Origin of the sequence: Pyrobaculum ferrireducens, from assembly GCF_000234805.1 — an archaeon.
In the GTDB taxonomy this organism is placed as follows: Archaea; Thermoproteota; Thermoprotei; order Thermoproteales; family Thermoproteaceae; genus Pyrobaculum; species Pyrobaculum ferrireducens.
In genome coordinates this window covers 455090-568826 of the sequence record NC_016645.1, presented here as the reverse complement: position 1 = coordinate 568826, position 113737 = coordinate 455090, and the positions used below count along the sequence as shown (strand labels likewise).

Sequence of the window (113737 nt, the reverse complement as noted above, 5' to 3'; positions counted from 1 at the left end):
AAAGAGGAACACGTCTCTGTAGCCGTACCTGGTCAGTATTGCCGTCTCGTAGGCCGGGCCTATCACGAGGCTTGTGCTGAGCGAGAGGGAGTATGCCGCCAGTAGCCTCTCGGCGTACTCAGGCCTCGCGGACGCCAGGTTTATCAAGTTGGGCATAACCACTCCGAAGGACAGGCCGGATAGGAACGAGGCGATCCAGAGCTCCGCCGTCCCCGACAGCCAGAACATCGCCAGCTCGAGGGGGATCGCGAATGCGGCGACAACTACGGCTTTTTTCCTCGGCGACGGGCCCAGCGCTACGTTTATCACCGAGCTGCCGATAAGCTGGCCGACGGCGCCGACCGCCGCCAAGGCGCCTAACTGAGACGGCGTGAGGCCCAGCTCGCGCGCCAGAGGCGGCACCGTGCTCTGCACCATGTAGTTGACGGCTCTCGTAGCTATGGTCAGCAGAGCGATCAACGCAATTAAGCCCAAGACGTCTCTTTCCAGGCGCACGTAGGCTTAACGACCGCTATAAAAAGCCTCCGCCATCCAGCACGCCTGCCGGTTTCTCAGGCGAAAAACGGATTGCCTGTATGGTCGTGCGGCGGCCCATGCGCAACTGCAGCTAACTTTGAAGGCGCCACGGCGGCTAGGATAAGCTAACCGACTGACGTAGCCAAAAGACGTCTCCTTATAGGCACGTCCATTGCGCCATGTTTACCTTAACATGGCGCCGCGGCTACGTTCGTCGGATGTCTGTTGAGAGCGGAAGATATATAAAAAACAACGCGGTGAGGGAGCTGTGGAGATCTCGATTAGACAGATATACGGGTGTACGGAATGCGTCGAGATAGCCAGAGAGCTCAAGGAGTGGTTTACAGATAGGGGCATAGAGAGACTGTCCGCCGACGTCAGAGCCTACGAGACTTACGGCGCATATCTAGACGGCAAGCTGGTTGGCTTCGTCGTGGTCAAACTAGACGGCCGCCTAGCGGAGATACTCTGGATGGCTGTGAGGAGGGGATATCAAGGCAGAGGCATCGGCACTGCTTTATTGGGCTTCGTCGAGCGCGCGGCCAAGAGCCGCGGCTGTAGTCTCATCTTAGTGAAGACCAGCGGCGATCCCGAATACGAACCGTACATCAGAACCAGGAGGTTCTACGAGAGGCGCGGCTTCGTGAAGGCCCTGGCCATAGACGAATATCCCGAGTGGAGAGAGCCCATGGCCCTATACGTCAAGTGCATATAGGGCCCTGCATACCACGACCGAGTCGTGGTTATCCAACAACATAAATAGGGGGCGCCGCGTACCCCCGCTTCTGTTCGGTATCGATCTAGCCCCCTACCCGGGCCTCGCCGCGGCCTCACAGGCCCCGCTTGGGGGCCGCGCCCCCGGCTGGTTTTTATCTATCGTCGGGGTACTCCTTCCCGTGGCACTACGCATCGGCCGATTGGGCAGATCTCCCCGACAGGCCCCATCTGGTCTGGAGGGTCTGTTGCCACAGGCGGGAGCTCTACTCGTCTGTGTGGGACTCAGTGGGCGGCTCCGCCGAGGGCTCCGCTGTTGTGGAGAGCGACGTGGTCTCCAGCGTCAGCTGGGGGCACCTCAACGAGGCGCTTTCGAAATACGGCGACTGGCTTAGAGGCAAGTCTTGCGTCCTCTACAACTCCACCGATTGGAGGATAGAGGAGGCCGAATCCCACTTCCGCAAGCTGGCTCCCGACGGCTCTCCCTGGAGCTTAGTAGAGCGGGTGGAGAGGAGAGGGCTCCCTGGACAGAGGAGGCGCCCTCCACCTGGCTGTGGGGCGCGCCACGAGCCAGAAAGGGCTGGATCTCGCCGTGAGGGCGCTCGACTTCGCCCCGTCAGCGCGCCTCCCGGTGTTGGCGATGCCGGTAGGCGAATTCGGGTACGAGGAGTACCTACGCCGCCTCGTCCACGAGAGGCCGGGGAGGGTCTTCCTGTCCTTCGCCAAGATCCCCAAATCTCTACATGGCGCTCAACTACGCCTTATGGTATACGCCTGTCGAATACGGCCGCCTCTACGTGCTCGCCAGGGACAATCAGTATCGAACTACATAGGGTTTGGCGCCAGCGGCGACGTGAACAGCCGCGGCCCTCTCTACGCCGCCAATAAAACCTATTGGATGGTCAAATCGGTGGAGCACCAGCTGGAGCAGGCAGGCGTGAAGAGGGGCGTGGTCTTGATAGCGCTCGACGGCGAGAACTCGTTCCAGTACTTTAAGGACGGCGGGTCCAGTACCTCACGTACCTCTACGGCTCATAAAGAGCGATAGGATCATGAAGATGGCCACCACCCAGGGGGCGGTGGAGGCGCTTAAGTCCAAGGCGTTGCCGCTCAAGAGGCCCGTGGTCGCCTCCACCTGGATCGGCAAGTGCGTAATTATCTCTGTGATAGATGTTTTAAACCAGCGCCTTTGTGAATCACGCCGAGTTCCGTACCCCCGTAGCGCCGCGGGCGCCGAGAGGCGGCTGAGAGGCGGCGGGCGGAGGCGGCGCGCCTAAGCCAGCGACGCGTGCTGGGCGCGGCGGCCGAGGGCACGTCTGGTTTTCACAAGGCGGGCAACAACGGACGTCGGGTTCGGGCTTCGCACGCCAGAAGAGCGCCCTGGGGCTGAGCCCCGCGTATGGCTCATAACCGCGTCGTCCCGCCGAGCCCCCTACGGGGGGTTCGGGACGGGGCACAAATCCCGGCGGCGGCGCTGTTGAGGCTCTTCTCGTTGCTTGGTGGCCGGCTCCCGTCGCCGCTTCTGTTTTTATATTCAGTCTGTCTTGCGGCGTGTGATGTGTAGGGTTTTGGTGGTGGATCTGGACGGGACGTTGACTCTTAGCCGTAATACGTACGAGCTGTCGGCTGAGGCGCTTCTGGCTCTTCGGAGGGCGCGTGACGCCGGGTTGAGGGTTGTCCTCGCCACTGCCAACGGTTTGGATTTTGCGCTGGCCATAGCGCGGTATCTGGGGATTAGGGATGTCATTGCTGAAAATGGCTGTCTTGTCTATCTGGATGGGGAGACTCACGAGCTGTGTTCCGGCGACATGTCTCGGGTGGACGGGGCGGTGCTGGCGACGGGGGCGGTGGCGCCTAGTCCCCAGAATAAGTGCAGGCGGTTCGACTTGGCATACGTCCCGCTGGCCGCCGACGCTCTGGAGCGCGTGAGGTCCGCCGTGCCGCCCGGCTACGTGGTGGAGTCGAGCGGCTACGCCATTCACGTTAGGCCGGCGGTGGTCGACAAGGGCGTCGCCGTGGCGTGGCTGTGTGAGAGGCTTGGCGTCCCGTGTTTCCAGGTGGCGTCTGTGGGGGACAGCGATGTGGATGTGGGTATGCTGAGGAGGACGTGGGGGTTCGCCGTAGGGAACGCGACGCCGGCCGCCAAGGAGGCGGCTAGGGTTGTCGTTGAGAGGCCTAGCGGCCTCGGCTTTAGGGAGGCTGTGGATATTATACTGTCAGGTGGGGCCTGTACCCCTTAGTATATATACGTCGAATGGGCCCAGCTCCTGCCTCTGGGCTTTTCTCAGCGTCTTTTCTAGCTCTTCGCTGGGGGCCGCGAGGCCGAGGCCGTTTAGTAGGGCGTTGTTTAGCAGGGCTATCGGCCTGTCGCGTGTGGCTATGTAGTACACCTCCTCTGCCACTTTGCCGAGCTTGTCGAGGTCTGCGCCTCTGCCGCAGACCACGGCTGTGTTGAATTTTCCGTACTTCTCCGCTACTTCGTCGAGGTTGCTCAGGGGGGCTATTTCAAAGGCGTAGAAGCTGGCGGCGGCGAGCTCCTGGCCGAGGGGGGCCGGGGCGAGGGGGATTAGCGATAGTCTGTCCATCTCCAGGGCGACTATGTCTTCTCTCTCTTCTAGTATCACGACGTCGCGGCCGGCGATGGACATCAGCTCTGACGAGAAGGCGCAGGGGAACCACCCCGCCACCAGCGTCAAGCCGCCGTATCTGAGGAGGTCTTGGGTGAGGGCTATGCGGAGGGCTTGGTATGCCGAGGTGTATGTGTACAGCGCACGTTGGAGATCTGGGGTGAGTCTGCCCACCCTCCTGCCCGAGATTAGGTAGGGGAAGGCGACGTGTTGGAACAGCTCGGAGACGGCGTCAGATATGGGGGAGTGTTCGCCGAGGTTTATCTCAAGGCGGCCCCTTTTATACTTGTCGCCTTTTTTCTGGAGGGCCCCTAGTTCTGAGAAGAAGTCGAATAGGGGCCTTGCCCTCTGCATGGGCTTGGCCTCTTCTATTTCGAGGAGGAGCGCCGCCGGCGGTGAGGATAAAATGCCTAAGATAATGTCGTCGCGGGGGATCATATATTTTCCTCTAGGGGTTTGTATAAATATTCAATATTGTCTTTTAGAGCTGATATGTAGTAGATCTTCGGGGCGCCGACCGCCGCGGCTATCTCGTCGCCCTCGACGAATAGGCCGAGTTCCTCTGCAAGATCCCGCTTGTTCCCCACCAGCACCACCTTTCTGTAGGGGGATATCCCGCGGTCTAGTAGGGCGCTGTGGAGCTCGGCTATTGCGTACAGCGACGCCTGGTCTGTGAGGTCGTACATGTAGATCATGAGGTCTACGTAGAAGGTCCACGCCTTGGCGAAGTTTCTCGCTACTTCTGTGGCTACCTGGCCCGGCACGTCTATGAAGTCCAGCTCCCGGTCGCTGAGGTACATGCGGTATATACCCGGCCTCAGTGTGGCTCTGGGCTTTATAGAGAGCCCCAGGAGTCTGAATACGTAGGTGGTCTTCCCCACGCCTCCTACGCCCAGTACTGCCACCGACGCCCTCTTCACGGCGCCACCTCCAGGAGTTTTTCAATTCTCGCTTCGAGTTCCGCAACTGCCTCTCTCGCCTTTTTCAGCCTTAGACACAGCTCCCATTTGGACTCCCCGGTTATGCACCTAAGTGTCTCGACGTCCGCCGTTGCAAGTGACACGTTTTACGTATAACCCGGCGGTATATATAAACAGTCCGTAGATAAGGACTGCGAGCACCACCGCGACGTCGCCCACCGTGAAGCCGCCTATGATCTTCGTCCTAAACACCGCCAGTGCGTACGCGGCCGTTGCGAATAGAGCTAGTAGAAAGCCGTAGGACAGTGCGACGACGAGGAGCGCCTTTTTCATATCGGCAGGGAAAGCAGGCGTAGCGCAACGACTAGCAGTACGGTCAGCCCCGAGGTGGCCGCAGTGATGAGGGTAAGAGCTTTGAAGATTTGGTACTCCGACATGGGCCTCTCGGCCACGGCTAGCCTAACCAGGGTGAGAATGGGCGAGTTGCAGTCCTGCCTCACCAGCCCGCCCTCCAGGATGGTGGGCCTCTGGATTTTTTCACGTCCCTTTATCCCCCCTGACGAGAATATTATGAGGGCCCCGTTCACCACGAAGGGGAGGCCTGCCAGTATTAAATAGGCCACGAGGTCGTACAGCACGGCTATGGTGGAGATGCTGGCGCCTAGGAAGTAGCTCCCCACGTTGCCGTTGAAGGTCTTGGCTGGGTAGCGGTTGTAGAGGTACAGCGCCGCGGACGCCGCTGTGTGTACCGCCAGGAGGAGAGACGCCTCGGCCTGCCCCTTCACGGCCGCCGTTGCCAGAAGCGCGAGGCCTATGACCACGTTGGCGGCTGGTAGGTAGCCGTTGACCGGGTCCAGCATGTTGAAGGCGTTGGTCATAATGGGCAGAGCCAAGACCGCGAGCCAACCCGTGGCTCCGTAGAAGAGGCCCACCATGGGAATCGTCAGCCTCACGCCGTCCACGGCCCTCCCCAGCGCCAGCGCCAGGACCACCGGCACCAGCACCCGTACGTACTCGCTGACCCCCCTCAAGTCGTCCAGAAGGCCCAGCAAGCCCACTATGAGAGATATCAGCAGGACCGCGGCGGCCTTTGTGCTGATGGGGGTGGCCGCGGCGTAGCCCACGGCGGCTGCCACCAGCGCTATGAGGCCGCCGGCCCTCGGCACCCCCTCCACGCCTTTGTAGACGTCGCGGGAGGTTATCCCCCGACTCTTCTGGAAGCCGACCCACCACCAGCCAAAGACGGCTCCTGTAGAGAAGGCGAGGAGGGGAGGCGCCGCCTCGGCGATCATACTACGGCTTTTAGGAGTATTGGGAGAACCAGCGTAGCGTCTGCATGTATATACACAGACTTGGCGGTGGGCTTTATCTTGCCCCAGCTTATGGCCTCCCTCGGCCTGGCCCCGCTGAGGGAGCCGTCGTACTCAACGGCGGTGGTGACGTACACCGCGTAGTCGAGGCCACCTCTGAACTGGGCCCACCATATCACGTGGTGTTTGCTAATGCCGCCGCCTACAATGAGCGCGGCGAGTTTCCCGGCTCTGTACACCATCTCTCTGATCTCCTCCTCGTCTTTTAACACGTCTATAAACAACCTGGAGGCGCCTTTCCTAGTCCTGGCGATGTCGTTGCAGGTCAACAGGGCGGTGCCCACGGCCCCGTCGACTATGCCGGGGACGAAGATCTTGACACCTGCCCGCGCCGCGGCGCCGAGGATGGAGCTCTCGGGCATGTCGGCGCCGAGGATCTCCGCGAGTTCGTACGTAGCCAGCGACCTCCCCCACAGCTTGTCGCACCGCTGTAGTATAAACTTCTCCACAAGGGGGCCGTACTCCTCTTTCCTAATCACCACGTTGCCCAGTCGGTGGTACCCCTTCGTGGAGAGCTCCACGTCGTCTAGATCAAAGGAGCCGGGCGTATAGGCGGCCCCCATGCTCTTGGCTATGTCGTGGTCTAGAGCCCCCGCCGTAGTTACCACGGCGTGGAACAGCCCTCTGCCTATTGCCTCTGCGAAGACCTCTCTCAGCCCCGTGGCCGCTAGATTACCCGTAAACGAGAGGAACCGGAGGTCGGCCTTCTCCACAGCCTCTTTTAATATGTCGTAGGCCTCGGCGACGTGGAGAGCTTGGAAACCCCCTATCCTTCTGTAGAGCTCTACGACCTCTCTCATTTAATGATTTTCACCTCCTCGACGGCGCCGATTTTGCTTAACTGCTCCACGGCCTCCCTGACCCTCCTAATGGGGACCCCCAGCTTCCCGGCTATCTCCTCCAGCGACCTGTTGCCGTCGATTAGCTCGGCGACTTGTCTAAGCCACCTGTCCTCGACCGTTACGGGCTTGCCGGGCAGGGGGATCTCCCTGCCGGGTATCTTGTAGAGGTACAGCTTGTGGCTTCTCCAGTCTTCGTAAACCTCCTCGACCACGACTGGCCTCCAGCCGGGGACTTCGAAGTCGTGGGTCACGACACGGGTGGCTGGTCTGAGCTCTTTTTCTAGCTTCGGTCTGAGTCTCTCGTTTACGCTTGTGAGTAGGTACATGGTCACCACGTCTGCGTCTGTAAGCGGCACGTCGTAGAAGCTGGCGTTAATTATGGTGGCCCTGTCGGCGAGCCCCATGTCTTTTATCCGCGCCATTGACTGCTCGTAGAGGTCTTTCCTTATCTCTACTCCGTAGGATCTGGCGCCGAATTCCTTTGCGGCGATGATGACAATCCTCCCGTCTCCGGACCCCAAGTCGTAGACCACCTCGCCGGGCTGGACCCGGGCTAGCTGTAGCATCCTCCTCACGACGACTTCGGGAGTTGCGACGAAAGGCACGTCGTACATAAAGCCAATGACGTCTGTGTTATATAAATTTATCAACGGGAGGTCCCAGAGCCATGGAGGGGGCTCGCCCACGTCCCGCAGCGTCCGGCTCCGGTATATATACTGTTAGCGGTAAAACTTATAAACTGCGTATAGTTGTGACGCCGTGCCTCACCGATCACGCGACAAGAGGGGGAGGTCTAGCTCTGTCAGGCCTGCGCGTCCAACTGTCCCCAACTGGATTCAGTACACCCCAGAGGAGGTGGAGCAGCTAGCCGTGGAGCTGGCCCGGCGCGGCTTCAAGCCGTCGCAGATAGGCATAATACTGAGGGATCAGTACGGGATTCCCCTGGTGAAGCCGATTACCGGCAAGAAGCTGACGAGAATTCTAGAGGAGCGCGGCGTCAAGCAGGAGCTCCCCGAGGATTTGCTTAACCTCGTGAGGCGGGCTTTGAGAATTAGGAAACATCTAGAGGAGCACCCGAAGGACTCAGCGTCGAGGAGAGGTCTGCAACTCGTTGAGTCTAAGATACACCGCCTCGTTAAGTATTACAAAAGAGTGGGCAAACTACCGCGGGACTTTGTGTACAACCCGCAGGAGCTCTCCCACCTAGCAACTTAATATATACTGTAGCTGTTTCTACGTGGATATTAGAAACTTTGTTATTGACCACGTCGACAGATTCCTGGAGTACTTGAAGCAGAACCCGTTGCGGATATACAGCAGGAGGACGGTGGACGCCTACCTAGCCGCATACGCCCTGGCTCACGCCCTGGGGGAGACCGTGCATGTAGACGTCTTAGACTGGCCCCCGCGGGAGGGCGTGTGTGTTGGCTTCAAATGCCAGGGTATGTACATAACTGAGTGGGAAATCGGCGTCGACGACAAGATCTACAGGACTGAGTTCTCTTCAATTAGCCAGTTGGCGGCTCACATCATTACGTCGCTACTGCCCCTCGAGGAGGAGATCTACAGGGCGCTTTTCGTCGGCCACTACGCGTGGAGTGTGGATTACTGCGAGTACAAGTGTCAGCTCCCCCGGGAGCTGTCGAGAGGCGACGAGAGGCTCTCCATAGTCTTCCCCTTCATGGGGGAGCTTCCTATAGAGAGGGCGTTGCCGCTCTCCACGTTGCCCATAATACCCGGCGTAACTGGCCGTGTTTTTGACTCCCTCCCGGGGGACGCCGTGAGGGTACTTGACTGGGTGCTGGGCGTCGTCGCCAGCGAGGGTTTCCACACGGCCCTGCTGGACAAGGCGATTAGGTACTACTCGCCCGACATAAAAGCCCCCGACGTCGCCGAGAGGCTGGAGGCCGACTTGGCGAATTTCATAGGTAAGGAGATAGACGTGTATGTGTCTAACCTGGCGGAGACTTTCTACACAGTTATCAAAAGGGCAAGGGACGGCGTGGTGGCCGTGCAGAATCCCTTCTATATACACAAACTCCCTCCGTACATCTCTCACTACATGAAGCTGGTTAACTGGGTTGCCTTGAGGTACGACGCCTCGGGAGGCCATCTAATTGCGTTGATTCCCCCCCACGGCCAGAGGGCCCAGCTGAAGGGCGCCGCCGCGATCTTCGCCGAGCTCGGCCAGGTGCTGGAGTACCCAACCCACCTGCTGGTATACGTAGAGGCGGGGAAATACGCCGAGTTTCTACAAGCCTATGAAAAAGTTGGTAAGTAGTATAGAGACGCCGCTGGACTGCCATCTGGCGCGCGCCGTGGAGCCGGACGACGTAGGCCTCCCAGAGGGGATGGAGATAGTGCACGAGTGCGTAGGGGGCCGGTGGCGGATACGAGTCAGCTATGTAGTGCGCCGGCCCGACGACATCCTAACGTTGAAAAACACCCTCGACGACATTGTAAGAGCCCTTCAGGTTATTGAAAAGTCTATTCCTCAGTAACCTTGCCCCCGGGCGGCGGTAGATACTTGCGGACATCCTCGGCGTATTTCTCCAAGTTGTCTGCTATGTAAATAGGGGCGTTTGCCCTAACGGCTAGCGCCACCGCGTCGCTTGGCCTGGCGTCGAATGAAAGCGTCTTCCCGTCTCTGTCCTTGATGTATACAGTGGCGGTGTATGTGCTGGACACCAAGGCGTCGATTGTGACCTTCTCCACGGTGGCCCCCAGCGCCTCGATTATATCCATAAAGAGGTCGTGGCTCAGGGGGCGGGGGAAGTCGACCTCCCCCATGCCCTTCTTTATAGAAAGCGTCTCGGCGGCCCCAATTATGATGGGGACCGCCCTGTCCCCCCACTCCTCGGCGCTGACCAGCATGACGCCCACAATCTGCCCGTAGGAGTCCATGGTTTCTAGAATGCTCACGATCTCCGCCTTTAGATACCTAGCCATTGCAGTAGCCATGTTACGCCTTTATATGTCTTCACGCACCGAACCCCGCCCCTCGGGGGCGCGCTTTTATAAACATGTAGTGTTCCATTGATGTGATGAGAAGCGGCTGCGGAGCGGTGAAGCGTCCTAAACCAGGCTGAGTTAATCGGTCTCCCTCTCAGCCTCCTGTAGGTTTTCCAGAAGCTGTCTCCTCAGCTCCTCCATCTCCTCTTGGTCGTACTCAGGCCTCCTCTCCTCAGCGACCATGACGCCTCTCTTCTTTTCTTCAGCGACCTCGGCTCTCTGTCTGTAAGCCTCCTTGGCCTTCTCCGAGAGCTTCACTTCGTAGCCACATTTTGGACACTTCAACACAGTAACGCCGTCTTTTTTATGCGGAACCATCAACGTCCCGTCTCTCGGGCAGAAGCGCATCCCCAAGATTCGTGTCTGAGGTTTTTAAGTGTATCGTTTCACATCTATGGAAAGCTTTATATCCTATATAATATTACATATATGTGAGGTTGCTTCTCCTCGGGAACGAGGCCATTGCCTACGGGGCTCTCGCCAGCGGCCTAGCCGTCGCCACGGCCTACCCCGGCACGCCCTCCACCGAGATTGTAGAGACCCTCGTGGAGTTTAGGGATAGGTTTGTACACTGGGCCTCTAATGAGAAATCTGCGTTTGAGCTTGCGTATGGCGCCGCGGTGGCCGGCGCCAGGTCGCTCACCGCCATGAAACACGTAGGGCTGAACGTGGCCGCCGACCCTCTACACAGCGCGGCGTACACGGGCGTGGAGGGGGGTTTTGTCATAGTCGCCGCCGACGATCCGTGGATGCACTCTTCGCAAAACGAGCAGGACACCAGGTGGTACGGCGTCCAGGCCTATGTGCCGGTGCTGGAGCCCTCCGATCCCTTGGAGGCGTATAAATACGTCAAGTTGGCCTTTGATTTGAGTGAAAAGTTGAGGCACCCCGTCATTTTGAGGAGCGTCACCAGGGTGAGCCACGTGAGGGCCCCGGTGGAGGTGGAGCCCCCGGCCCCGCCTAAGTGGGGGCGTTTTACTAGAGACGTAAAGAGGTTTAACCTTGTTCCTGCAAATGCGAGGGAGTTGAGAAAAGCGCTGGTGGAGAAGTGGGAGAAAATCGCCGAGTTATCCGCAGATTTCATAACTGTGGAGGGGTCGGGCGACGTCTTTATAGTGACTACGGGCGTCGCCTACAACTATGTAAAAGAGGCGTTGAGCAGACTCCGTTTGGACGCCACGGTTGTGAAGCTGGGGATGTCAGTTCCCGTGCCGCGGAGCTTGAGAAATCTCGTGGGCGGAGAGGCCGTGGTTGTGGAGGAGGGAGACCCCGTGGTTGAGGTTCAACTCAGGTCGCTGGGGGTGGCTACCAGGGGGAAGCTAGATGGGTACTTCCCCAGATACGGCGAGCTCGACACCGGCAAGACTGCTCTGGGCCTGTCGAAGGCGCTGGGTCTGCCCTACAGCCCTCCGCAACCCCCAAAGCCGCCTATTGAGCCGACGCCGAGGCCGCCGTCGCTGTGCCCTGGGTGCCCCCACATGGCCACCTTTTACATCTTGAGGCTCGCCACCGCCGGGCTCAGCCCCGTGTGGTCGGGGGATATTGGCTGCTACTCCCTGGGCATCAACCTGGGGCAACAGGATTTGATTACCCACATGGGCTCGTCAGTGGGTCTGGGGGCCGGCATCGCCGTGGCCGGCAAGCAGTTCGTCGTGGCCACGGTGGGCGACTCCACGTTCTACCACGCGGTGATCCCCCAGCTGATTGACGTCGCCTCGAAATCTATACCTCTGCTCATCGTTGTTATGGACAACGCCTACACGGCGATGACCGGCGGACAGCCCAGCCCAAGCAGGGCCATCCCCGTTGAGAAGATCACAGAGGCGCTGGGGTTGCCGACTTTCGTAATTGACCCCGTCGAGGTGAAGAAGTCGGTAGAGGTCGTGAAGAAGGCTGTTGAGATTGTGAAGAGCGGGAGGCCGGCCGTCGTGGTATCCAGGAGGCCCTGCGCCTTGGTGGCTGTGAGGAAGGCGAGGAGGGCGGGCCTCCAGTTGCCTAGGTATCAGGTGGACCCCGGCAGGTGCACCGGCTGTGGGCTGTGCTACAACCTTTTGAGGTGTAGCGCGATATACAGGTGGCCAGATGGGAAGGCTTATGTAGATCCAGCTCTCTGCGTGGGGTGCGGCGTCTGCGCTGAGGTCTGCCCCTTCAACGCCTTTAAGCCGGAGGGGAGGAGGGAGGCTTGGCTTGAGCTATGGCAACAAGCATAGTGGTGGTGGGGGTCGGGGGCCAGGGGGTTTTGACGCTGGCGAGGTGGATTGGCGAGGCGTCGCTCTCCGAGGGCTACGACGTGAGAATAGCCGAGGTGCACGGAATGAGTCAGCGGGGCGGCTCTGTGGAGGTGCACGTGAGGTTTGGGAAGGTGGTATACGCGCCAATCGTCGAGGAGGGCGGGGCTGACTACGTCGTGGCTCTAGAGGCAGTTGAAGCTGTGCGCGCTTTTAAATACCTGAAACCCGGTGAGGTGCTTGTTGTAAACAAGAGGGTAATACAGCCGCCTGGCAGGTGGATAAGCGAGGAGGAGCTCCTCGGCTCGCTTCAGAGGTCGGGGGTCAAGACCTACATAGTGCCCGCGGCCGACGTGGCTAGGGAGCTGGGCTCCGTTTTGTATGAAAACGCCGTCATGCTGGGGTTCCTCTCCCAGCTACTGGGGCTCCCCATGCCTCCCAGCCTGGACGACCGTAATAGAGAGGCGTTTAGAAGGGGGGCGCGGCTATTCGTCTAGTATTCTTTTTCCCCCCACAACAACCCAGCCCTCCTCGTCCACCTCCACCGGGCCCCGCTGGCTTCCCCTCTCCGCTAGTTTTTTAAACACGTCGTGGGGGTCGAGGGGGGTTTGGAAAAACTCGAGAATTCTCTCCACGTCCCGCTTGAGGTATTCATACTCCTTGGGGTGGCCGCGCCTCACTGCGGATCCCCAGTCGATTATCCACGGCCGCTCCCCGTCGTATAGTATATTGAAGGGGCTTAGATCGCCGTGTACCAGCCCGGCGACTACGTAGATCTTCTCTAGGTTTTTCAAAACCTCGTGAAACAGCGCCTCTGGATCCTCCACGTTTTCCAACCCCACGTCGGCGAGGGTCGGCGCAGGGTCGCGGCCGACGCCTATAAACTCCATCGCCAGCACATTCCTATAGAAGCCGTAGGGCCTCGGCACGCGGACCCCCGTCTCGTACGCCCGGGCCAGGTTGCCGAACTCCTTCCTACACCAGAGCTCCACCAGGTGGAGCTGGTCGCTTATCTTGACGTTCCTAAATCTAGGATCCCCCAATATGTAGCCGTAGCGGCTTTTTGTAAATCGGACGGGCACCGGGTAGAAAATCTTCAACGCCGCGTAGCCCCCGTCTCTCCGCTTGGCGAGCACTATCTTAGCCTCCTTCCCCTGGCCCACCGGCCCCAGCACCTCGCCCACCACTCCTCTCTCCTGTAGCTTCACTAGGGCCGCCCAGGTGTAGGAGTTTATCGCGTCGTCTACCACCTTGTAGTAGTCGCTGTCCTTCTCGCTCCTCACACGCCTCACGTGGTGGTAGGCAAACGGTTTTATATATCCTTGCTCCTTAAGCCGTGGCGTCTGAATATCTGAGGGGCACGTTTCTCCAGCCTATTGACAGGAGGAGGCTGGGGGCGGCGAGGCAGTTTGTGAAGCTTGTGGATGGAAAGTTTGGGCATCGGCTCGAGCTGGACGAGGGCCAGCTCTATATCAAAATTACGCCGGGCCCCGAGGCCTCTGTGGACGGCATTCTCAAAATTAGAGAGATGGCGAGGGCTGTGGCCCTCGGCTTCTCGGCTGAACAAGCCATGGCGCTGGAAAACGACGAGTATATCCTGGCGGTGGTCGACCTCAAGGAATATACAGACAAGCCGAACCATTTGAGGCGGATAAAGGGGAGGATAATCGGCGAGGGGGGCAGGGCGAAGAGGACAATAGAGAGCCTGGCTGAGGTCTCCATGGTGGTTGGGGACAACTACGTCGCTATACTCGGCAGACTAGACGACGTGGAGGTCGCCAAGAGGGCTGTAGAGATGTTAATCGAGGGGAAGAAACACAGCACCGTCTATAACTTTATCCAGAGCTTGAAAAGGCGTTAAGAGGCGGCGGCCGCCTCGGCGGCTACCTCTTTCACCGCCACCTCCTCCTCCTCGGGTGGGTACTTCAGCACCTTTATCTTGGCCACCTCCACCTTCCTCATTGGCGCTATCTTCTTCGCGGCTATGAAGAGGTCGGCGGCCAGGGTGCCCTCAGTTACCTCCTTTAGGAACTGACCTACGTCCATCTCGGCCGCCTTTTTCGTCAGCGTCTCCACTATTCTCTGCCTCATTGCCGACTTCTGGGCTGTGCCTACGCGGTGGGTTGTTATCCCCATGACGGTTACCCTCATGACCATCCCATCTTTTGTCCTCACCTCGGTGATGGCGGTCACCTTACTCGTGCCTCTCCTCACCAGCGATCTGATGTAGTCCCTCGTCAGCTCCAGCCCCTTAAACCGCGTAAGGGCTCTCAACCCCTCGACTCTGTGTATCTGGAACCTCAGCTTGATGGGCAAGTGAGAGATGTCCTTGGTTACGTCGTAAAGAGAGATTTCGAGCGTCCTCATTAATAATTTCTGCGGCTCCGACGCGGGCACCTCGGCGACGAGCACCCCGCCCATGTACGAGGGGGCGTGGACGTTGAACCACTTTTTTAAAGCCCACGGATCTCTCTTAGAGATGGCTGCCTTCTCCTGCTTGGCGACTGCCTTCTGCTTCTCGGCCATTGAATGGGGCTGTATGGTGCGTATTATAAATTTTACCATCCACAGCCGCAGATAGCCGCGGCAAATCTATATAATGTGAATATTTTACCACTCCATGGACGAGACCGACCGTAAATTAATAAGTCTCCTCCAGATCGACGGCAAAAAAACTTTACAGGAGCTCAGTGAGGAGATTGGAAAGCCCAAAACCACGCTGGCCGCCCGTATAAAGAAGCTCGAGCTTGAAGGAGTCATCATGGGCTACAAGGCTGTGGTGAACCCCTTTGCTCTTGGATATAAACTACTGGCTTTTGTACTTGTAAGCGTAAGGAGGGGGGCCGCGCCGAAGGAGGCGAAGCCTCTACAGCTGGAGGTTGCCGAGAAGGTGCTGTCGGAGTGCAGAGGCGAGGGGGGCATGCCCTACGTCGAGGAGGCGTATGTAATCACAGGGCCTTACGACCTCCTGTTTAAGGTGTGGTCCCGCGACGTGAAGCAACTCTCCACCTTCCTCGTCACGTACCTAGCCTCAAACCCAGACATCCAGAGGACAGAGACTTTGATAGTTTTGGAAATTGTGGAGGACTGGAGGAGGCGGGTGATGCCACCTGCCTCAACGAGCTAAAGTGAAAGTTTATAAAGGGTCTCAACCCACCTAGTCGTGAGCAGGAGGCGCAAGATGTACTACTACGAGGAGGCCCCCATAGGCCCCATAAGCAGAACGCCCGCCGAGACGAAGGTTTTCAAATACGTCGACTGCTCAGTGGTGGAGAAGAGCCCCACTTCTCTCACAGCGATGTGCAAGCCCAACACCTTGATCAAGGTGTATAAGGGTGAGGGGGAGGGGGGAGAGTACGTGGTTGAGTTTACAGACACCGACACGGGCCTCACCGAGAAACACCGCGTCGACCTGTCGGCGGCGGTTGTTGTGAGAAGGTACTTAGAGTCTCGGAGTAGGTAAAATTTAAAATTGTGTCAAATGATTTAGATTATGGAAGCGGTGGTATTTCTAAATGTAGACATAGGGGCCGAGGACAGAATTATTGAAGAGCTGGCGGCTATTCCCGAGGTAAAAGCTGTGTACTTCGTCTATGGGCCCTACGACATAGTTGTAAAAATCGACGCCCCGGACATCGAGAGGATTAGAACTATTGTAAGAGACAAGGTGAGGAAGATAGAGGGGATTAGATCCACAACCACGTTGGTGGTGGCTAAATCCCACGTCAAGGCCACGCCGCCCCACTCGTAGTGTGCAGACTATACATCTCTAAGGGGCCTATCGACCTGTCCAACGCCTTGAAGCTGGCGGCAAGGCACGATCCCTACATGCCCAGCGAGAGGAAGCAACATGGAGACGGCTGGGGCTTCGTCGCCGCGTCGCCCCACGGCTTTGTATACTATAAATCTGTCCTGCCCGCCTGGGAGGACCCCACGGTGGTGCCTATGAGAGACGCGGTGCTGGCCCACGCCAGGGCGGCCTCCCCGGGGGAGCCCAGGGGACCGGAGCACTCCCATCCATACATGGCGTATCTGGGCGACGGCAGAATTATATTTGTGGCACACAACGGGTCGGTAGACAAGCACGCCCTTAGCGCCAAGGTGGGTTTAAACCCCAGCTACTTCACCGACAGCTTCGTGCTCACACAGTTCCTAGCCAGGTACTGGGACGATCCGAGGAGGGCTGTTGAGGAGGCGACGTACTACGTAAAGACCGCGCTTAACTTAGCGGTTTTGGAATACCCAACGCTCAGAGCCTACGTCTATACGTTTTACCGGGGCCCCCGTGAGTACTACGCCATGTACGAAGTCAGGGCCGGAGGCGCAAGGGCCGTGATCTCCTCCACGCTTTTGAGACATCTCGACCACCAGAGGGTGGAGTTAGAAAACGGCACTTTCCTCACCTTCTAATACGTAAAAACCGGCGCTGTAGAGGATATCTATTATGTAGTCAAATAGCTTCGAGGGCGTCTGGGGCTTCACCACCTCGGCCTCACCTCCCTTTACAAATATCACTCCGTGTCTCATAGGCCGCATCTCCGGCGGCCTCTGGCCCTCGACTACGAGGACTATGTTTCTGGCTCTTTTCCACAGGCGGCGTGAGTATGACAGCCAGGGGCACAGCACAACGAGGCCGCTTTTCTCAGCAGAGCCGTCGAGTGATATGTAATGCGCGCCGCATCTATACTCGCTAGAGAACTCATACTCGCCGTGTAGCGACAGCGCCCTGGCCAAGGCGTCTGCCCGGCGCTTCTTTAACTGTAGCAGGACGTCTAGAACCTCTTCGGGGGAGTACGCGGGGTTTATAACTAAGCCGACATCAGCCTTGTACACAGCCGCCCTTCCTATTCTCAACTCGCCCGGCGCCGGCCCGTAGAAAGTTCTGTGGAGATCTTCATCAAGCTCCCCTGTGAGCAACCCTTCGAAAAGCGCCATCAACGCCGGGTCTCGTGAATGCGCCTCCAGCTCGCTCCACAGATCTGCCACCTGTGCGCCTCCACTCTGCATTAGCTCCAGAATAAGCCTGGCTAGATAGGGCGGGGTGGATACAACTTCGTCGCTGAAATGCATCACGAGCCCCCACCTGAGCAACGCATCCACCGCCTGAGATCTTCCCAGCAACTCCATTCCCAATCTGAGCTCTTGCTCTACTGAGAAGTTTCTCCCGTATTTAGCGTATAGGGAGGCGGTCTCAAGATCGTCTATCCTCGACGACACGAGCTCCACCAGCTCAGCGGCGTGATCCTCAGCCGCCTTGACGTCCTCCTCAGCGGCGCCGCTTGAGGCCTCCCACAGCTGTTGCCAGCGGTCTCCATACCTCAGCTGAAAATCTCTAACGGCCACGTCCTCATCTCCGCTGAACACAGCCCGCTGGTACCGCGCCTCCACGAGCAAAATGTCCACGTAGCCACCATGCCAAGTATTTAAATCAAAGCTGTCCCTACCTGTGTGAAGGGCTTCAAGGCACTTACGCCAATCGCCGAGGCCCAGAGAGTTATAATCAACGCGGCGGCGCACAAACCCGCGGCGGGGAGAGTGCCGACGCCCCAGTCCGTGGGTCTCTACGCCGCTGAAGACGTGGTGGCGCCCGTCGACGTGCCGCCGTTTGACCGAGCGGCTTTTGACGGCTACGCCGTGAGGTCAGCCGACACCCTGGGGGCCTCCCGTACAAACCCCATCACCCTGAAAAAGACGGGCAAGGTAGTCACGGGCGGGGAGTACCAAGGAGCGTTGGGACCTGGCGAGGCGGTGGAGATAGCCACCGGGGCGCCTCTGCCCAGAGGCGCAGACGCCGTCGTGCCCTACGAAGAGGCGGCGGATAGGGGGGATTACATCGAGGTCTACAGACCGGTCCCCCAGTACTACTACGTGTCGAGGAGGGGGGAGGACGTGACGGCTGGCGAGGTGGTGTTGAAAAGAGGGAGGAGGATCAAGCCGTGGGACGTCGGCGTCTTGGCGTCGCTGGGGATACGGGAGGTCTCGGTGTATAGGGTGAGAGCCGCCTTGATTTCCACCGGTAGCGAGCTGGTGGAGCTTGAGGAGGCCCCGCCGCCCCCGGGGAGGATAATCAACAGCACTAGGCACGTCATCACGGCGCTTTTGAGAGATATGGGCGTCGAGGTTTCCTACATGGGTATTGTGCCAGACGACGAGGAAAAGATCCGCAACGCCGTGTCGAAAGCCTTGTCAAGCCACGACATAGTGATTACCACGGGTGGAGTCTCGGTGGGGGAGCCGGACTACGTGGTCAAGGCCGTGGCCCGCCTCAAGCCGGAGGTCTTAATCCACGGAATAGCCGCGAGGCCCGGGAGGCCCAACAGCGCCGCCGTCGTGAACGGGAAGCCTGTCGTGATGCTGTCGGGCTTCCCAGTGGCGTCTATAGTTGGGTTTGAGGTTTTTGTAAAACCTATAATTCTGCACATGGTGGGGGCTAGGGAGGAGCCGGCACCGGTAGTCAAGGCCACGCTCACCAGGCGGGTGACCACGCCGATAAATGTGAGGAGCTTCGTACGTGTCAGAGTAGTGAGGCGGGATGGGAGACTGTACGCAGAGCCGCTGGCGGTGACCGGCAGCGGCGTTTTGTCGACGCTGACAAGGGGCAACGGGCTGTTGATTATTCCAGAAAACCGCGAGGGCTACGACGAGGGGGAGGAGGTGGAGGTGCTACTACTGGGTCCTGTGGAGGGCTAGCCCTCCCACTTAATCCTCCCCGACATCTCATACCTCTGGTAGCCCCTCGGAAGCTCCCTCAGCGCCTCCTCCACAATCTCCAGCGCTTTGTCCAGCGCCTCCCTCCTAGCCACTAGGTCGTACTCCTCCCAGCCAACCGGTATGAAGTCTAGGCCGTAGAGCTCTGCGGCGTACCTCACGCCGAGCCCAACGTCCGCCCTCCCCTGGGCCACCGCGGCGGCCACCGCCGTGTGGGTCCTCACCTCGTATGTGTAGCCCCTTATGCGCCTGGTCAGCTCCTCAAAAGACGTGCCGAGCCTCTCCGCGAGCTTCGCAAGCTGTATGTCGAGCAGAGCCCTCGTGCCGGTTCCCCTCGGCCGGTTTACATACACCACGTCTTCCCTCAGCAGATCTTCGACGCCCCTAACCCCCTTGGGGTTGCCCCTCTGCACAATTAGCCCCTGTTCCCTCTTGTAGAGACCTATCACCACGGCATTTTTAATCCCCAGCCTCTGTACAAACGGCACGTTGTAAATGCCTGTCTCAGTGTCCAGCATGTGGGTACCCGCTATGTCGGCCTCCCCCCTCCTCAGCGCCATAAGCCCCCCCATGGACCCCACGTAGACAGTCTTGACGTTGCGCTTCGCCAGTACGGCGTCTAGATGGGGGTCGTGGCTCCCGATGAAGTAGAGCTCCGCAGGCTTGTACTTCTCGAAGAGAAACACATCCACCTCCTCCCCCTCAGTCATAAACTCCACATTCTCCGGTATTACAATGTAGCCGTCGGCCCTCGCCAGCACGGAAATGGCGCCGGACTCCGCGTACAGCGGATACGCCCTGTACCCGCCGGCTCTGGCTATAAGCACCACTGGATACAGGGCGCGCCTCCCCTTCGCTCCCTCCACGCCGTAGGCGAGCCTCGCCCGGTACGTGGCAGGAGGCGCGGGCTCTAGACACTGCAGCCTCAAGAGGAACGGCCTAACAACGGTATGGAATATCATCAAGGCGGAGGAGGGGTACCCCGGCAGACCCACCACCACCTTCCCGCCCACAGTCGCCGCTAGGGTGGGCTTCCCGGGGCGCACCATCACGCCGTGGAACAAGACGTCGCCCAGCTCCCCCAGCACTCTATACGTCAAATCTGCGACCCCCGCCGACGTCCCCCCGCTGATTAAGACAACGTCCGTCTCCGAGAGAGCGCGGGTGATCGCCTCTCTGTAGCTAGCCTCCTCGTCTCTCACTATGCCGTACAGCACCGGCACCCCTCCGGCCTCCGCCACGGCGGCGGCGAGGGAGTAGCTATTGACGTCGTACAGCTTGCCAGGGCCGAGCTCCGACCCCGGCGGCTCCAGCTCGTTGCCCGTAGAAATTATGCCAACCCTAGGCCTCTTCACCACGGGCACCCGCCTAATCCCCAGCGCCGCCAGCACGCCCACCTCCCTAGCGGTGAGCCTGGCGCACCTCCTTAACACCACCTCACCCGCCGATATGTCAGACCCAGCACTCATTACATTCTCCCCCGGGGCCGCGGAGCGGAATATCCTCACCACGCCGCCCCTCTCCTGGGTGTACTCCACCATAACCACCGCGTTGGCCCCCCTAGGCAGAGGCGCCCCCGTGGCCACCTCATACGCCTCGCCACCCCTGACCTCGCCCTCCGGCCAGCCCCCCGCGTCCACCCTCCCGACCAGCTTTAAATCCACCGGCGTCAGCTCAGAGGCGCCGTATGTGGACTCCGCCACCACCGCGTAGCCGTCTACAGTAGAGCGGTCAAACGGCGGGACGTCCACCGGCGCCACGACGTCGCGTGCCAGGACTCTGCCATAGGCCTGGGATATGTCCACCTCCTCTTCGCCAAGCGGCTTAGCGAATTTGTACAGCACCTCAGAAGCCTGTTCCAGAGTCACCAAGTCGTGGAAAATAACCCTTTTCGTCATTACCTAACAGCGTTGCCAAGCTCCCTCTCAAACAAAGCCACGAGGCCGTCCTCCAGATACCGCCTCACCTTCTCCTCCACGGACGGCGGGATTTTCTCAAAAGCCGCGCCTTTGCAATCCACATAGGCAAACTTCACAGCGACTTGGAAGCCCTCCTCTCTAAACTTCATCTTCAGGAAGCCGAACAGCCAGTCCTCACCGACTCTCAGCCTAATAATCCTAACCCCCCTCCTCAACCCCCCCAGCCTCCCTAAGGCCTTCCTCTTCGCAATCTTCTCCGCCGTCTGTTCATCTACACAAGACATGGCTATATACACTTAAAGGTTTTAAAAACTGTCCCAGAGAGTGAAGAGAGTCCCCGTTTCCGAAAGGTGACGAATTCACGTACCGGCGGAAAAGTTTTTAATCCGGTTCTCAAAACCGGGTCATGATCCCCCTCTTCGACCCAGTGGCGCTGGGTCTATACGTACTGGGGTACATCGCCATGTTTATAGTGGCCGCCACCGTGGCGCCTAAGCTCGCCAGCTCCGTATCCGGCCGCCTAACTCTATTCGGCGCCATGGCGCTGACAGCTGTCCTAATTATCCTCACCACAGCCTTCGTAATCTACCTGATCGCGATAGTGGCCTTGCCGAGCCTAGGCGCCTATGGCGTAGGCTTCTTCATGGGCCTCATATTCTTCGTCCTTCTTATGAACTTGTTGACGTATCTGGCGTCGCCCTTTATGATAAACGCCGCCTACGGCGCGAGGCCAGATCCCCGCCTCCAGCAGATAGTTGACGAGGTGGCGACGAGGCTCGGCGCGCCGTTTAAAATAAAGGCCGTGATGGTTGACGGCCCCCCAAACGCCTTCGCCTACGGCAACTTCCTATCGGGCAGACACGTGGCGGTGACTAGCAGCATGCTGGCCATCACCGACAGGAGGGAGCTGGAGGCCGTCATCGGACACGAAATCGGCCACCACCTACACAGAGACAACGCGATTATGCTCCTCTTCGGCGTCCTGCCGTCAATCCTCTACTACCTAGGCGTCACCTCTGTACGCATGGCGATGGCCTCCTCAGGCAGTAGGAACAACAACGCGGCCGCCCTCGCCGCCGTCGGGGTTCTGGCCGTCGTCGTGTCCTTCCTGGTGCAGTTGCTGGTCCTGGCCTTTAGCAGGTTGAGGGAGTACTACGCAGACACCGCAGGCGCCAAGGCGGCGGGTAAGGAGGCTATGCAGTTCGCCCTCGCCAAGATCCACAAGTTCTACTTCTCCAACCCGGAGGCCCACGAGGCGGTGAGGGGCGAGAAGTTTAGGGCGTTGTTTATCTACGCCCTGGTAAACGCCGTGGCGAACCCATTTGTGACGGTGACTAGATCCGACGTAGAGGCGATAAAGAGGTCTAGCTACTCCGTTTTTGAGGAGGTTTTCGCAACCCACCCGCCAATCCCGAAGCGGCTCAAGTTCCTAGACGAGCTCCAGCTTTAAAAATACAAACCGCTTTTTCCCTCGTGAGGAAGATTGTTTTAACCCCCACCTACGACAGCTACGGCGACGTGGAGATCTTGTCTAATTTCCTTGTGGCGCTTGGAGGGGTGTACAACGTGTATAGAGAGGGGAGGAATATAGTTATCGAGCTCGCCGAGGGGCAGTCGCCGGCAGAGGTGGTGAGAACAGTGTTGGATATGGGGCACGAGCTGGCCCTGCCCGTGTACGTCTTCACGGCGAAGAAAGGCCTAGACGACAGAGTGGTGGTTAGGAGGCTGGAGGGGCAACCCTTGATAGTAGCCGCTGAGTACTATCCGCGTTCTGGGAGGGGCGCAGTGGTGGCTGTGCCAGGCGCCTCGAGGGAGGAGGTGGAGGCGGCGCTCAGATCTGCGGTGGACAGCGCCGTGGTGGAGTCGGCCTCGATCCAGCCTATTAGAAAATCTTTCGGTTAAATTGCCTGTTAGGCTTTTAAAAACGGCTGTGGAGGTGCCTATGCCCACTCTATTTATTAAACCTGGGAGGGTTTTCGTGGCTCTGAGGGAGGAGGAGCTGGATCTGGTTGAGGAGGGGTGGGAGCCCGTGGCGAAGTTTAGAAGCCCGTCGCTGGCGCTGAGGGCCGCGCGTTGGTACGCCGACCGTTTTGAATACGTGATGGAGTGGGGCTAGTAGACGAAGGCGAGCCCCCTCTTGATAAATCTCTGCAGAACTACGTAGAGGGCGACGGGCGGTACGGCGTACAGAAGGGCGGCCGCGGCGAAGCGGTTCCACTGGACAGAGTAGACGTTGGACATCAGGGAGTATATCCAGAGTATTAACGTCCTGTTTTCACCAGAGAGAAAGAGGTTGGCTAGTATCAACTCTCCCCACGCGCCGATGAAGGAAAGTATCGCAGACACGGCCAGGGCTGGCGCCATTAAGGGGAGCACCACCCTCGCCAGCAGAGTCCCGACGCCTGCGCCGTCTATCAACGCCGCCTCCTCGGCGGATCTGGGGATGGTGTCTATATAGGTTTTGAGCAACCACGTGTGGTAGGGCACGGCCCCGGCGGCGTAAATCGCCGCGAGCGCCAGGAGGTTGTTTCTAAGCCCGAGGGCGGAGACTATGGCAAATAGAGCTATCAACCCGGCGATCCCCAGCCCCCCGGCCATCTGTGTAAACACCACGTAAAAAGAGAGGAGGGGGTCCCGACCCCTGAATCTGTACCGGCTGAAGGCGTAGGCCCCCGGCAGAGCAAGAGCGATGACCATGGCCACCGTGGAGAGGGACACGACTAGGCTGTTTGCCAGTCCTCTCCAGAACTCGGGCTGTTGCAAAACCCATTGGAATGAGTCTAACGTGGGGACGAAGTCGCCCCCCAGCCTGAAGTAGGGTAGCTTGTTCACCGAGAGGAGAATTATCTGGAGCACTGGGTAGAAAAGCAACAGAGTGGCCACGGCGGCGGCGAGGGTCTGGGCGGCGCTAGCTTTCATACATCCCCCTCATGAGGCCGGTTAGTCTAATCGCCAGGATCATAAACACAGAAATTATGAGAGCCGACGTGGTCAAGACCGCGGCGGCGAGGCCGTATTCCCTGAAGGGGGAGCCAAATGCCCAGTAGAATCCATACGCAAGTACGAAGCGGTCGTAGAGCTGGATAAAGTTCCAGAGGTAGGCAACTAGAAAGAACTGTAGCGACGCGGCGGTTGTCATAACCGTGGCGTATATGAGAGGCCTCTTTATGAGGGGGAGGGTAATTCTCGAAAATATGGTCCATCTACCGGCCCCATCGATGTAGGCGGCCTCGTAGGCGGCTCTGGGCACGTTCGCCAAGGCGCCTATCACCACGGTCATTATAAAGGGGTAGGCGAGCCACGCCTCTATTACCACCATGGCCGCGTATGCGTAGTCCTTGTTTACAAACCAGTCGGGCGGCTTAGACACGCCGAGGTAGTAGAGCCACTGGTTGACGACGCCGTAGGTTGGGTCGAAGACGTACCGCCAAGCCACCACGGAGAGGATAAGGGGCAGGGCCCAGGGCACTATTAACAAGGCGCGCATTAAGGACCTCCCCAACACCTTGTCGGAGGACATAAGCAACCCCACAAAAGTGCCCAGAGCAACCTTAGCCGGGACGGAGAGGATAACGAAGACCAGCGTCCACAAGACAGCCCCCAGGAAGCCGGCAGAGGCGGGGCCGGCGAATATCGAGGCGTAGTTCGACAGACCCACGTAGTCGGGTGGCTGCCTTGCCTGTCTCAGCTCCTCAGGCGCCCAGGGGGGCGGCGGGGGGAAGTTTCTGATGTTCGCATTCGTAAAGGAAATGTAGATGGAGTATATAATGGGCCATATATTGAAGAAGAGGAAAAGGAGGAGGCCCGGTATTATTAACAACTGTGGCCTCATTTAACAGAGGCCTCTCGCGCAGAGATCTTTCGCCGCGTCGTTAACCGCCTGCTGAATAGACTTCTGGTCGGAGACAATGGCGTTTTGGATTACCAAATCCACAGCTCCCCACACTGGTTGCATCTTTGGCGACACGGGCATGAGGTACACGTTCTTCACCGCCTCGTAGAAGCCCTGCACTATGGGATCCTGCACCTGTACGTCTTTTAGCACCGGGACGTAGCCCAGCTTATCAACGAGAATCTTGGCCACCTGCGGATCTGAGGTGGCCCACTTCATGAAGTCTATGGCCTCCCTAGACGCGTAGATTGTGACGTAGAACATCTTCAACCCTCCGTAGGGCCTCGGGACGTAGGTGCTGTTTACGGGGGGTAGCGGCGCCACAAATATGTCAAGCCCTTTCTGCTTCACCGCGCCGATGCTCCACGGCCCGTTTACCATACACGGCGCCTGGCCGCTGAGGAATAGACTCACCTGTGTGTTGTAGTCGGTGGGGTTGGGCCCTACGTAGGGCATGATGTACGTCTTGAAGAATACGAACCCGGCGATAGACATGGGATTTGTCAGACCCTGTTTTTCTGTCTTGTCGTCGAAGTAGTAGCCGCCAGCGCCGTGTATCCACGCAGAGATAAAGTAGGGATTTACAACGTACGCTATGCCGTAGCTCTGAGGCGGCTTGTTGTACTGCTGCATTATCTTCAACAAGTCGGAGAAGGTTTTGGGAGGATCTGCCACCATCTTCTTGTTGCATATCAACGCCACGGTCTCCGCAGTGAACGGGAGGCCGTAGATGTGTCCCTTGTACTGCGGCATCGACAAGGCGAATTTCGGCAAGACGTCAGCGACCTCGTTATCCACCGGCTTCAACACGCCGGCCTCCACCATCAGCCCAATCCAGTCATGGGCCCATATGAACAAGTCGAACTTCTCACCCGTCGATATGGCAGCTAGAACCGCCGTCTGGAGATCAGGAGCCTTGTTTTCAAACACTATCTGGATGTTGGGGTGGCTCTGCATATACATCGCCGCAATTTGTTTAAACACCGACTCCTCCTCTGGATTAAGCGCGTGCCAAATCCTCACCGTGACCTTCTGGGCTGGGGGTTGCGTAGTCGTGGGCGTCTGGGTCGGGGACGGAGCCGTGGTAATTGTAGTGGTTGTGACAGTGGGCGTCGTTGGGCTCGGCGTCGCTGTTGGCGTCTGGGTCGTGGTGGTTGTGGTAGGCGGTTGCTGAGTGGCTGTCGGCGTGGTCTGGGGGGATGGGGAAGGCGTTGTAGACGGGGTGGTGGTTGTGATCTGGGGTTGTGAGGCTATGTAGCCAAGAGCCGCGGCGATTATGATAACAACTGCCGCTAGACCTATTAGGAGGTTTCTGTTCATATCTAAATAGATAATTGTAGTTTTTATAGATTATCTGCGTCTTAGTAAAATCCCAGCAACGACGCCAGCGGCCAGGGCTACGGCCGCCATAGCTAGTGAAGTGGCCCAGTCAACCTCTTTCACAATCTGCCTCTCGGCGCTGGTGACTGTGCTCGCAGCCGTGGTTGTCCGGGTCTCAATCCGCGTCTCAACTGTGGTTGAGACTTCACGTGTTGTCTGCGTGACGGTGACTGTGATGGTCGCCGTCTGTGTCTCCGGCGGCTTAGACGCGGAGACGTATGTACACACCACTGCCGGCTTACCTACGTAAGTCCCGTTTGGCAACCTGGCGACTTTGTACGACGTCAGTGCCTTGATCTGCTGGTCGGCCGTGTCCGCCAGCAGGTCGAAAACTCTGGGCGCCACGCCGGCCAGCACGGCGGCTGGGTCGGCGCCCCCCGCCGTCCACTCGTCGGCTAATACGCCGAAGTTTCTAATGTTGTCGGGGCCGTAGCCGTCCCACGAGGTGAGAAAAACTGTGAATTTCCAGTCTCTACCGAAGTCGCCGACGTATTTCTTCGGCACGTCTGCCACAACGGTGTTGTTAGGCCCAGGTTTGATGGACATGGCGTCGTCTATGTAGGTGCCGTCGGGGTATACTATTCTATTCCCCCCGCTCCACCCCGGCCCTATTAACAGCGCCACGTCCCAAGCCGCCTCTCTACACAGCGCCACTCTGAGGCCCAGTGTGTCGTTTCTCTCGCCGCGGCCCTTGTTTATGTAGACGTGGAAGAACTGTAGCGAGAAGCCCGAGGGCCCGCCCCAGGGGTTGCCCCCCAGCTCCCTCACGCCGAATACAAACCTCAGCTTGTCCCCCATGTCGTACACTGCGAACTCCGTTAAGTCGAAGACGCCGGGCTTAAACACTGGGTTCTTGGGGTACTGGTAGCGCCCCGTGCCGAAGTCGTCGCCCACGGGGTCCCGCGCCTTTATGAGCAGTTGTTGCGCCGCCTGGGCCTCGGGGACGCCCAGGAGGTACACCAGCCCCCCGTGCTCTACGTAGAGCCTGCCGCCGGGCTTTACGCCGATGAGACTTATCTGAGCCGCGCGGCCCACGGGGTAGAACCTCCCCCCGTCTGAGAGGTACACAGAGCCCGTGCAGGTGTCCACAGCCATGTCCGCCACGATGTCCAGAGGCTCGCCGCGGAGGCCCCTCACAGCGCCTCTATAGATGTAGGGAGATCTAGGCACGTCGGGGTTGGAGATGTAAAACACGCCGCATGGCCCCCCCTCCACCCATATATGCGTCGTGTTTACATATACCGTGGCTCCCTGATACGTCACAACTTTCCCCTCCCCCCTAGCCACGAGCTTATCCTCCCGGGGAGTGCCGGCGGGGTAGGCGGAAGACAGAAGGTAAGGCGGGGGCTGTAGCCCGGCGCGCTGGTAGTACGCCTTCAGCGCCGACTTAGCCACGGGGTCGAAGGTGATGGGGGACCCCATGTCGTTGCCGTACCAAAACGGCCAGTCGCTGGCCTCGGCAACGAGGAGTGGGAAGAGCACAGACCACGTGCGATTTATCCCAACGTCTTCACGCGCCTTTTTAACCCACATCCACCAGACGTTTTCGTCTGGGTCGCCAATCCACACCGCGAGACTACCCCCTCCCGACCACGAGCCCTCCGCTATCCTGCCCTTAACGCTTCGCGTCGGTAAGTCGCGTATTGATTTATAGAACGAGAGGTCGAACCCAAGGTCGAAGTATTTAAACTCCTTGAGGGGGAGCTCCACCGCCTTGTCCGCACACGCCTTTACAAAGTCACTTGGCTTCCATATCTTAACAGTGCCGTTTTTCTCCAGCTGAGACAAGCCTCTGAAGAAGTGTATAAGGAAGTCGTCTCCGAAGTTGGGGTAGTTCTCCCAGGGGTTCTCCCCGTCAAGGGCCACGACCACCACGGAGCAGTCCCCCCTGGGGACTCGCCTCAGGTAGTTGACAAAATCAGCCAAGGCGGCCTCCGGCGTAAGCGACGAGTATCTAAAGCCTAGGTTGTCTGACAGCGTCTTGTCTCTAATGAATATGTAGAGGCGGTGTCCGCCGTAGTCCGCGTAGTATAGGCCAAAGTGGCTCGCGCCGGGCCACGTCGCCCTCAAGACGTCCTCGTCTGTCACAGTCCACGTGTAGCCAGACTCGGCGAATAGCCTCAACACCTCGTCATTGACGGCTTGCTCCGGCGGCCAGACGCCGAGCGGCTTAACCCCGAGATACCTCTGGAATAGCCCGTTGCTGAGGGTTATGTGTATCTTCAAGTCGTCGTGGGCTCCCATGTCGGCTAGCAACGGCATGAGAGGATGGGAGTAGGGCACCGACACGAGCTCGACGGCGCCCCGCCGCGCCAGCTCTCTGTACAGAGGAAGCACCTGCCTTATGAGCTGTGTATGTACCTCGAGGACTTTTTTAAGGTCGTCGCGTGTATATGAGGTTTTGTTCCTCATAGCCCATATGTCGGGATACCTCCTCGCTATGCTGGGGTCTATCCACAGGAGGTTAAACAACGTGGCGAGATCTAGAAGGTCTTGGTCGCTGAATTTCGAGACGACGCAGGTTACGTTTCCCGGGGGGCATTTGCTAAAGGCGTCGTTTCTCATCCCAAGCAACACGACGTACCGCGGATGGCTGTAGAGAATATTCTGCCAATTGATGTCGAAGAAGCCGCCTGGCACCTTCAGCATCGCGTACTTCTCCTCCGGAGTCAAGGGCTCCCCGCTGGCTAGTTTTTCAGATATGCGGTATCTAAAATCTGTATATGTGCCGTTGGCGTACCAATTCAACTGCTCTATCAAGCTACCCGACAAGGTGAAGGCGACGGGGACCCCACTTTCGTTTATCAACATGGGGACCTTTAGATAGTTGCCAACAGCGTGCATCCTAACCCACGGCAGTATAAGTTCGTTTCTGTCAAAATCTATATACCAGGGCTGGTGGTTGTGGAAGATGAAGACGAGGTTTACGGGCTGGGCGGATAGCAGTAGGGCCAAAAAGAGGATGTAGAAAACCCTCCTCATACATCTCTCTATCTACATCTTTATATACGTGGAGTACCTATGCCAGATGGCGGTGCTTGTCGTCTTCGCGGGCGGCCGCTCTGTTAGATTTGGACGGGATAAGTGCACCCACCGCGTGGGAGGGAAGCGGCTGATCGACTACGTGATAGAGGCTGGTTTGGGCGTGGCTAGGCGCGTTGTGATTGCGGCGGGGCACAACGCCGCGCTGTACCAAGGCGAGGAGGTGCTTCTAGACAGCCAGCGCTTCTCGGGGCCGCTTGCGGCGGTGGACGCCGCGGCAAACTCCATAGACGATGTACTGCTGTTCGCGCCATGCGACGCCCCGTATCTAAAGGCTATGGTGTTTGAAGCCCTCCTAGACGCCGAGGCTCCGCTAGCCGCTTGGGTTTTCCCCAACGGGAGGGTGGAGTCGACAATTTTCAAAGCTCAGCCAGCTCCGGCGAGGGGCGCGCTCGATTTCCTAAGCCGTTTTAGGAGGGGCAGAGTTGACGACTTGTTTAGAATTGTCCCGACCGCGTTCCTCTCAATGGAGAGGCGCGGCGTAGATCCAAGCTGGTTTATCAACATAAACAGACCCGGCGACTTGGAAAGGAGATTTGTAGAAATTAGGCAGAGGATCTTCGTCGAGGACTATGTGCTTCGCTGGCCCCAGCCTCCGCTTGTGAAGTGGCTGGAGGCGGGGGACGTGGGGGCGCTGAGAGAAGAGTTTTTGAAGTATGTAGAGGCCGGTCTTCTCTCGATGGCGGCGCATGTGGCGAAGGACCTCGCCGCCACGGCGAGGAGCTACGGCGTGCTCGCCGAGGCTATATACGACGCCGTTGATATAGATAAGGCGCGCTAGGAGTAGACAGTAACTTTTAACGTACTTAGAGGATAATTGTAAGCTGTATTACCGCGGCTTTTTATACCTGTATACGTACACGTACATGTACCGGGTCTATCTAAACCCCAAAGAGGAGAGGGTCCTCGTCTCAAAAATCAAGGTTGTGGGAGAGGGGTGGGTGCTGATCGCCAAACACACAAGCTGGGAAAAGGCCTATAGAAAAGCTGTGTACATAGCCAACAAACTCGACTATATACTGGAGTGGTTTCTAGAAGATCAAGTAGAGCACGCGCTTCAAGTTTTTAAAAACTAGACAGCTCCCCCAGCGTGAGGGCGGCCTTAGTCTTATCGTTGCTGGCTTTTCTAGCTCTATCGGCCACGCCCTACGTCGACCGCGCCGTGGTTTCGCTAAAACAGTGCCTCTGCATGGCGCCTCAGTGGCTGTACCTAGACGTGTGGATTCACGTAGAGGCAGGTGGAGGCGCGCCCGCCGAGGGGGTGCTGTACTGGTTTGACAACGGGTGGAGGGGGTACTGCCGCCTGGGCCGCGGGGTGGATATCTACAACACATGTTCCATCCCATACACGTCCCGGGGCATCGCCATCGCGCTTGTTCAAGACGGGCGGGAAGTCGACAGAATAGAGATCTGGGGCGTCAAGGTGGAAAACGCCACCTGCACGGCGGCCCCCGCGCTGAATATACTCAACAGAACCACCTCCTCCTCGCCGCCGCTTGCCGTGGTCACGCTTAGATCTACCATGCTCAGCTCTGTAGGCGCCGTATTTCAAAGCCTGAACTATACAGCCACCAGATTGATTTCGGTAAGGGGGCTCAACCCGTGCGACGACTATGTAATAAAGCTCTTTTTCTACATGCAAGAGGCCTCTCCATGGCGGATACACCTCGCCGGAAACATCTCATCCCCGCCCGTCACAGTGACGAAGACCGTGACAGCGACACGCACAGAGACTGAGATCGTTACCTCAACAGTAACAACCACCGTCACCCAAAGAGAAACCGCTAGGGAAACTGTTACAAGAGTTGAAACTGTCACCTTGACGCGGACCTACACCATGACCGAGCTGAGCGTTGTCCGGGAAATCGACCCGAGGAGCGTGGGCCCTGGCGTTTCTGGGGGTGGTTTTTCTAGGCATTGCCTTGATAGTTTTTATAATTGGTGGCAGAAGGAGGTGATGTATAGGAGGTTCTCCGAGCGGCGGATACTGACGCCCGGCCCCACCGAGTTGCCCCAGAGCGTAAAAGCCGCCTTGGTTAGAGAAACCACAAACCCCGACCTGGACCCCAGATTTTTCCAGGAGTATAGGGAGGTGGTGGAGATGCTGAGGCCTCTCCTCGGGGCGTGGCGCTCCCGTGTATATGTGTGGGTGGGGGAGGCGATGCTCGGCCTCGAGGCAGCTGTGGCCAACGCCGTGAGGCCAGGAGCCAAGGTGCTGGTGGTGGACAACGGCGTCTACGGCGCGGGGTTCGCCGACCTCGTACGGATGTACGGCGGCGTGCCCGTAACGCCGGGGTTTAACTGGAGGAGGGGCGCCGACCCGGCCGCCGTCGAGAGGGTTTTGGAGAGGGAGAGGGATGTGGAGGTTGTGACTCTGGTCCACTGCGACACGCCCTCCACCGTGTACAACGATCTGAGGGAGATCGCCAAGGCGGTGTCGAGCCACGGCGCCCTGCTCATAGTCGACGCGGTGTCCTCCATTGCGGCCGACGAGATAAAGATGGACGAGTGGGGCGTGGACGTGCTTATCGGCGGCTCTCAGAAGGCTCTCAACGCGCCGCCTGGGCTCACCATACTGGCGGTGAGCAAGAAGGCGTTTGAGAAGGCCGGGGATGTTGGCCGCCAGTCCTTCTACATGAGCTACCGCGTCTGGGACGACTGGCTTGAAAAAGGCGGCTTCCCCTACACCATGTCAGACGTGTTGCTGTACGCGCTGAGGGAGAGCCTCCGCAGGATACACGAGGAGGGGCTGGCCTCTGTCTACCAGCGCCACAAAGCCGCCAGAGAGGCGGCTAGAAGGGGGGTGGAGGCGCTTGGCTTGGAGCCCTATGTGGAGCGTGTAGAGTGCAACTGCCCGACGGCCACGGCCTTCAAGACGCCGGTGCCCGCCCCCCGCCTCCGTAGACATATATGGGAGAAATACGGCGTCCTCCTCGCCGGGAGCTGGGGCCCGCTAGAGGGCGACGTGATGCGCATAGGCCACATGGGCATCCAGGCCTCGGCTGACCAGGTGGCGACGGCCGTGGCGGTGCTAGGCGCCGCGTTGCTGGATATGGGCATCGCCGCCAACGTGGGAAAGGCCGTGGAGACTGTGCTAGACGCCTTTAAGTAATGGAGAGATTCGCCGGCGTACATCTGAAGTGGTATCAGAGACATATTTCACACATGGCATCTGCGCTGGAGGCGGCTGAAGACGGCGATGGAAGATCCGCGTGTTACCACGCCTACCAGGCGGTGACGGCCCTGCTAAGCGGCATACTGGGCCTAGACCCAGATACGCCGGGAGCTGTCATGAAGACTCTAAAGTCTCTATTATTGAAAGTCTCAGAGGAGGTTCCACAAGACGTCGAGAAGTGCGCAGACAGACTTGAAAAGGGGTACTTCGGCGAAGAGTCTGCATGTGTAGAATGCGCCGAGGCGATTACAGACTACCTACATCAATTTCTCAACCTACCCCACAATACATAACCGCCGCTGGGGGTTGGCCCCAGGCAACCATAAACCCCTCGCAACCTAAGCCGACAGCCGAAACCCCGGAGATGTATAAGACCCCAGGCGCTGGAGGTGTCGACTACCCTAGATCCATCCTCTTGTTTTCATGGTTTTGTATATTCTCTCTAGGGCTGTGACTATCGCTGCGTCTCTCATAGTCCACTGCTTCTCTCTCTCCCACCTCTGGTATACCCGGTTGAAGTTGGTAGTCATTATAGACTCCAGCCTGCGCCTAGTCTCCTCCTCATCCCATATATACCACTGGAGATTCTCCACCCACTCCAAGTAGGACATCACCACCCCACCGGCGTTTGCAAGGATGTCTGGCACCACCAAGACACCACGCTGATACAAAACCCGCTCAGCCTCCGGCGTAGTAGGGCCATTAGCCCCCTCCACCACAACCCTAGCTCTAACACCACCCACATTATCCCCACGAATAACATTCTCAATAGCAGCAGGAATAAGCACGTCGACTTCTAGGGAGAAGATGGCGTCTGGGTTACGTATATGTTCCGCGCCGTCTTTTGCCACAAACGTCTCGAGCAACGAGGGGCCGCTTAGGCCTCTATTCTCCGCGATTATATCCGTATTCAGACCATCTTTTTTATACGCCACGCCATTTATATCGGACACAGCCACCACCTTAGCGCCGAGCTTAGCCACCCAATATGCAGTCCACCTCCCCACGTTGCCCAAGCCTTGTATCGCCACCATCTTCCCTTCTAGCTGCCCCCATTGCTTCTTTGCCATCTCTCTTGTCACCACAGCCACACCAAAGCCTGTGGCGTATTCTCTTACTGGGTTTCCCCAGAGCTCTGGGGGTTTGGAGGTGAATACCCCCGGTACGTTGTAGCCCTTTAGTTTGGAGTATTCGTCTACCATCCATGCCATTATCTGGGCGTTTGTCCCCACGTCTGGGGCTGGGATGTCAACCACGTCGCCTATCAGCGGGGCTATGGCTCTGGCGTAGCCTCTCGACAGCTCTTCAAGCTCCCGCTGGGAGAGCTTCTTGGGGTCAACTCTAACAGCCCCCTTAGCCCCGCCGTAGGGAAGACCCGCGAGGCTGTTTTTAAGCGTCATCAAAACAGCCAAAGCCACGTCGTCGGCAAGAGTAACCTCAGGATGAAAACGAACACCACCCTTAAAAGGACCAAGAACATCACAATGCTGAACACGATAACCCTCGAAGTACTGGATCTTTCCATTATCCATCTTTACGGGGATGTTGACGATAAGGATGCGCTTAGGTTTAGAAAGAGCTTCGTAAAACTCCACAGGCAGACCCCCCAGCTCCACGCCGCGTTTTATCATATATAAGGTGTTTTCTAGAAAAGCCGTTGTTATATAAGCACCGCCAGTGTGGCTCATCAAGAGTCACTTTTTCTCAATTTAAAAATTTTAATTTACATAAAAAGAATGTAGAACTATATATCCGGCGTGGCCCACACCGGGGGCGTGAATTTAATAACAGCTCCATGTAGCTACGTGGCGTTGTATCTAGGCGTTGACGTCGGGGCCACGTGGACTAGAGCCGTTCTTGTAGACACTAATGCCCGTGTATTAAATAGAATAAAGATAAAGACGGGCGTCAACCCGCTCGCCGATGTGGCCGCGGCGGTGGAAAACTGGGAGTTTGACAGTATAGGAGTAGGGTCAATAGGCCCGATGGATCTCAGAAGCGGCTGGGTGGTTAATTCGCCTAATTCGCCCTCTAGGCAGTTCCCACTCGTAGATCCGCTGAAGAGACTTGGAAAACCCGTAGTGGTTGCTAACGACTGCGTCGCCGCGGTGTGGGGAGAATACGTCTTTAGACACCGTGTAGATAACCTAGTCTACATAACACTGTCAACCGGCGTGGGGATAGGGGCGATCGTCAACGGCACGCTACTACTAGGCAAGGACGGAAATGCACACGAGCTGGGACACGCAGTTATCGATTTCCGCCAGGGACGGCCATGCGGCTGCGGTGGAGTCGGACACTTCGAGGCGTACGTGGGAGGCGCCAACATGCCCAGGTGGTTTCACGAGGTGACGGGAGAGGGTCCGGCTGAGCCGGCAGAGATATTTAGACGGCACAGAGAGGGGGATCCAAAGGCGAGGCAGTTCGTCGACATGTGGCTCGAGGCACTCGCCGCAGGCGTGGCCACCGTGGTGGCCGCATACGACCCAGAGCTGTTGCTAATGGGGGGCTCAATAGCGCTGAACAACTGGGACCTCATATCACAAGAGTTGCCAAGACGGCTTAGGAAATACCTAGGGGTGAGGCCGCCTGAGATAAAACAAGCCTCTTTCGGCGACGACGAAGTGGCCATCGGCGCCGCCGCGCTCGCCTACAAGATACCAGACAGCTTGAGGAAGTTTGGATACCCTAGATAGAAAAATTTAAATCTGGCCAGAAGCGGGTGCGTAGTATGGTGAGGCGCTTTAAACGCGCTGTTAAGTACAGGAGGGGCTCGCGCACCCACGGCTGGGGCAGAGTGGGGCAACACAGAAAAAGCGGAGGCTCGGGAGGCAAGGGCATGGTGGGGTTCCATAAACACAAGTGGTCTCTCGTCATGAAATACGGCGAGAGCGGCACCGGCTGGCCTTTCTACGGCAAACACGGATTTAAACAGCCTCTCCCCATCTCAATCCAGTGGAGGCCTATAAACGTCGGCACGCTGTCTGAGATAATTAGAGAGATGAAACAAAGCGGGAAGGCCGTGGAGGAGGGAGGCCGGTATGTCGTAAACCTCCTCGATCTGGGTTACAACAAGCTCCTCGGAGGCGGCTCGATAGATATACCGGTGATTGTATACACCCCAGTGGCCAGTAGATTAGCTGTGGAAAAGATTGAAAAGGCTGGCGGAGAAGTTAGGATTCTATCCGCCATACACAGGTGATGGATTTACTAACTCTCCTACCGACCGTCTCCAGACCGCCCCGCCGCCTCCCACTCTCCAGAAGACTATTCTGGACGGCCGTCGTAGCCGCCGTCTACATCTTGATGACTATCACCCCGCTTTATGGAATACAACATCAAACTAGACAAGGCTCCCAGCCGGCGCAGGAGTTGCTCTCGATAATTTTCGGAACTGCCTACGGCACCTTAGCGCACCTAGGTATCGGCCCAATAGTCATCGCCGGCATTTTGCTAGAGGTATTCGCCTTCTCCGGCTTATTAAACCTCGACTTGAATAAACGTGAAGATAGGTTAAAATTCACCCTGTTGCTAAAGTGGGTAGCCCTCGGCATAGCCGCCGTGGAGGCAACCGCGTACGTGCTAGGCGGCCAGTTCAACGTAACGGGGCCTCTCGGCGGCCTCCTCGTAATACTCCAGCTTCTAATCGCAACAGTGATTATCATGCTACTAGACGACTTGATGTCAAAGGGCTGGGGCATAGGTAGCGCCATTAGTCTAATTATTTTCCTCGGCGTCTCGAGACAGATATTCCTCAGCCTCTTCTCTTGGGACGTGGCTAAGGATAACACCGGCCAACTCCATTTAGTTGGCCTAATACCGGCGCTGGGCGTTGCGCTGTACGACTTATTCACCACGGGCAACGCGGCAGGCATCCTGAGCCTCATAGACCGGCGGGTAATTCTAGAAGGCCAGACGTCACCAACGACCCTCCCAGATCTTATCGGACTATTCACAACGCTTCTCCTCGGTTACATAATTCTCTACTTGGAAATGATGAAGGTTAATATCCCAGTCACCGCCGGGCAGTATAGAGGTATTAAGTTCACCATACCACTCAGATTCGTATACGTCTCGGTTCTCCCCATTATATTCACCACCTACTCGCTACTTCTAGTGGGGCAACTACTACTCCCCTTCTACGAGACCAGCCCAGTAATTGCGGAGATCGTGCGGGTAATATTCCCGCCGTTGAGGTATTTCTACGACGTACCGGCTTTAGTTCTGCACTACATAATCTACGTGGCACTTGCCACCGTCTTTGCCTGGATCTGGGTGAGTTTGGCAGGCCTCAGCGCTGAGGACCAGGCGAGGCAGTTTGCCCAGTCGCAACTACACGTACCAGGTTTCAGACAGAGCGAGAAGATACTTGCGAAGATACTGGAGAGGCCTATAAACGCCCTCACGATAATCAGCGGGTTTATAGCCGGCTCATTCGCCGCACTCGGAAACATACTGGGGGTGTGGGGAGGCGGAGCCGGACTCATACTCCTTGTAGAAATCGCACTGCAGTACTACGCGCTTGTCATGCGCGAACAGATGCTAGACATGTACCCCGGCCTAAAACAGGTACTGGGCCAGTAAGCTTATTAACCAGGGTTTTTACACAACCCCCATGGGCGGCAGACAGAGAACCTCTCTATTCATGACAAGCGAAGAAGAGGCGAAGAAACTCGGCATAGAAACAGCCGAGGAGGAGAAAAAGAAGAAGGAGAAAAAAGAGGAGAAGACTCAGAAAAAGAAGTAGGTGTTTTCAATTGCAATCCCCCACGACTTTCTCTCAGAGGCGCCAGACGAGGCTAGTAAAGTCAGGAAACTCGGCTACTTGGCCAGGGCCGCCGCTATTTTTAGAGTTGAGTATGTAGTGATCTACCACTACGGCAGACCCCTAGCCGAGGATATAGACCTAGCCAAGACAGTTCTTGAATACCTGGTAACCCCCCCGTATCTAAGAAAAAAGGTATTCAAAATCGACCGCAGGCTGAGGCTCGCCGGCTTGTTGCCTCCGCTTAAAATCCCCAGCCACCGGGCGCCAAGTGAGCCAAGGGTGGGGGAAGTGCGCGAGGGTATAGTAGAGCGCTGGGACGGGTACTACTCACTTGTGTACATAGGCGCGGAGAAGTACGCCAAGGTGCCGAAGCCCTACCCCATAGGCACCCGGCTCTATGTGAAGATTGAGGCGCCCACCACGCGGCGGGACACCTACCGCGCCTCTGTATACAGAGGCCCGCCCCCCTACTACCCAGGCTACAGAGTGGAGGTGAGGCCAGTGCAGAGCCTAGCAGAGGGATTTGACACGCTAATTTTGACAGGAAGAGAGGGCAAGTCCATATGCGAGGTTAAGTCAAAGATAGGAAAGAAGACGCTGGCGGTGTTCGGTAGCCCCCGGAAGGGGGTAGACGAAATTATGGAAGAGACAGGCGTAAAGCTCGCGGGGGAGTTTATAAACTTCGCACCTGGGCAGGGTGTTGAGACTATAAGGACGGAGGAGGCTGTTTTCATCGTATTGGCGATTTTGAACTACCTTGTGAAATGCGGATAGGGGCTATAATACCGAGAAGCCTTCGAGCTTTACACCTTTCTCGATGTTTTTATGAGGCCACACCTTTACATTTCTAAGGGCTGCTCCGGCGCCCACCACCGCGTCGTCTGCAACTACCGCGTCTTCAATAACCGCCCCATCTCCGATGTAGACGTGGCGGCCGATAATCGACCTCCTTATAACCACGCCTTTTCCAACATGGGAGCGGTCCATTATGACCGAGTCCTCGACGATGCTGTCCTCTCCTATAACCACGTAGTTGTCTACGACCGAGTCCCTCAAGTAGGTATTAATCCCTACCTGGACGTGCCTCCCCAGCAACACGTTGCCCTCCGCCTTTATCACGCCGCTTTTCACATCCTCAGCAATCTTACTTTTCAACGCCTTTGACTGCTCGCTTGTACCCTGGGCGTAGACCGAGGGGGCTATCTCCTCGGCCTCCAGGTCTGCCGGCGTCAAGACTTTTAGTAAATGCTTCACAGCTTTTAGATAGCGCTGAGGCGTCCCTACGTCGAACCAGTAGCCCTGGGTTAAATAGCCGTAGACGGGCAGACCTGTCTCAATCACAGTGGGGATGACGTCCCCCCCGAAGTCCAGCCTCCCTTCTGAATACAGCTTCACGCCCACCTCGCCCTTGAAGAAGGCCCTGAAGTCTTCTGAGAGTAGGTAGAGGCCGGTGTTTACCAAGTTACTGGGGGCCTCCTCCCTCCTCTTAGGCTTCTCCACAAATCTGAGGATACGCATCTCCTCGTCGACAGCCGCGACGCCGAACTCGCTTAAGTCGCCCGCCTCCTCCTTGAGGGCTATAGTTATGAAGGATTTCTTAGACTTGTGGAAGTTGTACATCCCCTGCACATCTAGCTGAAAGATGTTATCGCCTTGGAATACCAAAACCGGCTCATTTATGTCGTAGTACTCCAGCGTAGCCAGCACAGCCTCCGCGTTGCCCCGCGTCTCTACCCGGGGCATATACCTCACCCTCACGTCAACCCCGTACTTGGCGCTAAACCACTTCCCCTCCTGGAAGTAGTCGTATATATCACGGTAGTTGTAGTACCCCCTCACCCCGAAGTAAAACTCCCTAACGCCCTGGCGGGCCAGGTGTAGTATAGACATCTCCACCAGCGGCCTGTTCAAGAAGCGTACCATCGCCTTAGACGTCTCCACTGTGAGAGGTCTCAGCCTAACAGCCTCTCCCCCCACTGGAATAATAGCTATTCTAACCATGTAATTGATTAACCATATTATTAAATCTTAATACTCCAGCCTATCCACTGACGGCTCTGTAGTATGCAAATTTCCTAGCCTTCTCATAACACTGCTCCAGCATCTCCACGGTGTTCCTAAGTCTAAACCTCTCGTCCACGTACCGCGACACCGCGGCGCGGCTAGGCGGCCTTAGCCTGCCCGTGGCCAAGGCCTCCATGGCCCTACCCAGCCCCTCCACGTCCTCAGGCTCCACCAGCACTCCATAGCCGTCGACAACCTCCGGCAAGCCGCCGACCTTCGTGGCGACCACAGGCGTCCCCAGGGCCATGGCCTCTATGGCGGAAATTCCGAAGGGCTCCCAGCGCGACGGCATCACCACCGCCCTAGCCACGTAGTGCAGAGCCTTGTACAGCCTGGTGCCGACCCTGGCGAAGCTCAGAGCCGCCCTGCCCCGCCTCTCCCAGACAAGCCTCTTCACATACTCCTCGTACCCCCACTCCCCCGCAGAGATGCCGAGTATCAAAAGCCGGGCGCTGGGGGCGTAGTCAAGAGCCCTCACTGCGAGGTCAAGCCCCTTTTGAGACGTCACCCTCCCCACGGCGAGGAAGAGAGACCCCCCTCTATCCAGCCCCCCGACGATCCCCAACCTCTCCACCTCCTCGACGAGGCGCCACGCGTCCCCCTCAGACACGCCCTCTACGTCTTTGAGCGACCAGTCGGTGGAGTTGTACACCACACACGACTTTTCCCTAATCCAGCCGCCGTACTTCCTCAGCAACTCCTCCAGATAGCCGTAGCTGACTGTCGACACGGCGTCCGCCTCCACCACGCCGAACCTCTCCACGCCCCCCCACCCCTCGTCCCACACCGAGCTGTAGTGCTCAAAACGGTGGCAACACACCCGCCACACTGGGTGCGGCCTGTCGGCCAGCCCTGCCCACTCGGCGTAGTGCCACGGGAAGGAATACCCCCACGACAGGTGGATGGTAAAGAGGAGGGGCACGGCGACGCCCCTCCTCTCCCCTATGTCCTTCACGGCGACGCCCGCTAGCACGGTGGGCCAGTCATTGACGTGGACCAGGTCGGGGAGGCCGAACCTCTCCACGAAAGCCGCCACTCCTCGCGCCAGCAACGCCGCCTTCTCCTCGGCTTGTTCGTAGACGCCCCACCTGTCGAATGCGTGGCCAGTGGCGTAGTCAAACCCCTTGAACATAACCACCTTCACCCCGTCGACAAACGCCATCTCGGCCCCCAGGCAGTAGGGGTACACCCCGCCGTCTAGCCCACGCCTCTCTCCACAAGCCCTAAAGTCCAGGGGGTATAGGTCGAAGCCGCGGCTGGGGTCTAGGTGCCTCCCGTGGCTGGGCATCAGCACAGTCACGTCGTAGCCCCTCGACGCCAGGCCCACTGCGTACTGCCTCACAGCCTCTCCCAGCCCCCCCATCTTGACAAGGCCGCCGTATTCCATAGTTACGATGCACACCCGCCTCACCCGCTCCGGCGCGTACACGTTGCCAACGCAGAACTACAATATAAATCAATCCGACAGTAAAGCGGCGGCCTCCTCGGCCCTGAGCATGAAGACATCGACAAGCCACTTGAACAGGTCCTCCCTGTGCCGCTCTTTGAAGGACTTGTCCATCTGCCTAAGCTCTTTAAGTGAACAGATCCTCACACCTCCCCCGTAGAAGCACCTCTCGTCTGTAAAGACGAGCCTCTCCGCGGCGTCTCTGCTCCATGCCTCTCTTATGTAGAGCAGGAGATAGGACAGCGCGGCCATGTACACGTCATGTGCCTTATACGCCGAGCCGTAGGGGCTGAAGTAGGAATGGACCTCGCCGGCGGGGCCCACCTTCGTGGCCTGGTAGTACAGATGGTCGCTTGTGGAGAGGAGCCTCCACAGCCTCAGCACATCCCCGCCTATGGCCCTGGCGTAGGGGTACAGCCACGTCAATAGGGCAAAGGCGTTTCTCTGCAGTTCGTTCCCCAGCCACGCCGAGAGGTCGCGCTCGTCGGCCCAGCTGATGGTGGCCCACGGAGGCACCTCCAGCACGTCTCTCGGCGTGTTTCTAGAGGCGGCTTCCGAAACCGTCGCGAACCTCAGCCGGGGCCGCCTGGCGATCTCCCGGGGGAGCCACCTTAGAAATTCGTGGATGCCGCTCTCCGGCCAGTGGTGCTCTCCAAACGTCTCGTAGTCCACAGCTATCAAAACCACGTCCCCCGGCGTGGCCTCCAGCCACGCGGCGTATTTATCCGCGGTCAGAGGCCACTGATCCCACCACCTCGCGCCGAACCTGAAGCCGATGTCGTCGCTCAGTCGGTAGTTCCTAACCAAGACGTTGGCCCCGCAACCCCATGACTTGTACAGATAGTTGGGCGACCTCCAGCCCAGCACCCACTCCACCCCCTCTGTGACCACTGTGGAGAAGCCCATCGAGTGGAGGAAGCAGGCCACGTCGTTGTTGTAGATAAACTCGGTGTTCTCAGCGGCGCGGGGCTTATAGCCTATCAACTCCTCTACAGCCTTAACCTGCATCTCCACCTGTTCTCTAAACTCGCCGCGGTCTACAAACCACGCCAAGCTGTGGTAGTAGGTCTGCGCCACGAATTCGGCCACCTCTCTCGACGCCAGCTCCCGGAACAGATCCAGCACGTCCGGCGCCCACCTCCGGAACTGCTCCAAGGCCAAGCCGCTTACGCTGAATGTGACCTTAAAGCCGGGGATCTCCCTCGACGCGTCGATTAGAATCTTAGTAGCTTTTCTATAAACCCTGTCAGACACCCGGCGGAAGATGTGCCCGTCGAGCTCCTCGTAGAAAATCTCCTCCTCCCGAGGCCTTCTGGGGAAAACCCTGTGGAGGTCGGGCCTAAGCCGACGCGGCTGGTGCACCTCAAAGAAAAATACAACGTCCATACAACCCCGGGGACATATGTATTTAAGTTCTCGGCGGCGATCTACGGTGTCCCCCCCCCCCGGCGCATAGACGCCGGATTTTCGCCATGCTAAAGCCAGATGTGGCTCCTCGGCGCCCACCCGCCGCGCGGCGGATCTCTCCACGTGAAAAACCGCCTAGCTATGCCCAGCTTGTTCACTCGCCGTGACGACGGCCGATGGTGGCGAAAGCCGCCTTCATATAGCTTCACGGCGTGGAGGCTAGGCGCCTCGCGGGGGAGGCTCTGCCTCTCCTCATGGGCCTTGGGCGCCTGCTTGAGAAAGTGGAGAACGAGCAACAAATTTATCCAAAAGTGAAAGAGCTAATCAAGATGGCGAGGGCGCGGGTGGAGAGGTTCACCACGGAGGGCAAGAGGCCGAGGGCTAGGCTTATTATCGAGGCGGACGGCGCAAAGGCGGAGTACTCAATACGCCTAGATAAAAACAACACGGTAAGGCTTCACTTCGTCACAACGGACCGCGAGGAGGCCGAGAGGGGGGCGGCGGTGCTGAGGGCTGTCGGCGTCAAGGCAGAGGTGAAGAAGACATATGACAAAAACCACAACCACGACGTGTGGTACATAGTCGCAACCACCAACGCGCTTGCCTCCGAGACCGTGCATGAAGCGGTGAGGAGGGCGGTGGTGGAGTTCCTCGAACTGTGCAGAGAGGCCGGCGCCATCGGAGTGGGGACGTACAGATACCTCGCCACAAAACTCGAGAAGGGCGTGCCGGAGTGGGGCGAGATTAGGTTCTCCGCGGCGCTGACGAAAAGCGGCACCGTGGCTGTGGTGTACCGATCCAAAGATCTTCAGTCCATTAGAGAGGCGGCTAACTCCCTACGGGGGCTGGGGATGAGGGACAGCTGTGAGGGTAAGTGGTGTGTGGTGCACTTCAAGACGAGGGAGCCCGAGGGAGGTAGGCTTGGCTACGTACGCATAACCGTGGACGGACTTAAGTACATAGGGTGGCTGGCCCTCCACGGCGGGGGCGAGGCGAGGGAGAGGGCGCGGTGGCTGAAGGAGATGCTCCTAAAGGAGGCGGGGGCAAAGGGAGGGGGTGTGCGCCGTCGCCTAATGCAGTACTTCCGGAAGGGGGAGCGGTGGGGCACGATAAAGCCGCCCGTAGAGAGGGAGGTGGAGGTGGAGGGCAGGAGGCTGAGGGTCCGTGTCGAGGCGGTGGAGGCTGGCGTGGAGCGCGTAGGCACGAAGGAGCACCTTATGGTAAAGATGCGGGCCAGGGTGCTGGAGGGCTGGCGGGAGGCTGTGGTGGAGAAGTGGGCAAAGTTCTACAAATCCAGCGGCGGCGAGGCTAGTGGTTATGTAAACATACACGCCGGCGCGGAGGGAGGGCGGGAGGCGGACTACGTGAGGACGGCGGCGGTGCTGAAGGCCTTGGGGGTGGAGAGGTGGCATAGGGCACCGAGACAGATACGCCTCACGAGCGGCGCGCTGGAGGCGCTGATGGGGGTGGAGCCTGTATGCAGAGCCGTGGGGCTCTGCTGATTGGTTCGGGCCGGTGTTTGTCTGGGCGTCTGGTATCTGGCTCCAGAATATATTTTCAATACGTCGAGCCTCTATATAGAGGTACACTTATTAATTACATTAGTGTGTGGGCCTATGCCAGGTTGGCAGGGCTTGATACTCCGTGTTAATCTTACAAAGAGGAAGTGGGTTGTCCAGAGGCTCGACCCAGCTGTGGCGAGGGACTTCATAGGGGGGCGGGGGCTGGCGGCGAAGATTCTATGGGATGAGCTCCCCCCGGGGGTGGACCCCCTTTCGCCACATAATAAATTGATATTCGCCGCGGGGCCGCTCACAGGCCTGCCGGGGCCCAATTTCGGCAAGCTTGTGGTAGCCGCCAAGAGCCCCCTCACGGGGGGATACGGCGACGGGAATATCGGGAGCTGGGCGGCGGTTAATCTCAGAAAGGCCGGCTACGACGCCCTCGTCGTGGAGGGCAGGGCCGAGAGGCCGGTCTACATCTACATAGACGGAGACAAGGTGGAGATTCTAGACGCTGGAGAGTACTGGGGCCTCAACGCGTGGGCCGTGGAGGAGAAGTTGCAGAAAATCCACGGGAGGGACGCGGCGGTTGTGACCATCGGCCCCGCCGGCGAGAACCTCGTCAGGTTCGCCACTGTGATTTCGCAGAAGGGCCGCTCGGGTGGCAGGCCTGGGATGGGCGCCGTGATGGGCTCCAAAAATCTCAAAGCCGTGGTGGTGAGAGGCCGGGGGGAGATTCCGCTGGCCGACAAGGCGCAGTACCAGAAGCTGGCCGTGGAGGCCGTCAAGGAGGGGTCCTCCAGCCCCAGCTACAGCTTCTGGATGAGGCAGGGGACCAACTCGACTGTGGAGTGGGCACAAGAGGCCAGCGTACTGCCGGCCTACAACTTCACGGAGGGACAGTTCGACGAGTTCAGCAAAATAGGGGGCGCCATGGTGGAGAAGTTCGAAACCGACCTCAAGTCCTGCCCGCTCTGCTTCATGGCCTGCGGCCACTGGGTCCCGGCTGAGTCGGGCACGGTGGAGGTGGACTACGAGAACATAGCCATGCTGGGCTCCAACCTCGGCATCGGAGATCTGCAGAAGGTCGCCGAGTTGAACAGAATCGCCGACACCTTGGGCATGGACACCATCTCGCTGGGCAACGTCCTCGGCTTTGTAATGGAGGCCTCTGAGAGGGGGCTGGGGGACAGGCTGGGCTTCGTGGTGGAGTGGGGGGACTTCGAGGCGGCGAGGCAGTTGGCGTATGACACGGCCTACAGGAGGGGTGTAGGCGACCTCCTCGCCGAGGGCGTGAGGCGGATATCTGAAAGGATAGGCGGCGAGGATTTTGCGATACATGTAAAAGGCCTCGAGGTGAGCGCCTACGACTGCCACGCCGCCCCCGCCATGGCGCTGGCGTACGCCACGTCGCCCATCGGCGCCCACCACAAAGACGCCTGGGTAATATCCTGGGAGGTCAAGACAGACCGCCTAGGCTATACGAAAGAGAAGGCGGCTAAGGTAGTGGAGCTCCAGAGGATCAGGGGCGGCTGGTTCGAGACCTTCGTCGGCTGCCGCTTCCCCTGGGTGGAGGTCGGCCTGTCCCTCGACTGGTATCCAAAAATCTTCAAAGCGGCCACCGGCCTAGACGCCACGCCCGACTACTTCAACGAGGTGGGCGACAGGATATACGCGTTGATAAGAGCCTTCTGGATTAGGGAATACGGCTGGTGGAGCCGCGAGATGGACATGCCGCCCAAAAAGTGGTTTAAGCAACCGCTGTCTAAGGGTCCGTTGAAGGGAGCCCGACTGGACTACGACGGCTACAACAAGTTGCTCGACTACTACTACGAAATCCGCGGCTGGGACGCGAGAGGCGTACCCACCCGGGAGACGCTGGAGAGGCTCGGCCTGGGCTACGTAGCCGAGCAACTCAGCAAGTTCATCGAGCTGTAAGTTTTAAAAAGGGGGGCCCCGCCCCGGGGCGTGATAGTATCTATCACACCCGAACTAGCGGTCGGGCGTTTTAGGAACTTCGCCGGTGGCCTCGGCGTGCTGGAAGGCGACAAGTTCTACGCAGCGGCTAGGCTCGGCGTGCCCTACACAGCGATAACGCTGTACTACCCAGAGGGCTACGTGACCTACAGAGAGGAGAACGGCGAGCTGGTCCCCACGCCCGAGGGGAACACCACGGAGGAGCTTCGACGCGGAGGCGGCGCGGAGATCCAGGTGAGGGGCGACAAGGTGGCCCTATCCTACCTCACATACCAGCTGGGGACCGCCACTGCGGTTTTTGTAAACGTCGAGGGGCCCGAGTGGGCCGCCAAGGCGGCGCGGAGGCTCTACCAGGAGGACACGGAGGCGGACAGGTTCTACAAATACGTCATACTGGCGAAGGCCGCCGTCGACTACGTGGAGAGGCACATCGGCTGGGACAGGGTTACGCATCTAGACCTGCAGGAGGCGTACACGGTGCTGGCCATCTTCTTCAGGCGCCACGAGAAGGCGAGGCTTGTGATACACACACCCGCCCCCTGGGGCCACCCCACCTTCTCCAGAAGGTTCTTCAAAGAGGAGTTCGGCTTCGACATGGCCATGGAGCCCGTGATCCTCACCGAGCTCGGCCTGGCCATGGCCTCCGGCGGGGTGGTGGTGTCTAGAAAAATGGTCAAGCTCGCCTGCAACACCTTCCCCCACCACTGCCACAAGATAAAGCCTGTGACAAACGCCGTGGAGATACCCCGCTGGGAGCACCCAAGGCTTAGACACGTAGAGAGCCCCGAGGAGCTGAGGAGGGCCAGGGAGGAGGTCAAGAGAGAGGCCCTGCGCGCCCTCGGCATAGAGGCCACGGGGAAGGTGGTGATGTCCTGGGCCAGGAGGCTCACCCACTACAAGAGGCCCCACTACGCCCTCCAGCTAATAGAAGACGTCGACAGAGACGTATTGTTCATACTCGGCGGACGCGCCCACCCCGCCGATCACTACGGAGTCGAGATGATGAAGAGGTTTAAGGAGGCGGCCGGGTCCATGGACAACGTGTACTACTTCCCCAACCTCGACGCCGACAAAGCCAGGCTCATCATCTGGGCCTCCGACATCTGGCTCTTCACCCCGTTCAGCGGCTGGGAGGCCAGCGGCACCTCCTTCATGAAAGCCGGCGTCAACGGAGTCCCCTCGGTGGCCTCACGCGACGGGGCGGTGCCCGAAGCCGTGAGAGACGGGTGGAACGGCTGGCTCTTCGGCGAAGACAGAGACAGACTCCTCCCACTCGACAGCGCGGAGATAGACCAGAGAGAGTACGGCGAATTCAGGCGGAAGGTAGAGGAGGCCCTCGACGCCTACGCAAGCGGGAGGTACTGGGAGGTGGCCTTCAACGCCTACAGAGGCTTTAGAGAAGTCTTCTCGATGGAGCGCCTCTTCCGCGACTACGGCTACCTATAAATATAACCAGCCACCGGGGAAATAAACGTGGAGAAACTAGTCATCGTCAGATTCGGCGAGCTCACCGTAAAGAGGGGATACACCAGGCTGGAGATGGAGAGGTTGCTGACGAGGGCGGCGGAGGAGGCTGCGCGGGAGTGCGGAGGCGCCAAATTCGAAAAAGAGCCAGGCAGGCTCTACGCCCGGGGCGACGTGGAGTGCCTAAAGAAGGCGCTGTCGAGGGTATTCGGCGTCAAGTCCGTGAGCCCAGCCCACGCGGCGGAGTTCACGGAACTCAGCGACATCGCGACGCACGCGAAGCAGATCTGGGGGGACCTGGTCACCGGGAGGAGGTTCGCCGTCAGAGCCCACAGGGTGGGGGACCATCCCTTCAAGTCGCTGGACGTGGCGGCGGCGGTCGGCTCCGCCCTCGCGACCTCCGGCGGCTCAGTCGACCTGGAGAAGCCAGAGGTGGAGCTCTACGTCGAGGTTAGGGGGAAGAGGGCCTACTACTATACCGAGGTTTTGGAGGGCCCCGGAGGTCTGCCGCTGGGCTCCGAGGGGAAGGTCTTGGCGCTGGTGTCGGGCGGGATAGACTCCCCCGTCGCCGCGTGGATGCTGATGCGGAGAGGGGCCCACGTTGATGTCTTTTACTGCAACCTGGGGGGCACCCTCGCGTTGCTCCACGCCCTGGAGGTGGTCAGGCGCCTACTGTCCTGGTCATACGGCTACAACGCCCGGGTCGTGGTCGCCGACTGCGGCCCCGTCGCCCGCGCGCTACGGAGAGGTGTCAAGGAGGAGCTGTGGAACATAGCGTTTAAACGCGCCCTCTACAAAATAGGCGCCGAGGCGGCGAAGAGAGTGAAGGCCACGGCGCTTGTGACGGGGGAGTCGCTGGGCCAGGTCTCTTCGCAGACGCTCCAGGCCCTCGCCGCCGTGGAGGCCGGGATCGGCACGCCGGTGCTGAGGCCGCTCATCGGCATGGACAAAGACGAAATCGTAAAGATCGCGCAGAGAATCGGCACCTACGAAGCCTCGGTCAAGATGCCCGAGTACTGCGCCGTGTTCAGCAGAAAGCCGAGAAAGTGGGCAAGAAGGGAAGAGATAGAGGAGATCGACCTAGCCCTCCACGACGCCATAGCCGAGGTTGCGAACAGCGCAAGGATGGTGAAGAAGAGAGAACTCGAGGAATTCGTGAAGAGCCTCTCGCCGCCCCGCGACCTGGAAATAGACGCACCCCCCAGCGATGCCGTAGTGGTGGACCTGAGAGACGAGGAGGCGTACAGGGGGTGGCACCTCCCCGGCGCCATCAGGACAGACGTCGACGACGTCCTCACTCTGGTAGACAGGCTGGGGCGCGACAAGACATACGTATTCTACTGTTACAGCGGAGGACTAAGCCTAGACGTAGCCGAAAGCCTACGCAAAATCGGCATAAAAGCCTACTCCCTCAGGCTGTGGCGTACATCGTCACCCAATCAGACAAGGGACAGCACATCACAGACAGACAAATACACCGACTTATAAACCTCCTCCCACGCCCCGCGCTGGCGCGCATAGCGGCGCTCTAGACGGCTAGGTGTACCTAGAGCCGGTGCGCGCCGCGCTGGGCGCATGTCGATAGGTTTGAAGAGAGAATAGATTTATAGCACGTCGTAACGTGGCGCGTGGTTCGCGTCGCAGTTGTTGACAGAGATGCGTGCCAGCCTAGGAAGTGTGGCCAGGAGTGTGTGAAGTACTGCCCCGTGAACAGGACGGGGAAGGTGGTGTGGATCGATGACCAGTTGAAGAAGGCGGTGATCTCCGAGGCTCTCTGCATTGGCTGTGGGATATGCGTGCACAAGTGTCCGTTCCAGGCCATTACAATCGTCAACCTGCCGGACGAATTGGAGAGGGACTGTGTCCACAGATACGGGCCGAGTGGGTTTAAGCTCTACCGCCTCCCCATGCTGAGGAGGGGGAAGATCGTGGGGGTGCTGGGGAGGAACGCCTTGGGGAAGACGACTATGGCTAAGATACTCGCCGGGGAGCTTGTCCCGAATCTGTGTGGGGAGGGCGGCGGGTCTAGGGAGGAGGTGGTTAGGCAGTTTAGGGGGACGGAGCTCCAGACGTACTTCTCGGAGCTCTACGGCGGCAAGCTGAAGGCTGTGCACAAGATTCAATACATCGAGCTGATTCCGCTGTACCTCAAGGGCACCGTGGGGGAGATATTGAAAAAAGCCGGCGTCAAGGAAGAGCTGGCCAGGAGGCTTGGGCTGGACAAGCTGGCGGGGAGGGAGGTCGACAAGCTGTCGGGCGGGGAGCTTCAGAAGCTGGCCATCGCCGCGGCCCTCTCCAAAGACGTGGATGTGTATATATTCGACGAGCCGGCGACGCACCTCGACATAGTGGAGAGGATGAAGGTGGCGGACGCCGTCAGGGACTACACCCAGAACAAGTACGTGCTTGTGGTGGAGCACGACTTGACCGTTCTCGACTTCCTTGCGGACAACATTGTAATTGTCTATGGGAAGCCCGGGGCGTACGGCATCGTCTCGCACCCCTCCGGGGCCCGCGAGGCCATTAACGAATACCTGGCGGGCTACATCTCGTCGGAAAACATGCGGATTAGGGACCGCCCCATTAAGTTCGAGCTACGTCCGCCTGAGAGGAAGAGTGGGAAGGCGGCGAGGCTGGTTGAGTGGGAGGACCTCTACGTGGACCTGGGGGGCTTCCAGCTGGAGGTGTCGGCGTCATACATTGCTAAGGGCGAGGTGGTCGGCGTGGTGGGCCCAAACGGCATCGGCAAGACGACGTTCCTAAAGGTGCTCGTGGGAGAGCTGAAGCCCCTCAGGGGAGCTGTCAACGCAACCCCCCGCGTCAGCTACAAGCCGCAGTACATCCGCGACATCGCCGTGAAGAGCCAGGACGTCCCGGTGGGCCTCTGGCTGGCCCAGCAGGTGGGGGACTACTCGGAGAACCCGATTTGGCCAGATTTGAACAGCGGCTTCAACCTGGCGCCCCTCCTCGAGCGGAGGATGGGGGAGCTCTCGGGCGGGGAGCTCCAGCGGGTTGTGGTGGCGTCGGCGCTGTTGAAAAAGGCCGATCTCTACGTCTTGGACGAGCCGATGGCCTACCTGGACGTGGAGCAGAGGATAACGGTGGCCCGCACAATTAGGCGGATAATTGAGGAGAGCGAGGTGGCGGCCCTCATCGTGGAGCACGACATCGCTATGCTTGACTACATGTCTAACGCTATTATGCCGTTTATCGGAGAGCCCGGCGTCAGGGGGGGCTCCCCTGGACCGACGGATATGAGGACGGGCATGAATATGTTCCTCAAGTGGGCAGACGCCTCGTTTAGACGCGACGTGAGGTCTGGGAGGCCGAGGCTGAACAAGCCGGGGTCTGCCCTCGACAGGGAGCAGAAGGAGAGGGGGGAGCTGTACTACGTGTAGTATGTCGTACATATATGGGGTACTCCCGCCGATTCACCCGCTGAGGCCGTTTGAGGGTGTGGTGCCGGTGAAGCCCCACATTACTCTGGTGAAGTTGGAGAGGCCGTTGAGGGTTGAGGTGCGGTACCGCCAGTTCGTCGCCTCTCTGGGGCCCGTGGTGCTTCTGCCGTCGCAGTCGAGGCCTAGGTACATAGCGCTGAGGGTGGAGCCTCTGGGAGAGTTCGCCGCGTTGAGGACTCTGCTCATGGCGTCGCTGGGTGGAGTCGTTAGGGAGCGGTACGCGGAGTTTAAGCCGCATCTCACCTTGTACTCGGTTCGGGTTAAGAGGCCGTCGCCGGATGACGTCAGGCCGGCGGTGGAGGAGGCCGCCAGGTATGTAGGTACCGCCTTTGAGGTTAAGGCGGTGCATCTCATCGACACGACGGGGGGCGCTTATATGCCTGTCTACACGCTTGTCCTGCATGGATAGGCTGGCGAGGGCGTATATTGGGGGGATGGCGGTTAATGGATGCGTGGTGAGGGGGGTGAGGGGGTATCTGCTTCGGTGGCTTGGGTCGCTCGGCTTCAAGACGTCAGACGGCGCCGTGGAGCTTCCGAAGACGTACTGCCGATACGCGCCCGCGTCTCTGCTGGAGTATATATACTTCATAAAGGGCGCCTTTGAGACGCACGGCGAGTTTTTCATGGGGGACCCCCATGGGCGCGAGGTGCTGGTCATATTCAAGACGGGAAGCAGGAAGGTGGCCAGGTCGCTGAGGTTGCTGGGGCTGGCCCCCCTTGTGACTACCGACGAGGCGGACGTCAGGCGCTTCATTGTTCTGTACGAGAGGCGTGACGTGGAGAGGTTTGTGAGGCTGGTTAAGCCGGTGGTGGAGGACGTGCACGTGGCAGAGGCGCTGGGGCTATGCGGGCAGAGGATGTTGTAGAGCTGCTGAACTACGTGGGAATTGTGGCCTTCGCGCTGTCTGGGGCGTTGAAGGCGGGGGAGAAGGATATGGATCTGCTGGGGTTTGTGGTGTTGGGGTTCTCCACGGCGCTTGCGGGGGGGATTATAAGAGACTTATTGCTCGGCAGGTTCCCTCCAGTGAACGTGGTGTATATGCCGTATTCGCTGACGGCCATCGCCGCCTCTCTGGCGGCGTTTTTTCTCTATCCCCATGTGAAGAGGTTTAGGGACTACGTCCTCTACCCCGACGCGGTGGGTCTGGGTGCCTTCGCCGCCATCGGCGCCGACTTGACCGCGAGTTACTGCCAGATGCGGGGGCTGGGGAACTGCTGGCTGACGGTGATGATGCTGTCGTCGGTGACTGCCGCCGGCGGGGGCGTCGTCCGCGATGTCCTCGCCGGGGAGGTGCCGGCGGTGTTGCGTAGGGAGATCTACGCCTCTGCCGCGGCTGTGGGCGGCCTGATATACCTAGCCGCCTCGGGGCTGGGGAGGGAGGGGGCCATGCTGGTTACAATCGTGGCGGTTACCGCCATTAGAATTGCGTCGCTGGCCAGGGGGTGGGAGCTACCTCGGGTTAGACAGGACAAGCCGCGCATCTAGGCAACGGAGTCCCAGCTTCTTGTGAACGACGCACGGGGTATCCTCGGTGGGCACCCCCTCTGTGACTATTCTAAAGCCCCTCAGATAGGCCTCATATAGGGGGTGTAGTGGAGGCTGACTCGATATAGGAACGACGCACATGGTCTCGCCGTCGTAGATGCCCCGCTTCCCCGCGTTGCGCGCGACGTAGATTGTGGCTTCTCCTCTCATCAGCTCGTATATGGTGCCTAGGGGCCTCTGGGGATGCCCGGCGTCTCCAACAGGCACGTAGGATAGCAACACCAAGCCTAGGTCGCAGGTGGTGATGCCGAGGCCCAGCTTCAGCACCCTCTGCATCGCCAATATATCCAACTCGGTGGCGGCGGGTAAAATCTCAAGAAGTTTCATCCGAAGTTCCCCCTCTCCAATAACCCTCCTCCTCACCTGAGATACGTAGGCGTAAACCGCCTCGACCACGCTCAACGTGCCGAACCGAGACCACGCGCCAATGGCTTTCTCAAAACCTTCGTCAGACTGCTCTATGACTACTGCCGAGAGCACAACCTCCGGTTTATCTAACATATCGACGTTCAGAGGTCCGTAGTACTCAGGATGGTCAACCCAGCCAAGCACGGGAAGACGTAGTGAAATTTATAAAATGTTTTTAAGCGCGCAACGCCCCCTCCGACTGCAGGAACCTTCGCGGCCGCTGGCAGAGGTGCAGGAGGGGGTGCTTTGGGCTCCTGCCAGCGCTCCCACCCTGTGTTGTAGTTGGCTGTGTGTCTGCTCTCTATCGTATTTGCGCCTCCTTGCCTGGGGGTGGGGTACAGGGCGTTGTGGGCATCACGGCGTCGTGTGGCGCGTCGCCGTTGCCCGGTCAACGGTGCCCTATATGTAGGCGGGGCGTGGGCAAGTGGACGCTGGGGCCGGTGCTGGGTGGTGGGGGTACTTGGATTGATATGCTACGCGCTTTGTGGGTGGGCGGCTATAGGTCTAAAGATATTTAAATGGAACGTAACGCCTATCCGTGGCACCTCGTTTCTTTGTGTTTCCAGGGTATAGAAGTGTAGAAGATGAGCCGAAGATTAGACAGCTGATCTACAGAGGGCTGAAGGAGATCGAGACGGAGATTAGGAAGAGGATGCTTAACTCGGATAACGTGGAGGAGTTGGGTAGGATTTTGAAGGCGGTGAATATGATTGCTGTGAGGGTGAAGTCTATAGAGGGGCGGGTGACGTCTAAGAGGGAGATTGAGCAGATAGACGCCGTGATTTTCGATAAGATGAATACCGTCTTGTCTCTGCTGGCTAGTAGGGACTACGCCTCTATACTCCCGGTGGTGTCCGACTTGGAGAAGTTGGTGACTCGGCGGAACTCCTTGTTTTCCTAATGGTCTGCCTAGACCCGCTGACTCCGGACGAGTTTGCGCTGTGGTACCGCCACCTGGGGAGGCTTAGGCTGTTCTGGGCTAAGCCTCTGGTGGAGCTTCTGCCTCTGTATAAGATAGCGGAGGGGTGTGTACTGAAGGCGCGGTGGGCCTCGGAGAAGCCGAGGCTCGAGGAGGCGTACGTAGCTATTTTGAAGAAGATGCGCAGACTCGACTTCCTGGTCCCGCTTCGGGGTACCAAGATCTTGATCACGTCGGAGGTTGTGGATAGGGAGTTGTACCGGGAGAGGGGGGCTTTGTATATCTACTCCACGTCGAGGCCGTGCGCCACCGGTATATATATCGAAAGACCGGCCGGGGGGCACCCGGAGCCTGGCCCGGACCACGTGGTGATTGCGTCAAGCCTCTCCGACGCGGGGTATATAGTATATCTAAATAGGTGGAATTTCAACATCGACTACATGTGGCTGAAAAACATAGAGCAGCTGGACGACGCGGTGGAGAGCGCCATCTGCGAGGCGCGGAGGCTCGGGGGGAGGTACGTCTCCGTGGCTACTGGGGAGGGGCACCTAGACACAATTGACTTCATGGCCTACAGACCTGACTATATTTATTATACGTATAAACTTGCCTTTTAGTATTTAGAGGGTCCCATAACGGACAAGTTATAACACGCCCTAGAGAGCTTCTTGATGCACAGCCTATATCAAAAGGCAAGGTGCCCATTTTGTGGTGTTGAGTTCAACGCCTCGATTAAGTCCGTGGTGGGAGACGAGGCTGAGGTGGCGTGTCCCAATGGACACGTTTTCACAATATCGATTAGTAATAGCGACTTTGTGCTGGACTGCGAGATCCGCGACTGGGAGAGGTTTTCCCTCCTTCCGCAATCGACTCAGCAGGCAGTGCTTGAAGTAATTCAAAGCGGCAGAGTTCCCCCCGATATGCAGGCGTTGATGAGACGCCTGAGAGACGCCGGCGTGGTTGTGTGTACATGAAGTTCGTTGAGGAGGTTAACGTTCTCCGGTATTACAAGCCATTCATCGAGGCTGGGGGCGGCGTTGCGCAGGTTAGGAGGGCGCTGGGGTGGAGTGAGTGGTTTGCTGTGAAGTGGTGGGAGGAGGTTTTCAACGAGGTTGGGCTGTCGTCGATTAGGGGGAGTGTTTTTGCAAGAGCTCTCTTTATATCGCTGAGGCTGAGGGGTTACATAAGAGAGGACGGGCATATCAAGAAGAGGCCGCCTAAGCCTGACTACCCCACAAACAGCTACGCTATAGAGTTCGTGGAGCTCCACGAATCCTTTGATAGGCTCGGGGCGGTGAACGTCGCCACCAATAGAGTAGATGAAAACTCAATAGGTATCCTCTACTCGACAATGCTGAGCCAGGGCTGGTACAAGATCTTGAGGCATACATTTCTTAAACTAGTCGGCATTGAGAACTATCACACTATATTTGAGCCTGTGGTTAAGGAGGGACAGACGGCGATGGCTGTGCTGGAGATCCACACGCCTAGGCTTTATCTGGGTTTCGACTACCGGCGGGATAACATAGAGATGGCCGCCGGCTCGCTACGCGTTAAGCCGGGGGAGTGCAGTGGGGTTGTCTGTATCTATCACGCCACCACCGCCTGCGACGCTGTAAAAATAGCGAGGCGTCACGCCCCCAACGGCGTCGAGGCGGCTCTTCTACTTCATACTCTGTATTGGCTGATAGACCCCGTGAAAGAGCTAAGTTGCATATCTACGCTACTGGGGCCTGGCGGGAAGCTTCTAATTGGCCAGCAGGTGGTTGAGTCAACTCCAGGTTTGGTGGCAATGGTCACCGCCATGGGTGCTAAACACGTGTTGAGTTGGAGGGGCGTCGAGCAGATTCTGAGGGCAGCCGGGTATAAGCTAGTGAAAAGATACCTCAGATACACGCCGTACTACATCGCCGTGTGGGAGCCTAGGCGATTTTAGACCTCGATATGTATATGTACACCGAGCCAAGCCCCTTCTCTCTAAAGATAATTATTGAGGAATATTTCTCTACAATTTCTCTAAGTTTTGAATTTGGCGGGATTGAGGTTATGATTGTATAGATCTTCCCATACTCCCTACACACCTCAGGCGGCGCCACTAGACACACCAACCTAGGCAGTAGATACCTGGCGTAGAGCCGTAGGAGGCGTCTCACAAACCTGTTGTTGGGGTTTCCTATCGATACCACCACTTGGAACTCCGCCACTCTGCTAAACTCCGCGACGGCCTTCTCAATGTCTGTGGCGGCGTGTAGGGAGTAGCCCGCTAGCAACAAGTCAAAGCAACCGCTTCTAAACGGCATGTATTCAAACATCCCCACGACCCGGTCGTCTGCAATGGCGTTAGGGCGGAGCATCTCTGGCGTCGCGTCTAGGGCGACGACGTATCTCTCAGTCTTTAGGTGGGCCGCCATGTTTCCAGGTCCCGCGCCGGCGTCTAGGACTTTGAGCGGCGTCTTGCCATTTAGGCTTAGGAAGAGAGTGACCGCCTCCCTCCGCCACCTGTCTACGTTGCCAAATGTGGCTACTTTATTGGCCCTTTCGTACACCTCGGCGATTTTTCTGTAAGCCTCCTGCACGGCGCGCCACTCTCCGCGGAGCCCCATGGCTCAGCCCAGGTAGATGTATATAAGCCACGTCGCCGCGGCCATCCCGAGGGGCCAGAGCCACCAGGAGTCCCTCCCCATCCTCAATAGCCAGACGTCCAGCCCCGCGACGCCGTGGATGACGGCGGTGAGGATCGTGGCGAGGATTGGCCAGTCTAGGTGAAGTCTTGTACACGCGGCATAGCCGCTTAGGAGGCCGAGGGTGGCCCTCTCGACGAGCCCGGGCTTCACGAGGCACAGGCCTGAGAGGGCTGAGAGGAGGCCAAACACCATGAGTAAAACCGCGGTTACGTCCATGACGTAAAAGCTTATAGCTATTCTCCCAGACATAGAGGTGTTGAGGCGCGGCTTCTTAAAATTCCTCGTGGCTACGCCTCTCGGCAGGTTTCTATCCGGCGTCCTAGCCGCCTCGACGTCTTCGCTAGCCATTTATTTCCATGTATCTCATACAGATGTGAAGAGGGGCGCCGCGGGAGGCGAGAGGGTAATTGCCCTGCCCTACCCGAGGCTACGCGGCTCCGTGTCTGTCGAGGAGGCGCTTGCGAATAGGAGATCGGTTAGAGAGTTTAGGGAGGAGCCGCTGACGCTAGAGGAGCTGGGGCAGATCCTCTGGGCGGCGTACGGCATCTCTGAAGTAACCTACGGGCTGAGGACTGCGCCTAGCGCCGGGGCGCAGTACCCCCTGGAGCTATACGCCGTGGTGGGAGAACGCGGCGTCGAGGCGCAGGGCGGCTTCCTAACCCCCGGCGTGTACCACTACGATCCCCACGCCCACACCATTTCGCTGAGGAAGGAGGGTGACTATAGAAGGGAGCTCTACCACGCAGCGCTTGACCAGATCTGGGTCTTAACGGCGCCGGTTTCGCTGGTCTTCACCGCCGTCTACAGCCGCACTGCGAGGGTCTACGGCGAGAGGGGGCGCGTTAGGTATGTCCCCATGGACCTGGGCCACGCCGGCCAGAACGTCTACCTCCAGGCCACAGCCATGGGTCTTGGAACCGTCGCGGTGGGCGCCTTCTACGACGAGGAGGTGGCTAGGATACTCGACCTGCCGGCTGAGGAGACGCCGCTGTACATAATGCCGATTGGGAGGCCGCTGACGAGATACCGCTTGGCAGAGGATGAGCTTGTCAGATACTTCGAGCGGCGGAGGCGGCGCTAGGTCTTGGCGTTCAGCCGCTTTATTAGCCTGTAGTACGCCTCGGCCACGTTTAGCACCTGGCGCACCTCCACATATTCGTCTGGGGCGTGGGCGAGGCCTATGGGGCCCGGCCCGTAGGTCGCGGCGGGAATCCCCTGCTTTATGAAAAACCTCGCGTCTAGCCCGCCGATGCAGACCGTCCTCCTGGGCTTCCTCCCGATTACCTCCTCTACAGACGCCGAGAGGGCCTCGATGAGTGGGTGGCTGGGCTCCACCAACGCGGCCTCGGAGACGTTGGTCACCTTCACCTCGACTCTGTGGGGGAGTTCCTTGGCCACGCGCTCGACGAAATCTATAAATTCTTTTTTCACCGCTTCTAAATCCTCCTCTGGTATCACTCTGCGGTCTACGGAGAAGGCGAAGTATCCGGGCACCACGTTGGTCTTGACGGAGCCGCGAACCTCTCCTCCTATTGTCACGGTGGGGGTGGCGCCCCTCGGGTCGTCGTATTCATATTTACTAGACCTGGCGGCTATCAACTTGGCGTATTCCTGTAGTCTGTAGGCGATGTACGCCGCCCCCTCGAAGGCGTTCAGCCCTTGCCATGGGGTAGAGCCGTGTGCCTGTTTTCCATACACCTCGACTATAAACCACACCAATCCCCTGTGGCCAATCCATATGTTATCCTCGCCGGAGCCCTCGGCGATTACGACCCACGGCGCCGTGATTTTGCCCGACTTCGCCAAGTAGCCGGCGCCGGTTTCGCCGCCTGTCTCCTCATCAGGGACGAATGATATCTCGAAGTTTTTCAGCCCAGCCGACACGGCCTTCTCCACGGCCAGCATAATTGAGGTCAGCCCGCCTTTCATATCTACCGCGCCTCTTCCGTAGAGCCTTCCGTCTCGGTAGAGAGGCTCGAAGGGTTTTGTTACTCTCCAGCTCTCCAGTGGGCCCGGCGGCACTACGTCGTAGTGGCCGTTGAAGTGTATTTTTGGCTCTCCGCTTCTCGCCAGTAGAATCAGCCTCGGATAGTCGGCGCATTCCGCACAGCGTTTTGACACCTCCGCCTTAGGAACCTCTACGATTTCTGTTTCTAGTCCGAGGGATTTGAAAAACTTCTCGGCGTACTCAACCAGCTCTGCGTATTTCTCGCCGGGTGGGTTGACTGTGGGTATTGATATGAGCTTGCTTAGGATAGATACGGCTCTTGACTCCATGTTGTTGCAGACCGAGTTGTTAATAAAAGTGATGTCTTAGCCTAGTGTCTAAAGAAATAATTAAAAAACAGCCTAATCTTTAGCACATGGAGAAGTACCAACTTACGTTAAGTAATTTATGGAAATATATAAAGGAGATATATGGGGATGTTGAAGTGGCTTATCTACCTCCCCATGGGAATAACATCAGATCTACCTATGGACGTGAATATGAGAGAAGCCTCCGCCTCGCCGATGGGCTGAGGCGTTTAGGCATAGCTCCTGGCGATAGAGTCGCCACGCTGGACTGGAACACTATCTGGCATTTTGACCTGTACTGGGCCGTGCCCGGCATGGGGGCTGTGCTCCACCCGCTAAACGTGAGGCTCGCCCCCGAGGACTTGGTGTATATAATAAACCATGCGCAGGACAAGGCGTTGATTTACCACAGAGACTTCGCGCCCCTCGTGGAGAAGCTAAAGCCGCATCTAAAGTCTGTTCAGCTGTATATACAGATATCAGACGGTTTAGGCACAGCTACGCGAGATCCAGAAATTGAAGACGTAATTAAGCAGGGAGAGCCCAAACCTCTCCCTGAGATAGGCGAAGACACGGTGGCCACTATTGGGTACACAAGTGGAACCACCGGGAAGCCGAAGGGGGCGTACTTCACGCACAGAGCGCTGACTCTACACACCTTGGTAAGCGCGGTGGCCTTCGCCGGCTTTAGAGGCTTTGCAAGGCCTGAGTGCACAGAGGAGCAGTGCGCCTTTATGCAACTCGTTCCAATGTTCCACGTACATGGATGGGGCACTCCCTGGACTTTTGCCCTGTTGGGCTGGCGCCAGATTTATCCAGGCCGCTTTGATCCAAACCACACAGTTAAACTCATCGCAGAGGAAGGGGTGAAGACTATGGCGGGGGTCCCCACGATGCTCTACATGTTGCTAACCGCGCCCGAATTCCCGAAGTACGCCGAAAAGATCAAGGCGGTGAGGCCCATATTCGTGGTGGGGGGCGCCGCGTTGCCCAAAGAGCTGGCCAAAAAAGCCGCCGAGGCCGGCTTCATACCGAGGGTGGGCTACGGCATGACTGAAACAGCGCCTATACTAACGCTGGGCTTCTTCAGACCCACCGAGGAAATTCCAAAAGAGGTAGATAGGTACTACGACTTGTTGACAGCCACGGGTCTGCCTATTCCTCTTGTTGATTTGATGGTGGTTGACGAGGGTTTGAGGCCTGTTCCTCGTGATGGGAGGTCTGTAGGCGAGATTGTGGTTAGGGCTCCTTGGGTTACTCCAGAGTATCTCGGCGATGTGGAGAAGACGCGGGAGGCTTGGCGTGGTGGGTGGTTCCACACAGGCGACGTGGCTGTCTGGCTGCCGGACGGCCGTGTGAGAATTGTAGATAGGGCGAAGGACGTAATTAAGTCGGGTGGGGAGTGGATTTCCTCACTTCAGCTTGAAGATTTGATAATGACACATCCGGCCGTGGCGCAGGTGGCCGTCGTGGGTGTGCCGCACGAGAAGTGGGGCGAGCGTCCGGTGGCTGTGGTGGTTCTAAAGCCGGGGGCCTCCGCCACAGAGCAAGACATAATTAAGCACCTAGAGAAATTTGTAGAGGCGGGGAAGATACCTAAATGGTGGCTCCCAGACAAGATAATCTTCACAACACAACTCCCACTCACAGGCACCGGCAAGATAGATAAAAAAGTACTAAGAGAGCAGTATAAAGAGGTGTTGAGGTGAAGGCTGTTCAGTTAGTCAAATTTGGAGAGCCGCGGGAGGCGCTACGCTATACGGATTTGCCAGATCCGGCCCCGGGGCCCGGCGACGTTCTTGTTAAAATAGAGGCGGCTGGCGTCTGCGGAAGAGATCTCGTCGTGAGAAAGGGCGCCTTTCCACATGTGAAGCCTCCGGTGGTGCCGGGACACGAGGGGGTTGGCAAGGTTGTGGAGGTGGGCCCCGGCGTTGAGAGAGACGTTGTGGGGAGCAGGGTGTTCCTCTCGGCGATTTACGACGGGACGTGTGACTACTGCAGACGGGGGTTTGAAAACCTGTGTAGAAACGCCGAGTTACTGGGCGAGTCGCGCAACGGCACGTACGCCGAGTATGTGGTGCTACCGGCGAGGTTCGTGCACCCATTCCACGGCGTCGACCCGAGGGTTGCGGTGGTGGCCACGTGTCCCCTCGCCACGGCTGTCTACACGCTTAGGCATGTCGACGTGGAGGGGAGGAGGGTGCTCGTGGTAGGCGCCGGGGGCACCGGCGTCTACATAGCACAGCTAGCCAAGGTGAGGGGCGGGGAGGTCTACATCTCCACGAGGTCGCCCGAGAAGGCGGCTACGTTGAGGCAGTTGGGTCTAGAGGTGGCGGCGGAGGGAGACAAGGATTTCGATGTAGTCATCGACACGGTGGGTAGCCCCACCCTGGAGCGTTCTCTAAAGCTGGCTAGGAGGGCGGGGAGTGTGGTGGTTATAGGCAACGTGACTGGGGAGAGGGCGTCGCTAAGCCCCGCCCTGGTGATACTAAGGCAGTTGAAGGTCCTAGGCAGTATGGCGTTCCGGCCTTGGGATATATACGAGGCGCTTGACTTGTTAAAGAGGGGACTTATAAAACCGCTCTACGCCGAGTACAGACTGCAAGACGCGGCAAGGGCCCATGAAGATATGGAGAGAGAGATGGTGGTGGGCAGAGCAGTTTTAATACCCTGAGATCTCCCCAATGTGTACGTCCTGGTCATCTCGCTCGGCGACCCGGTCTCCCGCACGTTTTTAGAAGTTGCTCCGGACATGCCCCTGGTTGAGACGCGGGGTGGTTTAGAAATTAGGAAATTTAGAGACGTCCCCGTCGTGGTTCACAGGGGCGATCCCACCGAGTTTGGTAATGAGGAGGTCTTGGCATCCCTCGGCAGACACGCCATATTTATTTCACGCCACGAGATGGCTAATCCAAGGCCTTTATTTACTGTACACACCCCGGGGGGCTGGCCCGACGTCTCGGTGGCGCACCCGCACCTCGTCTCTTCGCTGTACAGATCTCTATGTAGAGGCGCCTACGAGCCCTTCAGCTGCGCGTTCGAGGCGACACACCACCCCCCAAACACCAGCGCCGTGTCGGCTACCTTCATCGAGGTTGGTAGCACCGAGAGGGAGTGGAGAGATAGAAAGGCCGTCGAGACGCTTGTCTATGTGGTTGAGGAGGTGACGGGTAGGGAGCTGGAGAGGCGCCCCTCGGCGATGGTGGTGGGGGATCTTCACTACGTCACGGTCGCGGACATGGTGCTGAGGGGCGACGTGGACATAGGCCACGTGGTGCCTAAGTACGTGGAGATATCGCTGGGGGTTGTGCAGACCGCCTTTAGGAAGCACGTCACTTCTGTAGAAAAAGTCTTCCTATTTAGGAAGAATGTGAAGAACCCGGCAAGGGCGGAGATCGTCGAGTTCCTTAGGGGTAGCGGCGTGGAGGTGGTGCTCAAGGGTTAATCTAGGTCGCACCGTACGGCAGTTATTTTAAAAGGCGGCCTTTTGAATGCGGAGTGATGGGGGAGGCGAGGCTGATCATCTTAAGCGGCCTCGGCTGGATGTTTGATGCGTTGGATGTCTTGATACTGTCCTACCTCCTGGTTGCCGCCGCCGGGGAGCTGGCGCTTGATACCCAGAGAAAGACGTTGATTATACTCGCCAACAACCTAGGCATGTTGATAGGCGCCGCGCTGTTTGGCCGTCTGGCCGATAGATTCGGCAGGCGGAAAATCTTCATGGCGACTCTCCTCCTCTACAGCCTGGGCACCGGCGCCGCGGCTCTGGCCAGGTCGTGGCTGGAATTCGCCGTAGTGAGGTTCTTCGCGGGGCTGGGGCTCGGCGGCGAGTTGCCGGTGGTTGCGACGTACGTCTCGGAAAACTCCCCGCCGGAGAGGAGGGGGAGGAACGTGGTGCTTTTAGAAAGCTTCTGGTCCCTGGGGGCGGTGCTAGCCGCCGCCATCTCTCTCTATCTCTTCACGTCTATCGGATGGAGGGCGTCGCTTGTCCTCCTCAGCCTAACCGCCTTCTACGTTTTTGTAATACGCCTCGCCCTGCCCGAATCGCAGAGATGGATCGAGTCCAGGGGGGCGCAACCGCCGGGGGCCGCCGCGGTGCCTCAAGTCGATCTGTATAGGCTCTCCATTGTTTCGGCCATCTGGCTAATGCTGGCCTTCGGATACTACGGGGCTTTTCTCTGGCTACCCACCATGTTGGTGAAGGAGAGGGGCTTTACCTACGTGGGCACGTACGAATTTATGTTTATAACAACCCTGGCGCAGCTACCCGGCTACTTCTCCGCGGCGTATCTAGTGGAGAAGCTAGGCCGCAGGCCTGTGGGCTCTCTGTACTTCCTCCTGTCAGCTGTCTCGGCGGTGTTGTTTACCTACAGCGGGGCGCCGGGGGAACTCGTCGTGTGGGCCCTCGCACTTAACTTCTTCAACCTAGGCGTGTGGGGGGTGATATACGCATACACGCCTGAGCTGTTCCCCACAGCTGTGAGAGGAGTCGCCACGGGCATGTCCGGCTCCGCGGCGAGGGTAGGCATGATACTTGGGCCTATGCTCTACCCGCTCTACTCCTCCTCGGCCCTCATAATCATCGCCGCCGTATGGGCAACGGCCTCGGCGCTCATTTGGCTCCTCCCCGAGACCAGGGGCCGTGTCGTGTAGGCCCGTAATATTCGACCCCCTTGAGTGGACCTACGTCTACACCCTAGCCAAGAGGCTACTGCCGGAGCTCTCCTTCGACAGAGATCTAGAGGCTACCCACGCGGCGGCTGGCTTCCCCGGCGAGTCTATAGAGGCGCTTAGGGACTTCGACTGGTGTTGCCCTGCTATCTACATGCCGCCGTTTGAGCGACTGATAAGCGGTAGCGTTACCGTCGCCGTAGAGGGATACACAGCAGAGAAGCTGGCGAGGCGCGGCGTCAAGCCGGACGTGGTCGTCAGCGACTTCGACTTCAATCCCCAGGGCGTAGGGCTGGGCAGGATTGCGGTGATTCACGTACATGGAGATAACTACTGGCTAGTCCCCAGCGGCCCCTATGTCTACACAGTGCAGACGTGGCCAATGGGCTGCACCGCCAACGTCTCGGGATTTACCGACGGAGACAGAGCCGTCTACTTGGCCTACTACATGGGCGCGCGGGAGATCGCGATATCGGGCTTCAACCCCGAGGCCCCCGTCAAGAGAGGCGACTTGGTGAAGAGGAAGAAGCTGGCTCTGGCGAGCCATCTACTCAATAGACTCTCGCGGAGAGTCGCCGTAAGATTTGTCTAGAAGATATTGAATGGTGTAGTGGAGGCTTGCGATTTTCCTCTCGTCTCTTTCAATTCTCAGATACTCCTCGAGCGTAAGTTGTATAGGCGACATGTCCTGCCCCGAAATTACGACGCAGGGAGAGCCCCCGCAGAGGGCCAGGGTGTAGACAGTTCGGAAAGGATCGAAGTCTATGAAGAACCATATTTGGCCGCCCACCTCCTCGATTGCCCTCCTCAGCCTGGAGATGGGGATGATGCCTAGATCGATCACTCGCCGAACTTCTCAGTTAGGGTTAGGTAGCTACCTAGAATCGGCATGACGTCTATGCCCCTCAGCCTCCCCAAGGCGCCTCTCCAACACGTGAGCTCTGAGAATTTTCCCACGTCGTCGGCAACGACGTCGGGTCCGTAGAGAAGTATCGGCACGGGCTCGCCTGTGTGCTCCCTCACGCTGACTGGAGTGGCGTGGTCTGAGGTGACCACGACGTAGTTCTTCAACAGGTTGTCTAGATACGGGGCCAGCGCCTTGTCCAGCCTCTCGATGACAGACACCTTCCCGCCGAAGTCCCCGTCGTGGCTGGTGCTGTCTGTCCCCTTGACGTGTAGAAACACCAGGTCATACGTAGACATGAGATCCACGGCGAGCTTAACCGCATTGTCAAAGACGTCGTCCTTCGTCCCGCCGAGGCCGGGCGCTGTGTATACATCCATGCCCACCGCCCGCGCCACGCCTCTGATTAACGCAACCCCCGCGATGGCGGCCGCCCTGATGTTGTACCTCTCCCTGATGGGCTCTATATGCGGCATGTAGCCGCCGCCCCTGAGGAGAATTGCGTTTATCGGCAGACGTCCCTGCAACCTCCTGGCCTTGTTCACCTCCATCTCCCTCGACGCCTCTCTGAAGCGTCTCGTAATTTCGTTAACAACCTCCGCCGTGAGGGCCGCCTCTTTACTGTTGTCAAGAGGCACCGACTGCATAATCTTGGCCCCGACCTTGTGCGGATCCGTATCGCTTACCTTGTGGCTCACCGCCCCTCTCAGCACCAGAACCCCCCTGTGCTCCACCGTGGATTTGTACAACACCTCGACGCCGTACCTCCGCCCCACCTCCTCGCCTATCTTACTCATCAACTCCTCCACGGCCCTGGCCTCCTCGGGCGCTATGTAGCGGCCCGCACGTCTATCCAGCACCACGTCCGCGTCGTCGACTGTGGCTAGGTTTGTCCGGAATGCCACGTCGCCGGGCTTCAGCGCCACGTCTGCCCCGAGGGCCTCAAAGGCACCGCGCCCCGTGTAGTACCTATACGGGTCGTATCCAAATAGGGCTAGATGCGCCGTGTCGGAGCCAGGCCTGACGCCGGGAGACACGGGATCCAACACGCCGCACGACCCGAGAGATGTTAGGTAGTCTATCGTGGGCTTGAAGGCTACGTAAAACGGCGTCTTTCCGCCACTCGGCCTGTCCCCCCCGCCGTCGAATAGAATCCACAAGACGCTAGGCATGGGTCTCCCGCTCGACCCATTTTAAATACTCCCTGTAGCCCCCCGATATGGGCAACGCTATTATCTCGGGCACCTGGTAGGGGTGTACAGACTTCACCTCTTTTATAAGCTCTTCCAACTTATCTGCGCTGGTCTTGACTATTAGGAGAACCTCGTCGGCCTCCTCAATCTTTCCATCCCACCAATACATTGAACTCACCGGCGACATGTTGACACAAGCCGCAAGCCTCCTATCCAAAATATGCCTAGCTATTTTCTTACCACTCTCCCTATCTGGAGCTGTAATAAATACAGTTGTATACATAGGGGATGGGTTTTGGATTGTATTAAAAATTTAAAATTGGGTCAATCTCCCTATTAGAGTGGAGAAAGAGCTTGTATATGAAGTTGGCGTGAAGCTGATCGATAGAATTATCCCAGACAGCGATAGGGTTAGAAAGGTGTGGGAGCTCCTTACGTCTGATGTGGAGGTCCAGGCGTATCTAAAAATGGCCAACGTCTTCGCCGTACAGAGGCTACGGTACAACGACCATGGCCCAGTCCACTCGAGAATTGTGGCTGGCAGCGCCCTGGCTATATACAAAATTCTCGCCGACAAGGGGTTCAAGCCCAGCGTCGTCGCCGACGGCGTGGGCGACTGGGAGGACTCCATGGTGGTGACTCTGATGGGCGCCTATCTACACGACATTGGAAACTCGGTACACAGAACCCACCACCCCATTTACTCCGCCTTGCTGACAGACAGAATTGCCGAGAAGATTCTGTCGAAGGTGTACGGCAACACAGAGAAGATGTACATGCTCAAGCAAGAGGTGATGCACGCCGTGTTCTGCCACGACGAGGCGTACAACTGCCTCACGTTTGAGGCGGCCTGCGCCAAGATTGCAGACGGGACAGATATGAGTAGCGGCAGGGCTAGGTATCCCTACAGAGCTGGGAAAAACGACATACACGCGCTGAGCGCCCTGGCTATAGAACGGGTAGAACTCGTAGCAAACGAAACCAGGCCCCTAGCCATCAACGTACACATGACAAACGAGACTGGTATATTTCAGATAGACACCGTTCTGGGCCAGAAAATTGCCACCTCCGGCCTGGCGCCCTACGTAGAGGTGAGGGCCTTCACAAAAGGAAAGCTATTTGCAGTCAGGACGTTTGAAACCACGCACCGAATAGATAGTAGACCAACGGTAAAGTAGAATTCCTATAGAGGGGGTCTAGCTCAGCGATCGGCCCGCCGCGCAACGCCGTCCTACTCCTCTCCGTGTAGAGGCGGGGGCGGCCCGGGGCCTCCTTCTGTAGAAAGCAGGTTTGTATAGGGCGTATAGCCACTCCTGCCGCATCTCAGCTTCCCGCCACGGGAGTTGGCCGGAACAGCAAAGACGTCGGCGCTTGACTCCTCCTCGCCGCGGAGGAGTGGCCGCCCATGTGTATAAAGCGGTTGCGGCGGTAATTGCACTAGCTCGTCCCGACGTTAGACACCCGCCGTGGCGGGGTGGAGGTGGTAGGAGAGGCGTGCTAATTCAACTGAGGGTTGAGGACCCAGCTCCTCAGCTGGATGTCAGCTTGACGATTTTCGACGCCTTTTCTAAGTCGCCTCGTACTACTTCGAGCAGTAGCTTCATTGTTTTGCACTTGTCGTCTCCCTCGAGTATGGGGATGATCTTTACATAGACCTCATACACGCCCTCGACAATCTTCTCGTCGAGTTTGGCCAGGGAATTTTTCAACTGAGGGAGCTGGACGCTTTCAATAGGCTCCCCAATTATTATCTTGCCTATGTGCTTGTCGGTGCCCCTCACGCTAATTAGAAAGGTGGACGGATCGGCCCGGAGGTACTCTAAGTGCTCTGGCAGGAGTGATATGTCCAGCTTCTCAAAAAGCTCCCTCGTGTGGGGGGCAGCTAGCTGAATTATCCTCTCGACGCAGTTGGCGATTTTCCTAGGCGTCACGCATGACAGGTTGCAATCCTCGCAACGTGGGTGGGCAATTTTCAAGAGCTCCACGGTGTACTTAACTTCGTCGAATCTGAGGCTCTTTCCATACGCCGTCAGCACAGACACCACAGCTTTCTCTATCTCTGCGCAGTCGGTTGCCTTCTCCATAATCTCCTTTAGCACGCAGTTTTTTGCAAATATTGAACGCAACCTCTCCCTAGCCTCGTCAAGCCTACCCTCATGGAGCAGTTTGCCAACCTCCACGGCCGCCGCCGTGAATTTTCCAGAGGCTGTCAAGCCGAGGGAGCTGAGGGTAGGGGTTATCACCCTCGACAAGGTTTTAGAGAGTTTGAACTCATCTAGAAACTCGGATATGACGTCGCTGACGCCGAGCACCCCCTGTGCGTACTTTACGTATACCCTCTTCAGCAAGGCGAGGAGCCTGTCGGGGGGCACCCTGATGTACCAAGAGTTGTACTGACACTCGGGCCTCAGCAACTCCTCCCTAAGCCTCTTGCAAAGTCTCTCGAGGTCGTCGACAGTCGCGACAACCTCCTCGTGGCCGTCTACGCGGATCAAAACCACGTCTAGATCACAGTGCAGAATTAAAAATCAGTTTGGTACTATTCATCTGATCTCCTCCCCGCCCCTCGGTGTTCCCTTGGGGTGGCTCATCGGCACCCTCGTCCCCCGCCCTCGTGGACGGGGGTCATGGGGCTGGCCCGGGCCAGCACGGCGGGCCGTTTGGTTTGGGACACTCTTTCAGCCTCTAGCGCGGATCTGGACCACTCCCCCAGCGCCTTCACGTCTACTGCGGATAGGGCTCTCTTAACCGCCTCTGCGTATCTAGGCTCAAGCCTCTCCGCGGCTCTCCTCATGATGTTGAGGACGGCCGCGACGTCTCGGTGAACCCAGTGCCCCCTCGGGCAGAGGCCTGTCTTGGAGCCGAGGGGGAACGACATCTCCTCGCCGTGTACTGGGCATGTCTTGGAGTTCCTGTACGAAGAAACCAGCACTAGCCTCAGGCCGCGCTCCGCGGCCTTGTCGGCTGTCTTGTCGACTACTGCCTTCATAGGCGTCTGCTTTATGCGGTGTTTGAGTTGCGGACTCCTCTTGTCCTCTACCATCTCCTCCTGCGGCTTCTCGCCTAGATCCTCAGTGACGAAGATCACCGGCTCTCTCGTAAGCTCGTGAGCTATCTTGTTAACTCTATCCCGCTTCCTATCCCTCTCCCTAAGCCTCTTGACCCTCTTTCTGAACTCCCTAGTGTGGACGCCGGAGAGCCTCTTGCCATTTATCTCGACGGCGAGCTCCTCAGCCCACCTCCTTCTGACCGCGTCGTATCTTTTCGCCAGTCCGCCGAAGTCGGTTCTAAAGATGTAGATGGATATGGGGGGCTGGATCCATCCTCTTCCACCGAGCCACTCTGTCGACAGCGGCTATCAGATCCACCTTGGCCGCGACGACTGTGTTCTCATTCACGTCGAAGACGATTACTGCCTCTGGCTCCCTCGGCGGCTCTGGCTCCACCTCGTAAGTGAAGACGGCGTACACTTTGTTCTTCACCCGCCTCAGTCTAATCGTGGACGCCCTCTTGGCCCTCCCAGTCCTGACAAGCCACTCTAGAGCCAGAAGCGTTTGTGCGGCCACAGCTCCGCGATGTGCCTCCCGGACATGAGCCTTATAGATAAGGCAGTCGCCGAGTCGAGGCGCCAAGCCATCTCGTCTGTGTAAGGGGATACCTTTCTGATTTCTGGTGGCCTCTCTCCAGCCGTTGCCCAGGCGTTGTACGTCTCCACGGCGTCTTTCACCGCCTGTTGGGCGTATGCAGACGGCAGGCCGAGCCGCCTCACCGTCTCCTTAACCTCGTGCCACACGCGGAAGCAGCCAGCACTTCTACCATTGTAACTCTGGACTAGATACTCCACCACGACCTTCTTCGCCAGCCTATATATTCTCTCCAGCTTTAGGTAGTCCAGAAGCTGGCTTCCGTCCAGCAGAAGTGGCACCGCCACGGAGCGCCTAACCACCATATCTAAATAAACGCCGGCTAAAAACCTTACCCCGACCTGAAGGGTGGGGTTTGCCACCGCCATATCACAAAGTATTTAACACCGCCTGGAGTCTCCGACGTGGATGTCTTAGAGGTGCTGAGGAGGCGCGACCTGTCGCTGGCCCGGAGCGCGCTGGCCGAGGTGCATAAACAGAAAGCCTTCTCCCTAGCCGACGCTGAGTATTCAAAAGAAGAGCTTGAGAGAGCCGCCAGGCTACATGCACACCACATAGCGCTGATGTCTCTAATCCTCCCCGAGGTTGAGGTAGACCCGGAGAGCGTCACCGGGATAGACTACAGGCTGGCTAAGGCGTTCCGAGAGGCTTGGGAGAGGTGCGCCGATATTCCGCCCCCCGTAGATGAGTTCTACCGCGTAGTCGTCGAGGAGCTCAACCGCCTATCGCGCTCTCTCTGTAACTCCCGGTAGACTACGTAGAGGGTATAGGTGAGCACCGCGATTATCAGCCCAATGACGTAGACGTGTGCCTCCAGTGTCGGAGACAGTAGCGCAATTGTCACGTAGAGCGCCAGGGCTGACGTGGAGATCAACACAGCCGCGCTACCGTATCGCGCCCCCTCGTATTCCCTCAGTGCTATCAATAGATCGTTGTAAATCTCTCTAAAGTACTTTGAGAGGAAGTAGGATAAGGGTATCAAGACTATAAGAGACAGCACGCCCATGTAACTAAAGGCAAGCGCAACGACCACCATAAGAATCGCCAGCTTGGCCGCGGTTGTAAAGGCGCGGGTAATCACCTTGTAGAGTTTTTCATAAGCCACAGTGGATCTCAATTCTTTCATGCGGCTTCCCACGTATCTCTCAATGAGGTGGCGTTGCCGCCATACAAAGGGGGCTATAAATAGCGTAAATATCGGAGCGATGGAGAGGGCAAATACAAGCTCTGGGTCTTTCACAACGCCGAATTTATGAACAAGAACGGGGATCGTCAAGGAGAGTTCCGAGAGGTGGGCAGTTGAGATGGCGACGCTTGAGGAGAGCCTTGGGTTGCCTGTTATAAATAACGAGGCGAAGAAGACTGATACTGATCTGATAAACACGGCTAGCAACGCCACGGCTATGCTGAGGGCAAAAAACACCAAATTTAGCCCAGACGTCGGGAGGGAGGCGCCTACGGCTAGCATGTATGTGTAGATTATTAGGCTGGAGAGGGCTGCCGCCTCTTTTGTATGTACGCCGCGCGTATCCGTCCTGGAAAAAACGTAACCAGCTAGAAAGGCTCCGAGATAGGGAGAGGCTATGCGGAAGTACTGCACCACGTAGACAAAACCAAATGCCGTAGCTAAGGCAAAAGGCAGGGCGTAGTCACGTCCAATTATAAACCTATCTATATAGGAGAACAACGCGAGGGATACGCCACCGAGGATAGTTATTACTACGAGATTGACGGGGAGGCTCTCCACGGTCGTCCCGCCGATGAGGAGGCTCAGCGCAAAAAAGAGCACTGTGTCCTCCAGCGTTGTGAGAGATATGGCGATGTTCCTAGCCTCTGTGGGGAGGCCTTGGGTAAGTTTCAGCACGAGCAGGCTAGACGAGCTCAGCAACATTAAAGCCACAGCCAGGGCCTCTATAGTCTTAAACCCGGCGAGTCTAAATATTAAAACTGAGATGCCGACGATAAACGCAGTTTCTAGAATGACCGCGAAGAAAGCCGCCGGCGACATGCCGCTCGCCCCCAGCTGGCGCCCTACCTCAAACGCAACCAGCGATATGAGGACTTGGAGATATATCTCGGGCAAGTCGACGCCTAGGAAATACTTAGTCAAGACGCCGGCTATGAAAAAACCCAGAAACGGCGGGAACTCTAATCTGTCGAGGAGATAGGCGAATAAAACTCCGAGGAGTATCGAAACCGAGGCGGCGCCCAGCGGAGACTCCACTACTCCACAGTGTAGTAAAGCCTCTTCTTCCCCCTCCCCCTGTTCTCAACCTTGATAATCTTAACAGTGCCTATCTCCTTCGTGTTCTTAACGTGGGGCCCCCCATCCGCTTGTATATCCACGCCGGGGATCTCCACAATTCTGAGGGTGGGGAGGTCGGGCGGCATCTTCTCCGCCAGCTTCACCACCCCCGGGATCTTCAACGCCTCCTCCCGCGGCAACCAGTACACCCTAACCTCGATACCCCGTTGCGCTATCTGGTTCACCTCCGCAACCGCCTCCTCGAATATCTTCCTCACAGCGGCCATGTCCCCCTCCACGTTGAAGTCGTCGCGGGCGTATTCATGCGTAATTTCGCCGCCTGTAATCAAGGCGTTGTACCTGTTGTAGAGAACGGCAGATAGTATATGCGCCGCCGTGTGGAGCCTCATTTTCCTATACCGCTTCTCCCAGTCCACCACGCCCCTCACCACGTCGCCCGGCTTAAAAACAGGCGGCCTATCCAAGACGTGCACCACCTCCCCACCCTTGTGAGCCGCCTTGGCGCTGTACCTCTCCCCTCCAAACACAAAAAAGCCGCTGTCGGCCTCGACGCCTCCAGTCCCGTCGTGAAACGCGGTTTTGTCCAGCACCACCTCGTTCCCAGACACGTCGAGCACAGTTGCGTCGAACTCCCTGACGTAAGAGTCCTCTTGGTACAGCAACTTGGTCTTCATAGATTAGGCGAAAAACCCTACTTTTAATCTTTAGTGAGGAGCCAGCTTGAAGTAGAAGCCGCTCCTCTCCAGTTCATCCAGCAGTTTCGACATGTCGAGAGTGCCTGGTATCTCCACGACGAATATAAGCCTCACGTAGTTCGGCCTCTGCTCAGGATCGTAACGCTCGTGGTACACCTCCAAGATGTTGACGTTGTGAGAAGCCAGTAGCGACGACGCCTTGGCCAGCGTGCCAGGTCTGTCGGGCACCTCCCCAACGAGCCTAACAACACGCCTCTGCCTCGCCAAGGCCTTCATCAACACCCGCATGAGAATCGGCGCGTCTATGTTGCCGCCGGACACCACCGCCGCAGCCCTCTTCCCACGCACATCGACCTTCCCCGACATCAAGGCGGCCACAGCTGCCGCCCCCGCGCCCTCGGCCACCACTCTCGTCCTCTCCAGCAGTAGGTAGATGGCGTCGACAATCTCGTTGTCATCAACCAAGACAATGTCGTCTACATACTCCTGGATAAGCTTCAGCGTAATGTCCCCCGGCCTTTTCACCGCGATGCCGTCGGCGATTGTGTCCACCCTGTCAATGGTAACCAGCCCGCCCTCCTTCAGCGAGAGATAAACCGCAGGCGCCCCGCTGGCCTGCACCCCCACCACCCTCACGCCAGGTCTCCTCTTCTTTACAGCGTACGCGACGCCGGATATAAGCCCACCCCCACCCACCGGCACAACCACAACATCCACACTCTCCAAATCCTCAAGAATCTCGACGCCAAGTGTGGACTGGCCCGAGATTACGTACCAGTCGTTGTAGGCATGTAGAAACTTGGCGCCGCCGCCCACGAGCTCTATCGCCTTCATCTCAGCCTCGTAGTAGCTCTCCCCATGCAGAATCACAGTGGCACCATAATCTTGCGTCTTCTTTACTTTCAACCACGGCGTAGTCTCAGGCATAACCACAGTGGCCCTAACGCCGTGTAGCTGAGCGGCGTACGCCACTCCCTGCGCGTGGTTGCCCGACGAAGCCGTTATAAACTCGCGGTACCCCTCCCTTATGTATTTATGCATGGCGAAGTAGGCCCCCCTTATCTTGAATGAGCCGGTCTTCTGCAGAGCCTCCAGCTTTAGGAAAACCTCGCCACCCGTGACTCTAGACAGAGACTCAGATCTCAAAGTCGGCGTCCTGTGTATCTTACCCTCCCTCTGCTTCTCTTTTATGACCGTGGTGGCCTCTTCAAGCAGAATCATGCGCCTTTGATAGCCATGGCGAGGCGCCGGATCCCCTCGTTTATCTGTTCAAACGATGGGTAGGTGAAGTTTAGCCTCATCGCATTCCTCACGGACTGGTCTACAAAGAAGCCGTGGCCGGGCACGAAGGCCACCTTGTACTGCGTCACGGCGGTTTTCAAAAGCTCCTTTGTGTCGATATGCGGCGGGGCGGTGACCCAGATAAACATGCCGCCGCTGGGCCTAGTCCAGCTTACCCCCGGAGGCATATAGGTCTCCAGGGCCGCTAGCATAGCGTCTCTCTTCCTTTTGTACAGGTCCCTCACGTGGGGTAGGTTTTTGAGCACGACGTTGCGCCGCAGGCCCTCGGCGAAGATGTACTGCACAAAGTTGGAAGTGTTGAGATTTAGGGACTGCTTGGCGAGGTTGAACCACTTGACTACATCCTCCTTGGCGATGACCCAGCCTAGGCGGAAGCCGGGTGCGAAGATCTTAGAGGCGGTGGATAGGTAGATGACTCTGTCGTTCTTGTCCAGCGCCTTTATTGGCGAGACCTCGATGGGCTCGAAGAGGAAGTATGAGTATGGGTCGTCCTCTACGATCATTAGGTCGAACCTTTCTGCGACCTCCAGCAGGTATTTTCTCCGGTCTTGGGACATGGTGAGCCCGGAGGGGTTCTGCGCCGTGGGTATGGTGTAGATGAATTTTATGCGGGCTCCCTCTGCCTTGAGTTGTTTTACTCTCTCCTCGAGTATCTCCACCACCATGCCGTGCTCGTCCATTGGCACTCCCACTAACCTCGGCTGGTAGACCCTCCACGCCTGGAGCGCCGCGAGGTAGGTGGGGTTCTCTGTTATAACGACATCGCCTGGGTCTATGAAGACGCGGCCGAGGAGCTCCAGCGCTTCCTGGCTACCGACTGTGACAATTATGTTCTCGGGTCTGGCTCTGATCCCTCTAAAAGATTCGCTGAATTTGGCAATCTCCTGGCGTAGCTCAAGGACGCCCTCGGTGGAGCCATACTGCAACGCTTTGTGCGGATACGCCTCCAGAACGTAGGCGACGATTTTGGCAATATCCTCAATGGGGAACGTGGAGGGGTCCGGCATCCCGCCTCCAAAAGATATGACGTCTGCCGTGGCCCACCTCAAGAGCTCCCTAATCTCGCTCGCTGTCATAAACTGTGTGCGGGAGGAGACGAGCTGTTCGATATTCATACCGCCATATTCATTAAAGTCCCTATATAAACTTAATTTATATATATAGCGCCGCTAGTTAGATGCTCCTAGGCAGTTAATACATATCCTGCCAAGCCCCCTGCGGACGCTACACTTCTCGCAAACCGGCCTGCCGCAGACTATGCATGTAGATATTGAAAAGTTTTGGCGGCAGATTCTGCAGAGCGTCGCCTCACACGCGGCGCAGTGCTCGCCGGCCCAGTCGTGGCGGCACGCCCAGCGGCCGCATCTCGGACATCTGCGCTCAGCTTCTTCGTATCCGCAGATTTGGCACCGCACTACTTCTTTAGTAGCTTTGCCAGCAACTGGGGCACCTCAAACGGCGTCTCGGCGACCGGCACGCCGGCTGATCTAAACGCCTCGATTTTACTCTTGGCGTCTCCGGAGCCCAACATGACGATGGCCCCTGCATGTCCCATGCGCTTGCCCGGCGGGGCGGTGCGGCCGGCTACGTACGCCACCATGGGCTTGTTTATCGCGCCTTCTGCGTACAGCTTCGCCAGCCTCTCTTCCGCGTCGCCGCCTACTTCGCCGATGACCACAATCCCCTCCACCTCTGGGTCTGCCGCCACCTTGAGAGTGGCCTCCATCAAGTCGAGCCCTACTATTGGATCGCCGCCGACGCCTATCGCTACGTTGATGCCAAAACCTGCCCTTACCAGCTGGTACGATATCTCATAGGTCAACGTGCCCGACCTGCTCACCACGGCGATTTTGCCGGGGGTTTGGTATATGCTGTTGGGCATTATGCCTATCTTTGTCCGCACGGGGGGCGCCACTATCCCGGGACAGTTGGGCCCAATTACGGTCACCCCCCTCGCCCTGGCGTAATTCACAGCACGCAACGTGTCGTGCACAGGTATGTGCTCTGTTATCACCACCGCGAGCTCGACACCAGCATCGACAGCCTCCATCAAGGCGTCGGCTGCGAATTTTGCAGGTACGAAGATGGCTGAGGCGTTTGCTCCGTGTTTACGCACAGCCTCCTCCACAGTGTCGTAGACCGGCACGCCGTGGACGGTGGAGCCTCCCTTACCCGGCGTGACGCCGGCCACCACCTTAGTGCCGTATTCTAGCATCCGCTGGAGGTGGAAAGAGCCCTCGCGCCCGGTGGCGCCCTGGACAACTACTCTAGTGTTGGGACCCACAAGCACCGTCATGCCCCCGCCAGCTCGACAGCTTTCTTAGCCGCCTCCTCTGCACTTTCAAAAAGCGGAATCCCGACCTCGGCAAGTATGGCCTTGCCCAGCTCCTCGTTGGTGCCCTTCATCCTTACCACAATATTCTTGCCAGCCCCGCCGGTCTGAGCAAGGGCGTCCCTCACCCCCCAGGCCACCTCATCCGCCCTAGTTATGCCGCCGAAGATATTTATAAAAATCACCTTGACTCTGGGGTGGTTGAGGAGCACCTTGACCGCCTCCCTCACCACCTCTCTGCTAGCCCCGCCGCCGATATCTAGGAAGTTCGCCGGCCTCCCGCCGAAGTGGTACACAAGGTCCATGGTGGACATCGTGAGCCCGGCCCCGTTCCCAATTATACCGATGTCCCCGTCGAGCTCGACGTAGTGGAAGCCGATTTTCTTCGCATACGCCTCGAACTCCGTCACGTCTCGGGGATCCTCCTCCAGGGCTTTTTCTAAATCTGGGTGTCTATACAGCGAGTTGTCGTCGACTATCACCCTGGCGTCGAGGGGTATGACGTCCCCGTCTTTTGTAAGCGCCAGCGGGTTGCTCTCTACCAACTCGGCGTCGTAGTCCACCATTATTCTATACATAGCATTTACAATAGACGCCGCTTGTTGCCACTGGGGGGTGCCCTGCTGGAAGCCGAGCCAAGACACTATAGCTCTTACATGGTAATCCCTCAGCCCCACAAAGGGATCCACGTAGACTCGCTTAATCTTTTCAGGGGCGGTCTTGGCAATCTCTTCGATATCCACGCCGCCTATTGGCGACACGAGAAACAGATATCTACGCGTTGCCCTGTCAATGATCAGCGATAGATACATCTCCCTACTCACCTCGACGTATTTCGTGACGTAGATCTTCTTCACAGCAAGCCCCTTGATATTCATACCAAACATCTTCTGTGAAAACTCGTACGCCTCCTCCGGCGTATTCGCCGTCTTTATACCGCCGGCTTTGCCCCTCCCCGCCACCACGACCTGCGCCTTGAGAACAACAGGCGGCCCCAGCTCGCTGGCAATTCTGCGGACTTCCTCAGGCGTTGTCGCAACTCTGCCCGGCGGGATTCTAACCCCGTATTTTGAAAACGATTCCTTAGCTTCATACTCATGTAGCTTCATACCACATACAAGTTTAGTCGATCTAAAATGTTGAGTATTAGCCTAACGCGATAAATCTAATCAACAAATGCCAAAAGATATATGCCCGGCTCCTTTGCGGCTACTACCGCGTCTTTACGATCTTTAAACACGCCTATAATCTCCCCGTCTCTAACAAGAACCCAGCCCCTCTTCCCACTCCTACGCGCCAGTTCAACCCACTTCAAGAGCTCCTTTTCTATCCCACCACCCGACATCTCCAATGCTCTATATCACCAAGCGCTCTTCCTCGAAACACCTATTGTGTCTCAGAATGTTGCTATCCACCACCGTGCCGCCGTAGAGCTCAGCCCGCTCATGTCCAAGCGCCAGGTGCGCCGCAATCCTGCCTATGGCGTCTGCCTTCATTATCCCCGAGCCGCTTGTCCCGGCGGCTACGTATAGCCCCTCGGCGAGTCTATCCACCACCGGCTGATAGTCGACGACGTTCTCGTCGTAGTGGCCAGCCCACGCGTTTTGAGGCGATTTCCCCTCCGCCGCGGGGATGTACTTCGTCAACACTGGGTATATGCCGAAGCGCCACAGAGGCTCCTCGGCCTCAGGCACCTCCTCAAACCGGAAGGGCCTTCTGTCAGCCACGCCGATCCAGAAGGTACCCTCGCTAGGCTCCGGCCTGAGGTAGACGCCTTTTGGTAGGATGATCATGGGGCCGTAGTCCCTATCCGCCAGCCCCATGTGGAGCAATCTACTCATCTCGCCGTCTGCCTTAACTACGAAGACTTGTCTTTTCCTCGGCTTCAGAGGGAGGCCGAACCCCATGGCGTCCATCAACCTCTCGCTCCACGCCCCGGTAGCTATAATCACGTTCCTCGCCTCAATCACCCCCGCCGACGTCTCGACGCCGGAGGCCCTCACCGCCTGCCACGTGAAGGGCTCCCCGGGTATGCCGAGGGGCCTCCTAGGCGAGAAGAGCACAGTCTCCACCTTCGTGTTGAACATAACCTCGCCTCCGCCTTTCACGTACTCCTCGTAGTAGAACCTCACCAACTTCTCTGGATCCATAATCCCCGCCTCCTTTACCAACAGCCCAAAGGCGATGTCTGGCAACTCCATTTCCCTCGCCTCCTCGTCGCCCGACACCCTAAACCTCACCGGCACGCTGAGCTCCTTGTATATCTCCACAGCTACGCCCATCTCTCTCAACTCGCCGGCAACTCTCTGCATCAACCCTACGCTGTCCTCGGGGACCATGAATAAATAACCCACAAACCTCATGCCTAGATCCACGCCGCCGTCTTGAACCTTTCGGTAGAAGTCTACGCTGGTTTTCGCAAGCACGCGGTTGATCCATGACGTAAAGGCTGTTCTAAAGGCCGCGGCGGACTTCGCCGTGTCGCCCATGCCCACCCCGGCGTATTGATCCACTACGAGGATTTTGGAGCTGGGGGAGAGGCGCTGTAGGTGGTAGGCCGTGGCCATGCCGACTATCCCCGCCCCTACCACGAGAAAATCGTACATCGGGGCCATGTAAGTAGATCTATATATCAATTGATTTAAAGCGTGTGGCGAAGGTCAGAGGCGGTGATGAGGTAAACCGCGCCGATGAGCCGTGATAGTTGAATCCACAGCTGATTTACTGCCCGGCGCAGAGGGCCTTGACTGTAATCGCCAAGGGCTGGACCCCCCTCTCCCTCAGTAGATTCACAACGTTCTCGTCTACTATGTCAATAACCTTGTCTGAATTTACGCATACCACGTTTATATGTGGCGACACGCTGTCGTAGTAGGTCCTGCCATTGTGTTCAAAAGACGTCACGAGTCCCGAGTCTTCGAGGAGCCTAAGTATGGAGTACACGGTGCTCGCACTTATAGAGGGCATCTTCTGCTTAACCTCATTCAGGATGTCGTTGAACGTGGGGTGTTCTCTCTTCGCCAGCTTTTCAAGTACAATATTTATAACTTCAACTCTCTGAGGAGTCACCCTGTACCCCCTGTCCCTCAAGACCTGCACCACCTGTGTTGACTCCATCAGCTACATCCTTCGTTTTGGTATAAAAATCTAATTCCCTATTTAAATAGACTACATAGCTATACTTAGTGAGGCAGAGGAGCCGCGGTAGTGGCGAGGTGGTTTATCTAGGTGTGTTGTGCCTACCTGGCTCTCTTTCTTGCAACAGCGCAGTGGGGCTGGCGTCGGCGTGGCGCTACGGGGTTTATAGATAAAAACGCGTGGTTTAGGTAGAGGTATGTCGATTAGGTTTGAGGTAGTTGAAGTCCCCATACCCCAGGGCACCAACGTGATTGTGGGGCATGCGCACTTCATTAAGACCGTCGAGGATCTATATGAGGCTCTCGTCACATCTGTCCCCGGGGTTAAGTTCGGCATTGCGTTTTGCGAGGCGTCTGGGAAGCGGCTGATTAGACACGAGGGCAACGACGAGGAGTTGAGAAAACTTGCTATTGATGTATGTAGGAGAATAGCGGCTGGACATGTATTTGTTATATACATACGAAACGCCTGGCCGATTAACGTTCTGAACGCCGTTAAAAACGTGCAGGAGGTTGTCAGGCTTTACGCGGCCACGGCGAACCCCCTAAAGATTATTGTCGCCGAGGTGGAGCCCGAGAGGAGGGGAGTTGTAGGCGTCGTGGACGGCCACTCGCCGCTCGGCGTAGAGGCCGAGGACGACAGGGAGGAGAGGAAGAAATTCCTTAGAGAGGTTACGAAGTACAAGCTTTGAGATCTATAAACCTCGCTACGCTTCTCTTTTTTACCGCTAATGGAGTGGCTATTGTAGCAATCCCGCCGTATCTCCGCGACCTAGGGGTGAGGAGCGAGTCGGTAATAGGCGCAGTTGTGTCGACGGCGTTCTTCGTGTCGATAGTAGCCCGCCCCCTCAGCGGGTTTCTAGGCGAGAGGGTAGGCTACACAAGGCTCATGAGCATCGGAGTCAACCTGGCGATCGCGGCGCAGCTCATGTACCTATTGGGAAGCCCGGGGTGGGTGCAGGTGGGGAGGGTGTTCCACGGACTGTCCATCGCCACATTCCTCCCCATGTCTATAGCGCTGTCGGTGGTGGAGGGGGCGAGGGCCATCGCGACCCGTTCGCTGGCTGTAGGCGTCGGCAACGTTCTAGGTCCCTTGGCGGGCTCCGTAATATACGACGTTGGGGGCGCCAAGCTGTCTTTCACAACCGCCTTGGCGATACACGCAGCTAACTGGATCTTGATCCGGGGGGCGAGCGGCGGAGCCGCGGGCGGCGGCTCCCGGGAGCCGGGCCTCGGAGTGGAGGGTCGTGTATTTCTCTTCATGGCTCTCCTTACTCTCTACGCGGCGACTTATATGAGCATCTCCACCTTCATTCCGGTTAAGCTTAGAGACCACGGCATGCCTCTCACCTACTGGGGGCTCTTCACCTCTGTTGCGGCGCTCCTGAGTCTTCTCCCCCGGGCTTTCTTAATGAAGGCGGGGCTTGTGAATCCAGTGACCGCGGCTGTGGCCACGGCGGTGACCCTGATGGGGATGTTGCTGGCCACCTACGCGGAGGACCCCGTGGCTTTTGCGATCTCTGGGGCCGTATACGGCCTTGGGCAAGGCGCGGTGGTGGTGACGTACCAGATACTCGCCCTCTCCGGTAGCAAAAGGGCGGGGCTGTCTAGTTCGATATACACCATGGGCTGGGACCTGGGGTCGATAATAGGCCCCATCGCCGGCGGCGCTCTGGTGGAGTCCCTGGGCTACTCGGCACTGCACGTAATCCCCCTGGTCATGGCGCTGGACATCGCCGTCCTGTTTTTATACGCCATCCGCAGGTAGAGGCGTGGGTTTTCTAGAGGCGTTGCTCGGGGATCCCGGCAGGGAGGTGGTGTATATAAAAACAGACGACGCGGAGACCCCCGAGGTGTGTTGCCGCGTCGGGGACGTGGCGAGGAGGGAGGTGGCAGACGTGTTTACATCTCTCGGCATTTCCAGCCTATACAGGTATCAATACGACGCGGTGCAGAGCATTAGGTCGGGGAGGGACACAGTCGTGGTTGCCGGCACGGGCATGGGGAAGACAGAGGCCTTCCTAATCCCAATTCTCGAAGCCTCCATGGAGGCGTTGGGCGGACCCGTCGCCCTTGTGCTTTACCCCACCAAAGCCCTGGCCAGGGATCAGCTGGCGAGGCTGAGGAGGTACGGAGATAGGCTGGGGGTGAGGGTTATGGTGTACGACGGAGACACGCCCCCGAGGGAGAGGCGCCTTCTCTACGAGATGCCTCCCCACGTCGTCATAAGCAACCCCGACATGGTGAGCCAGGCCTTGATGCATGTGGCGAAGTTTAGAGAGATGCTGAGGAGAGTCCGCTACGTCGTGCTAGACGACTTCCACGTATACACAGGGGTTTTCGGCTCACACATGTACTACCTCCTCCGTAGGGTGAGGAGGTTCGTGAGGCCGGTGTTTATAGCGACAAGCGCCACTGTGGGGAACCCCGCCGAGTTCGCCCAGGCCCTTTTCGACAGCGACAGGGTGAACGTGGTGTGGGGACCTTTGGGGAGGCGCGGGAGGCTTGTGCAGGTGCTGGCGAGGCCCCGTTTTAGATCTAAGTGGGCGGAGGCGGCGCGGCTGGCGGCGTTGTGTATAGAGCAGGGCATGAAGTGTCTGGTGTTCACCGACAGCCACCGCTACAGCGAGATTATATACCGCGCGCTGAAAATAAGCGGCTGGGGAGATAGAGTAGCTGTACACCGCGCTGGCCTAGACCCCGAGGAGCGTAAGGCGGTGGAAGAGGCCTTTAAAAGAGGCGAGGTAGACGTCGTCATATCCACCCCCACCTTGGAGCTCGGGATAGATATAGGCGATGTCGACGCCGCCGTGCTAGCCTCAATCCCGCCCTCGTACAGCAGGTACCTACAGCGCATAGGCAGAGTCGGCCGACGCGGCCAGACAGGCTACGTTGTGCAGATTCTGGGAAACGACCCCATCTCCCAGTACTACCGGAACTACCCCCACGAATTCTTCTCCAGATTCCCAGAGCCTCTGGGCTTCGAGAAGGAGAATGAGGACGTAGCCACTCTACACGTGCTAGCAGCCGCGGCTGATGCCCCCCTGAGGGAGAGAGACCTCACCTCCTTCGAGCGCCGCCTGGCGGAGAGGCTGGAGGCGGAGGGCGCTCTGACGCGGGTAGGCCGCTTCTACAGAATTACACCCCGCGGCAGAGAGCGCCTCTCCATGCTCAGCCTCAGGGGATCCCCCCACGTGGTCAAGATTAAGACGGGGGACGGGAGGGTGCTGGGGGAGAGGGAGCTACCCTTGGCGCTGTACGAGCTACACCCAGAGGCTATCTACATGCACGGCGGGAGGACGTACGTATCGAGGTCGCTTGATTTGGAGAGACGCGTAGCCGTCGTCGAGCCGGCAGACGCCGAAGACTTAATGACCCAGGCGCTGGAGGACATGGAGCCCGAGATAGTGGAGGTCTTACGCGAAGGCGTTGTGGAAGGGGTTCCGTACCAGTACGGGCGGCTTAGGATAAAGATGACGGTCTACGGCTACGCCCTCAAGCGCTTCACCACAGAGGAGACCCTGGGCGAATACAGCATCGACCCCCTCACCTATGAGTTCGAGACTAGAGGCGCCGTGTTCTACATGCCGCACGTCCGCTTCAGCGCTAACGATGCCCTAGACTGGGAAGCCCGGGCTAAGGGCTACCACGCCGCCGAGCACGTCTTGATATCTGCAACAGAGATAGCGCTTGGAGCCGCCAAGACGGACCTGGGCGGCATCAGCTATCCAGACGGAGTCGTGGTGATTTACGACTCCCACGTAGGCGGCAACGGCACCACCAAACTCCTCATAGAAAACTTCAGGAGGGTCGCCGAGGTGGCGTATAAAATAGTTAAGGGATGTGACTGCGTAGACGGATGCCCCAAATGTGTCTACAGCCCGTACTGCGGCAACAACAACAAAATGTTGTCAAGGAAAAACGCCATGAGGATACTTGAAATAGTGCTCGGGGGAGGGGGCGCCCCCTCTGTCAGAGAGGTACCAAAGGGCGTGAGGGGGCTCGTCTAGTTACATAGATCTGTTACATAGCCCCACTGCCCTAAAGATCGGCTTGGGGCACATCAGCGCGTCGAGGGCGCCTCTTGTTAGTATTCTGTCAATATGCCGAATTTCTAGTTGTACTCACGCAGGAAGTTAGACTACGGATTAGCTAGCCTAGCCACACTATTCCCTCTTCGTCTATCTGCTGGGTGCCGCGGCCCGGCCTCACGTCTGTGGCTTTGTGCATGTATTTGAGATCTTTGGCCGCCGCCATGGCCGCCTCGGGTACGTACAGCACGGCGTTTAGTGGATCGGCAAGGCTCATACCGTTTCTATTCTTGTAGCGCCACACGGCGCTGTTTATTTTCTTGACGAGGTCGAATAGAGCGGCGTCGCCTCCTCTCCACTCCTCTGGGGGGTCTTCTATCGTCTCGTCGTGTATTGACTTGCCGTAGACCTCGCGCCAGATTTTGTCCGTCACGAAGGGCATGATTGGCGCAAGCAACTTGAGGCTGTATCTCCACACCGTGTAGAGGGTCCAGATGGCGGCTTTCTGCTCCTCATCTGTGTACACTCCCTCTCTGTTGTAGGCCCTGGATTTAACTAGCTCGATGTAGTGATCCGCGAAGTCGTGCCATATGAAGTTGTAAAGGGCGTGCGCTGGCTCATATACGTCGAAGTCGCTGTAAGCCGATATGACTCTCTTAGCCACCTCGTACAGCCTAGCCAGTATGGCCGTGTCCACTGGCATTAGCTGAGGCTTGTGCTGGGGTTCTGGGAATGAGAGGACGAAGCGGGAGATATTCCAGACCTTTGTCTGGAACTCCTTGCCCTCTCTTATTATGTTTTCGTTGTATCTGTAGTCTGAGCCGAGCCTCCCGGCGGCGGCGGCCCAGAAGCGCACGGGATCTGCACCGTACTTCTCCACGGGGGCCAGCAAGTCGATAACGTTGCCTTTTGACTTATGCATCGCCTCCCCCTTCTCGTCGAGGCCCATGCCGTTTATCCTAACGTAGCGGAAGGGCACGTCGCCGTACAAGAGGTAGGCTCTTAGGAGTGAGTAGTAGAGCCACGTCCTTATGATGTCGTATCCCTGGGGCCTCATAATAGAGTGGGGGTAGACCTTTGGGAATACGTTGTGCTCCTTGGTGACGCCGGAGGCGTACATCCAAGAAATCGACGAGTCGAACCAGGTGTCGAACACTCTTGTGTCACCTTCCAGCTTCCCGTCTTTACACGCCTCCTTTACCTCGGGGGGCGGCTCGTCTCTCCAAGGCACGTAGTAGCGGTCTCCCTTCGGCAGGACCGGCGTCCTCTCGCCGCTGGGCTTTACGCACCACCACAGCGGGATCTCCGTGGCGTAGTAGCGCCTTCTCGACACCGGCCAGTCCAGCTCCAGCGACTTTATCCAGTCTATGAGGACTTGGCGGTACTCCGGCGGCTTGAACTCCATCTTATTGGCGAGTTCGATTAGCTTCTCCTTGAACTCTATCTGTTTTATGAAGAGCTCCCTGGTGACGATTATCTCCAGGGGGGTTTTACACCTCCAGCACACGGGCACGTTGTGCACCAGCTTCTCCTGCTTCACTAGGAGGCCCTCCCTCTTCAAATCTTCGATTATCTTGGCGCGGGCCTCTCTTATAGAAAGCCCGGCGTATCTCCCAGCGCTGATCCGCCCGCCTTCGTCCACGACTATCTTAATGGGGAGCTTGAGCTCGTTGACAATCATCAAGTCCCTCGTGTCGCCGAATGTGGAGATCATCACCAGCCCAGTGCCAAAGTTTGGATTGGCGGCTCTGTGGGGGAGGATGGGCACCACCTGCCCCTCGGGCGGCACCACGGCGTGCATCCCCTCAAGCCTTTTGTACCTGTCGTCGCCTGGGTGGAAAATGACGGCCACAGTGGCGGGCAACAGCTCGGGCCTCGTGGTGGCTATGATAATGTCCTCGCCGGTTTCCCGCACCCTGAATTTAATATAGTTGAGGTAGGTCTCCTCCTCCCTGTACTCTATCTCCGGCTCCGCCAGGGCCGTGCGGCAACGGGGACACCACGGCGTAGGCCGCTCAGCTTCGTATACAAGCCCCCTCCTCCAGATCTCTATAAAGGTGTTCTGCGTCATCTGTCTGTACTCGGGGCTGTCCGTGCCTTGGGGCCAGTAGTCGAAGGATATGCCCCAGCGCCTGAGGGAGGAGACGAACTCCCCCTCGTAGCTGTCCAACTCCTCTTTACACATCTTGACAAACTTCTCCCTGGGCACCTCGTGGGCCACTATGCCGTACTTCTTCTCCACCTGTACCTCTATTGGGAGGCCGTTTCTGTCAAGGTAGAAGGGAAAGACCACGTCGATCCCCCGCATTTTCAAAAACCTCGCAATCATGTCGAAGTGGGCGTACGACGCCGTCTGGCCTATGTGTGGCCTGTTGCTAGACAGATACGGCGGCGGGGTGTCTATTACGAATACCGGGCGCGTCCCGCTGATCCTCGTCCTGAACCTCCCCTCAGCCTCCCACGTCTTTAGGAGCTCAGTCTCCCACTTCAAGTCCCAGCGAGGCGGAAGTCTATGCGCCACGGAGGGTGACATGACGAGGTTTTTATGTATTTGAGACATGTACGGCCGCCCGGGTTGTGATTCTTTGGATTTTTATGTGAGGATAAAGATTTAAATAATCCGGGTGTTGTGCCTCAATGCTTAACCGTGAGATTTACCTAATTGCAGACGGCACTGGATCTAGGCTTGGGGAATTCCTCGTCGAGCTAAATTTTGACCAGCCGGGTATATTAGCCACGCTCTCCAATATTTTCGCAGAACACGATGTGAATATTATCAACATAGCCATAGACGCAGACCGCCAGAATCTGCACTTCATAGTTGACCTTACCCTTGTCTCTGATGATCAGATCAAGGACATTGTCAAGAGCCTCCAGATGTTTGCCTTTGTGAAAAAAGTGAGGTATAGGGTGTCCACGACGTCGATTTTCGTCCCCAGGTGGATAATCCACGTTATAAACGGGAAGTCTAGCATATCTATAGAACGGGACTTGATGCCGCTGTTGCAGGAACCCGCCAAGCTGGCGGAGGAGCTTGCTAGGAGAGACGCGAAGACCGTTAAGGAATTGGTGGCGTCTGTCGACCCACTCGTCCTAGACGAGGCTATATACATTGCGCAACTCAGAGGTCTCTACACGGTGGAGAATACCGAGGTGAGGGAGGGGAGGCTCTCGGCTAGGCTTTGTAGCCTAGCGCAGCCAATGGCCAGGAGGTACGTCGAGGTGTTTGTCAAAGAGCTGGGGGCGCAGGCTAAGCTGAGTGACGAGGGGATCTGCCTGACGCTGGAGGCTTAGGCCGTCTGCCCCCCTCCTGCCCTACCGAGGTATGTATCCAAGAGACCTGCTTTTTCAAATAACTCACATACACGGCATACCTCTCTGGACGTCACCGAGTTGCAGTACCTGCACCTCCTCATGGGCTGGGGGGGTTGGGCTTGTAGAAACTTAGCTAGCTTTTCGCCAAAGGAAACTAGGCTGTACTTCACCGTCGGCATCTCCCTCTCCATTTCCGCCAGTGTGAATTTGAGCTGGTAGCGTGGGTTCGCCACGACATAGGGGCATTCCAGCTCCATGAGGGGCACGCCGTGGTAGTAGGCGTAGAGAGCCACCTCCTCCTCTCTCACGTACTTCAGCGGCTTTATCCGGGGTATCAAGTCCTTCTCCTCGGCGTCTTCATAGTGGCCGTACCACCGAAACCGCGAGAGGTTGCCCATCAAAACATTCATAAGCGCCGTCTGGGCCTCGTCGTCTAGGTTGTGGGCTGTGGCTATCTTAGTCCAGCCCCTCCTCTTCCCAATGATGTTCATGGCGCGGCGCCTTAACACGCCGTCGATAGTGCACATGTGGACCTCGTGCCCCGCCTTCGCGAGCCTCTCGGAGAGCTCCATGGCGGTTACGCCAAAGATATCCTTAAAGTGGTAAACGTTGTACTCAACGCCGAATTTAGACGCCACCTCTTTCACGTAGTCCTTCCTCGACATGCGGTAGAAACAGCTGTAGGGATGCCCCTCGTTTATTGTAAAAGCCTCCATCTTCACCTCTTTCAGCAACCCCCTCTCCCTCAGTCTGCCTAAGATGTGGAGAAGGACGAGGCTGTCCTTGCCCCCGGAGACCGCCACCGCGACGTAGTCCCCGGGTATAATCATCTTCTCTCTCCTAATCGTCTCAAGGACTTTTTTCTCCAGCGAGGTGAATAGGCAACGGAGGCATAGCCTCTCGCCGCTAACCACGCGGAGGTACTGGGCAGGCCTCTTGCCGCAACGCTGGCAGAGGCTCACGCTACTTCTTCAAGTCGATGTGGGGTATGGCGCCGTGCTTCCGCTCCGCCTTTTCCATCTCCAGTGTGAAGGTCTCCAGCGAGGTGCGGAATATGTAGAACACAATTCCACAGTTTCTACACCTAGCGATCATTATCGTATTTTCAGGACCCTTGTGGCGGTATGTATGTGGCGGCGGCAGAGCCTCCCACTCCGGCAAGCCGCAACGTGGACATGTAATCACCGCCTCATCTAGTTGTGTATTTATAATCTTTCTAGCCCTGTCGACAGCCACCTCGCCGCGCTACAGAGGTCTGGGAAGTTCAAATGGCCGCCTTCTGCGCCGACTATAACCGTCAAAATGCCAAGGCCCAGAGCCCCCAGGTCCTCTACGCTGTCGCCAATGTAGACTGCGCTGTGCGGCTCAGCCCCTAACTTTGACAAGGCGAATTTAAACACAGATTTCGACGGCTTTCTCCTAAGCAACATGTCCGAGGTTAGAACTAAGTCTACATGTAGATTTCTCTCCTTCAGGAAACTATCTATAAAACACCTACAGGGGGTGTTGGACAAAACGGCGATCCTCCCCCTGCTGGCGAGGGCGGAGAAGAACTCATGTACACAAGGCGCGGGTTTCATACGTCTATTCACGAGATCCATAAACCTCGCCGCCAGAAATCTGTGGTCAAGATCAGACCTGTGGGATAAGGCACGGGCCACAGCTCCAAGAGGGACTTCGTACCCGGCGCTCTGTATCTTCTCGACAACCCAAGCCACCTCATCCACCACATGGGCATCTACAATTTCACGCCAGACATCCCAGAAGTTAATCCGCTCTACAACCAAGCCCCAGAAGCTAGTTATGAAATTCATCTCGGCTTGTATCGAATAGTCATGCCGCATATCACCTCCACCTCGCCGCGCTCTATCAACCTCATCAACGCCCTCGTGGCCACAGGCGGCGGAATGCCCTCTCTATACGCGGCCTCCACCAGATCGTCCAGATCGGCCTCGCCCAGCCTCTTCAAAATTTCATATACGCCTACCACGTGCACGATAAACCACCGAGCTTAAAAACACCTCCCACTAGCCATAAAACGCGTAGCAATTCGACAAAAACCTAACGGAAAAAAATATACAAGGGCTCGTGGTGTTAGGACCTATGCTGGATCTGTTAAGTTATTTAAACGACGTGTGTCACAAGGGTGCGGTCTTGGTTTGGGCGGGCGGCTTGATGTTGTAGCCGGTGATCCACCACCAGTTGTACTTCCCGGCTAGCACAATCAGCGCGGGGACTACGAGAGGCCTAATTAAGAAGGCGTCTATGAGCGCGGCTAGGGCAATGGTGAAGCCTACCTCCCTAAGTACTAAAATCTGGGAGAGTGCTAGGGTGGAGAAGGCCACTGCCAAGATCATGGCGGCTCCGGTGATTACAGGGCCTGTGGTGACTATGGCGCGCCTCACCGCCTCCCTCTCGTCGAGCCCGCCTTCAAGCTCCTCTCTAATACGCGTAATGATAAAGATGTCGTAGTCGGTGCCCACGGCCATGAGGAAGGAGAACAGGACGACAGGAACGAGCCAGTAGGTGGGCTCGCCGAGCACCTCCTGGAATAGGAATACCTCGGCGGCTAGGCTCCAGGATATGGACATGAGCACTGTGGCTATGAGCCTCAGCGGTATTAAAAAGCTCCTCAATAGGAGGGAGAGTATAACGAAGACTGCGCCTATGATTACATATATCTGTAAATTCCAGAACTTTACATATATCTCGCTGAATATTACATTTTTCCACGCGGCGGCGCCGCCTATTAGGAAGGGGCCGTATACCTGGCGTAGCTTGTCGAGTTCATGGTAGATTTTGAGGAGTTCGTCGGATGTGTCTTCCACCGAGAGTTTAATTGATACCACGTACCAGCCGCCGCTCTGTTCTACTGTGTAGTTTACGAAATGTGGTAGGTGGGCCACGGCGTCTAGTAGCCCCGGCGGCGGGGGGCTCTTCATCGCTAGGTAGGTGGTGGAGAGGGCTGTGACATTGGGGAAATATCTCACAGCAATTTCGAGAGCTTGCTTGTACTGAGTCTCTGGCATCGCCACCACGGGGTTGGTCGTCACCTTGAGGGTGGTTACCAGGTATGCGAAGGAGGCCAGCGTAGCCAAGGCGGAGATCGCCGCGACTAGAAGAGGTCTCCTCAGCGCTGTGGTCACGGCCATCTCCATTAGCCTGGATCGCCCCTTGTGGAGGGCCACCGTCTTCTTAGGCCAGAATATGAAGTCGCCAAGTGCGGCGAGTATGGCGGGGAAGACGAGGAATACCGTAAGCACCACGAAGGCGGTAGTTATGAGGTAGCCGATGCCTATGGACTGCATAAAGGGGAGGCGGGATATGGCGAAGGAGCCCAGCGAGGTGGCCACCACGGCGGCGCTGGCCGCGATGGCTCTGTTTGCGTATCTCCTAACGACGGCCAGGGCCTCTGACTTGTCTTTGCCCTCGGCGCGCTCCTCTGCGTATCTACTTGCCATGAGTAGCATGTAGTCGACTCCGATGGCGAAGATCACAGGCGCTGCCATGTAGACAGTTAGGTAGTACGTCTTCTGTATTTCATGTATTTGATATATGAAGCCGAGCGTTGCTAGGTATGTCAAGCCCACTGTAGCCACGATGATTACGGGCGTCAGAAATGTCCCCATTACCATGAGCAACACCGTGAAGAGAGCCGCCGCGGTGGATCTATCTATCTTAGACACGTCCTCGGTCACCACGCTGGTAAAGCTCTTCAATAACAAGGATGTAGAGACTGGCACGCCCAGCTGGGGAGGCACCTCCGGCGAGTCTCCCGAGGTCTTAATGAGGGCTAGTGCGTATCTATCGCGGTAGATAAGAGCCGCCGCGGGGGGTAGCGAGCTGATGGTGGGGGGCGGCAACGTTTTGGTTATGTTGCGTATGAGATCTTCTCTAAACATCTCCACAGCCCTATCCACATCCCCGCCGCAGACGAGATACGGCAGGTACGGGCGCACAACTGGAGGAGTCGTGTTGAGTAGCTGGAGGTAGACGTACTGCCTCACGCCCACTGCGTCGACAACGCGGGCGAGCTCAACGGCGCTTCTGTTGAGGCGGGTAGATAGGAGGGCTTCTGTCACTGAGTCCAGGGCGGCTTGGCTAGCCCACTTTCTCCACGTCACGTTTGCCAAATAACGCGACACGTTTCCATATACCTCGTCTGCCGCCAGCCTAATGGCGGCGTCAACGTCGTACTTCTCCACGTAGCGCCGGAAGTGCTCTAGGAATTGCTGCGTCTTGTTATCCACAGCCTTGCCCAGCGCCGCCGCGCCGTAGGTGCCCAGTATTAAAAGCCTTGCCTTCTCCCTAGCCTCTCTATACCCCTCTACTAACCTCGTCAAATCTCCACATATTTTAGCGGTGGCGTTGGAGATCTCCAGGGCCCCCTCCCGGAACCTAGACGTGGCGTTGTTAACCACCTCAGCCACCCTCTCATTATATAAGCGCAGAGCCTCGTCGAGGATGCTCCACGCCGACGTGGTGTTTGGGAAAAGTGCCGCCAGGCTCCTCGCCTTGTCCTCGAGGCCTGGGCCGGATATCACCACTGGTACCAACTTAGCCCCTCCGTGGCTCGACATGTTTTTAACTATCGACTCCACCAACTTCGGCTCTATGTCCCGTGGCATGAGTTGCGACTCATCGTACACAAGTACGTTGAATACTTGTGCCGACATAAATGCGAGATATATGTAAAGTGCCAACGCGACGGCGGCGGCCGCCACGAGCCTCCTCACGTGGGGCCGCCCGCCTTGGTATAAATAGTTTAGTCAAGCGGCTTGTCGTGAAGACTTTATATACCAGAGCGGCGGGTCACGCGTGGAGCACATCCTAATGATCGCCGTTGGCGACTTCCGCGCCCGGCTTCTACGCTACTTGCTCACCGGCGTGGCGATAGGCGTAGGAGTCGCCCTACTCGTTGCCTTGTACGCGGTGAGCGACGCCACTAGGAGCTACGTCGAGGACATGCTCTACAAAGTCTACCCCGCGGACTTACTGATGTATTCAGAATCGATAAACATCCCACAGGGTGTGTTGGACGCCATTAGGAGAGTTCCCTACGTGGAGTCTGCAAATGGGATAATCCTCACCTCCGGGGTATACGGGGGTAAGGTGGTGTCGATAGTGGGAATCCCTCTGAGACATGTGGACTACTTCGCCATAGATCTCAAGGAGGGCCGCCTGCCCGAGGCGGGCGGGGAGGCGGTGGTGGAGGAGTCGCTGGGGGTAAGGCCGGGGGACACCATAACCATTAAGATATACTCCGGGGCGCTCGGCGGCGAGAGGGCGCTCCAGGTGAAGGTGGTGGGGGTGATGCGTAGCTTCATGAGGGGCTTTGTGGGTGCTTTTAGACTGAACTTGGTGGTTGTGTCTCTCAGCTGGTTGCAGGAGAACATCGGCGCAGGGCCCTTCGTTAATGCCGTCTTGATTACAGTCAAGGACAAGACACAGGTAAAGCCGTTGGAGGCGGCGCTTAAGGGGACTTTTAGAGACGCCCAAGTGTACACGCAGGAAAGCCTCCTGGAAACGGTGACTCAGGTCTTCAACGCGCTGAATGTTGTGTTCTCGGCGATTGGGGGCGCCGGGTTGGCCGCCGCGGCAGTGACCACTTTTGCTGTGATGTCTATAACGGTTCGGGAGAGGCTTAGGGAATTCGGCCTGCTGAAGGCTATTGGCCTCTCCTCACGCGACATAACAATATCGGTGATGGTTGAGGTGCTGACCATCGCCGTCGCCGCCGGCGTAGGGGGCGTGGCGGCTGGCTACTTCGGGGCGAACGCGGTGAAGCAGGTGCTTCTAAACATGGGCATAAACTTCAACGTCGAGATAGTCTTCAAGCCGTATTACCTCCTCCTGGGCTTGGGCACCTCGGCTGCTGTGGCGTTGGTGGGGGCCGTGTCGCCGATGTACAGAGTGGCTAAGCTGAGGCCTCTGGAGATTATGCAACTATGGCGGTAGAGCTCCGCAACGTCACGAAGATATACGGCAACGGCGTGGCGAGGACGGTGGCCCTCGACAACGTGTCGCTTTCTATCTCGGCTGGGGAGAGCGTAGTGCTGATGGGGCCCTCGGGCTCCGGCAAGACAACCCTCCTGAACATAGTGGCCGCGCTTGACAGGCCTACCAGCGGCGAGGTCTACATAATGGGCGTAGATGTGACTAGACTGCCGGAGGGCAAGCTGGAGAGGTTTAGACTGAGGAATATAGGCTACCTCTTCCAGTCCTACAACCTCATCCCGTACCTAACAGCCGAGCAGAACGTAGCTCTGCCGCTGATAGCGCTGGGAATTAGGAAGGAGCTTGCGCTTCTAAGAGCCAGGGCTCTTCTGGAATTCGTCGGCTTGGAAAAAGCCGCTGGGCTTTACCCACACCAGATGTCTGGGGGCATGCAACAGAGAGCCGCAATCGCCAGGGCCCTCGCCGCGAACCCGCCGCTGATTGTGCTAGACGAGCCCACTTCAAACATCGACCTCGAAAACGCAGCTGGGGTCCTTGCCCTAATCACAGCGGTAAACAAGATCTTCAAAGCCACTGTGTTCATTGCGACGCATGACCCAGACGTCGCCCGCGTGGCGACGAGGATTGTCTACATGCGAGGCGGCAAGGCTTATGAAGCCGCGGAGCCCCCTAGGAGAGAGTTTAAACTCGACATGGGACGCGCGGCGGAGATATACGAAAAGCTAAGACTCATAGACGAGCTCATAGGTCTATGAAGAGCTGGGCCCCCCTCCTCGTTCTGCTAGCGGCGCTGTCGGCGTCCGCCGGCCCCATGGTGGTGGTGACATACATAGTGAAGCCAGACGGCACTGTCGAATCCTCCGCAAAGTTGCAAGAGGTGTTGATAAACAACTCGCCTGTTGCCGTCAATAAGTCAGGGGTTTTGTTGCCGCCCTATTCCGCCGTTGTGAGAGAGGTTGGTGTTCGTAACGTGTTCCCACCCTTCCTCAGATTAGAGACAGAGCTAGAGTACGTCAACGGATCGTTAAGTAGCGGTGTGCTTTACGCCAAGGGGGGCGTCGCTGTGAAACTGACTTTAAAAATGTGGCAGATTCTCCCCATATCCACGCCTGTCGTTGTCTCGGTCGCCGTCGACGACAAGGTGGCTGTGCTCTACGAAGAGCCTCCCTCTACAATATCCCAGGTATCCGGCGCTACTGTCTACTACTGGACTCTTTTGGTAAAGAACTACACTGAGTTCACGTTGACATTTAAGGTCAGGGAGTTTGGCAGCTTCGGGGCCGTGCGGATGCCCACGGTGTTGGCCACCGCAGCTCTTGATATAAACAGGACAGTTAACGCCTTGGAGGGCCAGGTTAGGGGCTACAGGCTCGCCGCGGCTCAGCTAAGCAACTTGTCAAACGCCGTGTCAACCTTTACCGACGTTGTTTACCAAGGCGTCCAGAACCTAACCCAGCTCGTGCAAATACTAAACGCCACAGGCATTGCCATGGATGAAGGCGCCACGGCGCTGAACGCCTCCACATACGCTATTGAGGCGCTCCGCCGGCAGTTACTGGCGCTTGGCGACGCAACGAGAGGTGTTGCCTTGACGATTAACCAGAGCCTCCTTCTCGTAGACTACCAATACACCGCTTTGATAACAGCCGCCAATCTCCTAGAGACCCAGTCGGCGGCTCTTACGTCATACAGCCGCGCCGCTGGGGATGCGGCGAGGAGTCTCGGCGACATACGGAGACAGCTCGCCGCAACTAGAGACAGCTTGTACAAAGCCCGCTACTCGGTAGATAATGCGCTGAAAAGCGTAGAGGAGGCTAGGGGCAAGGTGGCGGGCATAAACGCGACCGCTACCCTAGCCAGAGAGGCGATTGACGGCGCCGTTTCGCTCCTAGACACAGCCGCCAGCCAGCTACGCTCACTACGCGACACGATTGACTCGTTGATTTCCGCGGTGGAGGCCGCCATAAGCGCCGTCGACTCGGCCACGCAGACGCTGGAGACAACGAGTAAAAGCCTTGGCGAGCTGGCCCCCCTTCTAAACAGCACAGCGGCGTCTACGAGAAGCAACGCCACAGTGCTAAGAAGGGATATGCCTAGGGTTTTGCTAAATGCTTCAAGAAACCTCTACCAGATTTCGGCGAATCTCAACAAGACCGGCGACGAGGTGACGCGTCTTGCAAACCCGCTGTACAACGCCAGCAAGACACTACGGGCCGTCGGTAAGAAGCTGAGGGAGGCCGCCGCCTCGCTAGAGAAGCTGAGGGCGGATCAGGTGAAGGCGCTTCCCCGCCTAGGCGCGGTTAAGTCCGTGGTAGATAACTACACTCAGACCGTCGAGGCACAGATCAAGGAGCTGGAGATGCAGAAGAGGGCACTGGAGATATACTACGCCGCCGTTAACAGTAGTAAAATCGAGCTACGCTACTTCGTGGAGCTACCCATAGTTGTGAAAAACGTGACCATAACCTTAAGCCCTAGATCCAAGAGTCTGTCTGCGAAAGGAGTGGGTTTAGAAGGCGCCTTTCCGCCGTATGCGGTGGCGCTGATAATTGCCACAGCCGCGGCCGGTGTTGTAATGTCCAGAAAAATCCAGAGGAAAAACTGGGGAAGGCCCTAGGCCTGTTTGCTTAATTCTGCGAACTTCTGTTTGCTCCACCCAGTGAGCGACAGGCCGGTGACCTTTACCCACGTCTTGGGATCCACCTTGAACGAGCTCTCTACTTTCTCACGGTGGCCTACCACGTTGTATGTGCAGAAGGGGAACACGCGGCCGTCTGGCGTTGCGTAGTGGATATCGCAACGCTGGACTCTCTCCACGTCGTAGTTCATGGTGTCCATGAAGTGCATTATGCCGATGCCGACCACGTTGAAAAAGAAGCGGCCCAGCGAGTCGTAGTCCTTCTTGACTAGGAAGTCGTATATAAGGTCCTTCACCCTCTTGTGTTTAACTGCCTTCAACAGCTTCAGCGCCTTAACCTTAGCCGCCTGCTTATACACACCTCCCTTCACAGCAGTGTAGTACACATCCCACGCCCCCTTCTCAAAGGCGTCTACGTCCACCAGCTTCGTAATGGGGTATATCCTCTTCTCGTCCTCGTCGTAGTAGATAAAGGTGGCTGCGCCGCACATTGGGTTCATTGAGAAGAGCGGCTTCGGCGAGTCCGTCAGAGCCTCCACCATCTTCGCCACCGCCACCGGCCAGTTAGTGGGCCTCCAATCCCACCTGCTGATCACCCCCCCGGTCTGCTTCTCAATTTCGATAATTGTGTCTGGGATTGTAATGCGGTACTTCCTCAGCTCCTCTTTTGAGTAAAGCCTCGCGCGTCCTGAGAAGCTGACGGGCTGGATGTTAACCCACCTAACCACGTCTCTATGCTGGATGGCGAAGTCAATGATGGAGCCTAGATCCTTGTCGTTGTAGTTCCGGGCCAGCGTCACTACGAGGACAATGGAGCGGTGGCCCAGCTTCCTCGCGTTTTCAATAACCCTCTCTTTAATTAGCCTATAGGCCTTGGGGTGGTACAGCCTGTGTCTCCAAACTCCCTCATTCTTCTCGTCGATAGTGTCGAACTGGAGGTATAGCGACGAGATGCCTGCGTCTAGCAAGGCCTTGTAGTACTCTATGTCGTTCGCCAGCCTAATGCCGTTGGTGTTTATCTCTATGTGGGTAAAGCCAAGTCTCTTAGCCATCCGCACTATCTCGGGCAGGTCGTCTCTCAGCGTCGGCTCTCCGCCAGATATCTGTACGGCGTTTGGCGGCCACGGCTTCTGGGCCCTAAGCGTCCTTAGCATGTACTCTATCTGCTCCAGCGTCGGCTCGTAGACGTAGCCGGCGGCCCCCGCATTTGCGAAACACACCGGGCAGGCCATGTTGCACCTATTAGTTACGTCAATAATTGCGAGCACCGTATTTGATTTATGCACGGGGCACAGGCCGCACCCCTCTGGACACGCCCCCATGTCCTTGTAAAACTCCAAGTCTGTATAGGGGTTGGCTAGCCCCTTGGCGATGTACTCAGGCCTGTCCCACTGGAGGAAGTAGTAGTACATCTCGGCGTCGCCCCAGTAGAGATCCTCAAATACCCCGTGCTCGGGGCACCTCTTCTTCAACCATATAGCCCCGTTTTCCTCATAAACCACAGCTGGAATCCTCGCGTTGCAGACAGGACACAGCGAGAGCGTAGCCTTCACAACTCTCGTATTTTCGTGAAGCCCAAACTGCTTCTTCAAAGCCGTCTGCCACTTCTCGTTGAGAAGAGTAGACTTGTACCTCTCGGCTAGGTTATACCTTGAGAGATCCACCAGCCTCCTCGGCGCCTCAGCCACCTCCAGAACCTGCTTGCTCATGCGGTCCATTGCGCACTAATATTTAAGTTTTTTAACAAAATTCTGAGAAAAACGTTAAAAATCAGAGACGTGGAGGCGCCGTGGAGAACCTACTGGATCTCGTGGGTCTCAGTAAGAGGGAGGTGGATATATACACCGCCTTGGTGGAGAGCGGCGAGCTTTCGGCGCGTGAGCTAGCCGAGAGGCTGGGCATCCCCTACACAAAGATCTACACACACCTAGAAAAGTTGCATAAAATGGGCCTTATTGCGCCAGTAGGGGGACGCAGGCCGCTGAAGTACAGAGCAACGCCGCCTGCGGAGGTTTACAAAAGCCTCGTAAACCGCGCCTCGGAGATCCTCAAGTCGTTGAAGCCTCTCTTCGACAGCCTCCAGCTGATATATGAGAGTAAACACGCGACGGCGGCGCCGACCTTCCTCACCCTCATCCGCGGGGCGGAGAGAATTACTGATTTAATAAGCGAGATACTGTCAGCATCAGACGGGGAGGCCTACCTAGCGGTGCCCTTCCCGGAGCTGGTTACCTACCGCCTACTCGCCACCATAGCTGAGGAGTCGAAACGCATCAAGATAATGGTGCTGACCACGGAAAAGCTGAAGGACAGATTCCAGCTACCGCCGAGAGTCGAGATAAGGACTCTGCCGGAGATGTTCGGCGGGGGTGCCATCGGCAACTCCGTCCTCATATATGTAAAATACGGCGGGGAGATCTCCGGCGTGTACTCCAACGAACGCTTCATAATAGAGATAGCCAAGACCTACTTCCACAACGTGTGGCAAAGAGCTAAAATATAGGTGGCACCACTCACATGTGATGAATTCCAAGTGGGGCCACCGAGCCGTGAGGAGGGTCTGGAGCACTGAGCTGTGACTCACTGAGGTAGTTCGGACACCGGCCTCGCCACGGAGCTCTCTCCCTTCTCTATGGCGAACAAGTTGCACCTCGGCACCGCGGCCTTTACGATCTCCGCGAATTCTCTCGACTGCGTCGCTATGACTATTTGGAACTTTTTAGCCAGCTCCTCCACGAGGTCTACAAAAGCCTTTCTAATATTAACATCGACATACGGTATCGGCTCGTCGAATATGATGAAGCCGAGGTTAATCTTGGAGATATCCCTAAGGGCTAGGGCTAGGGCCAGGGCTATGGAGAGCCTCTGGCCGTCGCTTAGCTTAGAAATGCCGTACCTATCGCCGGAGGGGGTCACGGCGACGAAGTCGTAGTAGCCCTTTCGCTGTTCTAAATCGGCATCTACTCTCACAATATCTCCATATTTGTACAGGGAGGTGAAGACCTCGTTAAACCGCGTCTTCGCCACTTCTAGAAGTCTCGCCCTGGCGTTCACCTTCACCAACTCAAGCCTCGCCTTGAAGTCTTGCAACCTTCCGTAGGCGTAGAGCACGTCGTCCAACCTCTTCTTAAGCACGTCGGCGTCCTCCCCCACCTCCCTAACCACCTCCTCCAACATACCTCTCTCTCTATACGCCTCAGACAGCTTGGCGTAGACCCTCTCCAGCTCCTCCGCCACCTCCCTCCACCTCATGTCGAGGTCGAGGACCTCCCCAGAGACGCCGGCCCTTCTCAGAGCGTCCTCCAGCTCTCTCAGCCGTCGGCGTAGCTCCCTAGCCCTCAGCGCCCTCCCGTATTTAGACAAGGCCTCGGAGATGGTGCGCCTATCCACCCGCGTCAGCAACTCCCGCAACCTCTCCAACTTCTTTTCCAATTGCTTAACAGATTTCTCAGCCTGCAGAGCCCTCTTAACCACCTCTTCTCTCTCCAGCCTCAGCTCCTCCAGCCTGGTTTTCGTAGCCATGTACTCAGCCACGTCGCCGCTCAGAGCCTCCATCTCCTCCACCGCTCTCTCCAACTCCCGCATCTTCTCTCTAAGCGCCTCCGCCTCTTTTATCAAGGTGCCGTGCCTTGCCTCCACCTCTTCAGCTACCCGCAGGGCGTCGTCTCTCTTCAGCGGCCCTCCGCAGACGGGGCACTTCTTGAGGTCCGCCTCGGCGGCGTACATCGCCACGGTCCTAAGCGCCGAGGAGAAGGCCACGGCCCTCTCCACCTCCTCAAGCCTCCTTCTGTGCTCCGCCAAGGCCGACCTCGCCTCCTCAAGCGACTGGAAAGCCCTCTGCAACTCCTTAAAGCGTTGATACGACCGCTCTAGCCTCTTCAGCTTAGCACCAGCCTCGGCCTCCTCCCCCTCCAGCTTTTTAGCCCTGGCGAGGTACTGCTCATAGAGCCGCCTCGCATCCTGTATCTGGCCCTCCAGCTCCCTCTGCAACTTCACAAGGGCGTCGTAGGCCTCGGCCATGGTTGCAGACAGCACCTCGAGATCGCCGGCTTTCTCCAGCCTCTCCGCCAAATCCCCGCCTAGCATGTGTTCAAACTCCTCCACCGCCTCCCTCAACGCGCCTCTAAGCCTATCTACGGCGGCGATGTCCACCTCGCCGCCGGCGGCCGCCTCCTCCAGAACCTCCAGCTCAGATTTCGTCTTGTAGTACTCCAGGAGGAGAGCCTCGTTCTCCCTAAGCTTTGAGAGGTGCTCCGCCCTCCTCCTCGCCAGCTCCTCCGCGGCCTTTGACAACGCCTCCTCCCTACTCTTCAACGCCTCCACCTCGCTGGCCAAGCCCTCCAACCTCGACTTCACATTGGCAATCCCCCCGTAGCGCCTAATCACCTCTCTATACTTCTCATACGCCTTCAGCCTCCTCCTCAACTCCTCGGCCTTCTCCATAAGCGCCTTATCCACGCCGGAGATAGCCCTAACGACGCCGTCTACCACGTCTATACCAAATAGCCGATCTATGGCGATAGATCTCTTCTGCGATGTGCCGTAGATAAACCCCTCTAGAGATCTGTGAGACATGTAGACCAGCCTCTCGTAGACGTCCTCGTCGGCCCCCACAAGCTCCATCAACTTCTCCTCTGCCTCCCTCCCCCTGACCTCCAACCCGTCGACGTAGAGGAGGAGCCTCTCGGCGCCTCTCCTCCCCAGCCTCCTCTCCACCCGCAACACCCTATCCCCGCCACGCATCGTCAAGGCCACAGACATTTCATGAGCCTCTGTGTTGATCAAATCGACCAGCCTAGCTACCCGCTCCTTAACCTCTAGCTGCCTCCCAAACAACGCGTATTCGATGGCGTACAGCACAGAGGTCTTCCCCGCGCCTATCCTACCCCACAAGATGTTTACATCTCCAAAAGCAATTACATGCCTCCCCCTGTATGACCGGAAGTTCTCCAGCTCAATCCTCTCTATCCTCCACATCTACCCCCAGCCTCTTGAGGTACTCCAAGACAACAGCCCTCACGGCGCGGGCGCCCCCCTCCCTATACGACTGTATAAGCCTCTCCGCAAACCTACCCTCGTCAGAGTTGCCAAACACCCTCCTAACCTCCTCTATCAAGATATCCACACCACCACTGGAGCGGGGTAATTTAAATTCTCTCCTATCTCCCCCGGCTTCTCAATATTCTCACCCACTCATTATCCAGCACCGGGGGCCCGCCGGCCTCCTGCACGGCCCTTGGGGGCTCCTGCGCAGGCGGCGCGGCGCGTCTAAACTCCTCAAGCCTCTGATCCAAATACTTCCTGACCTTCTCCATAATAGAAGCCTCGAGAGCCTTAAGTTGTTCTCTTAAGTACTCCGCCACCGATGCCTTAACAGCCTCCGCCAGCTTCCCGGCGTCGACGCCGGCGGCTTGGAACTGGCGGGCTTTTGCGTATATCCTCACCTCAACCCCGTCGAGACCCCTAGAGGGATCCACAACCACCAGCCCCACCCCCTGGCTTTTGAAAAAACGGGGATCTACAAACACGGCCCCCTCCGGCAGGACGGCGAGGTAGACCTTAGAGGCCTCCAACCCGGCCAGGGCGGCTACCCGCTTGTAGAGCTCCCCCTCTTCATAAAGCTCAGAAAGGTAGAGCCCCACAGCCACTTTATTCAATCCATCATCGAACCACAGTACCTCGCCCTGCTCGCCGGTGTACCTCATGCCGAGTACCTCAGTGAAGTGGCGGATTACCAATATTCTGAGGAATTCCACGATTGTCTATGTTGCTATATATTTTTCTTTGGGTAGTACCAGCCCTCCCTTGTCGAGTCTGACCACTCAAGCGTCAGCGGCAGGGCGTAGCCGTAAATCACCGCGCCCCTCCAGACTGAGTACTGCGGCTCGGACACCAGCCTCACGTTGACTCTAGAGGCCAGCACGGGGTTCCTCTCCTCAAGCGCGATCTTCACCCTCGTCACGCTGTCCACAGCGACGTCCTCCAGACCCGGCGGCACCCGCCAGCTGAAGGCCCCTCCGCTTAAGATTATCTGGGAGGCCACCCTCTCCTGTATCTCCACGGAGACGTTCTTCAGCGAGGTTACTACAGCAGTGGCTATGTCCATCTCGCCGTAGAGGGTAACGTCGCCGATGACGGCGTTTTCAATGCTCAGCCGCGACTGCTCGATATAGCTCTTAATCTCCTCGTGATTGGGGTCGAAGACTATTTCGCCGATGAGAAACCGCGTCCATGCGTACTCCCTCGGGAACTCCACCTCGACGACTGGAGACAGCCTGACCTTGGCGACGAAGCGGTCTGGGTTAGACTTGGCGGCTCTCACGGCCTCCTTTAAATTCCTCGGCACGAGGCCCACGGCCCTCTTCACCACCTCCACGGCGTACTCCTCCCTAGCTATGTCGCTGTACCCCATGTCTTTTAAAATCTCCCGCGTAATGGCGTTGGCCTCGGCGCCGCCTCTGTTCAGTGCCACCAGCCCCTCTCTAATCAAGGCGAAGCTAATGGGAGCCACTTGTATATTGCCGTGGCCCCCCTCCACAATGATGCAGTTAACAGCGTTTTCCGCAATGGCGACTGCCAGGGGCTGGGGGAGTATAGTCACGGCGTGTATTTTAAACTCATCTGAGAGCTCTGTATATATGTCGAAAAAGGACTTGTACATATAGTCAGGTGCCAGGGCGGAGAGGGCAATTGACACTATCCACCCCCTGAAGTCCGGCTCCGATACTGGGAACTGCGCCAGGGTGTAGCGCGCCAGCTCCCTCAACACGCGCCAGGCGTCTTCGTCGTCTCTCCTAGCGATGCCGTCTCTCAGGGGGTACTTCAAATTGCGTTGTACGTCTCTGACGCTGGAGAGGTACTTCCTCACCTCCTCGTCGCCCACCACCAGCCCCCTGGACAAGACGTCGGGGGGGATCCTCATCTTTACAGACTCCGGGAGATCTCTCAAGAAGAGGCCGCGGGTCTGCACGACCCTCGGCTCGTTTAGCGAAATAGGGCCGTACTTCACATAGCTGGTGCCGTAATCCACGCCGAAGGTGAACTTCAACCTATACGCGTCCGTGATCACGAACGCGGCGGCGACCCACTTTTTTAACTTTCCGGCTTTATACTAATAACCCCGCCCTCTACGCTAATAGTAATAGTCTCCCCCACGTCGACGTCGCCGAAGATCTCCACCTCCTCGTCGGTGAGCCACAAGGTGACCCTCGGCACAGATATCTTCCCACCGCCGAAGGGCAACGACCTCACTATCTGAGTAACCAGCGGCATAACCTCCCTCATCAACTGCGCCGCCTGCTCGTCCTGCGCCGAGAAAGCCGCAACCGGCCCGGGTAGCTCCTTCTCCTCGATAATATCGATTTTTATATACCTAGTCCCGGTGGGGTCGTACACCAACTGTTTCGACACCACCACGCCTCTAATAACGACCACGGACCCGAGACATGGGCCAGATATAAATATTTACATAACCCCCATCTTCCTCAACACCGCCGTCATCAACTCGCTACGCCTATCGAAGTAACCACCAGCCCCGGCGTAGCGCTCCAGTAACCTCAGCCAGTCGCCAGATCTCGTCACCCTAGCCATCACCTCGTATGCCGCGGCCAGCGACTCCTCTGAATACGGCCTATACTCCTCTCTGTGAAACAGCATCTCCAGGGGGAGCCTCGGGCGTGGCGGCGGCTCCTCGTCGGGCACGCCGACGACTAGGCCGAAGAGGGGATAGGCGAGGCGGGGAAGACGTAGCAACTCGACCAGCTCCTCCACCGCGTTCTGCACAGCGCCTATGAAACAACTACCGTAGCCCATCGCCGTAGCGGCGAGGGCCATATTCTCGGCGGCCAGCGCGGCGTCCACCGCCGCGAATACAAAAAGGGCGAGTCTATTAGAGGCGAGCTGGCGCCCCCTGTACCTCAGCAACTCCTCTAGCCTGTAGAGATCTGCTAGAAATACAAAGAAGTCGGATCCCTCCTCGACGTGGGGCTGGCTAATCAACTTCGCAATCTCCGCCTTCTTTGCCTCGTCTCTTACCCACACGGCGCTCCAGAGGTGTAGAGTCGCGTCTGTCGGCGCGGCCCGGCCAGCCTCCATAATCCGCCTGACGGCCTCCTCGGGGATCTTCTCCCGCTTAAACCTCCTCACCGACCTCCTCCTGTAGATGGCTTCGAAGAAATCCACCACGGCGGGGTAAAAGCATTTATATTAATATTAACTAGGGCGCCTATGGTAGCCCAAGAATTCCCAGAAGATTGGGAATACTCAGGCGGGGAGCTGGAGAAAACGCTGAAGGTGCGGGCAACATGCCCGTACTGCAAACACAAATTCGAGGTAGAGATAGGCGAGAGCTGGTACAACATAGGCTTCTCGATTAACTGCCCTAAGTGCGGCCGGTCGTTCCCCATAAACGCCTACGGAGAGGTAATAGGGGTAGTTGGCCAAAAATAGTTTTTAAAGGCCACCTTTTAGACGGCGGCTACCCGCTTTCCGGCGCTAATCTTCTGGTAATACCAATGCCAGTTTTTTAGAAGAGAGGTTAGACTCACATGGAACCCATTAAGAAAATCGAAGAGGGGCTAAAAGAGCTGTATGACTCCAACGCAGGCAAGGTAGAGAGGCAGCCGGATGTCGATATCTACGACGTCGGCGAAAACCTCGTCTTCTACATCGACATGCCCGGGGTGAGGAAAGACAGCATAAAGGTCAGGGTTTACGACAAGGCCGTGGAGGTATTAGCCTCACCCACCCAGCCTGACGGCGGGGGGAAGCCGATTAGGCGGGAGAGGATATCCAACTTCCCCATCTCGAGGAGGATAGAGGTGCCGTACCGGCTGAGGGTAGACAGCGCAAAGGCGGTATACCGAGACGGGGTATTGCAAATCGTGGTGAGCAAGGCGGGGGAGTACGGAGTCGCTGAGCTTAAAATCGACTAGTTTTCTAAAGCTTCGCCCAGGTAAACCCCAGAAGCGTAACCTCGCCCGTCTGTTTCAACACTGTGGCTAGGGTAAACGTCTTCTTGACACTATGCCCAAGCCTGCCCCCCCGCGTGATGTCCGTAGCGGATATCCCCTTGTCCGGCTCTAGAAAGACAACCACCATAGGGGCGTGGTCAATCCCAGGCCCCTTCTCGTACACAGAGAACAACGCGCCGAATTTCAATCCGCTCTTCACCACGTAGCCCAAGTCGCGGAAGTATCTATATATCTTGTAAATCTCGTCGAAGTTCTTCAGCCTAGATCTCCCCAGCTCCGCCAGCTTCTCCGGCGGCACCTCCTCTCCCCCCTCGGCCATGACTCTCAGCCTCCCCCTCTCGGCGAGGTACAGCGCCTCGTAAAGCGCGAGCACGAGGGGGGCGTTTACGCGATCTACCTCATCTCTCTTAACCTTGTCGTAGCCTAGAAACCGGCCGTAGAACCCCTCTCTGTAAAGACTCCTGGCCGACTCGACGTCTTCAACCACTACGGCAAGCCCCCGCAGTATCCCAATCATTTCTTTCTAACAGTCACCACAGTGCCCTCTGCAATACCCAGGGCCCTCAAGTCCTCAGCCGAGACGTGGATCTCCCCACTCGGGATCTTCTCCCCCAGAACGGCCCTAAAGACCTTCTTCTTCTCGTGGGAGGACCCCCCAGGCGCCACTATCTCCACCTCGGCTGGCTTGTCCAACTCCTCGTAAACGTCGGGAGCCAGCTTAGCGACGCCATCCTCAACGCCCTCCGCGTGCCTTATCTTCGCCCTGCGCTCAGACTTCTTCTGCTCCCTCCTCTCCTGTTGCGGCGACAGGTATGGAGGGATCAATAACCTCTTCCCCCTCTCCACCTCCCTCCTCTCAGCCATAGCTACTCAATACCCACAGATTATAAAACGTTTCCCCCAAGCCCGCGCCGAGGGCGCCCTACCTGCGTCAAACAGGCGCGGCGTTCAGCTCCCTGGCAACCTCGTCGAAAGACAGCCCCCGCCTCACCATAGAGACGAAGGCCGCCACGTCTCTAAGCTTGACGCGCACCTGTCTACGGGAGTCGCGATCCCTAACAGTCACGGTCCCGTCCACAGGCGTCTTCTCGTCTATTGTGACGGCTAGGGGGGCTCCGATCTCGTCGCACGCGGCGTACCTACTGCCGATCGTCCCCTCGTCCTCGTAAATGGCTACGTAGCCCTCACCAGCCAAGTTCCTCCACAGCGAGCGGCCGATCTCCACGTAGTCGCCTCTCTTCACAATCGGCAGGATGCATAAATTAACCGGCGCCACGTCGGGGGGCAATCGGAGGTAGACACGACCACCCTCCTCCACAACTGCCGACTCCAGCGTTACGTACATAATCCTGTCGAGGCCGAAGGAGGGCTCTACGACGTGGGGTATGAACTTCTCCAGGTCGGTCTTGCGCCGCTCAGTCTTTATATACACCATGTCCCGCGTCACCACATATCCCCCAACTTCGACCTGGGGCTCCCCCCTCCTAAAAGCCGCCAGCACCAACTCCTCGTTTTCCTTAAGAGCCTTAACCACCTCCCCTATCTTGTCCCCGTACTTTTCCCTAATCGCCGTGGGGTTGGGGTAGAGCCTAACCACCTCCACCTCCCTTGGCTCTGGGAGCCGCCTCTCCAGATACATCTCCCGGCCGCTGTACTTACCGTGCCCAGAAAGGTCATAGTCCGTGCGGTAGGCGTGGCCAGACACCTCCACCCAGCCGAAGCGCTCAGTCAACACCATCTGGTCATAAGACTTCGCAGAGTAGTGGGCCCTCTCGTGCGGCAACTTGCCCAGGAACTTCTGCCTCTCAAGAGGTACCCCCAACTCCCTTAGGAACCTAGCGGCGAGAGCCATGAAGAAAGCCATCCACTCGTTGGCGTAGCCCTTCTCCACAACCTCCCGAGCCGTTGCAAATACGGGGTCCGTGACGCCCTTGGCCACCAGCTCCTCCGGCACTATGGGCACCTCCATGTTCTCAACCTCTGCGAAGTAGGGACACCTGGGGTTCTGGGGGTCGAAAAACAGCTCAATCTCCATCTGGGTAAACTCCCTCAGCCTCATCAAGCCGCCTCTCGGCGAAATCTCGTTACGCGCAACCCTCCCTATCTGAGCAACGCCGAAGGGATTGCGCCGTCCCACATACTCGGCGAGGCGGGGAAACGCCACGAACATCCCCTGCGCCGTCTCCGGCCTGAGGTAGCCGGCGCTGTCGCTGTATGGCCCAATGGTGGTCTTAAACAGTAGGTTAAACGACTCCACCCGGCCCAGCGGCCCGCCGCAGTTGGGACACACGATTTTATGCTCGTCGATGAGCCGCTCCAACTCGGCGGCGGAGAGACCCTCGGTGGAGATCTTCAGCCCCCTCCTCCCCAGCTCCTCCTCCACGAGGTGGTCAGCCCTGTACTTCCTGCCGCATTTTGTACACGTCACTAGGTAGTCGGTGAAGTGGTCGAGGTGGCCCGATGCCTTGAAGACGGGCTCCGGCATCACGATTGGCGTCTCCACCTCGATAATGATGTCTTGATACGGCAGGACGAACATCCGGCGCCACTTCTCTACTATGTTACGCCTCAGCTGGACCCCCAGGGGGCCGTAGTCGTAGAACCCCCCCACCCCTCCGTATATCTCCGCCGACGGCCAGTACAGCAGGCGGCGCTTCACAATCTCCTCCAACAACTCCGCGCGGCGCATTGCCGAAACCATTACTTAATTTTTTAAGTCTTTACAAATGGGAGGCGTGAGGCCCTACATCAGGCTGTGGCTGGCGTCGCTTTACCTCTTCATAATGGGGACAATTACCCTGGCCTTTACAGTAGTGGAGCTGTTCCTCGGCGTCATATACCAAAGCCTGCTGGTCACCAGCGACGCCCTCCACGGCTTCATGGACTCGGCCATTGCGTTTATCTCAGGCTTCGGCCTCTACTACGCGTCGCGGCGAGGGAGGGCCTTCCCCTGGGAAATATATAGAGTAGAAAGCCTCGTGACATTGCTCGCGGTGCTGGCTGTGCTGGGCTTCTACACCTACATACTAGCCACATCACTGGAGTTGAGCCATGAACCCACTCCGCTCTGGATGACCCTCCTTCTCCTAGCCGGGGGAGCCGTGACGTATATTATGTATCTCTGGGAGAAGCACAACTACAAGATACTCCGCCTAGAGATTTTAAAGGCGGACGCGGTCCACGCCAAGGTAGACGCGTCTCTCTCCATAGCGGCGGCTGGCGCCGTCGTAGTAAGCAACCTCTCTGGCCTCATCGTAGCCGAGACCGTTGCGGTCGTCGCCATATACCTCTACGTCCTCTACGAATTCTCTAAACTAGCTAAAGACGCCGCCTACGGCATCGTGGGCGCCCTCTACAGAGACGCCTCCCTACAGGAAAAGATAAGAGAAGCCCTCGCCGAGCTGGGCACCCCCCTAGATGTAAAAATTAGAAGAGCGGGTAGCTTCCTCGTCGTCTACTCGCTTGTGGGGGTCAGCCCCGACATGACCATGGGGAGGATACACGCCCTGAGGACCAGGGCGATTAGAGCCATCTCCAAACTACACCCCCTCATAGTCCACGTCGACATAAAAATCGTGCCGCGGCGCAAAGAGTATAAACGGGTCGAAAGAGAAAGGCGTGCTTAAGCACGCCTGCCGCGAAGGAGACGTCAAGCTGGTGGGAGTCCCCATGGAGGACACGCTCAGCTTCAGACCCGGCACCAGATTCGCCCCCCAGAAAATTAGGCAGATACTCCCCTACCTAGAGTACACCACGCTGTTCGGCAACGTGGCCAGGCCCCTATGCGACCTCGGCGACGTGGATCTCCTCCAGGGCAGGCCCGAGGAGAACCTGGCGAGGATAGAGGCGACACTCCAGAAGGTAGATCCGCCCTTCATTATACTCGGCGGTGAGCACACCGCCACCCTCGCCGCGCTGAGCGTCGTCAAGCCCGACGTGTATATCCACATAGACGCCCACTTCGACCTCCGCGACGAGTGGCCCCCCGGGCAGAGGCTCTCCCACGCCACCTTCGCCCGGAGAGCTCACGAGAAGCTCGGCTTCTACGCCATATACATAGGCGTGAGGGCCTACGACGACGAGGAGAGGAGATACACAGAGAAAGCCGGCTTCTACGTAGTAGAGGGGAGAGACTTCACCAGAGAGGCGATCGCAGACGCCGTGTCTACAGCCTCGGGAAGGGTATACCTAACCCTAGACATAGATGTGCTAGACCCTTCAGAGGCCCCCGGCGTAGGCACGCCGGAGGCGGGGGGCTTGAGCTTCCGCAAGCTGGAGTACCTACTCGCCGACCTCATACTCACGCTGAGGCCCGCCGCCGTCGACATAATGGAGTACTCCCCACCGAACGACGTGTCGGACATAACGGCGACTAAGGTGGTGAGGCTACTCCTCCACGTCGCGTCTATGCTACAGAGCCGCGCCTAGTTGTCTTTACCCACTTCGAGCTTAAAATAGGGCGTAAGGGCCAGAGCCGCGGCGGTCATAACAACGGCGGCCGCGGCAAAAGCCCCCTCCACCGAAAGAGACACCACGGGATACACCAGAAAAGCCCCCGCCAACCTCCCCACTTCTGTCATAAAGCCGTCGGTGGTGAATATAGCCATTAGATCACCCCTCCATCTGGTCTGTATAAACGTGGCGAGGGAAACGCCGAAAGACATCATAAAAAGCCACCGGGCGAGAGCCAAAGCCCACGCGGCGGCTGGGTCCCTCACAAAGCCGAGGAGGCCTGTGGCGAACGCCATCGCGACGTTGCTTAGGACGGCCAAGGCCAGCTCCCGGCCGGGCTTGAGCAGAACCCTGGTGAAGAGGCCCCCGGCGAGGCTACTGAACGAAGGCGCCGTGTATATAAAAGCCAGGAGGAAGGCGTCGCCAGAGGCCCACTTAGCCAGCAACGCCGGCGTTAAGCCGAAGGCCACGCCCAGGAGAAGCGCGTTGGCATATATCAGGCGGGCTCTCGAAAAGGTCCACCTCCAGCCAGCCGCCTTCTGAGGCCGCGGGAGGAGAAAAGCCAACAGGAAAAGGGCGGCGGCCGGGTACAGCCACAGCGCCGGTATGAAAAGCGCCGCGGCAATCCCCGCCAAGTCCCCAGCGGCGCCTATTATCGATCTGTTGGAGTTTACGCGCCCCAGAGCCTCCTTCTCGACAAGCGTCGGCAGAACCGAGGAGATGTGGGCGCCGAGAAGCCCCGTAATATACGTAACAGCGAAGAGCCGCACCTCTGGTATATCTATAAACAGAAGGGGGAACAACAGAGGGTAGTACAGCCTCACAAGCCTAAACCTCGCCGTTATAAAAACGGCAAAGCTCGCCAGAGAATACGCCACAGAGAAAAACAGCAACCTGGCGCTGTCAGCCCCCGCCGCAAACAACGCAGACATAAAAACAAAGGCAGAGAAAAACCGGCCGACAAAACTCAGGAAATATATTGGAGCAATTTTTTGATACACCATTAAACAGTAATAAAAATAGGAACTTTTTTACTTTTTTAAGAAGAATACGAGCTACACCGTGCCTCCCTACTGCTCTGTGCCGCTTCATAATATAACGCCTTAATTACAATAAGCCTTAGGAAATCATTAATATGGAAAATTGCCGTGGGAGCCGCAGTCGTTTACACCTGCGTTTTAAGCTTCATGTGGGCTTTCACTACTTACTGTATTACAGGGTATAAAGTGTTTCGGAGGTGTGTGCCGAGGCACTGATATGCGACTGCGTGGCGTGTTTTTGTCAGCCAGTATGCCGCTCGTCACGGTCAGCCGCGAGCTACCACATCACCTACTTAACAGAGTGTAGAGTTTAAAAAAGGTACGTCCTCCCAGCCATGAGGGCCCTCTACGTGGGGCGTTTCCAGCCTCTCCACTGGGGACACGTAAAGGTGGTGGAGTGGCTCCTCACGCACTACGACGAGGTGGTGGTGGCCATAGGCTCCGCCGACAAGGCCCTCACCCCCGACAACCCCTTCACCCCGGGGGAGCGGCTTGAGATGTTCCGGAGGCACTTCGGCGCCAACTGCCGCCTGCTGTACTGCACAGTGCCAGACACCAACGGCCCCTCCAGCCACTGGGGCTCCCACCTGCGCCACTGGTGCCCCCAGCACCACGTAGTATATTCAAACAACTCGTGGGTAGCCGCCGCCCTCGCCTACTGGGGCGTCGAGGTGAGGCCCCACCCACACTACGGCGACTACTCAGCCACCGCCATACGCCAGCTGATGGCCGAGGGCAACCCCAGGTGGGCCGAGATGGTGCCCCCAGCGGTGGCCGACTACCTCAAAGAGATCGGCGGCCCCCAGCGGGTCGCCGCGCTTTTAAAAAGGCAGTAGAAATCTAAGACTTTCACGTATCTGTAAAACCTCTTCCTCCGTAGGCGGGCGGCCTGCCTGATCACGAAAGATTTTATTAACGGCGTCCTCCAGCGGGAGCTGGCGATCCACGTAAAACCTCCTGCGGAGGGCATAGAAGTTGTAGATAAGACCCGCTCTCTCCAGCAGTGAGAGGTGCCAGCAGACCTCCCCGTACGCCATGTTAAAGATCTTCTCCAGCTCTCTAGGCCACGAGTAGCCGCGCTCTCTAATGTAGTCATATATAGAGCGCCTCTTGGCATTAGTTAAGACTTCAGCAGGCCTTATAAATCTAGTATAAAGCGGAGCCAGCGCCGCCGCCAGCTTCTCAGCCACTTTCTCTCTGCTTAGGAGCAGGTATATAAGCACCGCAAGAGGCACCAGTGGAAAATACATAACACTAAAAGAAATCTCCACAGGAGCAGGGGCCGACACACCGGCGTAAATTGAAAACCCTCTAGCAAACACTTCAACATCTGCCGAGCCATTGACCCAGATGACCACCTTATAGACAAAGCCCGGGGCCCAGTATCCAATAAAGACCTCGTGGTATCCACTCGGTAGATACATAGAGATAGATGCGTATCAATATATAAGAATGCACACGAGGCACCGCTTTACATAAGTTGAACTAAAACCTCTTTTAAAACCCGCACACAGGGCGTACATGAAACCAAACCTAAAAACAAAGGCGATGTCCCCCGTGTCATACGCTGCAATTCTGGGCATAATAGCAGCCATAATCGCAGGAGCTGTGATGATAGTTGTAATAGGAAACCCCTCAAACACCATCACAATAACCACAAAAGAAGTAATCACATCCACCCAGACAGTTACAGTAACAACACGCCCGCCGCCAGAAACCACAACCACCACGATCACAGTCACCCAAACCTCCATACAGCCGCTACCCATAAACCAGACAGACGGCAGAAAATGCTTCGTATTCATCAACATAGTGGGCACAAACGCCACCATTTCCGGCGGAACGGTATACGCCACAGGCCCCTTCTACATAGACGTACAGGTGGTAAGAACCGCCGATGGATGCGACGCCGCACTAGACGCCGTCACGACAGGCGCCGTGGTTAAAAACACCCCCACCACTCCCTACATAGTACCCGGAGTAGCAGGTGCGCACGGACCTTACCACTTCGAATTCACCGCAAGCGGCCCCGGCGCCATAGCCTTCACACTGACAACATTGGCTCATGTAGGTAGCGCATGTATAGAGCCCTGCACAGTGAAGGGGTTAAACTTCACAGTTAGACCATCACCCAAGAAGTGCGAGCCAGCCCTGCGCTTCATAGGCACGAACGCCACGGCGGTGGGCCCAGGCCAGTACCAAGTAGAGCCGGGACACGCCTACTACATAGACGTCGAGGTTGCCGGCTACATACCCAATCCCCCCTACGCCAGCTACTTCGTGCAACTAACCCCCAATCCCAACACATACGTGACCGTAGTGCCGCCCAACCCAAAGACAGTGGCCACGCCCCCCCCGCCCCAGATAGCCAGGTTTGAGCTGGTGGTTTCGCCAGCGGCTCCGCCGGGCCACTACTTCAGCGTATTGCTAGAGGGGTGGAGCACTACGCCGGTCGGAAAGGATTGCGTCGTAAAGACGGAGGGGCCTGTGTTCCGCGTCGTCAATAGGACATGTGAAATCGTCATCAAGCTGGTGAAGACAAACGCCACCCAGAGCGGCGGCGAATACGTGCTGGAGGAGGGCAAAAGCTATCTATTCATATACAGAATCTACATCCCCATCGCCTACGGGATGTTAGAGGTAAGAGGAGTGAGCACGGCTATGTACGACATAAGAGCTGTCAGCTACACGCTGATTAACCCGCCTAGCGGCGTCGCCGCCAACGTAGGGTCAGACTACTTCAGCTTCGGACCACTGCCGACGGGCGCCTTCGAGGCCGAGGTCAGCTTCCTAGTCACCGCGAGAGCCTCTGGATCCGCCAACTTGGAGATCAGAGCCACTATGTACAGTCCAGGTACGCAACTCCCGCCCTGCAACAGATCGATCTCGTTGCCGATTATAATTAAGCCGCCCCCCGCCAAGCTGTGCGAGGCCAGAATCAACGCGCCCACCAGCATACTCGTCTGGACACACGGAGGCCCCGGCTCCTTATTGCTCACATACGACGTGGGCGTCGACACCACCCCCGACGGCCTAAACGCACAACTCACAATCGCCCCGCAGAGTCCTCTATCGCTGGCATTTCCAGCATCGCCGCACACCGGCACCACCGACTTCGTGGTAAATGTTGGCATAAATATACCGCAGAGCACTGCGCCGGGTGTTTACAGCGTGGTGTACGGCCTCTCGGCGTCTGGGCAGGGCTATCAGTGCGTCGCCAGGGCGGTGACGTACATAAACGTGTCTAGATGCGTGTGGAAAATAGAGGTGCTGAACAAGACGCCGCTGGTGCTGGAGGCAGGGCGCAACTACGTCATAGCGGTGGCGGTCTCCGGCGCGCCGTACCCAGCACGGCTTCAGGCCTCAGTGGCGCCGCCCGGCACGGCGACAATCACGCCGCTGTGGCCAGGTGCCCCCCGAATAACCAGCGACGGGATTTACTACTTCGGAGTGACGGCGACGGCCAGCGGCACAGCCAACTTCATATTCACAGTCCACTCCGAGGCACCCTTTGAGTACTGCGGCGCCCGCACCACCGTCAACGCCACCATAAAGCCGAGAGAAGAGGCGGCGTGCAAACCCAGCATAGCAATCAAGACAAACATGACAGATCTCGGCGGGGGGAGATACCAAGTATTGCCAGGCGGCCTCTACGAGGTGATAGTTAGAGTCGGCGGATCGCTACCCGCCGGGCTATACAGACTGCGGCTAGCCTTCGGCCCGCCGCTCAGCGGCTACGTCAACTGGATAGATCCCACCACCGACTACAGAGACTTCACCGTCCCGGCGCTACCCGTGGATCTGAGATACGTCTTCCAAGTTCAGCCGTCGGCGCCGCAGGGCTCCAGCTCCCCGCTGAACATACAGCTACTGCCACTAGGCCAGCAGAGGTGCGGCTTGAACCAGTCCCTCGTCGTGGAGGTAGGCAAACCCCCGTGCCAGCCCAGAATCAGCATTAGAACCAACGCCACCGAAATAGGCGGCGTCTACTACATGGAGCCCGGCAAAGTCTACGAATTCGTAGTCTTCCTGGCAGTTCCATGGGCCTACACAAACATGAGACTCAGCATGTCGGTCAACTCCGGCACGGTAACCCCAGGCCCCTACACCACGATCCCCATTGTGACGGTGACCCCAGGAACCATGGGAACCACCGCGTACTTCGATATACAGCCGCCGTCGCCGGCCAGACCGCTTAACGGCCAGTTCACCTTCTACCTAAGACCGACGTCAGGCACCACCTCCGTAGAGTTCAAATACGAGTCGGAATTCACCCCCAATGGCCCCCGTTGCGTTGCCGCCATAAGGCGCAACGCCACGTCCATGATATGCAAACCGGAAATCAAGCTGGAAACCAACGCCACAGTAGTCGACGTGGTAGGCAACACATACTCAATAGTGGTGGACCCCGGCGCCCCGTACCTCCTGAGGCTGTACATAGGCGGCGTAATAACCTACCCCACCGCCATGTGGATGTGGGACCCGCCAACCGGCCTCTATGTAACGCCACCGGCCGCCGTGGTGCCCACACCTGTGCCGCCGGTCAGAATCCTTGACTTTGCGATGCAAGCCGCTGGACCCGGCACCTACCTACTGCCAGGCAGGTTGTTAGTCGGCGATCGGCCGGGCGTAAAGCCCAACAAGACGTGCGCCGAAATATTACTTAAGATCCAGGCAAGTCAGTGGGATTTCGTAATTAAGAGAGAGCCGCCCGGCAACCTAACTGGCAAGCCGGGAGGGGCCGTCGACGCCAAGCTGTACATCGGAGTTGTAACCGGCACCCCTAGACGGGTCTACTTAAGCGTACAGTCGGCGCCCGCCGGATGGACCGTCAACATTTCGCCGAGTAGCGGCATACCCGACTTCTCCGCGGCCGTGACCATAAACATCCCGGCGACCGCAG

At 57.6% G+C, this 113737-nt stretch carries 126 protein-coding genes (2 of these 126 cut by a window edge); 62 read left to right on the top strand and 64 right to left on the bottom strand.

All coding sequences use genetic code 11. The features are described from left to right. On the bottom strand, positions 1–495 hold the start of the coding sequence (locus tag P186_RS03055; protein ID WP_014287933.1) for an MFS transporter. It extends 666 nt beyond the left edge of the window; 495 of the gene's 1161 nt are visible here — the first part of the coding sequence; its start codon is at positions 493–495; its stop codon lies beyond the left edge, outside the window. Positions 496–784: 289 nt separating this feature from the next. Here P186_RS03055 and P186_RS03050 point away from each other — a divergent pair, with 289 nt between their 5' ends. Further along, positions 785–1231, top strand: coding sequence for a GNAT family N-acetyltransferase (locus P186_RS03050; RefSeq protein ID WP_014287932.1), 447 nt, complete (start codon positions 785–787; stop codon positions 1229–1231). A 265-nt stretch (positions 1232–1496) separates the two neighbouring features. On the opposite strand, the gene P186_RS14545 is transcribed toward P186_RS03050, so the two are convergent. Beyond that, complete coding sequence (locus P186_RS14545) at positions 1497–1631, bottom strand: hypothetical protein (protein WP_257719876.1); 135 nt, start codon at positions 1629–1631, stop codon at positions 1497–1499. 152 nt (positions 1632–1783) lie between these two features. Between P186_RS14545 and P186_RS14000 the strand changes: the two genes are divergently transcribed. The 3 genes from P186_RS14000 to P186_RS03035 all read left to right on the top strand — a co-directional run bounded on the left by P186_RS14000 (position 1784) and on the right by P186_RS03035 (position 3470). After that, positions 1784–2278: a hypothetical protein gene (locus tag P186_RS14000; protein ID WP_193383989.1), complete on the top strand. Its 495-nt coding sequence runs from the start codon at positions 1784–1786 to the stop codon at positions 2276–2278. A 10-nt stretch (positions 2279–2288) separates the two neighbouring features. Beyond that, entirely contained in the window at positions 2289–2507 is a 219-nt protein-coding gene (locus P186_RS03040; RefSeq protein WP_148682659.1) for a hypothetical protein, read from the top strand. 276 nt (positions 2508–2783) lie between these two features. Beyond that, entirely contained in the window at positions 2784–3470 is a 687-nt protein-coding gene (locus P186_RS03035; RefSeq protein ID WP_014287928.1) for an HAD family hydrolase, read from the top strand. Here the strand turns inward: P186_RS03035 and P186_RS03030 are convergent. The 7 genes from P186_RS03030 to P186_RS03005 are packed head-to-tail and all read right to left on the bottom strand — an operon-like array spanning position 3447 to position 7603. Then, complete coding sequence (locus P186_RS03030; RefSeq protein WP_014287927.1) at positions 3447–4295, bottom strand: hypothetical protein; 849 nt, start codon at positions 4293–4295, stop codon at positions 3447–3449. The genes P186_RS03035 and P186_RS03030 overlap by 24 nt on opposite strands. Continuing rightward, positions 4292–4777, bottom strand: coding sequence for a Rab family GTPase (locus P186_RS03025; RefSeq protein ID WP_014287926.1), 486 nt, complete (start codon positions 4775–4777; stop codon positions 4292–4294). Before P186_RS03025 ends, P186_RS03030 begins: the two co-directional genes overlap by 4 nt. Then, complete coding sequence (locus tag P186_RS13760) at positions 4774–4920, bottom strand: hypothetical protein (RefSeq protein ID WP_158307122.1); 147 nt, start codon at positions 4918–4920, stop codon at positions 4774–4776. Before P186_RS13760 ends, P186_RS03025 begins: the two co-directional genes overlap by 4 nt. Continuing rightward, on the bottom strand, positions 4886–5110 hold the full coding sequence (locus P186_RS03020) for a hypothetical protein (protein WP_014287925.1): 225 nt from the start codon (positions 5108–5110) through the stop codon (positions 4886–4888). Before P186_RS03020 ends, P186_RS13760 begins: the two co-directional genes overlap by 35 nt. Further along, positions 5107–6069, bottom strand: coding sequence for an MraY family glycosyltransferase (locus P186_RS03015; protein ID WP_014287924.1), 963 nt, complete (start codon positions 6067–6069; stop codon positions 5107–5109). The genes P186_RS03020 and P186_RS03015 overlap by 4 nt, the downstream gene beginning before the upstream one ends. After that, positions 6066–6947 carry a deoxyhypusine synthase gene (locus tag P186_RS03010; protein ID WP_014287923.1) on the bottom strand — a complete coding sequence of 294 codons (882 nt, stop codon included), beginning with the start codon at positions 6945–6947 and terminating at the stop codon, positions 6066–6068. The genes P186_RS03015 and P186_RS03010 overlap by 4 nt, the downstream gene beginning before the upstream one ends. After that, on the bottom strand, positions 6944–7603 hold the full coding sequence (locus P186_RS03005; RefSeq protein WP_148682658.1) for a class I SAM-dependent methyltransferase: 660 nt from the start codon (positions 7601–7603) through the stop codon (positions 6944–6946). Before P186_RS03005 ends, P186_RS03010 begins: the two co-directional genes overlap by 4 nt. A gap of 145 nt (positions 7604–7748) precedes the next feature. Between P186_RS03005 and P186_RS03000 the strand changes: the two genes are divergently transcribed. Genes P186_RS03000 through P186_RS02990 form a run of 3 tightly spaced genes read left to right on the top strand, consistent with a single transcriptional unit; the run spans position 7749 to position 9490 of the window. Next, complete coding sequence (locus P186_RS03000; RefSeq protein WP_014287921.1) at positions 7749–8204, top strand: 30S ribosomal protein S15; 456 nt, start codon at positions 7749–7751, stop codon at positions 8202–8204. 22 nt (positions 8205–8226) lie between these two features. Further along, positions 8227–9270, top strand: a complete 1044-nt coding sequence (locus P186_RS02995) for a hypothetical protein (RefSeq protein ID WP_014287920.1) — start codon at positions 8227–8229, stop codon at positions 9268–9270. Next, the gene (locus tag P186_RS02990; RefSeq protein WP_014287919.1) at positions 9251–9490 is read left to right on the top strand and encodes a KEOPS complex subunit Pcc1; all 240 of its coding nucleotides are present in this window, start codon (positions 9251–9253) and stop codon (positions 9488–9490) included. The genes P186_RS02995 and P186_RS02990 overlap by 20 nt, the downstream gene beginning before the upstream one ends. Here the strand turns inward: P186_RS02990 and P186_RS02985 are convergent. Further along, positions 9477–9938: a bifunctional nuclease family protein gene (locus tag P186_RS02985; protein WP_014287918.1), complete on the bottom strand. Its 462-nt coding sequence runs from the start codon at positions 9936–9938 to the stop codon at positions 9477–9479. The genes P186_RS02990 and P186_RS02985 overlap by 14 nt on opposite strands. Positions 9939–10079: 141 nt before the next feature. Next, complete coding sequence (locus P186_RS02980) at positions 10080–10349, bottom strand: DNA-directed RNA polymerase (protein ID WP_014287917.1); 270 nt, start codon at positions 10347–10349, stop codon at positions 10080–10082. Positions 10350–10432: 83 nt separating this feature from the next. Between P186_RS02980 and P186_RS02975 the strand changes: the two genes are divergently transcribed. Next, positions 10433–12211, top strand: coding sequence for a thiamine pyrophosphate-dependent enzyme (locus P186_RS02975; protein WP_014287916.1), 1779 nt, complete (start codon positions 10433–10435; stop codon positions 12209–12211). Continuing rightward, positions 12196–12726, top strand: coding sequence for an indolepyruvate oxidoreductase subunit beta (locus P186_RS02970; protein ID WP_014287915.1), 531 nt, complete (start codon positions 12196–12198; stop codon positions 12724–12726). The genes P186_RS02975 and P186_RS02970 overlap by 16 nt, the downstream gene beginning before the upstream one ends. Here the strand turns inward: P186_RS02970 and P186_RS02965 are convergent. After that, the gene (locus P186_RS02965; RefSeq protein WP_014287914.1) at positions 12715–13521 is read right to left on the bottom strand and encodes a serine protein kinase RIO; all 807 of its coding nucleotides are present in this window, start codon (positions 13519–13521) and stop codon (positions 12715–12717) included. The two genes, P186_RS02970 and P186_RS02965, sit on opposite strands and share 12 nt — an antisense overlap. Positions 13522–13565: 44 nt before the next feature. Here P186_RS02965 and P186_RS02960 point away from each other — a divergent pair, with 44 nt between their 5' ends. Next, entirely contained in the window at positions 13566–14090 is a 525-nt protein-coding gene (locus P186_RS02960; RefSeq protein WP_014287913.1) for a KH domain-containing protein, read from the top strand. On the opposite strand, the gene P186_RS02955 is transcribed toward P186_RS02960, so the two are convergent. Then, positions 14087–14755, bottom strand: a complete 669-nt coding sequence (locus P186_RS02955) for a 30S ribosomal protein S3ae (protein WP_148682657.1) — start codon at positions 14753–14755, stop codon at positions 14087–14089. The two genes, P186_RS02960 and P186_RS02955, sit on opposite strands and share 4 nt — an antisense overlap. A gap of 94 nt (positions 14756–14849) precedes the next feature. Here P186_RS02955 and P186_RS02950 point away from each other — a divergent pair, with 94 nt between their 5' ends. The 4 genes from P186_RS02950 to P186_RS02935 are packed head-to-tail and all read left to right on the top strand — an operon-like array spanning position 14850 to position 16639. Next, positions 14850–15356 carry an Lrp/AsnC family transcriptional regulator gene (locus P186_RS02950; protein WP_014287911.1) on the top strand — a complete coding sequence of 169 codons (507 nt, stop codon included), beginning with the start codon at positions 14850–14852 and terminating at the stop codon, positions 15354–15356. Between the two features lie 36 nt (positions 15357–15392). Beyond that, a complete protein-coding gene (locus P186_RS02945; RefSeq protein WP_014287910.1) occupies positions 15393–15692 on the top strand; it encodes a hypothetical protein in 300 nt (99 codons plus the stop codon). A 30-nt stretch (positions 15693–15722) separates the two neighbouring features. Further along, positions 15723–15980: an Lrp/AsnC family transcriptional regulator gene (locus P186_RS02940; RefSeq protein WP_014287909.1), complete on the top strand. Its 258-nt coding sequence runs from the start codon at positions 15723–15725 to the stop codon at positions 15978–15980. Next, positions 15980–16639: a class II glutamine amidotransferase gene (locus P186_RS02935; RefSeq protein ID WP_014287908.1), complete on the top strand. Its 660-nt coding sequence runs from the start codon at positions 15980–15982 to the stop codon at positions 16637–16639. The genes P186_RS02940 and P186_RS02935 overlap by 1 nt, the downstream gene beginning before the upstream one ends. Here the strand turns inward: P186_RS02935 and P186_RS02930 are convergent. Then, a complete protein-coding gene (locus P186_RS02930) occupies positions 16610–17632 on the bottom strand; it encodes a hypothetical protein (RefSeq protein WP_014287907.1) in 1023 nt (340 codons plus the stop codon). The genes P186_RS02935 and P186_RS02930 overlap by 30 nt on opposite strands. A 45-nt stretch (positions 17633–17677) precedes the next feature. On the opposite strand from P186_RS02930, the gene P186_RS02925 reads away from it, so the two are divergent. Continuing rightward, positions 17678–18919 carry a molybdopterin molybdotransferase MoeA gene (locus tag P186_RS02925; protein ID WP_014287906.1) on the top strand — a complete coding sequence of 414 codons (1242 nt, stop codon included), beginning with the start codon at positions 17678–17680 and terminating at the stop codon, positions 18917–18919. On the opposite strand, the gene P186_RS02920 is transcribed toward P186_RS02925, so the two are convergent. Beyond that, on the bottom strand, positions 18916–20835 hold the full coding sequence (locus P186_RS02920; protein ID WP_014287905.1) for a molybdopterin biosynthesis protein: 1920 nt from the start codon (positions 20833–20835) through the stop codon (positions 18916–18918). The two genes, P186_RS02925 and P186_RS02920, sit on opposite strands and share 4 nt — an antisense overlap. Next, entirely contained in the window at positions 20835–21140 is a 306-nt protein-coding gene (locus P186_RS02915; protein ID WP_148682656.1) for a hypothetical protein, read from the bottom strand. Before P186_RS02915 ends, P186_RS02920 begins: the two co-directional genes overlap by 1 nt. 122 nt (positions 21141–21262) lie before the next feature. On the opposite strand from P186_RS02915, the gene P186_RS02910 reads away from it, so the two are divergent. The 3 genes from P186_RS02910 to P186_RS13995 are packed head-to-tail and all read left to right on the top strand — an operon-like array spanning position 21263 to position 22972. Then, positions 21263–22306, top strand: a complete 1044-nt coding sequence (locus P186_RS02910) for a zinc metalloprotease HtpX (RefSeq protein WP_014287903.1) — start codon at positions 21263–21265, stop codon at positions 22304–22306. A 23-nt stretch (positions 22307–22329) separates the two neighbouring features. After that, positions 22330–22758: a hypothetical protein gene (locus tag P186_RS02905; protein WP_014287902.1), complete on the top strand. Its 429-nt coding sequence runs from the start codon at positions 22330–22332 to the stop codon at positions 22756–22758. 40 nt (positions 22759–22798) lie between these two features. Next, the gene (locus tag P186_RS13995) at positions 22799–22972 is read left to right on the top strand and encodes a hypothetical protein (protein WP_193383988.1); all 174 of its coding nucleotides are present in this window, start codon (positions 22799–22801) and stop codon (positions 22970–22972) included. Here P186_RS13995 and P186_RS02900 read toward each other — a convergent pair. From P186_RS02900 to P186_RS02885, 4 genes are read right to left on the bottom strand one after another with little or no spacing between them, the layout of a single operon-like run. Then, a complete protein-coding gene (locus P186_RS02900) occupies positions 22969–23775 on the bottom strand; it encodes an ABC transporter permease subunit (RefSeq protein WP_014287900.1) in 807 nt (268 codons plus the stop codon). The two genes, P186_RS13995 and P186_RS02900, sit on opposite strands and share 4 nt — an antisense overlap. After that, positions 23765–24688: a carbohydrate ABC transporter permease gene (locus P186_RS02895; protein ID WP_014287899.1), complete on the bottom strand. Its 924-nt coding sequence runs from the start codon at positions 24686–24688 to the stop codon at positions 23765–23767. Before P186_RS02895 ends, P186_RS02900 begins: the two co-directional genes overlap by 11 nt. Then, complete coding sequence (locus P186_RS02890; RefSeq protein WP_014287898.1) at positions 24689–26068, bottom strand: extracellular solute-binding protein; 1380 nt, start codon at positions 26066–26068, stop codon at positions 24689–24691. 30 nt (positions 26069–26098) lie between these two features. Beyond that, positions 26099–29110 carry a glucodextranase DOMON-like domain-containing protein gene (locus tag P186_RS02885; RefSeq protein WP_014287897.1) on the bottom strand — a complete coding sequence of 1004 codons (3012 nt, stop codon included), beginning with the start codon at positions 29108–29110 and terminating at the stop codon, positions 26099–26101. A gap of 28 nt (positions 29111–29138) precedes the next feature. On the opposite strand from P186_RS02885, the gene mobA reads away from it, so the two are divergent. The 4 genes from mobA (at position 29139) to P186_RS02860 (ending at position 32638) form a co-directional block, all read left to right on the top strand. Further along, positions 29139–29951: a molybdenum cofactor guanylyltransferase gene (gene mobA / locus P186_RS02880; RefSeq protein ID WP_014287896.1), complete on the top strand. Its 813-nt coding sequence runs from the start codon at positions 29139–29141 to the stop codon at positions 29949–29951. Positions 29952–30036: 85 nt separating this feature from the next. Further along, entirely contained in the window at positions 30037–30246 is a 210-nt protein-coding gene (locus tag P186_RS02875; RefSeq protein WP_014287895.1) for a hypothetical protein, read from the top strand. 14 nt (positions 30247–30260) lie between these two features. Then, entirely contained in the window at positions 30261–32282 is a 2022-nt protein-coding gene (locus P186_RS14205) for a pyridoxal-phosphate-dependent aminotransferase family protein (RefSeq protein ID WP_014287894.1), read from the top strand. After that, on the top strand, positions 32282–32638 hold the full coding sequence (locus P186_RS02860) for a HEPN domain-containing protein (protein WP_014287893.1): 357 nt from the start codon (positions 32282–32284) through the stop codon (positions 32636–32638). Before P186_RS14205 ends, P186_RS02860 begins: the two co-directional genes overlap by 1 nt. Before the next feature lie 108 nt (positions 32639–32746). Here P186_RS02860 and P186_RS02855 read toward each other — a convergent pair whose 3' ends face one another. Continuing rightward, on the bottom strand, positions 32747–34033 hold the full coding sequence (locus P186_RS02855; protein WP_014287892.1) for a Glu/Leu/Phe/Val family dehydrogenase: 1287 nt from the start codon (positions 34031–34033) through the stop codon (positions 32747–32749). A 117-nt stretch (positions 34034–34150) separates the two neighbouring features. Between P186_RS02855 and P186_RS02850 the strand changes: the two genes are divergently transcribed. From P186_RS02850 to P186_RS02835, 5 genes are read left to right on the top strand one after another with little or no spacing between them, the layout of a single operon-like run. Next, a complete protein-coding gene (locus P186_RS02850; RefSeq protein WP_148683147.1) occupies positions 34151–35041 on the top strand; it encodes an ATP-dependent glucokinase in 891 nt (296 codons plus the stop codon). A gap of 35 nt (positions 35042–35076) precedes the next feature. After that, positions 35077–35547: an uL15 family ribosomal protein gene (locus tag P186_RS02845; protein WP_014287890.1), complete on the top strand. Its 471-nt coding sequence runs from the start codon at positions 35077–35079 to the stop codon at positions 35545–35547. Further along, on the top strand, positions 35547–36929 hold the full coding sequence (gene secY, locus P186_RS02840) for a preprotein translocase subunit SecY (RefSeq protein WP_014287889.1): 1383 nt from the start codon (positions 35547–35549) through the stop codon (positions 36927–36929). The genes P186_RS02845 and secY overlap by 1 nt, the downstream gene beginning before the upstream one ends. A gap of 31 nt (positions 36930–36960) precedes the next feature. Then, positions 36961–37092: a hypothetical protein gene (locus tag P186_RS14540; RefSeq protein WP_014287888.1), complete on the top strand. Its 132-nt coding sequence runs from the start codon at positions 36961–36963 to the stop codon at positions 37090–37092. After that, complete coding sequence (locus P186_RS02835; protein WP_014287887.1) at positions 37093–37887, top strand: putative RNA uridine N3 methyltransferase; 795 nt, start codon at positions 37093–37095, stop codon at positions 37885–37887. Between the two features lie 3 nt (positions 37888–37890). On the opposite strand, the gene P186_RS02830 is transcribed toward P186_RS02835, so the two are convergent. From P186_RS02830 to P186_RS02820, 3 genes are read right to left on the bottom strand one after another with little or no spacing between them, the layout of a single operon-like run. After that, entirely contained in the window at positions 37891–39114 is a 1224-nt protein-coding gene (locus P186_RS02830) for a nucleotidyltransferase family protein (RefSeq protein WP_014287886.1), read from the bottom strand. Positions 39115–39154: 40 nt separating this feature from the next. Next, the gene (locus tag P186_RS02825; RefSeq protein ID WP_014287885.1) at positions 39155–40606 is read right to left on the bottom strand and encodes a glycogen/starch synthase; all 1452 of its coding nucleotides are present in this window, start codon (positions 40604–40606) and stop codon (positions 39155–39157) included. Positions 40607–40633: 27 nt separating this feature from the next. Then, positions 40634–42010, bottom strand: coding sequence for a glycoside hydrolase family 57 protein (locus tag P186_RS02820; protein WP_014287884.1), 1377 nt, complete (start codon positions 42008–42010; stop codon positions 40634–40636). A 233-nt stretch (positions 42011–42243) separates the two neighbouring features. Between P186_RS02820 and P186_RS02815 the strand changes: the two genes are divergently transcribed. From P186_RS02815 to P186_RS02780, 8 genes are all read left to right on the top strand, one after another. Further along, positions 42244–43533, top strand: coding sequence for a PaRep2b protein (locus P186_RS02815; RefSeq protein WP_014287883.1), 1290 nt, complete (start codon positions 42244–42246; stop codon positions 43531–43533). Positions 43534–43647: 114 nt separating this feature from the next. Then, positions 43648–45471 carry an aldehyde ferredoxin oxidoreductase family protein gene (locus P186_RS02810; RefSeq protein WP_014287882.1) on the top strand — a complete coding sequence of 608 codons (1824 nt, stop codon included), beginning with the start codon at positions 43648–43650 and terminating at the stop codon, positions 45469–45471. A 30-nt stretch (positions 45472–45501) separates the two neighbouring features. Next, positions 45502–46956, top strand: coding sequence for a glycosyltransferase (locus P186_RS02805; RefSeq protein ID WP_014287881.1), 1455 nt, complete (start codon positions 45502–45504; stop codon positions 46954–46956). 27 nt (positions 46957–46983) lie between these two features. Further along, positions 46984–48462, top strand: coding sequence for a tRNA uracil 4-sulfurtransferase ThiI (gene thiI / locus P186_RS02800; protein WP_014287880.1), 1479 nt, complete (start codon positions 46984–46986; stop codon positions 48460–48462). Between the two features lie 140 nt (positions 48463–48602). Continuing rightward, a complete protein-coding gene (locus P186_RS02795) occupies positions 48603–50372 on the top strand; it encodes a ribosome biogenesis/translation initiation ATPase RLI (RefSeq protein WP_148682654.1) in 1770 nt (589 codons plus the stop codon). A gap of 1 nt (position 50373) precedes the next feature. Further along, a complete protein-coding gene (locus P186_RS02790) occupies positions 50374–50841 on the top strand; it encodes a 2'-5' RNA ligase family protein (RefSeq protein ID WP_014287877.1) in 468 nt (155 codons plus the stop codon). Then, on the top strand, positions 50834–51298 hold the full coding sequence (locus P186_RS02785) for a hypothetical protein (RefSeq protein WP_014287876.1): 465 nt from the start codon (positions 50834–50836) through the stop codon (positions 51296–51298). Before P186_RS02790 ends, P186_RS02785 begins: the two co-directional genes overlap by 8 nt. Continuing rightward, positions 51277–51918, top strand: coding sequence for a trimeric intracellular cation channel family protein (locus P186_RS02780; RefSeq protein WP_014287875.1), 642 nt, complete (start codon positions 51277–51279; stop codon positions 51916–51918). The genes P186_RS02785 and P186_RS02780 overlap by 22 nt, the downstream gene beginning before the upstream one ends. Here P186_RS02780 and P186_RS02775 read toward each other — a convergent pair. Continuing rightward, a complete protein-coding gene (locus P186_RS02775) occupies positions 51883–52530 on the bottom strand; it encodes a hypothetical protein (RefSeq protein ID WP_014287874.1) in 648 nt (215 codons plus the stop codon). The genes P186_RS02780 and P186_RS02775 overlap by 36 nt on opposite strands. Positions 52531–52924: 394 nt before the next feature. Here P186_RS02775 and P186_RS02770 point away from each other — a divergent pair, with 394 nt between their 5' ends. From P186_RS02770 to P186_RS02755, 4 genes are read left to right on the top strand one after another with little or no spacing between them, the layout of a single operon-like run. Continuing rightward, on the top strand, positions 52925–53287 hold the full coding sequence (locus P186_RS02770) for a hypothetical protein (RefSeq protein ID WP_148682653.1): 363 nt from the start codon (positions 52925–52927) through the stop codon (positions 53285–53287). Further along, entirely contained in the window at positions 53287–53922 is a 636-nt protein-coding gene (locus P186_RS02765; protein ID WP_014287872.1) for a hypothetical protein, read from the top strand. The genes P186_RS02770 and P186_RS02765 overlap by 1 nt, the downstream gene beginning before the upstream one ends. 54 nt (positions 53923–53976) lie before the next feature. Then, positions 53977–54279, top strand: coding sequence for a hypothetical protein (locus P186_RS02760; protein WP_014287871.1), 303 nt, complete (start codon positions 53977–53979; stop codon positions 54277–54279). Then, positions 54276–55241: a class I SAM-dependent methyltransferase gene (locus P186_RS02755; RefSeq protein WP_014287870.1), complete on the top strand. Its 966-nt coding sequence runs from the start codon at positions 54276–54278 to the stop codon at positions 55239–55241. Before P186_RS02760 ends, P186_RS02755 begins: the two co-directional genes overlap by 4 nt. Here P186_RS02755 and P186_RS02750 read toward each other — a convergent pair. Beyond that, complete coding sequence (locus P186_RS02750; protein WP_014287869.1) at positions 55228–55908, bottom strand: class I SAM-dependent methyltransferase; 681 nt, start codon at positions 55906–55908, stop codon at positions 55228–55230. The two genes, P186_RS02755 and P186_RS02750, sit on opposite strands and share 14 nt — an antisense overlap. Before the next feature lie 3 nt (positions 55909–55911). Then, positions 55912–56238 carry a hypothetical protein gene (locus tag P186_RS02745; RefSeq protein WP_014287868.1) on the bottom strand — a complete coding sequence of 109 codons (327 nt, stop codon included), beginning with the start codon at positions 56236–56238 and terminating at the stop codon, positions 55912–55914. 4 nt (positions 56239–56242) lie between these two features. On the opposite strand from P186_RS02745, the gene P186_RS02740 reads away from it, so the two are divergent. Next, a complete protein-coding gene (locus tag P186_RS02740) occupies positions 56243–57070 on the top strand; it encodes a SagB/ThcOx family dehydrogenase (RefSeq protein ID WP_014287867.1) in 828 nt (275 codons plus the stop codon). On the opposite strand, the gene P186_RS02735 is transcribed toward P186_RS02740, so the two are convergent. After that, on the bottom strand, positions 57067–58266 hold the full coding sequence (locus P186_RS02735; protein ID WP_014287866.1) for a M20 family metallopeptidase: 1200 nt from the start codon (positions 58264–58266) through the stop codon (positions 57067–57069). The genes P186_RS02740 and P186_RS02735 overlap by 4 nt on opposite strands. Before the next feature lie 86 nt (positions 58267–58352). Here P186_RS02735 and P186_RS02730 point away from each other — a divergent pair, with 86 nt between their 5' ends. Genes P186_RS02730 through P186_RS02710 form a run of 5 tightly spaced genes read left to right on the top strand, consistent with a single transcriptional unit; the run spans position 58353 to position 63547 of the window. Next, complete coding sequence (locus P186_RS02730) at positions 58353–59993, top strand: long-chain-fatty-acid--CoA ligase (RefSeq protein ID WP_014287865.1); 1641 nt, start codon at positions 58353–58355, stop codon at positions 59991–59993. Then, entirely contained in the window at positions 59990–60958 is a 969-nt protein-coding gene (locus P186_RS02725) for an alcohol dehydrogenase catalytic domain-containing protein (protein ID WP_014287864.1), read from the top strand. Before P186_RS02730 ends, P186_RS02725 begins: the two co-directional genes overlap by 4 nt. A 12-nt stretch (positions 60959–60970) precedes the next feature. Then, positions 60971–61729, top strand: coding sequence for a D-aminoacyl-tRNA deacylase (locus tag P186_RS02720; protein WP_014287863.1), 759 nt, complete (start codon positions 60971–60973; stop codon positions 61727–61729). Positions 61730–61785: 56 nt separating this feature from the next. Further along, complete coding sequence (locus tag P186_RS02715; protein ID WP_014287862.1) at positions 61786–62937, top strand: MFS transporter; 1152 nt, start codon at positions 61786–61788, stop codon at positions 62935–62937. Continuing rightward, positions 62927–63547: a 6-hydroxymethylpterin diphosphokinase MptE-like protein gene (locus tag P186_RS02710; RefSeq protein ID WP_014287861.1), complete on the top strand. Its 621-nt coding sequence runs from the start codon at positions 62927–62929 to the stop codon at positions 63545–63547. Before P186_RS02715 ends, P186_RS02710 begins: the two co-directional genes overlap by 11 nt. Here the strand turns inward: P186_RS02710 and P186_RS02705 are convergent. From P186_RS02705 to cutA, 3 genes are read right to left on the bottom strand one after another with little or no spacing between them, the layout of a single operon-like run. After that, a complete protein-coding gene (locus P186_RS02705) occupies positions 63503–63799 on the bottom strand; it encodes a hypothetical protein (protein WP_014287860.1) in 297 nt (98 codons plus the stop codon). The two genes, P186_RS02710 and P186_RS02705, sit on opposite strands and share 45 nt — an antisense overlap. Beyond that, positions 63796–65031: a 2,3-bisphosphoglycerate-independent phosphoglycerate mutase gene (locus P186_RS02700; RefSeq protein ID WP_014287859.1), complete on the bottom strand. Its 1236-nt coding sequence runs from the start codon at positions 65029–65031 to the stop codon at positions 63796–63798. Before P186_RS02700 ends, P186_RS02705 begins: the two co-directional genes overlap by 4 nt. After that, positions 65024–65335 (bottom strand): divalent-cation tolerance protein CutA, encoded by a 312-nt coding sequence (gene cutA / locus P186_RS02695; protein WP_014287858.1) that lies wholly within the window; start codon positions 65333–65335, stop codon positions 65024–65026. Before cutA ends, P186_RS02700 begins: the two co-directional genes overlap by 8 nt. Positions 65336–65393: 58 nt before the next feature. Between cutA and P186_RS02690 the strand changes: the two genes are divergently transcribed. Then, positions 65394–66230, top strand: coding sequence for an HD domain-containing protein (locus P186_RS02690; protein ID WP_014287857.1), 837 nt, complete (start codon positions 65394–65396; stop codon positions 66228–66230). A gap of 53 nt (positions 66231–66283) precedes the next feature. Here P186_RS02690 and P186_RS02685 read toward each other — a convergent pair whose 3' ends face one another. The 5 genes from P186_RS02685 to P186_RS13745 form a co-directional block, all read right to left on the bottom strand. Then, the gene (locus P186_RS02685; protein ID WP_014287856.1) at positions 66284–66490 is read right to left on the bottom strand and encodes a hypothetical protein; all 207 of its coding nucleotides are present in this window, start codon (positions 66488–66490) and stop codon (positions 66284–66286) included. A 91-nt stretch (positions 66491–66581) separates the two neighbouring features. Further along, positions 66582–67553 (bottom strand): hypothetical protein, encoded by a 972-nt coding sequence (locus P186_RS02680; protein ID WP_014287855.1) that lies wholly within the window; start codon positions 67551–67553, stop codon positions 66582–66584. Positions 67554–67639: 86 nt separating this feature from the next. Next, positions 67640–68140, bottom strand: a complete 501-nt coding sequence (locus tag P186_RS13755) for a zinc ribbon domain-containing protein (RefSeq protein WP_014287854.1) — start codon at positions 68138–68140, stop codon at positions 67640–67642. Between the two features lie 199 nt (positions 68141–68339). Further along, complete coding sequence (locus P186_RS13750) at positions 68340–68618, bottom strand: hypothetical protein (RefSeq protein WP_014287853.1); 279 nt, start codon at positions 68616–68618, stop codon at positions 68340–68342. After that, on the bottom strand, positions 68591–69001 hold the full coding sequence (locus tag P186_RS13745; RefSeq protein WP_158307121.1) for a hypothetical protein: 411 nt from the start codon (positions 68999–69001) through the stop codon (positions 68591–68593). Before P186_RS13745 ends, P186_RS13750 begins: the two co-directional genes overlap by 28 nt. A gap of 99 nt (positions 69002–69100) precedes the next feature. Here P186_RS13745 and P186_RS02670 point away from each other — a divergent pair, with 99 nt between their 5' ends. Then, entirely contained in the window at positions 69101–69448 is a 348-nt protein-coding gene (locus P186_RS02670) for a hypothetical protein (protein WP_148682652.1), read from the top strand. Here the strand turns inward: P186_RS02670 and P186_RS02665 are convergent. From P186_RS02665 to P186_RS02620, 10 genes are all read right to left on the bottom strand, one after another. Then, entirely contained in the window at positions 69388–70920 is a 1533-nt protein-coding gene (locus P186_RS02665) for a cation:proton antiporter (protein WP_014287851.1), read from the bottom strand. The two genes, P186_RS02670 and P186_RS02665, sit on opposite strands and share 61 nt — an antisense overlap. Further along, positions 70920–71636, bottom strand: a complete 717-nt coding sequence (alaXM, locus tag P186_RS02660) for an alanyl-tRNA editing protein AlaXM (protein ID WP_014287850.1) — start codon at positions 71634–71636, stop codon at positions 70920–70922. Before alaXM ends, P186_RS02665 begins: the two co-directional genes overlap by 1 nt. A gap of 30 nt (positions 71637–71666) precedes the next feature. Further along, complete coding sequence (gene ilvA, locus P186_RS02655) at positions 71667–72878, bottom strand: threonine ammonia-lyase (protein WP_014287849.1); 1212 nt, start codon at positions 72876–72878, stop codon at positions 71667–71669. Then, a complete protein-coding gene (locus tag P186_RS02650; protein ID WP_148682651.1) occupies positions 72875–74074 on the bottom strand; it encodes an aminotransferase-like domain-containing protein in 1200 nt (399 codons plus the stop codon). The genes ilvA and P186_RS02650 overlap by 4 nt, the downstream gene beginning before the upstream one ends. 54 nt (positions 74075–74128) lie before the next feature. Next, the gene (locus tag P186_RS02645) at positions 74129–74374 is read right to left on the bottom strand and encodes a hypothetical protein (RefSeq protein ID WP_148682650.1); all 246 of its coding nucleotides are present in this window, start codon (positions 74372–74374) and stop codon (positions 74129–74131) included. Further along, the gene (sucD, locus tag P186_RS02640; RefSeq protein ID WP_014287847.1) at positions 74374–75255 is read right to left on the bottom strand and encodes a succinate--CoA ligase subunit alpha; all 882 of its coding nucleotides are present in this window, start codon (positions 75253–75255) and stop codon (positions 74374–74376) included. The genes P186_RS02645 and sucD overlap by 1 nt, the downstream gene beginning before the upstream one ends. Further along, on the bottom strand, positions 75252–76400 hold the full coding sequence (gene sucC / locus P186_RS02635) for an ADP-forming succinate--CoA ligase subunit beta (protein ID WP_014287846.1): 1149 nt from the start codon (positions 76398–76400) through the stop codon (positions 75252–75254). The genes sucD and sucC overlap by 4 nt, the downstream gene beginning before the upstream one ends. Positions 76401–76456: 56 nt before the next feature. Next, complete coding sequence (locus P186_RS02630) at positions 76457–76636, bottom strand: hypothetical protein (protein ID WP_148682649.1); 180 nt, start codon at positions 76634–76636, stop codon at positions 76457–76459. Between the two features lie 10 nt (positions 76637–76646). Next, positions 76647–77897 carry an NAD(P)/FAD-dependent oxidoreductase gene (locus tag P186_RS02625; RefSeq protein ID WP_148682648.1) on the bottom strand — a complete coding sequence of 417 codons (1251 nt, stop codon included), beginning with the start codon at positions 77895–77897 and terminating at the stop codon, positions 76647–76649. 115 nt (positions 77898–78012) lie between these two features. Then, on the bottom strand, positions 78013–78408 hold the full coding sequence (locus tag P186_RS02620; RefSeq protein WP_014287843.1) for a Fur family transcriptional regulator: 396 nt from the start codon (positions 78406–78408) through the stop codon (positions 78013–78015). Between the two features lie 68 nt (positions 78409–78476). On the opposite strand from P186_RS02620, the gene P186_RS14535 reads away from it, so the two are divergent. The 4 genes from P186_RS14535 to P186_RS02605 are packed head-to-tail and all read left to right on the top strand — an operon-like array spanning position 78477 to position 82438. Further along, a complete protein-coding gene (locus P186_RS14535; RefSeq protein WP_014287842.1) occupies positions 78477–78602 on the top strand; it encodes a hypothetical protein in 126 nt (41 codons plus the stop codon). Positions 78603–78625: 23 nt separating this feature from the next. Then, positions 78626–79120: an adenosine-specific kinase gene (locus P186_RS02615; protein WP_014287841.1), complete on the top strand. Its 495-nt coding sequence runs from the start codon at positions 78626–78628 to the stop codon at positions 79118–79120. Next, on the top strand, positions 79117–80196 hold the full coding sequence (locus P186_RS02610) for an MFS transporter (RefSeq protein WP_014287840.1): 1080 nt from the start codon (positions 79117–79119) through the stop codon (positions 80194–80196). The genes P186_RS02615 and P186_RS02610 overlap by 4 nt, the downstream gene beginning before the upstream one ends. 4 nt (positions 80197–80200) lie before the next feature. Then, positions 80201–82438, top strand: a complete 2238-nt coding sequence (locus tag P186_RS02605; protein WP_014287839.1) for a DEAD/DEAH box helicase — start codon at positions 80201–80203, stop codon at positions 82436–82438. Positions 82439–82580: 142 nt separating this feature from the next. Here P186_RS02605 and P186_RS02600 read toward each other — a convergent pair whose 3' ends face one another. Continuing rightward, positions 82581–84980 (bottom strand): valine--tRNA ligase, encoded by a 2400-nt coding sequence (locus P186_RS02600; protein ID WP_148682647.1) that lies wholly within the window; start codon positions 84978–84980, stop codon positions 82581–82583. Positions 84981–85096: 116 nt separating this feature from the next. On the opposite strand from P186_RS02600, the gene P186_RS02595 reads away from it, so the two are divergent. Continuing rightward, positions 85097–85753, top strand: a complete 657-nt coding sequence (locus P186_RS02595) for an ACT domain-containing protein (protein ID WP_014287837.1) — start codon at positions 85097–85099, stop codon at positions 85751–85753. Here the strand turns inward: P186_RS02595 and P186_RS02590 are convergent. The 5 genes from P186_RS02590 to P186_RS02570 form a co-directional block, all read right to left on the bottom strand. Further along, positions 85750–86736, bottom strand: a complete 987-nt coding sequence (locus P186_RS02590; protein ID WP_014287836.1) for a TIGR00269 family protein — start codon at positions 86734–86736, stop codon at positions 85750–85752. The two genes, P186_RS02595 and P186_RS02590, sit on opposite strands and share 4 nt — an antisense overlap. A gap of 1 nt (position 86737) precedes the next feature. Then, entirely contained in the window at positions 86738–86959 is a 222-nt protein-coding gene (locus tag P186_RS02585) for a hypothetical protein (protein ID WP_014287835.1), read from the bottom strand. A gap of 20 nt (positions 86960–86979) precedes the next feature. Then, a complete protein-coding gene (locus tag P186_RS02580) occupies positions 86980–87618 on the bottom strand; it encodes an HAD family hydrolase (protein ID WP_237179449.1) in 639 nt (212 codons plus the stop codon). After that, positions 87585–87764 carry a helix-turn-helix domain-containing protein gene (locus P186_RS02575; RefSeq protein ID WP_148682646.1) on the bottom strand — a complete coding sequence of 60 codons (180 nt, stop codon included), beginning with the start codon at positions 87762–87764 and terminating at the stop codon, positions 87585–87587. The genes P186_RS02580 and P186_RS02575 overlap by 34 nt, the downstream gene beginning before the upstream one ends. A gap of 148 nt (positions 87765–87912) precedes the next feature. Then, on the bottom strand, positions 87913–90510 hold the full coding sequence (locus P186_RS02570) for an MMPL family transporter (protein ID WP_014287832.1): 2598 nt from the start codon (positions 90508–90510) through the stop codon (positions 87913–87915). Between the two features lie 82 nt (positions 90511–90592). Here P186_RS02570 and P186_RS02565 point away from each other — a divergent pair, with 82 nt between their 5' ends. Genes P186_RS02565 through P186_RS02555 form a run of 3 tightly spaced genes read left to right on the top strand, consistent with a single transcriptional unit; the run spans position 90593 to position 94349 of the window. Further along, complete coding sequence (locus P186_RS02565) at positions 90593–91732, top strand: ABC transporter permease (protein WP_014287831.1); 1140 nt, start codon at positions 90593–90595, stop codon at positions 91730–91732. Next, on the top strand, positions 91723–92487 hold the full coding sequence (locus P186_RS02560; RefSeq protein ID WP_014287830.1) for an ABC transporter ATP-binding protein: 765 nt from the start codon (positions 91723–91725) through the stop codon (positions 92485–92487). The genes P186_RS02565 and P186_RS02560 overlap by 10 nt, the downstream gene beginning before the upstream one ends. Beyond that, a complete protein-coding gene (locus P186_RS02555) occupies positions 92484–94349 on the top strand; it encodes a coiled-coil domain-containing protein (RefSeq protein ID WP_014287829.1) in 1866 nt (621 codons plus the stop codon). Before P186_RS02560 ends, P186_RS02555 begins: the two co-directional genes overlap by 4 nt. On the opposite strand, the gene tes is transcribed toward P186_RS02555, so the two are convergent. Continuing rightward, a complete protein-coding gene (gene tes / locus P186_RS02550) occupies positions 94346–96079 on the bottom strand; it encodes a tetraether lipid synthase Tes (protein ID WP_014287828.1) in 1734 nt (577 codons plus the stop codon). The genes P186_RS02555 and tes overlap by 4 nt on opposite strands. Before the next feature lie 80 nt (positions 96080–96159). Here tes and P186_RS02545 point away from each other — a divergent pair, with 80 nt between their 5' ends. Next, positions 96160–96873 carry a TrmB family transcriptional regulator gene (locus P186_RS02545; RefSeq protein WP_014287827.1) on the top strand — a complete coding sequence of 238 codons (714 nt, stop codon included), beginning with the start codon at positions 96160–96162 and terminating at the stop codon, positions 96871–96873. A 77-nt stretch (positions 96874–96950) separates the two neighbouring features. Here P186_RS02545 and P186_RS02540 read toward each other — a convergent pair whose 3' ends face one another. The 6 genes from P186_RS02540 to P186_RS02520 are packed head-to-tail and all read right to left on the bottom strand — an operon-like array spanning position 96951 to position 102551. After that, positions 96951–99347, bottom strand: coding sequence for an arcadin-4 (locus P186_RS02540; RefSeq protein WP_014287826.1), 2397 nt, complete (start codon positions 99345–99347; stop codon positions 96951–96953). After that, positions 99325–99495, bottom strand: coding sequence for an arcadin-3 (locus tag P186_RS13990; protein WP_014287825.1), 171 nt, complete (start codon positions 99493–99495; stop codon positions 99325–99327). Before P186_RS13990 ends, P186_RS02540 begins: the two co-directional genes overlap by 23 nt. A 34-nt stretch (positions 99496–99529) precedes the next feature. Beyond that, positions 99530–100126 (bottom strand): arcadin-2, encoded by a 597-nt coding sequence (locus P186_RS02535; protein WP_014287824.1) that lies wholly within the window; start codon positions 100124–100126, stop codon positions 99530–99532. A 14-nt stretch (positions 100127–100140) separates the two neighbouring features. Next, positions 100141–101439 carry a crenactin gene (locus P186_RS02530; protein WP_014287823.1) on the bottom strand — a complete coding sequence of 433 codons (1299 nt, stop codon included), beginning with the start codon at positions 101437–101439 and terminating at the stop codon, positions 100141–100143. A gap of 23 nt (positions 101440–101462) precedes the next feature. After that, positions 101463–101804, bottom strand: coding sequence for an arcadin 1 (locus P186_RS02525; RefSeq protein ID WP_014287822.1), 342 nt, complete (start codon positions 101802–101804; stop codon positions 101463–101465). Positions 101805–101834: 30 nt separating this feature from the next. Further along, positions 101835–102551: a nitroreductase family protein gene (locus P186_RS02520; protein ID WP_148682645.1), complete on the bottom strand. Its 717-nt coding sequence runs from the start codon at positions 102549–102551 to the stop codon at positions 101835–101837. Between the two features lie 45 nt (positions 102552–102596). On the opposite strand from P186_RS02520, the gene P186_RS02515 reads away from it, so the two are divergent. After that, positions 102597–102818 (top strand): CpXC domain-containing protein, encoded by a 222-nt coding sequence (locus tag P186_RS02515; RefSeq protein WP_014287820.1) that lies wholly within the window; start codon positions 102597–102599, stop codon positions 102816–102818. A gap of 98 nt (positions 102819–102916) precedes the next feature. Continuing rightward, positions 102917–103303, top strand: coding sequence for an Hsp20/alpha crystallin family protein (locus P186_RS02510; protein ID WP_014287819.1), 387 nt, complete (start codon positions 102917–102919; stop codon positions 103301–103303). Between the two features lie 4 nt (positions 103304–103307). Here the strand turns inward: P186_RS02510 and endA are convergent, their stop codons facing one another. From endA to glyS, 3 genes are all read right to left on the bottom strand, one after another. Continuing rightward, a complete protein-coding gene (gene endA / locus P186_RS02505; RefSeq protein WP_014287818.1) occupies positions 103308–103859 on the bottom strand; it encodes a tRNA-intron lyase in 552 nt (183 codons plus the stop codon). Continuing rightward, complete coding sequence (locus tag P186_RS02500) at positions 103856–104206, bottom strand: hypothetical protein (protein ID WP_014287817.1); 351 nt, start codon at positions 104204–104206, stop codon at positions 103856–103858. Before P186_RS02500 ends, endA begins: the two co-directional genes overlap by 4 nt. A gap of 67 nt (positions 104207–104273) precedes the next feature. Next, complete coding sequence (glyS, locus tag P186_RS02495; protein WP_014287816.1) at positions 104274–106031, bottom strand: glycine--tRNA ligase; 1758 nt, start codon at positions 106029–106031, stop codon at positions 104274–104276. Between the two features lie 46 nt (positions 106032–106077). Between glyS and P186_RS02490 the strand changes: the two genes are divergently transcribed. Together P186_RS02490 and P186_RS02485 are read left to right on the top strand one after the other, a co-directional pair. Continuing rightward, positions 106078–106968, top strand: a complete 891-nt coding sequence (locus P186_RS02490) for a cation diffusion facilitator family transporter (RefSeq protein WP_148682644.1) — start codon at positions 106078–106080, stop codon at positions 106966–106968. Further along, positions 106961–107770: an agmatinase family protein gene (locus P186_RS02485; protein ID WP_014287814.1), complete on the top strand. Its 810-nt coding sequence runs from the start codon at positions 106961–106963 to the stop codon at positions 107768–107770. The genes P186_RS02490 and P186_RS02485 overlap by 8 nt, the downstream gene beginning before the upstream one ends. On the opposite strand, the gene P186_RS02480 is transcribed toward P186_RS02485, so the two are convergent. Next, entirely contained in the window at positions 107767–108726 is a 960-nt protein-coding gene (locus P186_RS02480) for an MFS transporter (RefSeq protein WP_148682643.1), read from the bottom strand. The genes P186_RS02485 and P186_RS02480 overlap by 4 nt on opposite strands. Positions 108727–109169: 443 nt before the next feature. Here P186_RS02480 and P186_RS02475 point away from each other — a divergent pair, with 443 nt between their 5' ends. After that, positions 109170–109670 carry a nicotinamide-nucleotide adenylyltransferase gene (locus tag P186_RS02475; RefSeq protein ID WP_014287812.1) on the top strand — a complete coding sequence of 167 codons (501 nt, stop codon included), beginning with the start codon at positions 109170–109172 and terminating at the stop codon, positions 109668–109670. Here P186_RS02475 and P186_RS02470 read toward each other — a convergent pair. Further along, positions 109656–110258: a winged helix-turn-helix domain-containing protein gene (locus P186_RS02470; RefSeq protein ID WP_014287811.1), complete on the bottom strand. Its 603-nt coding sequence runs from the start codon at positions 110256–110258 to the stop codon at positions 109656–109658. The genes P186_RS02475 and P186_RS02470 overlap by 15 nt on opposite strands. Positions 110259–110355: 97 nt before the next feature. Between P186_RS02470 and P186_RS02465 the strand changes: the two genes are divergently transcribed. Further along, a protein-coding gene (locus tag P186_RS02465; protein WP_014287810.1) for a hypothetical protein crosses the window boundary here: on the top strand, positions 110356–113737 show its 5' portion. Its footprint extends 83 nt past the window's final position; the window shows 3382 of its 3465 coding nt (coding positions 1–3382); the start codon lies at positions 110356–110358; the stop codon falls past the right edge of the window.

Bases quoted from the DNA above. Each gene is read 5' to 3' on its own strand.
- P186_RS02980 (WP_014287917.1), bottom strand. From the start codon at position 10,349: ATGCGCTTCTGCCCGAGAGACGGGACGTTGATGGTTCCGCATAAAAAA.
- P186_RS02700 (WP_014287859.1), bottom strand. From the start codon at position 65,031: ATGCCTAGCGTCTTGTGGATTCTATTCGACGGCGGGGGGGACAGGCCG.
- P186_RS02990 (WP_014287919.1), top strand. From the start codon at position 9,251: ATGAAAAAGTTGGTAAGTAGTATAGAGACGCCGCTGGACTGCCATCTG.
- P186_RS02875 (WP_014287895.1), top strand. From the start codon at position 30,037: ATGTACCGGGTCTATCTAAACCCCAAAGAGGAGAGGGTCCTCGTCTCA.
- P186_RS03010 (WP_014287923.1), bottom strand. From the start codon at position 6,947: ATGAGAGAGGTCGTAGAGCTCTACAGAAGGATAGGGGGTTTCCAAGCT.
- tes (WP_014287828.1), bottom strand. From the start codon at position 96,079: ATGAGCAAGCAGGTTCTGGAGGTGGCTGAGGCGCCGAGGAGGCTGGTG.
- P186_RS02555 (WP_014287829.1), top strand. From the start codon at position 92,484: ATGAAGAGCTGGGCCCCCCTCCTCGTTCTGCTAGCGGCGCTGTCGGCG.
- ilvA (WP_014287849.1), bottom strand. From the start codon at position 72,878: ATGATTCTGCTTGAAGAGGCCACCACGGTCATAAAAGAGAAGCAGAGG.
- P186_RS02855 (WP_014287892.1), bottom strand. From the start codon at position 34,033: ATGAGCCACACTGGCGGTGCTTATATAACAACGGCTTTTCTAGAAAAC.
- P186_RS02625 (WP_148682648.1), bottom strand. From the start codon at position 77,897: ATGTACGATTTTCTCGTGGTAGGGGCGGGGATAGTCGGCATGGCCACG.
- P186_RS03020 (WP_014287925.1), bottom strand. From the start codon at position 5,110: ATGAAAAAGGCGCTCCTCGTCGTCGCACTGTCCTACGGCTTTCTACTA.
- P186_RS02730 (WP_014287865.1), top strand. From the start codon at position 58,353: ATGGAGAAGTACCAACTTACGTTAAGTAATTTATGGAAATATATAAAG.
- P186_RS02500 (WP_014287817.1), bottom strand. From the start codon at position 104,206: ATGGCTGAGAGGAGGGAGGTGGAGAGGGGGAAGAGGTTATTGATCCCT.
- P186_RS03005 (WP_148682658.1), bottom strand. From the start codon at position 7,603: ATGTACGACGTGCCTTTCGTCGCAACTCCCGAAGTCGTCGTGAGGAGG.
- alaXM (WP_014287850.1), bottom strand. From the start codon at position 71,636: ATGAAGACCAAGTTGCTGTACCAAGAGGACTCTTACGTCAGGGAGTTC.
- P186_RS02650 (WP_148682651.1), bottom strand. From the start codon at position 74,074: ATGAATATCGAACAGCTCGTCTCCTCCCGCACACAGTTTATGACAGCG.
- sucC (WP_014287846.1), bottom strand. From the start codon at position 76,400: ATGAAGCTACATGAGTATGAAGCTAAGGAATCGTTTTCAAAATACGGG.
- P186_RS02780 (WP_014287875.1), top strand. From the start codon at position 51,277: ATGCGGGCAGAGGATGTTGTAGAGCTGCTGAACTACGTGGGAATTGTG.
- secY (WP_014287889.1), top strand. From the start codon at position 35,547: ATGGATTTACTAACTCTCCTACCGACCGTCTCCAGACCGCCCCGCCGC.
- P186_RS02510 (WP_014287819.1), top strand. From the start codon at position 102,917: ATGGAACCCATTAAGAAAATCGAAGAGGGGCTAAAAGAGCTGTATGAC.
- P186_RS02755 (WP_014287870.1), top strand. From the start codon at position 54,276: ATGAAGTTCGTTGAGGAGGTTAACGTTCTCCGGTATTACAAGCCATTC.
- sucD (WP_014287847.1), bottom strand. From the start codon at position 75,255: ATGACGGTGCTTGTGGGTCCCAACACTAGAGTAGTTGTCCAGGGCGCC.
- P186_RS02790 (WP_014287877.1), top strand. From the start codon at position 50,374: ATGTCGTACATATATGGGGTACTCCCGCCGATTCACCCGCTGAGGCCG.
- P186_RS02765 (WP_014287872.1), top strand. From the start codon at position 53,287: ATGGTCTGCCTAGACCCGCTGACTCCGGACGAGTTTGCGCTGTGGTAC.
- glyS (WP_014287816.1), bottom strand. From the start codon at position 106,031: ATGCGCCGCGCGGAGTTGTTGGAGGAGATTGTGAAGCGCCGCCTGCTG.
- P186_RS02615 (WP_014287841.1), top strand. From the start codon at position 78,626: ATGTCGATTAGGTTTGAGGTAGTTGAAGTCCCCATACCCCAGGGCACC.
- P186_RS02580 (WP_237179449.1), bottom strand. From the start codon at position 87,618: ATGCGGCATGACTATTCGATACAAGCCGAGATGAATTTCATAACTAGC.
- P186_RS03015 (WP_014287924.1), bottom strand. From the start codon at position 6,069: ATGATCGCCGAGGCGGCGCCTCCCCTCCTCGCCTTCTCTACAGGAGCC.
- P186_RS02940 (WP_014287909.1), top strand. From the start codon at position 15,723: ATGGAAGCGGTGGTATTTCTAAATGTAGACATAGGGGCCGAGGACAGA.
- P186_RS02760 (WP_014287871.1), top strand. From the start codon at position 53,977: ATGCACAGCCTATATCAAAAGGCAAGGTGCCCATTTTGTGGTGTTGAG.
- P186_RS02745 (WP_014287868.1), bottom strand. From the start codon at position 56,238: ATGTCTGGGAGAATAGCTATAAGCTTTTACGTCATGGACGTAACCGCG.
- P186_RS02475 (WP_014287812.1), top strand. From the start codon at position 109,170: ATGAGGGCCCTCTACGTGGGGCGTTTCCAGCCTCTCCACTGGGGACAC.
- P186_RS02845 (WP_014287890.1), top strand. From the start codon at position 35,077: ATGGTGAGGCGCTTTAAACGCGCTGTTAAGTACAGGAGGGGCTCGCGC.
- P186_RS02480 (WP_148682643.1), bottom strand. From the start codon at position 108,726: ATGTCTGCGTTGTTTGCGGCGGGGGCTGACAGCGCCAGGTTGCTGTTT.
- P186_RS02910 (WP_014287903.1), top strand. From the start codon at position 21,263: ATGATCCCCCTCTTCGACCCAGTGGCGCTGGGTCTATACGTACTGGGG.
- P186_RS02735 (WP_014287866.1), bottom strand. From the start codon at position 58,266: ATGGAGTCAAGAGCCGTATCTATCCTAAGCAAGCTCATATCAATACCC.
- P186_RS02715 (WP_014287862.1), top strand. From the start codon at position 61,786: ATGGGGGAGGCGAGGCTGATCATCTTAAGCGGCCTCGGCTGGATGTTT.
- P186_RS02955 (WP_148682657.1), bottom strand. From the start codon at position 14,755: ATGGCCGAGAAGCAGAAGGCAGTCGCCAAGCAGGAGAAGGCAGCCATC.
- P186_RS02915 (WP_148682656.1), bottom strand. From the start codon at position 21,140: ATGTCTTGTGTAGATGAACAGACGGCGGAGAAGATTGCGAAGAGGAAG.
- P186_RS03030 (WP_014287927.1), bottom strand. From the start codon at position 4,295: ATGATCCCCCGCGACGACATTATCTTAGGCATTTTATCCTCACCGCCG.
- P186_RS02885 (WP_014287897.1), bottom strand. From the start codon at position 29,110: ATGAGGAGGGTTTTCTACATCCTCTTTTTGGCCCTACTGCTATCCGCC.
- P186_RS02785 (WP_014287876.1), top strand. From the start codon at position 50,834: ATGGATAGGCTGGCGAGGGCGTATATTGGGGGGATGGCGGTTAATGGA.
- P186_RS13995 (WP_193383988.1), top strand. From the start codon at position 22,799: ATGCCCACTCTATTTATTAAACCTGGGAGGGTTTTCGTGGCTCTGAGG.
- P186_RS02470 (WP_014287811.1), bottom strand. From the start codon at position 110,258: ATGTATCTACCGAGTGGATACCACGAGGTCTTTATTGGATACTGGGCC.
- P186_RS02630 (WP_148682649.1), bottom strand. From the start codon at position 76,636: ATGTCGGGTGGTGGGATAGAAAAGGAGCTCTTGAAGTGGGTTGAACTG.
- P186_RS02595 (WP_014287837.1), top strand. From the start codon at position 85,097: ATGCTTAACCGTGAGATTTACCTAATTGCAGACGGCACTGGATCTAGG.
- P186_RS02750 (WP_014287869.1), bottom strand. From the start codon at position 55,908: ATGGGGCTCCGCGGAGAGTGGCGCGCCGTGCAGGAGGCTTACAGAAAA.
- P186_RS02895 (WP_014287899.1), bottom strand. From the start codon at position 24,688: ATGAGGCCACAGTTGTTAATAATACCGGGCCTCCTCCTTTTCCTCTTC.
- P186_RS02560 (WP_014287830.1), top strand. From the start codon at position 91,723: ATGGCGGTAGAGCTCCGCAACGTCACGAAGATATACGGCAACGGCGTG.
- P186_RS13745 (WP_158307121.1), bottom strand. From the start codon at position 69,001: ATGGTGGTTAGGCGCTCCGTGGCGGTGCCACTTCTGCTGGACGGAAGC.
- P186_RS02515 (WP_014287820.1), top strand. From the start codon at position 102,597: ATGGTAGCCCAAGAATTCCCAGAAGATTGGGAATACTCAGGCGGGGAG.
- P186_RS02830 (WP_014287886.1), bottom strand. From the start codon at position 39,114: ATGGTTAGAATAGCTATTATTCCAGTGGGGGGAGAGGCTGTTAGGCTG.
- P186_RS02890 (WP_014287898.1), bottom strand. From the start codon at position 26,068: ATGAACAGAAACCTCCTAATAGGTCTAGCGGCAGTTGTTATCATAATC.
- P186_RS02860 (WP_014287893.1), top strand. From the start codon at position 32,282: ATGGAGAGATTCGCCGGCGTACATCTGAAGTGGTATCAGAGACATATT.
- P186_RS02620 (WP_014287843.1), bottom strand. From the start codon at position 78,408: ATGGAGTCAACACAGGTGGTGCAGGTCTTGAGGGACAGGGGGTACAGG.
- P186_RS02900 (WP_014287900.1), bottom strand. From the start codon at position 23,775: ATGAAAGCTAGCGCCGCCCAGACCCTCGCCGCCGCCGTGGCCACTCTG.
- P186_RS02970 (WP_014287915.1), top strand. From the start codon at position 12,196: ATGGCAACAAGCATAGTGGTGGTGGGGGTCGGGGGCCAGGGGGTTTTG.
- P186_RS02920 (WP_014287905.1), bottom strand. From the start codon at position 20,835: ATGACGAAAAGGGTTATTTTCCACGACTTGGTGACTCTGGAACAGGCT.
- P186_RS03040 (WP_148682659.1), top strand. From the start codon at position 2,289: ATGGCCACCACCCAGGGGGCGGTGGAGGCGCTTAAGTCCAAGGCGTTG.
- P186_RS02985 (WP_014287918.1), bottom strand. From the start codon at position 9,938: ATGGCTAGGTATCTAAAGGCGGAGATCGTGAGCATTCTAGAAACCATG.
- endA (WP_014287818.1), bottom strand. From the start codon at position 103,859: ATGATTGGGATACTGCGGGGGCTTGCCGTAGTGGTTGAAGACGTCGAG.
- P186_RS02950 (WP_014287911.1), top strand. From the start codon at position 14,850: ATGGACGAGACCGACCGTAAATTAATAAGTCTCCTCCAGATCGACGGC.
- P186_RS02820 (WP_014287884.1), bottom strand. From the start codon at position 42,010: ATGGACGTTGTATTTTTCTTTGAGGTGCACCAGCCGCGTCGGCTTAGG.
- P186_RS02810 (WP_014287882.1), top strand. From the start codon at position 43,648: ATGCCAGGTTGGCAGGGCTTGATACTCCGTGTTAATCTTACAAAGAGG.
- P186_RS02540 (WP_014287826.1), bottom strand. From the start codon at position 99,347: ATGTGGAGGATAGAGAGGATTGAGCTGGAGAACTTCCGGTCATACAGG.
- cutA (WP_014287858.1), bottom strand. From the start codon at position 65,335: ATGTATACAACTGTATTTATTACAGCTCCAGATAGGGAGAGTGGTAAG.
- P186_RS14540 (WP_014287888.1), top strand. From the start codon at position 36,961: ATGGGCGGCAGACAGAGAACCTCTCTATTCATGACAAGCGAAGAAGAG.